We start from the raw sequence: 101961 nt of genomic DNA, 5'->3' as shown, positions 1-101961 counted from the left end.
CCTGATGACCATAGCAAGTTGGTCCCACCCCTTCCCATCCCGAACAGGACCGTGAAACAACTTTGCGCCGATGATAGTGCTGCAACCAGTGTGAAAGTAGGTTATCGTCAGGCTTGTTATTCGCAGTAAGAGAAAAACCCGCTCAGCAATGAGCGGGTTTTTTTTCGTCTTGCGCTTCCTTGCTGTTCCCCCCTTCCGCTTTCGTTCATTCACCACGGGTGCATAAAATACAACATTCTTCGATATTTGCATAAGTGCTTATATAAATGCTGTTACTATCGCTACATGAAACAAGAAAGCAGCAGCCACTCCCTGACAACCCACGAGGAAAGCGATGATGGACAGCACCCTGAGCATGGCAACGAAGAAATCCCCCTTGGCGCGCCTGATGGCCTATCCCCTGGTGCAGATTGTGCTGGGGATGGTTCTCACCTTTGCCGCTGTACCGCTGGTGATGGGCCTTGCTTCCCAGCTGGTGGACAAGCCTTACCGCATCCTGTGGCCGCAGTTACTGGCGGCGGTACTGGTGTGGTTTGGCTACCGCTTCTATGTGAGGCGCATCGAAAAACGCCAGCCGACTGAACTGGCAATGCCGGGCATGGCGGGTGAGCTGGGACGTGGATTGCTGCTTGGCGCCGGGCTGGTCGCCCTGACCTTCGGTGTGCTGGCTGCGCTGGGCGTGTATCAGTTTAGCGGCGTCAACGCCCTGAGAATCTTGTTGCTGCTCCCTCTGGCCGAACTGGTGCTGGTTGGCATGGCCGAGGAAATGATGTTTCGCGGCATCCTGTTCGGCGTGACGGCGCGTGCGCTGGGCAACAAGGCTGCCATCGTGATCTCATCCCTGGTATTTGCCCTGGCCCATTTGCCCAATGCCGGCTTTTCGCTGTTGGCGATCATCGCGCTTGTCGCGTATGGCGTGCTGCAGGCGGCGCTGTATATGAAGACGCGCCGGCTGTGGGTGTGTATCGGTACGCACGTCGGCTGGAATTATTGCGTCGGCCAGGTATTCTCCTCGACCGTATCGGGTCATGCGGCCACGGATGGTCTGCTGCGCGGCGAACTGGCTGGCAATGCCGTGCTGACCGGCGGCGCCTTCGGCGTGGAAGGTTCGCTGGTGACCGTCTTGCTGATCGGCGCCGTCGCCGCGTACGTGCTGCGCCTGGCTTTTGCCAGCGAAGCACGCACGTCGCGCAACTAGCCCGCTACTCCGGCCTGGAACCTTATTGTCCGGCGACTGCCGGCGTAGCGCCGCTCCTGGCGACCCACTCGATCAGCGCATCGACGGCCGCGCGGCCATTGCCATTACCCACCAGGTCGCTATTGATCATGGCGACCACCACGCATTGCTGGTTGTTGGCGTCGGGCACGTAGCCGGCGATGGCCACGACATTTTTCAAGGTGCCCGTCTTGATGCGGGCCCGCGCGGCGGCCGGGCTGTTCAACAGGCGCTTGCGCATGGTGCCGTCCAGCGCCACGATGGGCAGGCTGGACTGGAACTCGGGCGCCCATGGGCTTTGCTGCATCGCCTGCAAGACGCCGGCCATTTGCGCCGGCGCAATGCGTCCCGTGCGCGACAAGCCGGAACCGTTGTCGACCAGCATGCCCTGGGTGTCGATATGGTGCCGCTGGAACCATTCCTGGATAACTTGCCGCGCCCGGCTGGCCGTATCTTCCGGCGCCGCCATGGCGACGGGGCGGCTGCCCAGCCAGCCATCGCTCTGCAAACTGCCCAGGCTCAGGAACAGGGTACGGGCGAGGGTGTTATCGGAGGTCTTGTTGATATCGCGCAAGACCTCCGGCAAGGCGCGCGCCACGTGGTCGGCCAGCATGCGCGTGCCGACAGGTTCGGCCGTCGGCGGCAAGCCCGTGCCCGGTGCTTCGCGCACCGTGCCCGTGATCGTGCCCCCGAGGCGTTTCCAGGTGGCACGGAACAAGCGGTCCGCATAATCGTTGCGATCGAGCACATTGATGCTGGTGGCCTTGTTGCAGTTTTGCGGGAAGGTGCCATGCAGTATCACCTGCAGCTTGCCGCTCGCATCGCGCCGGTATTCGGGCGGGCGCCAGCCATCTTCCCATTTGGCGCAACTGCCCTTGACCAGTTTCATGTCGCTCGTGATGCTGACATTCTCCAGCGGCGGCTGCATCTGGAAGCTCAATTGCCGTTCCGTCGCACTGATGTTGATATCGATCAGATTGGTGTTCAGCAATAAGGCATCGGGGATGACGTTGTAGCGGAACTCGGCCGACTCGTCGAAGGGCGCGGCGCCGATGTCGGGCCGGGCCGGCTGGAACAACTGGCGGTCGAGAATCAGATCGCCCTTGATTTTGACGATGCCCTGGTTGCGCAGGGTTTGCAGCATGTGCGCGAGCACGTCCGCATTGAAATCCGTATCGGCGCCGCCGCGCAGGATCAAGTCGCCCTTCAGCACGCCATTGATGACGTCGGCACTGGTGCGCAGCTCCGTGCGGCCGCGGAAGATGGGACCGAGCTGCTCCAGGCCCACGGCCGTCGTCACCAGCTTCATGGTGGAAGCGGGCTGCATGCTGCGTTCGGCGCCATGCGACAGCACGGTGGTGTTGCCGCGCAAGACGATGGCGCCCATGGCGTCTTCCGGGATATTCGCGCTGCGCAGCAGCAGGCTGACGGATTCGGGCAATTGCGCGTGGGCGGTCGACAGGCCCAGACCCGCCAACAGCGCAGCCATCAGAACAGGACGTAACATGGTGCTCCTTAGTGGAAAAAGACGTAGGCAACGAAGACGGCCGTGATCACGCCGGCCAGATCGGCGATCAGGCCGGCCGTGATGGCATAGCGCGTCTTGCGGATGCCGACGGAACCGAAATACAGGGCCACGATATAGAAGGTGGTGTCGGCCGAGCCCTGGAAGACGCAGGCCAGGCGGCCGACAAACGAGTCGACGCCATAGGTATTCATGGCGTCGATCATCATGGCTTTCGAGCCGGAACCGCTGAGCGGCTTCATCATGGCCGTCGGCAAGGCGGGCACGAAGTCCGTATTGATGCCCAGGTTGGCGAAGAACCAGTTCATGCCGCTCATCAGGAAATTGAACACGCCCGCGTTGCGGATCACGCTGATGGCCACCAGCATGCCGACCAGGTAGGGAATCACGGTGATCGACGTCTGGATGCCGCCTTTCGCCCCTTCGATGAAGGCGTCATACACGTTCACCTTCTTGCGCAGGGCGCCGATGATGAAGATGGCGATGACGCTGATCAATACCAGGTTGCTGACGACCTTCGAGACCAGCTCGATTTCCTGTTTCGTCAGGTATTGCGTGAAATACCAGATCATGGCGACGATGGCGCTCGTCATGCCGCCCATCCAGCCCAGCACGACCCTGTTGAGCAAGTTGATGCGTTGCTTGATGGACACCGTGATGATGCCGACCATGGTGGCCACATAGGTGGCGATCATGCAGGGGATAAAGATGTCGGACGGGTCGGCCGCGCCGAGGATGGAGCGCTGCGCCATGATGGCCAGCGGAATCAGGGTCAGGCCCGAGGTGTGCAGCACCAAAAACATGATTTGCGCATTCGTCGCCTCTTCCTTGTTCGGGTTCAAGGTTTGCAGGCTTTCCATGGCTTTTAAACCGAACGGCGTGGCCGCGTTGTCCAGGCCCAGCAGGTTGGCCGAGAAATTCATCACCATGTGGCCCGTGGCCGGATGGTCTTTTGGAATTTCCGGGAAGATGCGCGAAAAGAAGGGCGCGATCACTTTCGCCAGCCAGCCGACGATACCCGCTTTTTCGCCGATGTTCATGATGCCGAGCCACAAGGTCATCACGCCGGCCAGCGGCAGGGCGATATCCATCACGCCCATGCGCGCCGTCTCGAAGGTGCCGTCGATGATGCGCTTGAAGATATCGGTATCGCCGAGAAACAGCCACTGCAGCACTGCGGCCAGGAAGCCAACGAGGAAAAAGCCGGACCAGATGTAATTAAGTGCCATATGCGATCAGTTCTGTGTGTCGGGAGTAAAAAATGTCTGCAAACAAAGTATAGGGGCAGCCCGATACGAGTTGATGAAAGAATGCAGCAATCGCATGCCAAAAAGTTATAAGCTGGCAGCCTGTTTTCATTGGCGCCCCGTAGCTTGCCCGCGTAGTGTGGGGGATGCCTGTCGCTAATCGCTGTTCGTTACCTTGTCTGCACTGGATCACTGATGATGTTTTTACGCAAAACCGCCTGCGCCGCCGGCCTGGCCCTGTTGACGCTGTTGAATGTACCGGCCCACGCCGCCGATGCTGCGTCCGCCAGCACTTCCCGCGCGAACAAGACCCTGCACTTGTTTTTGAGCACCAGCGAGACGGGCCTGGACCCGGCCGTGGCGTCCGACTTGGCCAGCCTGAACTTGATGGAAAACATCTTCGATCCGCTGCTGCGCTATGACTACCTGGCGCGCCCCGTGCAGCTGCAGGGCAATACGGCGCGCGCCATGCCGACGGTGGAAGATGGCGGGCGCACGTACACCTTTCACTTGCAGCCCGGCATCTTCTTCACACAAGATCCCGCTTTCAAGGGCCAGCCGCGCGAAGTGACGGCGCAGGATTATGTCTACAGCCTGACGCGCCTGTATGACCCCAGCCTGAAGTCGCCGTGGTTATTCTTGCTGGAAGACAAGCTGGTGGGCGATGCCGCCCTGAAAACCAAGTTCAGCTACGACACGCCGATCGCCGGCTTGCAGGCGCTGGACAAATACACCCTGCGCATCCGCCTGAACGGCGTCGATCCGAACTTCCTGTTTTACCTGGCCATGCCGGCGACAGCCGTGGTGGCGCGCGAAGTGGCCGAAGCGTACCCGGCGGCAGGACAGATCGGCAACCACCCCGTGGGCACGGGGCCGTTCCTAGTGAAGGAGTGGAAGCGCAGCGACAAGATCGTGCTGCAGGCCAACCCGACTTTCCGTGCCACCGTGTTCCATACGGAGGCCAAGGCGCTGGCCGCCTTGCCGGTCGATGCGCGCGCCATCGCCACCGCGCTGGAAGGTCAGCGCTTGCCGCTGGTCGAGCGCATCGAGGTGCGCATCGTTGAGGAATATCAATCGCGCATGCTGGGTTTTTTGAAGGGCGAATTCGATTACCTGGAGCAAGTGCCGGAATCGATGACGGACATGGTGCTGGAAAACGGCGCGCTGAAACCGGCATTGGCCGCCAAGGGCTTGCAGCTGACGCGCTTTCCCGTGCTGCAAACGTATTACATGTGGATGAACATGGACGACCCCGTGCTGGGCGGCATGAGCAAGGGCAAGCTGGCCCTGCGGCGCGCCATCGCCCTCAGCTACAACGGCCGCGAAGATATCGCCCTGCTGAAAAAAGGACTGGCCTTGCCGGCGCAGTCGCCGCTGCCGCCGAATGTGCTCGGCTACGACAAGCAGTACCGCAGCCCCGTCGGCTACGATCCCGCGCTGGCGCGCGCCTTGCTGGACCGCTTCGGCTACAAGGCGGGCGCCGACGGTTTCCGCACCCAGCCGGACGGCACGCCCTTGCTGCTCACCATGCATACGGAACCGAGCACGGTGGGACGCTTGCGCGACGAATTGTGGCGCCGCAACCTGAACGCCATCGGCGTGCGCGTGGAGTTTAAAAGCGACAAGAAGACGGAAATCATCAAGGCCTCGCGCCTGGGCAAGGTGCAGATGTTCGAGACCAACTGGATCGCCGACTTCCCCGATGGCGATAACTTTATGCAATTGTTGTACGGCGGCAACGTTGGCCGCGCCAACTATGCCCGCTTTAACTTGCCCGATTACAATAAACGCTATGAGGAGGCGCGCCTGCTATCCGATACGCCGCGCCGACGCAGTCTGTACTTCGACCTGTTTCAGCTGATCCACGCTTATACGCCGTGGGTGTTGCTGACGCATCCCATCTCTGCCGACCTGCAGCAACCGTGGCTAAAAAACTACAGGCGCCACCCCGTGGAATTCACGTCCTGGCGCTATCTGGACGTGGATAAAACCAGGGCTAGCCCCGCAGGCAAGTGACCATGTCGCTGAAAAGGGCATTCATTCCAAAAAGTTATGGTTAGGAAAGCATTTTTCATTGGCTGGGCCCGGATGCATCGCGCTACTCTGAAAATGAAAACAAATAAAGTCATGCGCAAATGTCATAAAAAAATGTACTGCGAGACAGACAGTTGCGACGTGAAAAAAAACAGCCTGACTTGAGAACTCAAGTTTCGATTGCCCAAATAAAGGAGAGACCCGTGAAATTGAAGAAGCTAGCGCAATTGGTGGCATTGATGGGGGTGGTGGGACCGGTGATGGCACAGGAAGCGGCGGCGCCAGCAATGCAACGGGTCGAAGTCACGGGCAGCAGCATCAAGCGCGTCGCCAAGGAAGGCGCGCTGCCGGTGCAAGTCATCACCTTTGATCAGATCGAAAAGCAGGGCATCACGACGACCGAGCAACTGGTGCGCACCCTGTCGGCGAATGGCACGGGCGCCGATAACATGACTTCGGGCAATAACGTGTTTGGCGCCGATGCCGACCGTGTCAGCGGCGGCGCCTCGTTCGCCTCGCTGCGCGGCCTGGGACCGTCGAGCACCCTGGTGCTGTTGAACGGCCGCCGCATCGCCACGCATGGCGCCAGCGGCAAGTCGGTCGACCTGAACTCCATTCCGCTGGGTGCAATTTCGCGTGTGGAAATCCTCAAGGATGGCGCTTCGGCCATCTACGGCACGGACGCCATCGGCGGCGTGATCAATTTCATTCTGAAAACCAATTACAGCGGCGTGGAAGCGTCCGTTTCCACCAACGATACGCAGGCAGGCGGCGGCGCCACGCGCCGCGCTTCGCTGCTGGCAGGCACGGGCTCGCTGGAAAGCGATCGCTACAACATCATGGCCAGCCTGACCGTCGACAAGGCGCAGCGCCTGAACGGCAGCGACCGTTCCTTCGTCAACGGCTACCAGCCGGGCCGTGGCCTGTCGCCCGATACCACGGGCACGCCGTTCGCCAACCAGATGGCGGGTGCCGGCACGGCGCTGGGCGCCTCGTTCCAGCTGCCCGGCGACGCGAATAAATACCTGCAAGCCAATCCGTTGAGCTTCCAGGGCAAGTGCGACAGCATCGCCGGCATGTCGCAGTACCAGACGGAGCTGTGGAAAGACGTGACCTCGCCGCTGCGCACCAAATATTCCTGCGCCTACGACTATGGCGCCGACTATGTGCTGCAATTCCCCGTCGAACGGGCCAATCTGTTGTCGCGCGGTACGTTCCAGCTGGCGCCAGACCACCGCATGTTTGTCGAAGTGCTCGGTTCGCGCACCAAGGCCACGGCCATTTTGACGCCGATGCAGGTGCAGGCGACCGTCGCCAACAAGAATCTGTATCCGGTCGGCGGCGCGTATTACCAGGACCTGTCGGCCTACATCCCGTCGTTCGACAAGACCAAGCCGATTTCCTACAAATGGCGCGCCAATGACGTGGGGAACCGCACGCAGGAAAACACGACCGACAATGCCCGCGTGCTGGTGGGCTTTGAGGGTAACTTTGGCAAGTGGGATTACAAGGCCGGCATTTCGCGCGCCGAAAGCAGCACCAAGACCAAGCTGACGGATGGCTATTCCTATACGGACAAGCTGTACGCGGCATTGGCGACGGGCATCATCAATCCGTGGGTGGGCGCCGGCCAGAGCCAGACGGAAGCGGCCAAGCAATTGATCGAATCGACCAAGTTCCGTGGCGACTTCCAGCATGGCAAGACAACCCTGACGCAGATCGATGGTTCCGTTTCGGGCGAGCTGTTCCAGCTGCCGGCCGGTGCGCTGGCCATGGCAGCCGGTTTTGACTTGCGCCGCGAAGGCTACAGCTTCGGGCAAGATGTCGACGCCATCCAGATCCTGCTGGCGCCAGGCAATGCCGCATTGAAAGATGCCAGCCGTACCGTCAAGGCCGTGTATGCCGAATTGCTGGTGCCGGTCACGAAGGACCTGGAAATGCAGCTGGCCATCCGCCGCGATGATTACAGCCTGGTGGGCGCGACGACGAATCCGAAAGTGGCCTTCCGCTACCAGCCGATGGACTTCCTGCTGTTCCGTGGTTCGGCCAGCAAAGGTTTCCTCGCGCCAAGCTTCCAGCAGCTGTACTCCGGTTCGCTGAGCCAGGAATTGCCGAACGGCGTGATCGACCAGGAAGGCTGCGCCAAGCATCCGGGCGTGCCCGAATACTGCGCCATCGACCGCCTTGACTACAAGACGGGCGGCAATACCAACCTGAAACCGGAAACGTCGAAGCAGGGCAGCGTCGGTATCGTCATCGAACCGGTGAAGGGCTATTCCGCTTCGTTCGACTACTGGGCCATCAACACCAAGGACCGCATCCTGAACCGTACGCCGCAAATCGTGCTGACCAACTACCAGGCGCTGAACCAGTACATCCACCGCAATCCGGACGGCACCATCGAGTACGTGCAGGCGGGCTGGATCAACGCGGCAGGCAGCCGCGTGCGCGGGCTGGACGTGGGCTTGCGCGGCGAAGGCAAGATCCGGGACGCGAAATGGACGGCGACCCTGGATGGCACGTATATGGACAGTTTCAAGTTTGCGGAATATCAAGGCCAGGAATACCAGGAACTGGTCGGCAAGTTTTATACGCGCGACCTGTACCTGCGCTGGAAACACAATGCCAGCTTCGGCGTATCGCGCGGCGACTGGAGCGGTTTGCTGATCCAGAGTTTTTCGTCGGGCTACAAGGACCAGGTGCCGAATGGCGGCAAGGGCGCGCCGCCACCGGGCTTCAAGCCGGACGTGTCCAGCTACACGACGTATAACTTGTCGGGCACGTACACGGGCTTCAAAAATACCACCATCACCGTGGGCATCCAGAACTTGTTCGACCGCGATCCACCGTTCACCGCGCACAACGTGGATGAAGTGGTGGGCGCCGGCTGGGACCCGCGCGTGGCCGACCCGCGCGGCCGTTCGCTGTCGTTCCAGCTGAAGTACAAGTTCATGTAAGGCAACCATGCCGGCGGCGATCCCGCCGGCATGCTAACCTCGTGCGGCGGCGCCTGGCGTCGCCGTTTTTTATTCCAGGAAAGGGCCGCATGTCCAGTCAGACCAATCTCAGCCGGCGCCACTTCGGCGGCTTGCTGGCCGCCACCCTCGGGGCGGCAGGCACACCGGCATGGGTGGCGGCCGCGCAAGGGAAGGGAAAACGCATGCAACAGCAACACGCATTGATCAAACCGGCGCGCCTGCGCGACGGCGACCTGGTCGCCATCATCGCACCGGGCGGTTTTACGGATGAGGAGTCCATCGCCAAGGCCCAGCGCAATATCGAATCGCTGGGACTGCGCGCCAGCCTGGGCGCCAATATCCGTGCCGTGCACGGCAACTATGCGGGCACGGTGCAGCAGCGCCTGGACGACTTGCACGCCGCGTTCCGCGACCCGGACGTCAAGGCCGTGTGGGCCATCCGCGGCGGCTCCGGCTGCATTTCGCTGCTGGCGCTGCTCGACTACGGCTTGATCCGGCGCAACCCGAAAGTGCTGATGGGCTATTCCGACATCACGGCCCTGCACCTGGCCATCGGCCGCCAGACGGGCCTGGTAACGTTCCACGGCCCCGTGGCGTCATCGACGTTGTCCGATTACACGGTGACGCAGTTGCGCAATGTGCTGATGACGCCGCAAGACAATTACACGATCCCCATGGCGCTGGACAATCACCGCCGCGCGCAGACGCAGCCGAACTTCGCCATCCGCACCGTGCATGGCGGCCAGGCGACGGGACGCTTGACGGGCGGCAACCTGTGCATGGTCAGCGCGCTGGCCGGCACGCCGTATGCGGCCGATTTCCGTGAACACATCCTTTTCCTCGAAGAAATCAATGAAGTACCGTACCGCATCGACCGCATGCTGTGCCAGCTCGACCTGTCCGTGGGCTTCAACAAGGCGGCGGCATTGATGCTGGGCATCTTCGAGCATTGCGAGGCGGCCGAGGGCGATACGGCGCTGACCCTCGATGCCACCCTGGACCAGCATTTGCAGCCCTTGCGCGTGCCGGCCGTCAGCGGCTATTCGTTTGGCCACATCCGCCACCAGTTCACGATACCGATGGGCATCCTCGCCACCCTGGATGCGGACCGGCAAACCTTGACCTTGCTGGAAGCCGCCGTGAGCTAGTCTGTTCGTTCGCGCACGGCACAGTACGGGGATAGTCAGTATGCTAGGGGCATGTGCGGCAAGGCATCGGGCCATGCCGGCATCCTTGAACGGTTTGCTCATGATCAACCGCCGCGCCAGCGCCTACATTTTGAGCCACCCGCTGGCCTTCGTGCTGCAGGTGCTGAAGGGCTTTCGCGCCAACCAGGGCTTGCTGCTGGCGGGCGCCGTCGCGTATTACTCGCTGCTGTCCATCGTGCCTTTGCTGATGCTGGTTGTGGTGGCCCTGTCGCACGTGATCGCGCAGGACGAATTGCTGCAAACAATCGGCCATTACCTGGAATGGCTGGTGCCCGGGCAATCGAAGGCCATCGTGGCGGAAGTGGCGCATTTCCTCAACAATCGGGGCGTGATCGGCTGGCTATTGCTGCTGACCATGCTGTTTTTCAGTTCGCTGGCGTTTACCGTGCTGGAAAACGCCATGAGCGTGATTTTCATTCACCGCGTGGCCATCCGCCGCCGCCATTTCCTCATTTCCGCCGTATTGCCGTACTGCTACATCCTGTGCCTGGGCGTGGGCATCTTGCTGATCACCCTGGTGGCGGGCAGCTTGCAGGTGATGAGCGAGGAAAGCGTGCGCTTCTTGCGCCACGACTGGGGCCTGGAAGGCGTGTCCGGCGTGTTGCTGTATTTGCTGGGGCTGGCGGGTGAAATCCTCGTGCTCAGCTCGATCTACCTGGTCATGCCCGTCGGACGGCTGTCGATCACGCATGCGCTGATCGGCGGCGTGACGGCGGCCCTGCTGTGGGAAATCGCGCGCCATGTGCTGGTCTGGTATTTTTCCACCTTGTCGCAGGTCAATATCGTGTATGGCTCGATGACGACGGCCATCGTCGTCATGTTCAGCCTGGAAATAGGCGCCACCTTGCTGCTGCTGGGCGCGCAAGTGATTTCCGAGTATGAAAGGGTGGCCCGTGGCGGCGAAGAAGACAAGCCGCTGGCGCTAAGGACTTGATTTAAAAAGATTATTGCACTGCACAAAAAGCTGTGCTATACTCCGTTCAGTGATTGAGATTCGCTTGCGAATAGTCTCACTATCCAGGCTCAGCGCGGCGACCGACAGGTGTAATGTCGATGGCGTGACAGTGCGAAAGAGTGGATTTTTGTAATTCCGGATACGTTGGTCGATTTACACTTGGAGTCACCATGCAGATAGCATGGGAGTCCGAAAATCAGGAGGCACTTTGCAGATAGCACTGGCGTCCATGACACGATTAAAGCATTGGTAATACATTGGAACAAGCCCGCGTTTTAGCGGGCTTTTTTTCGTCTGTGGCTGGCGCCTTGGGCAACCTACTGCGCAGCCCGCTCTCGACTCGGCGTTACTCGCCGTACTTCAGTACGGCTGCGTTACTCAAGCCGATATCGAGCTTGCTCGCTACGGTTGCTCAAGGCGCCGAGACTTTTACCGCTTCACGCGCCTTCTTTCCTTGCTTATAAAGCTCTGGCGATGAGTATCTTCTGGATATCGCTGGTGCCCTCATAAATCTGGCACACGCGCACGTCGCGGTAGATGCGCTCGACGGGGAAGTCGGACACATAACCGTAGCCGCCGTGCACCTGGATGGCGTCCGAGCAGACTTTTTCCGCCATTTCCGACGCAAACAGCTTGGCCATGGCCGCTTCTTTTAAACACGGCAATCCCGCATCCTTCATGGCCGCCGCGTGGCGTATGAGTTGCCGCGCCGCTTCGATCTGCGTGGCCATGTCGGCCAGGCGGAATTGCACGGCCTGGTGTTCATAGATGGGCTTGCCGAAACTTTCGCGCTCGCGCGCATAACTTAACGCCGCTTCGTACGCGGCGCGCGCCATGCCCACGGCTTGCGAGGCGATGCCGATGCGGCCGCCTTCCAGGCCGGACAGGGCGATCTTGTAGCCTTGTCCCTCTTCGCCGATCATATTTTCCGCCGGGATGCGGCAATTCTCGAACAGGATTTGCGCCGTGTCCGACGAATGCTGGCCCATCTTCTGTTCCAGTCCCGCCACGATGTAACCGGGCGTGTTCGTCGGCACCCAGAAGGCGCTGATGCCGCGCTTGCCAGCCGCCTTGTCGGTCACGGCCATGACGATGGCCACGTCCGCATACTTGCCGCTGGTAATGAATTGCTTGGTGCCGTTGATCACGTAGTCATTGCCGTCGCGCGTGGCCGTCGTGCGCAGGGCGGACGCGTCGCTGCCCGTGTGTGGTTCCGTCAGGCAAAACGCACCCAGCATGGTCCCTTGCGCCAGCGGACGCAGCCATTGTTCCTTTTGCGCATCGTTGGCGTACATCATGGCGATGCTGCACACGGGGCAATTGTTGACGGAAATGATGGTCGAAGTGCCGCCATCGCCGGCGGCGATTTCTTCCAGCACCAGGGCCAGGGACACATAGTCGAGACCGGCGCCACCGAGCGCTTCCGGCACGGCCACGCCAAAGGCGCCCAGCGCGGCCAGTTCCTGCAATTCTTCTTTCGGGAAATGATGTTCCTTGTCCCAGCGGGCCGCGTTGGGCGCCAGGCGCTCGCGCGAAAAACTGCGCAGCGCTTCCTGGATCATGGTCTGTTCTTCATTGAGTATCATGGGACGTCGTCTCGTTTGTTTTTATCGTGAATTCAGGGAGTTACCAGCCGATAGGCTTGCCATCGTAGTTGCGGAACACGGCCTTGTCCGTGGCCGGCAGGCTGGCCAGGGTGGCGCGGATGCCGGCAGCGCTTTCCTCGGGGGAAATATCGGCGCCGGCGCCGCCCATGTCCGTGCGCACCCAGCCCGGGTGGAAAGCCACGCAGCTGACGCCTTGCGGGCCATGCACGAGGGCCGTGTCGATCAGCACGGAATTCAGGGCCGCCTTGCTGGCGCGGTACAGCGAACCGCTGGGATTGCCCCGCTCGCTCAGGGAACCCATGTGCGAGGACAGCACGGCCAGCTTGCCTTTCGCGTTGGCCACCAGCGGCGCCAGGATCGGCAGCAGCCGCATGGCCGCCAGCACGTTCGTGTGCATGACGAGGTCGAAATCGGCTTGCGCGGGGAAACCGTCGTGGCGGGGACCGTACACGCCTGCGTTGAGGATGGCCACGTCGAGCTTTTCATCGTCGAGTTTCCAGCCCAGGCCGGCACAGCCTTCCACGTCCGTCACGTCCAGCTGGTGCGCTTCCGCGCCCAGTTGCGCGAGGGCGTCGCAAGCTTCCGGTGTGCGGGCGGTGGCGATGACACGCCAGCCATCGTGACGGTATTGACGGACGATTTCGTGGCCGATGCCGCGCGAGGCGCCGATGATCAATGCGGTAGGCATATGTTTTCTCCCTGAAAATAAAATGAAAGGGCGCGCACCGTGAACTGCGGTGCGCGCCCGTGCTCAGGAAGAGCTTATACCAGTTCGATCGCCATCGCCGTCGCTTCGCCGCCGCCGATGCACAGGGCCGCCACGCCGCGCTTGCCGCCGGTTTTTTTCAGGGCGCCCAGCAGGGTGACGATGATGCGCGCGCCCGAGGCGCCGATCGGGTGGCCCAGCGCGCACGCGCCGCCGTGGATGTTGATCTTGCTGTGTGGAATGTCGAGGTCGTGCATGGCGGCCATCGGCACGGCCGCGAACGCTTCATTGATCTCGAACAAGTCCACATTGCTGCTGCTCCAGCCCGTTTTCGCGTACAGTTTTTTCACTGCGCCGATGGGGGCCGTGGTGAATTCGTTCGGCGCCTGCGCATGCGTGGCGTGGCCGTGGATTTTCGCGATGACGGTGCAACCGAGTTTTTTCGCCGTCGATTCGCGCATCAGCACGAGGGCTGCCGCGCCATCGTTGATCGACGAAGACGAGGCGGCCGTGATGGTGCCATCCTTCTTGAACGCCGCCTTCAAGGTGGGGATTTTTTCCAGGCGGGCTTTTTGCGGGCCTTCATCGATGCTGACGATGGTGTCGCCGCCGCGGCCGGACACGGTCACGGGCACGATTTCCCATTCGAAACTGCCATCCTTGGTGGCCGCTTGCGCGCGTTTCACGGATTCGATGGCGAAGGCATCCTGCGCTTCGCGCGTGAAGTGATATTGGCTGGCGCACTCTTCGGCAAACGTGCCCATCGAGCGGGCATTGCCCTTTTCATCGCGGCTGTAGGCGTCTTCCAGGCCATCCATCATCATGTGGTCATAGATCATGCCGTGGCCGATGCGGTAGCCGCCGCGCGCCTTCGGTACCAGGTAAGGGGCGTTGGTCATCGATTCCATGCCGCCCGCCACCACCACGTCGGCGCTGCCGGCGAGCAAGGTGTCATGCGCGAACATGGTCGTCTGCATGGCCGAGCCGCACATTTTCGACAGGGTCACGGCGCCCGTGGAATCGGGTAAGCCAGCCTTGCGCAAGGCTTGGCGCGCGGGCGCCTGGCCCTGGCCCGCCATCAGGCAATTGCCGAAAAACACGTGTTCCACGGCATCCGGCGCCACGCCGGCCCGTTCCACGGCGGCGCGGATGGCCACGGCACCCAGGTCGCTGGCGGTGACGTTGGCAAAGTCGCCCTGGAAGGCGCCCATGGGGGTGCGCGCGGCACCGACGATTACGACTGGATCATTCATGTTGGATCTCCGGTTAGGGGTGGGGATGATGACTGCATACAAAAACGCAGGTGCTGCGGATAAGGGAAGACGTCCTCGATGTGGCCGTCTTCGATGCGCTGTTTGCGCGCCTGCCAATATTGCGCCGTCAGCAGGTCGGCATGGTGCTGCATGAAATAGGTGCGGATACGGGGATTGCCCAGCAGGAAGGTACCGAATTGTTCGGGAAACACATCGTGCTTGCCGATGGGATACCAAGGTTCGGCCGACATTTCTTCTTCCTCCGTGCGCGCCTGGGGAATGACGCGGAACTGGCAATCGGTGATGTACTCGATTTCATCGTAATCGTAAAAAACGACACGTTGATGACGCGTGACGCCAAAATTTTTATACAGCATATCGCCCGGAAAGATATTCGCCGCCACCAATTCCTTGATGGCGTTGCCGTACTCGACGATGGCGTGTTCGACCAGGTCGTCGCGGCCTTCCTTCTCGGCATTGCTCAGCCACATGTTCAGCGGCACCATGCGCCGCTCGATGTACAGGTGGCGGATGATGATCTGTTCGTGGTCTTCTTCGATCAGCGAGGGGGCGAACTGTTTCAGCTCGGCCAGCAATTCCTCGGCAAAACGGGCGCGGGGAAAGGCCACGTTGGAATACTCGAGCGTGTCGGCCATGCGGCCCACCCGGTCGTGGTGTTTCACCAGCAAGTACTTTTGCTGGACTTGCGCGCGCGTGGTTTCCTTGGGCGGCGGGAAAAAATCCTTGATCACCTTGAAGACATACGGAAACGACGGCAGGGCAAACACGAGCATCACCAGGCCGCGGATGCCGGGCGCGCTTTCGAAGTGGTCCGACGAGTGTTTCAGATGCTGCAGGTAGTCGCGGTAAAACAGCGTCTTGCCCTGTTTTTGCAAGCCCAGTATCGTATAAATCTCACTGCGCGGCTTGCGCGGGAGCAAACTTCGGAGAAATTGCACGTAGGCCGACGGCACTTCCATATCGACCAGGAAATACGCGCGCGTAAACGAAAACAGCACGGCGATCTGCTGCTGCTCGAACAGCACCGTGTCGAGCACCAGCTTGCCGTGACGGTTGTGCAGGATGGGCACGACAAACGGATATTCGCGGTTGCCGTTGATGCCCTTGCCGACCAGATAGGCGCCCTTGTTGCGGTAGAACAAACTGGTCAAGACCTGGATCTGGTGGTTCGGTTCGATCCTGTCGCCGCCGAACAGCTGCTGCAGCCGCGCTTCCACCTGGGCCACGTCACGCTCCAGGTTGGCAAATGCGCAATCCAGCTGGAAGTGCGTCAGCATGCGCGTCAGGGTGTGGCGCAAACCGTCCTTGCCGGGGTAATACACGCGGTAGGTGGGGACCGGGTCTTGCGTTTCGATGTATTCCGTGGACACGACGGGACGCACGAAAATATAGTCGTTATTGAAATACGTGCGGTGCAGGATGTTGCAGCAGACGGAATTGAAGAAGGTTTCCGCCAGTTCCGGCTGCTTGTGTTCCGTCAGCATGCCGATGTAGTGCAGCTTGAGTTCGCGCCACACTTCATCGCTCAACTCCGACTCTTCGTACTCATCTTCGAGCATCTGCACGCATTCCTGCACGCGCTTGTCATAGAAGTCGATGCGTTCGCGGGCCGCCGTCTGTGCCGCGGCCCAGGCGCCTTGCTCGAAATACTGCTTGGCTTGCTGGCTGGTTTCGCGGAACAGGCGGTAATGCTTGTCGAAGCCGTCGCGGATGGTGCGCGCGATATCGAATGCAATCTGGGAAGAGAGCAATTTGGGGAAGGCAATGTGCGTCATAGCTGTGCTCGCATAAATAGCTCTTCACCCAGTCGATCGCCGCGCGCCCGTGCTTACTTGGTTTCCGCAAACAGTTCGCGGCCTATCAGCATGCGGCGGATTTCGCTGGTCCCGGCGCCGATTTCGTACAGCTTGGCGTCGCGCCACAGGCGGCCGGCCGGGAATTCGTTGATGTAGCCATTGCCGCCCAGGGCCTGGATCGCTTCGCCCGCCATCCACGTCGCCTTTTCCGCACTATACAGAATGGCGCCGGCCGCATCCTTGCGCAACTGGCGCACGGCTTCCGGCGTGGTGGCGCGGTCGCACGCCTGGCCCACGGCATACACGTAGGCCTTGCACGCCATCATGGTCGAATACATATCGGCCAGTTTGCCCTGCATCAATTGGAATTCGCCGATGGGCTGGCCGAATTGCTTGCGGTCATGCACGTAAGGCACGACCAGGTCCATGCAAGCCTGCATGATGCCCAGCGGGCCGCCGGACAGCACGGTGCGTTCGAAGTCGAGGCCCGACATCAGCACGTTGACGCCCTTGCCCAGGCCGCCCAGCACGTTTTCGGCCGGCACTTCGCAATCCTGGAACACCAGTTCGCCCGTGTGCGAGCCGCGCATGCCCAGCTTGTCGAGCTTTTGCGCGATGGAAAAACCCTTGAAATTCTTTTCGATCAGGAAAGCCGTCATGCCGCGCGGACCCGCTTCCAGGTCGTTTTTCGCGTACACCACCAGCACGTCCGCATCGGGGCCGTTGGTGATCCACATCTTGGTGCCGTTCAAGACCCAGCGGTCGCCCTTGAAGTCGGCGCGCAGCTTCATGCTGACGACGTCCGAGCCCGCGTTCGGTTCCGACATGGCCAGCGCGCCGATGTGCTCGCCCGTGATCAGCTTCGGCAGGTACTTGGCCTTTTGTTCGGCCGTGCCGTTGCGCTTGATCTGGTTCACGCACAGGTTCGAGTGGGCGCCGTAGGACAGGCCGACGGAAGCCGAGGCGCGCGAAATCTCTTCCATGGCGATGATGTGCGCCAGGTAACCCATGCCGGCGCCGCCGTATTCTTCGCTGACGGTAATGCCGAGCAAGCCCATGTCGCCCATCTTGCGCCACAGGTCCATGGGGAACTGGTCGGTGCGGTCGATCTCGGCCGCGCGCGGCGCGATTTCGGCGGCGGCAAATTGTTGGATCGCTTCGCGCAGCGAGGCGATGTCTTCGCCGTGGTCAAAGGTCAAGCCTGGGAGATGGAGCATGTCGTCCTCGTCGTTATAAGTGTGGCGGTCATGGATGCCGGGTCAGTGAAGCTATGATACTCAGTTGTGACGTTTACGTAAACGTAAAGCGATGCGCATGAAGTGATGCGCGCGGCCTGCGCCGCCGCATCGCTGCCTAGCTGGTTTGCGCCTGATCCAGGTTCAAGTCCGCCAGCATGTGCGCGCAAGCGTCTTCATGCGCGCTGATTTCCGCCAGTGCCATTTCGATATCGATGCGCTGCTGTTCCAGGGTTTGCCGGTGCTGCGCCAGCACGCCCAGGAAGCGGTCCATCTGCGCGCGCGTGTCCTTCGGCGACTCGTACATGTCGACCAGGCTCTTGATCTCCGACAGCGCCAGGCCCAGGCGCTTGCCGCGCAGGGTCAGTTTCAATCGGGTGCGGTCGCGCGGCGTGTAGACGCGGCTGCGCCCGCCCGCGCCTTCGCGTTTCGGACTGAGCAAGCCCTGGTCTTCATAGAAGCGGATGGCGCGCGCCGTGATGTCGAATTCCCGCGCCAGTTCGGTAATGGTATAGGTCGTCATTGCTGCGGGCGGTGTCGGTTGCATGGGTGGTCGGTCGCTGGATGGGGGCTGCAGGGTAATGGGGGGCAAAGTGCCGTTTACGTCAACGTCAATACTATTGTAGCGTGCCCTGCCCGTGCTGCAACAAAGAAAAAAGAGGATGTAGACAGGGGAATTTGGCGAATAAGGCAACAGTTACTGAAAATAAATTGATTCTTCTGGCGCAAACGCGCTTAAGATCGAGAGTTGGTGGCCAAGATGACACCAAAAAGAGCTTTCCTGGCATAACAGCGACATTCTTTTCGCTGCGATGGCAGTAAAATTTTTCGGGCGCAGATTCTTTCCAACCGGCACGATCAAAAAACAACGTTTCACTCTGAGCACGTTGTTCGAATCGTTTCCATGTTGGAAACAAAATGGCCCTTCTGAAAACTTTGTCTACAAGAAATTGTATGACATGGGCATTGCGTACATCGGTAGAGGAGGGCATTATCCGATACCGTACGTTGTAATGCCAAACCGAGGCTTTGAATCGTGCTGCAGTGCGAAAATCAAGGCCAGCCGCGAATTTGACCCGAAGCCACGCAGAATCACAAGAGAAAATTCGGCCCACTTTTCTACCCGGAAAGCCCGGCCGGAGTGTTAATTGTTAATTGATGCTCTTTTCAAATGTAACATTCTGTATGGTCATTCAAGAAACTGACTTTCATGTTACAACATGAAATAGTACACCTATGAATTCTTCTAACGAACGCGAAAGCTTCAGCCAGCGACTTCAGTTGGCTCTCAAAAACGCCCATTATTCTCCAGACAGCCCGACCAGACTGGCCCGGGAATTCAATATCCGTTTCGACGGGCGCCCGATTACCGTGCATGCAGCTAGGAAATGGTTAGTAGGTGAAGCAATTCCGACGCAAGAGAAATTGCGCATGATTGCCCAATGGTTGGGCGTTCCGGCGGAATGGTTGCGTTTTGGCGGCCCGGAAAGCGCCACGCCGAATGGCGAAGCGGGCAGCGCTTTGTCGCGGTTTGAGTCCGCCGATGTGAAATTAATTGCCGATTTGCAAAGATTAGATGAACATCATCGTCAAATCGCGCGAGAATTTATTCGCATGCTGGTCAGAGTCAACTACCAAAAGTAAGCATTCAGGCCATCCCCGGCCGGCGCCGTCAGCCTTTCGCTGGCGGCGCTCTTCCTGTCCTTTTATTTGCGCAACGTCATACTGGAGACATGATTTTGTCGCACAATAAGACCTCGCATGTTGCGCTGCAGCGGAATTATTTGACAATAATCCCGCACGCAGCGGCGCAGCGGCCAATACCAGCGCATAATCACATCAGAAGCAGCCAGTTCATCCACTACGGAGCCGAGCATTTGAGCCGTCTTATGAAAAGTAACTACAGCAATACCGCGCAGCTGAAGGACTTGATGACCGTGCCCCCCATGACTGCCGCGCAACATGCGGAAGTGATGCGCAAACGGATCGCCCACCGCAGGATGGTTGAAGAAGCCAGGGATTTGAAGCAGGCCAGTGCCGTTCAGTTTGAGAAGCGTTGAATTGGCGGTAGCAAGCGGAGAGGGCTAGCCAGGCGTGCCGTCGCTGGGGGGTTTCAAACCATTCCAGCGCGGCGCCAGGGCGTGCTCGATGCCGAGCAGGTCGATGACGCGCGCGACCGTATGGTCGACCATCTCCGCAATGCTGTGCGGGTGGTGATAAAAGCTGGGTAAGGGGGGGAAGATGATGCCGCCCATTTCCGTCACGGCCGTCATATTGCGCAGGTGCGCCAGGTTGAACGGCGTTTCGCGCACCATCAAAATCAGGCGGCGGCGCTCCTTGAGCACCACATCGGCTGCCCGCGTGATCAAATTATCCGACAGGCCATGGGCCACGGCCGCCAGGGTCTTCATTGAGCACGGTGCGACGACCATGCCATCCGATTGAAACGAGCCGCTGGCGATGCTTGCGCCGATATCGCGCAGCTTGTGCACCACGTGCGCCTGCGCTTCGATGTCCTTGCGCCCCACGCCCGTTTCCTGGTGCAGGGTCAGTACGGCGGCATCCGACAAGACCAGATGCGTCTCGACGCCGGGGATGGCGCCGAGCAATTGCAGCAGCCGCAAGCCATACACGGCGCCCGTGGCGCCCGTGATGGCCACGACGATACGGCGCGGCCGCTGCTGTTGACTATCAGGCATCGAGCAGGGACTTCAGTTCGCCCGATTCAAACATTTCATTCATGATATCGGAACCACCGATGAACTCGCCTTTGACATACAGCTGCGGAATGGTCGGCCAGTTCGAGTAATCCTTGATGCCTTGGCGCACTTCCGGGTCATCCAGCACGTTGACGGTAGCGATGTTTTCCACGCCGCATGCTTTCAGGATCTGGATGGCGCGGCCGGAAAAGCCGCACTGCGGGAACTGGGCCGTGCCCTTCATGAACAGCACGACTGGCGTGTTCGTCACGGTTTCTTTGATCCAGGTTTGTACGTCGCTCATAGCTGCCTCTGATGGGTAAATAAATAGATGCCGTCATTTTATAAGAAAACGCCGGCACGGGTATGCGCTCAAGTCATAAATCGGGCAAGTCAGCCACGTTGACGCTTATAACTGTTTGCCCAAGCACACCGATTGTGCCGCGCCCACGTATTTGCCCCAGGCAACGACGGGTGCATAGCCGTGTTTGGCATAAAACGCCACCGCGCGGGTATTCGCCACGCGGGTGGACAGGTGCAGCCGCGCATAGCCGAAGCAGCGCGCCTGCGCTTCCACATGGGCCAGCAAGGCCGCGCCCACGCCACCTTGGCCGGGGCGCGCATACATGCGCTTGAGTTCTGCCGTGGCGCCGTCCGCCTCGCCCAGCGGGCGCAGGGCGGCACAGCCCAGCAGGTCACCGGCGGCATCGCGGGCAAGATAAAAGCCGCCGCGCGGCGTGGCCGCCTCGGCATCGAAGGAAGAACGGCCGCTGTCGCCATTGATGCGCAGCAATGCGTCCGACAATTCGTCGAGCAGCAGCTGGGCATCCGGGCCGGCCGCATCCGCCGCCAGGATGGTGATACCCTGCCTGGCGGCCACGAACTTAACCGCGCAGCTTGGCGAACGCGGCGGCCATGCTGCCGGCCGGTTCCGGCGCGTTGCGCGACTGCGACTGGTGCTGCGCCATGCTGCGGCGGTCGTTGCGGTCGCCACGCTGTTCCGGCTTGCTGCCCGCCTGCGGCGCGCTGTCCGTCAAACGCATGGTCAGCGCGATGCGCTTGCGCTTTTCATCGACTTCCAGCACTTTGACGCGCACGACTTGTCCAGCCTTGACCACCGTGTGCGGGTCTTTCACAAACGTGTTCGACAGGGCCGAGATGTGCACGAGGCCATCCTGGTGCACGCCGATGTCGACGAAGGCGCCAAAGGCGGCCACGTTGGTGACCACGCCCTCGAGAATCATGTCCGGACGCAAGTCGCGGATTTCTTCCACGCCTTCCTTGAAGGTGGCCGTCGTGAATTCCGGACGCGGATCGCGGCCCGGCTTTTCCAGTTCCTTCAAGATATCGGAAATGGTCGGCACGCCGAAGGTGTCATCCGCGTACTTGGCGGGGCTGAGGGTTTTCAGCAGGGCCGTTTCGCCGATGACGGCCTTGATATCCTTCTTGATATCGGCCAGGATTTTTTCCACCAGCGGGTACGATTCCGGGTGGACGGCGGACGCGTCCAGCGGATTCTCGCCGCCCATCACGCGCAGGAAGCCCGCTGCCTGTTCGTAGGTCTTGTCGCCCAGGCGCGGCACGGCTTTCAGCGCCGCGCGCGAGGTGAACGCGCCCTTCATGTCGCGGTAGGTGACGATGCTTTGTGCCACGCTGGCCGAGAGGCCGGAGACGCGCGCCAGCAGCGGTGCCGACGCCGTGTTCACGTCCACGCCGACGGCGTTCACGCAATCTTCCACCACGGCATCGAGCGAACGGGCCAGCTGGCTTTGACTCACGTCATGCTGGTATTGGCCCACGCCGATGGATTTCGGGTCGATTTTCACCAGTTCGGCCAGCGGGTCTTGCAGGCGGCGCGCGATCGACACGGCGCCGCGAAGGGACACATCCATGTCCGGCAACTCTTTCGAAGCGAACTCGGACGCCGAATACACCGACGCGCCCGCTTCCGAGACGACGATCTTCGTCATCTTCGCTTCCGGATGCTGCTTGATCAAATCCTGCGCCAGCTTGTCCGTCTCGCGCGAGGCGGTGCCGTTGCCGATGGAAATCAGGGACACATTGTGCTTGGCGGCAAGACGGCCCAAGGTATGCAAGGAACCATCCCAGTCGTTCTTCGGCTGGTGCGGGTAGATCACGGCCGTGTCGACCACTTTACCCGTGGCATCGACCACGGCGACCTTGACGCCCGTGCGCAAGCCAGGGTCCAGGCCCATGGTGGCGCGCTGACCGGCCGGCGCGGCCAGCAGCAGCGCTTTCAGGTTGGTGGCGAAGACATTGATGGCGTCGAGTTCCGAGCGTTCGCGCAGCGCGCCCATCAGTTCCGTTTCCAGGTGCATGAAGCTTTTCACGCGCCAGGTCCAGCGCGCCGTATCAAGCAACCATTTGTCGGCCGGACGGCCCTGTTGCTTGATGCCGAAACGGGCGGCGATGCGGCCTTCGCACGGGTTGTGCGGCGCATCCCATTTCGGTTTTTCCGCTTCCGTATCCAGGCGCAGGGTGACGTCGAGGATGCCCTCGCGGCGGCCGCGCAGCAGCGCCAGCGCGCGGTGAGATGGCACTGTGGAAATGGTTTCCGAGTAATCGAAATAATCGGCGAATTTTTCGCCTTCGTCCTGCTTGCCTTCCACCACTTTCGATTCGACGATGCCGTGTTCCTGCACGTATTCGCGCAAGGTTTGCAGCAGGGTCGCATCTTCGGCGAAACGCTCCATCAGGATCTGGCGCGCGCCGTCGAGGGCCGCCTTGGTGTCCGCCACGCCCGGGTTGTTGCCGTCGGCACTCGTGAACGCTTCGCGCAGGAACTTGCCCGCTTCCATTTCCGGCGTCAGTTCCGGATTGTCCAGCAAGCCGTCGGCCAGCGGCATCAAGCCCGCTTCGATGGCGATCTGCGCCTTCGTGCGGCGCTTTTGCTTGTAGGGCAGATACAAGTCTTCCAGGCGCGTCTTGTCTTCCGCGTGCATGACGGCGTCCAGCAGCTCGGGCGTCATCTTGTTCTGTTCCGTGATCGAGGCCACGATGGCGGCGCGTCGCTCTTCCAGCTCGCGCAGGTAGCGCAAGCGCTCTTCGAGCAGACGCAGCTGGATATCGTCGAGGCCGCCGGTCGCTTCCTTGCGGTAACGGGCGATGAAGGGCACGGTGGCGCCTTCGTCGAGCAGTTCGATGGCGGCGGCAACCTGCACCGGTTTGGCGGCAAGTTCAAGGGCAAGACGTTGTTCGATAGTGGGCAGCATGGTTGTTTCCAGAGCGATCAAGCCTGGAATGATACGCAATCGGCGCGATTGCGCAATCTTGACAGCGCAAATGGACTGTGCGTTGACAACAGCGTCAGCGGGCCGGCAGCAGCGGGCTGGCGGGCGTCGCCGGCGGCGGGCGCTGCGGCGTGACGGATTTGCCAAAGGCATTGCCCATGCGGTGTTCGAGGGCGGCGCGGTTGTACAGGCCCAGCTGGTTCGATGGGCGCTGCATGATCGCTTCCGCGCCGGACAGGGCGGGCGGCTGCCGGTTCACAGTGTTGCTATTTGGCAATAGTTTTTCATTCAAGCAAGACATCGATTGCGCGCGCTTGCCATTGACTTCCACTTCCACGCAACCCTTCTCGGGCGCGGCCGCCTTCACGACGACGGTGTGCTCGTCCGCCTGTGCGGACAGGGCGGCGCAGGCCAGCAGCAATAGTGATAACAGGCGTGCCATGGTGGCTCCCGGAACGGTGGATCAGGCGTTCAGCATAGCAAGATCATATGTCGCGGCGATGACACAGGCCGGCATGCGGGCCGATGCCATGTCATGCAGTTGTCATTTTATGAAGCTACCATCTTGCCATTCTGCAGACAACATTGCAGTCAAGACACTTCATGAGCAGGATTTTTCGTTGATTCCCCTGGAAAATGACACTAAGCCACCGCCGCGCCGCAACGGGCAATGCCCTGTCCGCCTGCTTGCTGATGACATTCATGACATTGATGACATTCGTGCGGCCGGCTGCGGGTGCGGACGGTGCTGACGCCAGCGCGCACGCGACCCTGCGCTTCGACTTGCCCGCCCAGCCGCTCGATGCGGCCCTGGTGGCGTTTGGCGAAGTGACCGGGTATTCCGTGCTCGTCAGCAGCCAGCTGGCGGCCGGTCGCGTTGCCGCGCCCGTGCGCGGCGATTACACGCCGGCCGAAGCGTTGCAGCGCTTGCTGGCAGGCACGCAGCTGGGCGCGCGCTTCAGCGGCAGCAACGCGTTTACCTTGCTGGCGCTGGCCGACGCCCCCGTGGCGCCGGCGCCCGTGCCGGCCGAGGCCGCTCCTGCCGCACTACCGTTGCAAGGCTATGCGGCCATCCTGCAGCGCTCGCTCACGCGCGCCCTGTGCCGCTTGCATCCGGACGCCTTCGGCCGCTACCGCCTGGCTTTCCAGCTGTGGCTTGACGAGCGGGGCAAGGTGCGCGCCGTACACGTGCTGGAGCCGAGCGGCGTGGAACAGCGCGACCGCGCCGTGCTGCAGCGTTTGCGCAGCCTGCTGATGGATGGCGCGCCACCGGCGGGCTTGCCGCAGCCGCTGACGATTTTATTGACGCCGCGGCCCGATCCGGATGCCGACTGCGCGCCCTACCTGCTGGCCGGGGCGCCCTGACCATGCCGGAATTGCTCAAGACCACCTTGCGCAAGCTGTTCCTGGAACGCTACGGACAGTTTCGCCGCCACTTGCAGCGCCGCCTGGGCTCGGAAGACCTGGCCAATGACGCGCTGCATGAAACGTATTTGCGGGTCGAACGGATGAATGCGCCCGAGGCCATCAGCTACCCGTCCGCCTATTTGATGCGCATCGCCATCAACATTGCGGAAGATCAACGCCGCGACAATGCGCGCCTGCTCAGCTTGCCCGACATCGACGACCTGTACGAGATGGCCGACGAGCTGGCCGACCCGGCCCGCACCTTCAGCGCGCGCGCCGAACTGGAAGAACTGGAACGGGCCTTGCAGGAGTTGCCGAAACGCCGGCGCGCCATCGTCATCGCCGCCCGCGTCGACCAGTTGCCGCACCGCGATATCGCCGAGCGCTTCGGCATTTCCGCCCGCACGGTAGAGAAAGAATTGCGCGCCGGCCTGGAACATTGCTGCGAGCGCATGGGACGCGATTTCATTCAGCGCTTCGGTCCCGGCGCGGGAAAAACGTCTAAACATCATGACTGAACAAGCGGAAGACGACATGAGTGTCATCCAGAAGGAAGCGCAGGCGTGGGTCGTGCGCCTGGCCTCGGGCCAGGTCAGCGAGCGCGATGCGCAAGTGTTTCGCCACTGGTGTGCGCGCAGCCGCAAGCATGCCAACGCGTTTGCCGAGGCGCGCGCCGTGTGGGGCGCCATGGCGCCGGCCGCGCGCGCCGTCAAGCGGGCGCAGGCGCCTGTCAACACGGCTCGGCGCGCCTGGCTCGGCGGCGCCGTGGCCGCCTCGCTGGGCTTGCTGGTGCTGCGCCCGCCCATGGACCTGTGGCCGGCCGTCGCTGGGCTTGCCGCCGACTACGCCACGGGCACGGGCGAACAGCGCGAAGTGGCGCTCGACGGCGGCGTGCTGGTGCAGATGAATACGCAGACGCGCCTCGACGCGGCGCCCGTGCAGGACGGCGCCGCGGCGCTGGTGCTGCTGGCGGGCGAGGCGGAATTCCAGGCCGGCTTGCGCGGCGCGGCGCGCGTGCGCGTGCAGGCGGGCGACGGCACCGTGTCGGCCGGCAGCGCCCGTTTCAATATCCGCCTGTTCGGCCAGGAAGTGTGCGTGACGTGTTTGGCGGGCCGCCTGCGCGTGGCGCAGGCGGGCAACGATGCGGAACTGGCGGCCGGCCAGCAGCTGCGTTACCGGCCCGAGCATTTCGGCATCGCCCGCGCGGTGGCCAGGGGCGACGTCAGCGCGTGGCGCCAGCGCTTGCTGGTATTCAAGCAAAGCACCCTGGCCGAAGTGGTGGATGAGGTGAACCGCTACCGTCCCGGCAAGCTGATCCTCAATGGCGACGCCTTGAAACTCACGCGCGTGCAAGCGAGCTTTTCGCTCGACCGTCTCGACGACGTGATCGCCCTGATCCAGGACGCGTATGGCGCGCGCGTGACGCGGCTGCCGGGCGGCATCGTGCTGTTTGGCTAGCGATGCACGCCGATGGCATGCCGCCAATTATGACATTTTCATGACCTTTTGCAGTCCCGGACCTTGTTCCCTGTCAATGCTGCTGGAAGCCGCGAATCAGTGCCTGCCGCCCGCCCCCGTGCGTGCCGCGCGCCGCCTCGCGATATCGGTCAGCAACGGAACATGAAAAGGGAATGTCGCCATGCAGCGAAGCAAGTCGGTCACGAAACACGCATCCTCCTCCGCCATGGCGGGCAACCGGACCGGGCGCCCGGTACGCCTGAAACCGCTGGCGCTGGCCATCGCCGTGCTGCTGCAGGCGGGCGGCGCGCAGGCGCAGCAGCCGTTCAGCGGCGCCTGGTTTGCCGGCAAGGGCGCGCAGCAGGGCACGGCGGCCAGCACGGGACGCTTGCCGAATGGCCAGCCAGCCACCTCGCTGAACAATCCTTTGCTGCAGCAGCAGAAGGCGGAAGGCAAGCTGCAGCAATCACTGAATAACCTGTTGCTGGCCGCGCGCGGCATCGCCGCCGAGCAGGCGGTGCAGGCAGCCGCGCGCCAGGCGGCGCTGGCGGTGGGCGGCGCTCCCGATGGCCTGGTCAAGGGCGGCTTGCAGGTCGACAGCAACAGCCTGACGGCCGGCTGGCTCAACGCCCAGGGACCGGTGCAGAGCCAGGCCGACGGCAAGACCGTCGTGAAGGTCGTGCAGACGGACGACAAGGCGATACTGAACTGGGAAAGTTTTAACGTCGGTAAGAACACCACCTTGCAATTCGACCAGAAATCGAACTGGTCCGTATTGAACCGGGTCAATGATCCGCTGGCGCGCCCCAGCCAGATCCAGGGCCAGATCAAGGCCGATGGCACGGTGATGATCGTCAACCGCAACGGCATCGTGTTTACGGGCAGCAGCCAGGTCGATACGCGCAATCTGGCGGCCGCCGCCATGGGCATGAGCGACAGCCAGTTCAAGAGCGGCCTGTACGGCAAGGCGCAGGGCACGGGCGCCGTGCCGACCTTTGCGAATGACTTGTTGCAGGACCAGAATACCTTCAAGCATGGCAAGGCCGAGGCCGATGTCGTCGTCGCCGCCGGCGCGCGCATCGACACGCGCAAGCCGCAGACGGTGACGGAAGGCGGCGGCTATGTGCTGCTGGCCGGCCGCGGCGTCCACAACGCGGGCGCCATCACCACGCCGAACGGCCAGACCACGCTGGCCGCCGGCGACGCCATCGTCGTGCGCCCGGGCCAGGGCACGGACAAGAACCAGTATTCGAGCACGCGCGGCAATGAAGTCGGGATGCTGCGCGTGGCCGGCAGCGGCGCCGGCGCCGTCGTCAACAGCGGCTTGATCCAGTCGGCCGGCGGCGACATCACGCTGAGCGGCAACACGCTGCGCCAGGACGGCGTGCTGCTGTCGAGCACCTCCGTCAACGGACGCGGCGCCATCCACCTGGCGGCGGCGGGCGACGACGCCAAGGTCACCATGGGCCGCGGCAGCGTCAGCGCCATTTTGATCGACGATAACGGCGCCACGGCGCTCGATGTGCAGCGCGACACCCTGCTGAAAGACACGGGCAAGGGAACGGACACGCCGTTGGACCGGCGCGACCAGTCGCTGGTGCGCATCGTTTCGGCCGGCAACGTGGAGTTCGAAGGCGATTCGCTGACCCTCGCCACGGGCGGCCAGGTGCTGGTCGACGCGGCCCGCCGCAGCCACGTGGCGCGCGACGCCGCCATCGACGTCTCCGGCGCCGTCGGCGTGAAGGTCGACATGAGCAGCAACAATGTGCTGATCAACGTGCAGGGCAACGAGCAGCGCGACGCGCCCGGCAGCCGCGACGCCAAATACCTGAACAACAGCGATGTGTGGGTCGACCGCCGCGACCTGGTGCTGGTGCCGGCCGGCACGAATGGCTATGCCACGGACCGCTGGTACACGGCCGGCGGCTTGCTGGAAGTGAGCGGCTACCTGAACACCAGCGGCCACGGCATCGGTGAATGGGCGGCCCAGGGCGGCACTGTCGGCTTTGGCGGCGGCGAAGTGGTGACGCAGGCCGGTTCGCGCATCAATATCGCCGGCGGCTCGCTGGACGTGCAGACGGGCATGGTCAAGCAGACGTGGCTGAAGGGCGCCGATGGCGCGATGTACAAGCTCAGCACGGCGCCGGGCGACAATCTGTACACGGGTCTGTACCGCGGCTATGAAAGCACGCATGCGCGCTGGGGCGCGAATACGACGGAAACCTATGCGAATGCCCTGATCGGCCCGCGCGAACGCCTGGAAAACGGCTATACGGTGGGCCGCGATGCGGGCCGCCTGATCGTTTCCACGGGCGCGGCCGTGCTGGAAGGCGATATCGACACGTCCGTGTTCCAGGGCGAGCGCCAGCAGCGCAAGCACGATGACGGCGTGGATGGCTACAAGCAGGCGCAGACGGCGGCGGCGCGCGCCGGCCAACTGATCGTCGGCAAAATGACACCCGTCTTCGATACCAAGACGGGCCAGATGCGCGACAGCCCGCAAGCCGTGCTGGACAAGGTGCAAATCGGCAAGGTGGCCGGCATCGCCGATGGCCAACTGCTGGACGCCGCCTTGCCGGCCGCGCGCAGCCAGACCTTGCAGCTCGACGCCGACTGGCTCAACGGGCTGGAATTGGGCGTGCTGAATATCTATGCCTACGACAAGCTCGACGTCAATGCCGACGTGCGCGTGGCCGATGGCGGCGACATCGCCCTGCACGCCACCGACGTGGCGCTGAAAGCGAACGTGAGCGCGCGCGGCGGCAGCATCGCCGCCGGCGACATCGTCTCGCGCTACCTGGCGAATGCGGGCGCGGTATGGGCCGATGGCAAGCTCGTGCCGGACAACCGTCCCACGGGCACGGCCGGCGTGCGCGTGGCGCCCGGCGTGCGCCTCGATGCGCGCGGCCTGTGGAGCAACCTGGAACTCGATCCCGGCGCCGGCGCCGGTTTGCCGTATATCAATGGCGGCAAGGTCAGCCTGAAAAGCTCGGGCGGCATCGACCTGACGGGCGGCAGCGTCATCGACGTCTCGTCCGGCGCGGCCCTGATGGGCAATGGCAGCCTGCAGGGCGGGCGCGGCGGCGACATCACCCTGGCGGTCGATCTGCCGACGGAGAAGGCGCCGACGGGCGCCATGCTCAAGCTCGATGGCGAATTGCGCGGCTATGGCGTGAAAGGCGGCGGACGCCTGGTGATCGACAGCGGCGCGGCCGTCAGCATCGGCGGCCAGCTGCTCGAAGGCGATGTGTTGCCAGGCGGCAGCAGTTCGCCGTTGGCCCTGCGCCTGGCCGATGAATTGCTGATCGCCAAGGGCGAGACGATTCCCCTGGCTTTCACCTTGACCACCAGCGTGATCAAACCGGGCCAGGCCTTGAGCAAACCCGTGGTGGTGGATGTGTCGGTGCAAAAACCGCTGGTGCTGGGGGCCGACCTGCTGTTGCCGCCTGGCGCGCACGTCGTCATCAACAACGCGACGTATGTATGGGAGGGTTCCATCGTGCCAGCCGGCAGCGTGCTGACGGTCATCAATGGCCTGAATGCCGGCTTCGTGGTGTCGGCGGCTGCCTTTCCGCAGGGCTTGCCTATCGTACCGGTGACGACGAAGTACGCGGCGGGCAGCATCGCCACCGAAGAATTGCGCGCGCCGCCTGGTCTGGTGCTGCCGGCCGGCATGGTGCTGGGGCGCGACGCGGCCGTCAAGCCGCTGCTGGCGCTGGACGCGAGCCTGTTCCGGAGCGGTTTTGCCGACTACGCCATCACGGGCCGCGATGGCGTCGCGGTGGTCAAGGATGCGCATATCGACGTCACCATGCCCGTGCTGCATTTCAATCCCGCCACGGGCCATACGGTGGCGGGCGGCACCGATCCTGGCGCCGCGCTGGAACTGTGGACGCCGGAGCTGTACCAGGAAGATGCGCGCAAGGCCCGCCTGACGCAGCGCGCCGGCGCCAACCTGTCGCTGACGGCCGGCAGTCCGCACGTGAAGGGCGCCCTGGCGGTGGCCCAGGGCGCCGTCATCAAGGTTGATCCGGGCCGCCAGATCAGCCTGACGGGCAATGACCAGATCACCGTCGATGGGCGGCTCGACGCCTGGGGCGGCAAGATCGCCATCCTGCCAGGCACGTTTGGCACGGGCAATGATGTGGACCTGCCGAACGGCAAGGGACAAGCCACGTCGATCTGGATCGGCGACAAGGCCGTGCTCGATGTCGCTGGCCGCGCCACGGTCGCCACCGACATGCGCGGCGGCCGCTATGGCCGTGCGGACCAGGGCGGCAGCATCGAAATCGGCGCCCGCTACAAGGCTGACGCTGCCAGCGTCGACGCAGCCGATGCCTTTGTCGTCGTGCGTCCGGGCGCCCTGCTCGACGCCAGCGGCGCGCAAGCCGCACTGGACTTGCCGAACCAGGGCGCCGTCAACGTGGCCGGCAACGGCGGTTTGATTTCGCTCAGTTCGTACAACGGCATCTTTGCCGACGGCACCCTGCGCGCCGCGGCCGGTGGCGCCGGTGCGGCCGGCGGCACCCTGGCGCTGGCGCTGGACACGCCCAATTATGGCAAGGTCGACCGCTACAACTTGCAAGGCGGCAACGTGGACAACGCGGTGCGCGTGCCGCGCGAAATGTTGCTGGCGCAGGTGCAGGGCGAGAGCGCCTTGCCCGTCGACTTGCGCGCCGGCCAGCAGGATGCGGCGCTGCGCTACGGCAGCGCGCGCCTGGGCGTCGATCGCGTGCAGGCGGGCGGCTTCGACAACCTTGCCCTGCATGTGAATGGCATGCTCGGTTTTGACGGCGACGTCAACCTGTCGCTGGGCCAGAGCCTGCGCCTGAGCGCCACCTCGCTGGGGCTGGCGCAGCAGCCTTTGCCCGATGGCCAGGACAAGGCGACCAGCCTTGCCAGCCAGGTGCATCTGGCGGCGCCGTACGTGCGCCTGGGCACGGCCGTGCGTGCGCAGAAGGACGATTACATCGTGCCCAATGCCGTGAAAGGCTCGAAAAACCTGGGCAGGGGACGGGGCATGCTGGGCGTGCCGCTGGTGGCCGAGGATTCCTTGCTGCAGATCGATGCGGGCATGCTCGATATCGCGGGCGAGGTCAACATGGGTACGCGCGGCACCATCGCGCAGAGCAGCGGCGCCGACCTGGTGGTCGAACGCGATGCCTTCGAGCAGCTGACCCTCAACAGCCGCGGCGACATGCGCCTGTCGAACAGCGCCGCCCTGTACCAGCCGGGCAATGCCACCTTGGTGGCCGCGCAAATCTACCCGGCCACGGGCGACAGCGGCATGGTCACGGTGGGCCAGAAGAGCGCCATCGACGAATACGGCATTATCCGCGTCACGCTCGATCCGCTGCGCACGCTCGATATCGGGCGCAGCGCCGGCAGCGCCACGCCGAACCAGCCGTTCTCCGTGTTTGGCAGCCTGAGCCTGGTTGCCCCCACCATCAACCAGCATGGCGTGCTGCGCGCGCCGCTGGGCCAGATCAATCTGGGCGCCGAAGGCTATGAAGCCTACACGGGCCATGTCAACCTGTTGCCGGGCAGCCTGACGTCCGTCAGCGCGAAAGGCTTGACGATGCCGTACGGCGGCACGCTCGATGGCCTCAGCTACCTGTATGACGGCAACGACGTCGTGTTCAAGGGCGTGGGCAACGGTCCCGAGATCGCCTTGACGGGCGCCGCCGTCGACGTGCAAGCCGGCGCCGTGCTCGACCTGTCGGGCGGCGGCACCTTGACGGGCGCGGCCTTCCTGGCCGGACGCGGCGGCTCCACCGACGCGCGCCTCAATCCGCTGGTGCAGATGAAGCCGAACGGCGGCTTCACCCTGCCCGGCCTGAATACCAACCCCGTGTACGCCATCATTCCCGGCGTACAGCCGGACGTGGCGCCTTTGACGGCCGAGCAGGGCGCGGGCAAGCCCGCCGTGGGACGCCAGATCACCATCGGCGCGGGCGTGCCCGGCCTGGCGGCCGGCACCTACACCTTGCTGCCATCGACTTTTGCCCTGCAGCCCGGTGCATTCCGCGTGGAATTGAATGGCCTGGCCGGCGCCGTCGAGACAGGCGGCACGATCGCCATGCGCAATGGCTCGTTTGCCACCGCGGCGCAGACGGGCGTGGCGGGCACGGCGTTCCGCGACGTGGTGGCGCAGCAAGCCATCCTGACGCCGGCCGACGTGCTGCGCAGCTATTCGCAATACAATGAAACGGGCTATGCCGCCTTTGCCGTGGCGCAGGCCACGCGCGACGGCGTGCCGCGCGCCATGCTCGAACGCGACGCCAAGGGCGTGCGGCTGCAACTGATCGCTCCATCCCTGCACAGCGTCGAGAACAACCATACGCCATTGATGATGGATGGCAGCACCCTGTACGCGCCGGCCGAGGGCGGCTTCGGCGGCTCCCTGCTGCTGGGCACGGGCAACCATGCATCGACCCGCTACGAAGTGCTGGCCGACGGCACGGCGCCGCTGGCCGATTTCAATGGCGTCTCCGTGCACGCGTCGCAGATCAATGCCTTCGGCGCCCAGCGCGTGGGCATCGGCGGCTTGCCGCGCGTGACCTACAGCGAATTTGGCACGGGCAGCAACCAGCGCGCCAATATCGCCGCCATCAACGAATCGGCGGGCGGCATCGTGCTGCGCGACGGCGCCGTGCTGAAGGCGGCCGAAGTGTTCCTGGTGACGGCGAGAAAAGACGACGGCATCATCCTCGAGCAGGGTTCCGGCATCAATACGCTGGGCCGCGGCAAGGCGGCCTGGGACTCGCGCGATGGCTATGTGTACCTGCCCATGGGCAGCGTGCTGGCCGTTTCGAACGGCTGGCTGGACATGCTGCCGGCCGCGGCGCCATCGTCCGAATCGTATGGCCCCGGCATCATCGACATCGGCGCCTGCAAGAAGGCGGAGGGCGCCTGCGGCGGCGGCACCTCGCTGTATTCCGAGGGCACCATCGCCGCCGTGACGGAGCGCGCGTTTACCCTGCGCGACAACGTGCGCTACGGCACGCGCAACCTGGTGCTGGCGATGGGGGCGATCAATGTCGGCAGCGAGGCGTCCCTGGCGGACGCCAGCGCCCGCGGCGCCCTGCCGGACGGCCTGGCGCTGAACCAGGGCGTGCTCGATCGCCTGCTGCGCGGCGACACCAGCACGGGTGCGCCGGCGCTGGAAAGCCTGGGCTTGACGGCGCGCAACTCCTTCAACTTCTATGATTCGTCGCAGCTGTCGACCATCGATGCGGCCACGGGCAAGTCGTCGCTGTCGCGCCTGGTGCTCAATACGCCGGCCATCTACGGCTATGGCGGCGCGGACGCGCTGGCGCGCATCCACACGGACACCCTCGTGTGGCAGGGCGCGACGAACGCGCCCGGCGCGGTGGTTGCGAATGGCCCCGGCACGGGCAGCGGCCGCCTGCAGGTCGATGCCAAGCGCATCGAGTTCGGCTTCACGCCGGACAGCCGTCCCGACACCATCCACAAGCTGGATCGCCTGGTGCTGGGCTTCGGCCAGGTGGCGCTCAACGCCAGCGAACAGCTGACGGCCAACAACAAGGGCAGCCTGTCCGTCTACCAGTCGCAAAGCGCGTGGGATACGGCCACCAATGGCTACCGCTACAGCGGCGGCGATTTGCTGATCAACACGCCGCTGCTGACGGGCGCGGCCGGCTCCGTCAACCGCATTACGGCGGGCGGCGACCTGAAGGTGAGCGCACCGGCAGGCGCGGCCGCCGCCACGCCGACGAATGCGGCGCTGGCCGGCGCACTGGGCGCCGAAGTGGCGCTGAGCGGCAACAATGTCAGCGTGGATACGTCGGTGGTCTTACCAAGCGGAAAATTGACCCTGTCGGCCGAGCGCGATGTGCTGCTGGGCGACAAGGCCAAGCTGGACCTGGCGGGTCGCAAGATCGATTTCTACGACACCAGCAAGTACAGCTGGGGCGGCGACGTGATCCTCGACAGCCGCGAAGGCGACGTGCGCCAGGCGGCCGCCTCCGTGATCGACGTGTCGGCCGTGAACAATCGCGCCGGCAAGCTGAGCGCGACAGCCACCGGTGACGCTGCCGGCAGCGTCGATTTGCGCGGCACCTTGCTGGGCGGCGCCAGCGGCAGCTATGACGCGGGCGGCACCCAGGTGCTGTACGCGGCCGGTGGTGCGGAGATCCGCGCCCAGCAGGTCGGCGACTTCGCCGGCCTGAACCAGCGTTTGAACACGGGTAAGGTGTTCGGCAGCCGCAGCTTCCAGCTCAAGCAGGGCAATTTGACCATCGGCGACGAGCTCAAGGCACGCGAAGTGAGCGTCTCCGTCGACGGCGGCAGTCTGACGGTGCATGGCCGCATCGACGCCAGCGGCGAACAGGTGGGCAGCATCCGCCTGGCCGGCCGCGACGGCGTCACCATCCAGTCCGGCGCCGTGCTCGATGCGCACGGCACGGTGCTGCGCACGGACAGCTATGGCCAGGTGATCGAGGCGCCGAACCGCGCTGTGATCGAACTGGCGTCGCCTGGCGGCCGCCTGACCCTGGAAAACGGCGCGCGCTTCGATCTGCGCAGTGGCGAGGCAGGCAAAGGCGGCGGCAACTATGGCAGCATCGACCTGAACGCGCGCCGCCTCGGTGGTGCCACGGGCGACGACATCGACATCGATGCGGCCGGCGCGCTGAACATCGCCGGTGCGCGCACCGTCAACGTCAACGCCTTCTGGCAATACAAGGATGCCCCGGCCGGCGCCGGCAAGGATGCGGACGGCCGCAGCTACCAGAGCATCAACCAGGCTTACCTGGACGGGAAGCACGGGGACAGCCAGGCCTTCATGGTCAATGCGCTGGCGAACGGCAACTTGATGAACAACAAATTGCGCGGCTTGCGCGGCGATGCGAACGCCTTCCACCTGCGTCCCGGCGTCGAGATCGTCAGCGCCACGCCGGGCGGCGACCTGCATATCGATGGCGACATCGACCTGTCCGGCCACCGCTACGACGGCGTCAATCCGCTGGCGCGCCTGAGCGGCGTGTACGGCTCGGGCGAGGCCGGTGCGCTGGTGCTGCGCGCCGGTGGCAAGCTCAGCGTCTTTGGCAGCATCACGGATGGTTTCGATACCAGCAAGCTGCCCGTCACGGTGGATAACAAGGGCTGGCAGCTGGTGAAGGGCCGGCTGCCGTGGGGCGGCGAGGTCGTCGTGCCGCAAGCGGGCCTGGTGACCCTGGCCGAGGACACGTATTTCAAATCGGGCACGAGCGTCAATTTTGCCGTGCCGATGAAAGCCATGGAGTTGCGCAGCGGCACCTTGCTGGCGGCGCGCGCCACCTTGACGGCGGAGTTGAACTTGCCAGCAGGCAGCGTGCTGGGCGGTGCCGTGCGCAATGCCGACGGCAGCGTGCTGTACGCGGCCGGCACCGTCTTGCCCAAGGCGCTGACCTTATCGAGCGGCATGCAGCTCGATGCCGGCCTGCGCCTGCCTGGCGCGGCCAAGGTGGCGGCCATGGTGTGGCCGGCGAATGTGGCCTTGCCCTTCCCGGAAGGCCAACCGCGCGACACGGGCGATAGCGTCAATGCCATCAATGGCGTGGTGCTGGCCTCCGCGCTGGCGCTGGACAAGGGCAGCGTGCTGCCAGCCGGCACGCTGGTCAAGCTGCCTGGCGACGCGACCATGGTGGCGCTGCGCAGCGAGGATGGCAGCGGCAGCCAGGGCCGCAACCTGGCGCTGGCGCCCATGCTGGCCCAGGGTTCGCAAGCGTGGTCGCTGCGCCTGGTGGGCGGCGCCGATACGGCCGCGGCCGATACGCGCGCGCTGCGGCCGCATGCGAAGGACGCCCATCTGATGCTGGCCGATACGCATTACGGCATGGGGGAAAAGACGTCGGTCAAGCCGGGTACGGGTTTGCCGGGCAAATATATCTTCAGTGAACAAGCCATCAGCGAGGGCATGCCGGAAGGCGAGGTTGATATCGAGACGTGGTTTGGCAGCGAAGAGTTCATGCTGGAGTACTATGCCCATTATGTGATCAAGGTGGCGGACGGCACGCCGCCCGAATATGTGACCAATGTGGAACCGGCGCGCCAGCCCCTGTTCAGTGTGCTGCGCACGGGCACGGGCGACCTCGACTTGCTGGCCGCGGGCGACTTCGACATGCGTTCGCTGTATGGCGTTTACACGGCGGGCACGCAGTCGGCCTCGCCGCTGGTCGATGGCAAGGATCTGTTCAACTTGCCGCGCGGCCTGAACGCCAAGGGCCAGCTGCTCGGCGCCCTGGGCGACAAGCTGACGCGCTTCGTCGATGGCGGCAGCGAGAGCCTGTACCGCGCCTGGTATCCCGAGCACGGCGGCAATCTGCTGCTGCGCGCCCAGGGCGACGTCAAGGGCGATACCCTGGGCACCTCCACGCAACGCCGCGAAGATGCCATCGGCTTCCTCAACGCGCAGCAGGACACCAGCGATATCGGCAGCTGGCTGTGGCGCCAGGGCAGCGGCAGCACGGGCGCGGGCGTGCCGACGGCGTGGTGGGTCAATTTCGGCACCTACGTCGCGCGCCCGGAAGGTCCCGACCTGTTTGCCGGCTTGCCGGTCGTGTCGGGCTTTACGGGCATCGGCACCCTGGGCGGCGGCAATGTGCTGCTGCAGGCGGGCGGCGACGCCGGCATGCTGACCTCGCGCGCCGATCCGGCCGGCGAATTCGCGCCGCGCAGCCAGGGCCTGAACGTGGCCGTGGGCAGCACGGGCAGGGTGACGCCGGACGGCAAGCTGCTGCTGACGGGCGGGGGCGACCTCGACATCCGCATCGGCGGCGGCCTCAATCCGGTCGCCGCGGTGCGCAGTTTCGACCGCAACGGCGACTTCGCGAATGTCGATACGCGCTTCGAGCGCCAGTATCCCACGCTCAACAGTACCTTCACCAACCTGCGTGGCGCGCTGCGCATGGAGGCGGGCGCCGTGGGCGGCGTCGAACTGCGTTTCGACCGCGCCGATCCGACGGAATCGCGGCCGTACGAAACCTACACGGCGGGCACGTCCATCGCCAGCGGCGGGCCTATCCTGGTGCCGGGTGACAGCGGCGTGCGCATCGATGCGCGCGGCGACCTGGTGCTGGGCGGCACGGCCGATGCGGGCCGCGTGAAGCAGCTGGGCAACGGTTCGCCGTTCAACTACCAGGGCGTGGCGCGCACCGGCGAAGGCTGGAGCTGGTTCTCGCTGTGGACGCCGGCCACGGCCATCGACCTGTTCAGCGCGGGCGGCAACTTGACGCCCACCTCGTCCTGGATCAATTCGACGATCGGCGACAACCACGCGCCGACGGACGGGCGCTTCGTCATGCCGTCCGTGCTGCGCGCCGTGGCCGCCAGCGGCAGCTTGTACTACGGCAATGCCAGCCTGGGCAGGCTGGGTGGTGATGGCGGCAAGGTGGACATGCCGCAAAACGGCGTGATCCTGGCGCCGTCGCCGGTGGCGCCGCAATTTGTCAGGACGGGCACGGGCCAGCTGGAAATGCTGGCCGCCGACTCCATCCATGCGGCCGGTTATCCGATCACGCCATCGGGCGCCGACCCGCGCATGCTGCCGAATCCGTTCAATCCGGGCTTCGTCGGCGCCCTGGACAAGGTCTGGTTCGGCCTGCTGCCGCTGCATAACGTCAGCGCCGATGCGCTGGCGCCCGGTGCGCTGAAATGGTTCGGCTCGACCCCGAACGGTGCCAGCGATGCCGGGCAACAACTGTATCCGTTGTTCAGCATGACGCCGCCGACGGTGTCCGACTATGTGCCGGCAGGCCAGCTGCCCGCGCACTTCTATGCCAGCAGCGGCGACATCGTCGGTCTGCGCACGGGCGGCATCGTGTACCGGGGCAACCTGAAGGGTGTCAGCGGCGCCCTGGGCCTGTGGTACGAGGGCGGCGGCGCCGTGGCCGTGCGCGCCGGACGCGATATCGTCAACTCGGGCACGCCGCTCGGCAGCGTCGAGGGCGTGCCGGACGGCGCGGCGGGATGGACCAGCCAGGGCTTTGTCGGCCGGCCGGACTATCCGGACAAGCCGGTCGTCACCGGCAGCTCGTCGGCGCGCGGCAACCTGTTCGTGCACCGCCACGCCGATGACGTTTCCGTCGTCAGCGCCGGGCGCGATATCCGCTACAGCACCTTCTATGTGGCGGGACCGGGCCAGCTCAATGTGAGCGCCGGACGCGACCTGTACATGGCCGACAAGGGCGAGCTGCGCAGCCTCGGTTCCATCGTCAGCACCGGTCCCGGCGAGCGCGGCAATGGCGCCGGCATCAGCGTGGCCGCCGGCGTGGGCCGCAATGGCCCCGACTACGCGGCCTTCGCGGCGCGCTACCTGGACCCGGCCAAGCTGGCCGACCCGGGCCGTCCGCTGGCCGACCAGGCCGGCAGCGCCGTGTACGTCTACGGCGGCAAGCTGACCCTGGCCGACTGGCTGCGCGGCCAGTTCGGCTACAAAGGCGACGAGGCAGGCGCTGCCGCCTTCCTCGGCACGAAGCAGGCGGAACTGGAAAAGGCCGGCTCGCAAACGGGCGGCGTGCGGCGCGACCTGGCGCGCGAATACGCGCAGGTCAGCCAGCTGCACCTGGTGAACTGGCTGACGACGCGCTTTGGCGGCGACAGCGGCCTGGGTATCCGTTACGACCCGGCCACCGATGCGCGCAGCTTCTTTGCCGCCTTGCCGAAGGAACAGCAGCAGGTGTACCTGAGCAATGTCTACTTTGCCGAACTGAAGGCGGCCGGGCGCGAGTACAACGATCCGGACGGCGTGCGCCGCGGCAGCTACCTGCGCGGCCGCGAAGCCATCGCCACCCTCTTTCCGACGCAGGACAAGGCGGGCAAGAAGATCGAGTACAAGGGCGACCTGACGATGTTCAGCAGCGCTCTGTACACGGTCAACGACTACGCAGGCATCTATACCAAGCGGCCCGTCGCGGGCGTGCGCTACCTGAGTCCGCAGGAGTGGGCCGAGGCGGGGCGTCCGACCGTCAACGTGCCGCACGTGATCGTCAACGATGCCGGCATCCACACGGATTTCGGCGGCGATATCGGCATCGCGGTGCCGGGCGGGCGCGCGCTGATCGGCGTCGACGGCGGCTATGCGCCGGGCGAAGGCTCGGGCGTGCTGACGCAGGGGGCGGGCGAGATCCAGATGTATGCGAAAGACAGCATCCTGCTGGGCCAGAGCCGCATCTTCACCACATTCGGCGGGAACATCCTGGCCTGGTCGGCCACGGGCGACATCAATGCGGGCCGCGGCACCAAGTCCACCGTCGTCTACACGCCGCAGCGCCGCACCTACGACAGCATCGGCCTCGTCAGCCTGTCGCCGAGCACGCCGACGACGGGCGCCGGCATCGCCACCCTGAACCCGATCCCGGAGGTGCCGCCCGGCGACATCGACCTGATCGCCCCGCTGGGCACCATCGACGCGGGCGAGGCGGGCATCCGCGTCTCGGGCAACGTCAACCTGGCGGCCTTGCAGGTGGTCAACGCGGAAAACATCCAGGTGCAGGGCAAGGCCACGGGCATGCCCGTGATCGCCTCGGTGAACGTGGGGGCGCTCAGCAATGCCAGCGCGGCCGCCACGCAAGCCGTCACCGCGGCGCAGGACGTGCTGCAGCGCGAACGGGCTGCCACGCGCCAGGCGCAGCCGTCGCTGTTCACGGTGAAGGTGCTGGGCTTTGGCAACGAGCAGGCGGACGAAGCCGGTGTTGGCAAGCACACGGGCGGCGAACCGCAGGCGTCCAGCTACCAGCCGGCCGGCGTGGTGCAGGTGCTGGGGGCGGGGCCGTTGACGGCGCCGCAGCTGCAGGCGCTCACGCCGAACGAGCGGCGCGGTTTGCAGCCTTGAGCGGAGTTTTATGAACATTTGATGACATTCGGCAGTCGCCGCGCGCGGCGGCTGTCTAGGCATCAGTAGATCAGCATTAGCAACAAAAATACGCCGGCCCAGCGCCGCAACACAGGGCAACCGTTTGATTTTAAGGTGAATGGAAGATGCGTGAAATGACAACCAAGGGCAGGGGCGTGCCGCCAGCGGCGCCTGCAACCGCCTTGACGATGCTGTGCCTGGCCATGCTGGCGCTGCCCGGCATGGCGCGCGCGCAGGACGCGGTCCCGGCGGCCGCTCCTGTGGCCGCGCCGGAACGGCAGGTGACGATCGAGGAATACCTGGTGCGCGGCAATACCGTGCTCGATGCGCGTGCCATCGAAGAGGCGGTGACGCCCTTCCTGGGACCGGGCCGCACCCTGAAGGATGTGGAAGGGGCGCGCGACGCCCTCGTTGCGGCATATCAAGCCCGCGGCTACCAGTCCGTCTATGTGGACTTGCCGGAGCAGCAGGTGGAGCAGGGCGTGGTGGTGCTGCAGGTGAGCGAAACGAAGGTGGGACGCTTGCGCGTCGTCGGCGCGCAATACAACTCGCCGCTCGACGTGCGCCAGCAGGTGCCGGCCTTGACGGAAGGCAAGGTGCCTGACTTTACGCAGGCGCAAGTGGAGCTGACGGCCCTGAACCGCGGTCCCAAGCGCCAGGTGATGCCGCTGGTCAAGCAGGGCAGCCTGCCCGGCACCATGGACGTGGACTTGAAGGTCGAGGACAGCAGCCCGTGGCGCGCCAGCATCGGCTTGAACAACGATTACAGCGCCGATACCAAGAAGTTGCGCAGCAGCATGTCGGTCGGTCACGACAATCTGTGGCAGATGGGACATAGCGCCACCATCAGCTTTTTCGGCACGCCGGGCGACCTGAACCAGACCAAGGTGTGGTCCGCCTCGTACGTGGCGCCGATCGGCACGCAGGGCTGGAGCGTGGAAGCGACCGGCTACCAGTCGAACAGCAACGTCGCCAGCACGGGCGGCACCAGCGTGCTGGGCAAGGGCCACGCGCTGGGCATGAAAGTCAACTACACGGTGCCCAACAGCGGCATCTGGTGGCACAGCTTTTCTGCCGGCATCGATTTCAAGGATAACCAGGAAGCCTTGAAGCTCAATGGCACGGGCAGCAATATTCCGCTCAAGTATGTGCCCCTGAGCGTGTCGTATAACGGCTTTGCGCAGACGGATGCGGCGACGTACGGCCTGGGCCTGTCGCTGGTGGCCGGCACGCGCGCCGCGTTCGGCTACGGCAGCGACAGCGCCGCCTACGACAACAAGCGCTACAAGGCTTCGCCCAGCTTCCTCGTGCTGAAGGGCGACGCCAACGCCACTTACACCCTGGGCAGCGGCGCGCAGCTGCACGGGCGCATGTCGGGCCAGCTGGCCGACGCGGCGCTCGTGTCGGGCGAGCAGATGGCCGCCGGCGGCGCCAATTCCGTGCGCGGCTACCTGTCGGCCGAAGCGACGGGCGACTACGGCATTTCCGGCACCGTCGAATGGCGCACGCCCCAGCTGACGTATTTCAGCCGCCTGGAAAACTGGCGCCTGTTTGCCTTTGCCGATGGCGCGCGCCTGCGCCTGCGCGATCCGATGATCGAGCAGAAAGACCTGTTCGGCCTGGCCTCCGTGGGCGTGGGCAGCAGCTTCCAGTTCCTGCGCTACCTGAATGGCCGCATCGATTTCGCTTACCCGCTGCGCGATGGCCCGCGCACGCACAAACATGTGCGCCGCATCAATTTCAACCTGTCGGCCAGCTACTGACGGGCCAGCTCACCAGCACTGCACTTTTTTAGACTTTTCTTCGGAGAATCACTGTCATGCAACGTTTTCTTTTCCTGCTCACGATCCTGGGCACGCTCGTTCCCGGCCTGGCGCATGCCTGGTGGCAGCCCGACTGGGCTTACCGCAAACCCGTCACCGTCGACGCCGGCCCGAAGGCGGGCGCCGTGGGCGGCGATCCCGGCCGCATTCCCGTGCTGCTGCGCTTGCATTCTGGTAACTTCAACTTCGAAGGCGTCAGCGACAACGGCGCCGACCTGCGCTTCGTGGCGGGCGACGACAAGACGGTGCTGAACCACCAGATCGAACAGTTCAACCCGCTCCTGGGCATCGCCCTGATCTGGGTCGACGTACCGGCCCTGACGGCCGGCACGCCGCAGCAGCTGTGGATGTACTACGGCAATCCGAAGGCGCCCGCTTCCGGCAACGGCCAGCGCACCTTCGACCCCGATTACAGCCTCGTGTACCACTTCACCGAGCCTGGCGTGCCTTCGCGCGACAGCACCGCCTACGGCAACCATGCCCAGACAGCCGTGCCGGCGCTGGACGGTTCCGTCATCGGCGCCGGCGCCCGCCTGGGTACGGCACCGCTGATGCTGCCTGCCTCGCCTTCGCTGGCGCTGGCCGCCGGTGCGCCCTTCACCTTTTCCGCCTGGGTGCGTCCCGATAACCTGGGCCCGCAGCAAGTACTGTATGCGCGCCGCGATGGCGCCAACGAATTGCTGATCGGCGTCGACCAGGGCGTGCCTTTCGTGCAGGTGAATGGCCAGCGCAGCAAGCCCGGCCAACCGATCCAGGCCGCGCAATGGTCGCACCTGGCTGTGAAAGCCGATAAAGCCAACGTGGCCCTGTACGTGGGCGGCCGTCCGGCCGTGTCGCTGGCCACCGCGCTGCCAGCCTTCACCAGCGCCGCGTCGGTGGGCGCCGATGCGGCGCCGGTCGCTTCCGGCACCGCCACCCTGAACAACTTCACGGGCGCCATCGACGAGCTGCGCCTGTCGCGCACGGCCCGTCCCGACGCCCTGCTGCTGGCCGACGCCGTCTCGCAAGGTTCCGAATCGCGCCTTGCCGTGTTTGGCGCCGACGAACAGCAGGCCGGCAAGAGCCATTTCGGCTTCATCATCGCTGCCATGCCGCTCGACGCGTGGATCGTCGTCGGCGTGCTGGGCCTGATGATGGTCTTGTCGTGGATCATCATGATCGGCAAGGGCCGCAGCTATGGCGCCATCTCGCGCGCGAATGCGCAATTCATGCAGTCGTTCCACGAAGCGGCCGGCGCGCCGCTGGACCACCTGGCGCGCAACGGCAAGCTGAGCACTTCCGTGAAGACGGATTCCTCGCTGTGGCGCCTGTATGACGTGGCCATCGACGAGATGCGCCGCCGCCACGACCGCGGCTACGACTTGAACGCCGTGTCGAACGCGACGATCGGCGCCATCCGCGCCGCCATGGATGGCGTGATGGTGCGCGAAAGCGAGCGCATGTCGAAACGCATGATCTGGCTCTCGACCACCATCGAAGGCGCGCCGTACGTCGGCCTGTTCGGCACCGTGATCGGCATCATGCTGGTGTTCGTCGTGGCGGCCATGGCCGGCGCCGTGGACATCAACTCGGTGGCGCCGGGCATGGCGGCAGCGCTGTTGTGTACGGCTGCAGGCCTGGGCGTGGCGATTCCCGCCCTGTTCGGCTACAACTGGCTGTCGTCGCGTTCGGACGCCATCGTCGCCGATATGGCTGTCTTCGTCGACGAATTCGCCACGCGCCTGGCTGAAGAGCAGGGCGACGGACGCCAGATGCGTCCCGTGCTGCAACAGGCGTGAGGGGCGCATAACCATGGCCACCTCCGCCAAGTTTACCCCCCGCAAGCGTAGCGGCGGCATCAATATCACGCCCTTCGTCGACGTGCTGCTGGTGGTGCTGGTGATCTTCATCTTGACCAGCAATGCCAGCATTCCCGGCATCAAGGTCGACCTGCCCAAGGCCAGTTCGGCCATGGCGCTGGAAAAACCGAAGACCAAGGCCATCACCATCGACAACGCGGGCCAGGTCTTCCTCGACGCCTATCCCGTCACCTTGCCCGAGCTGGAAGAGCGCTTGCGCACGGAAAAGGCCCTGACGCCCGACTTCCCCGTGATCGTGCGCGGTGATGCCGCCGTGCAATACGCGAAAGTGGTCGAAGTGCTGGACTTGCTGCGCCGCATAGACCTGAACCAGGTGGGCCTGGTGACCGGCAAGCCGGCATGAGGAGCGCAAGGTGAAGCGTGACGACATGATGAAGATGGCCGCCTCGGAACCGTCGGGCGCGGCGCAGTGGTGGCGCCGCTGGGGCGGCGTGGCCGGCGGCGCGCTGCTGGCCGGCGCGCTGGCCGCGCTGGTCTGGTATTTGCTGTCGGACACGGCCGCGACCAAGCGCGAAGTGGCGGCCCCGCCGATGCTGATGCTGCCCCCTCCGCCGCCACCGCCGCCGGAACCGGAAAAACTGCCGGAACCGACGCCCGACAAGGTGGTGCCGGAAGTGTCGGAGCCGGAACCGACGCCGGCCGACAAGCCCATGGATGACGCGCCGGAAAGCCCGTCGCCGGACAAGGGCGACCCCGTCACCATCGATGGCGCGGCGCAGGCCGGCAGCGACGCCTTCGGCATCCAGGCCGGACGCGGCGGCGGCATGACGGGCGGCGGCGGTGGCGGCGGACTCGGCGCGGGATCGTATGGCCGCTATGTCGCCAACGCGCTGCAGCTGGCCTTTGCCCGCGATCCGCGCACGCGCCAGCTGGCGTTTGCCGACATCCGCGTCGACCTGTGGCTCGATACGGAAGGCAAGACGACGAAAGTGCAGCTGGTGCAAGGCACGGGCAATGCGCAGACGGACGAGCAAGTGCTGGCCATGGTGCGCGACTTCCGCGCCGACGAGCGGCCGCCGGCGTCCCTGCGTTTCCCGGCCCGCGTTTCCATTAAAGGCCGCCGGCCATAGCGCCCCCAATTCATATTAATTTTTTTCGAGAGAAACAATGAATTCCTTATTTTCTTCCCCACAGCGCCTGCGCCGCCTTCCGCTGGCGCTCGCTGCCCTGGCCCTGAGCGTGGCGGCAGGCGCCGTGCAAGCGCAAGCACCGGCCGACAGCACCATGGTCAAACTGATCCGCGGCCTGATCCAGAGCGGCGCCCTCAACAAGGATGCCGGCGAAGCGCTGCTGGCGCAGGCGCAAAGCGAAGCGCTGGCCGCCGCGCAAGCCCGTCCTGCCGCCGCGCCGGCGGCCCTGGCGCAGGTGCAGCCGGGCGACGTGCGCGTGCCGTATATTTCGCAAACCGTGCGCGAGCAGATCCGCGACGAAATCAAGGGACAAGTGTTGGCCGAGGCGAAGGCGGGCGGCTGGGCGGCGCCGAATGAAACGCCGGCCTGGACCAAGCGCATCCGCGTGGAAGGCGACGTGCGCGCGCGCTACGAATCGCGCTATTACGACATGGCCAACAGCAATATCGAGATCGACTGGCGCTCGCTCAACAGCGGCAGCGGCTACGACGTCAATTCGAACACCAACCTGGCCCTGCCGGCCCTGCTGAACACGCGCGAAGACCGCAAGCACTTGCTGCGCGCGCGCGCCCGCCTGGGCATCCTGGCCGACATTTCCGACAGCACGCAGGCAGGCATCCGCCTGGCCAGCGGCAATGACGACAGCCCCGTATCCACCACGCAAACCCTGGGCGGCGGCCTGGGCAAGAAAAACATCTGGCTGGACCAGGCCTGGCTGTCCTACCAGCCCGCTTCCTGGCTGAAACTGACGGCGGGTCGCTTCGACAATCCGTTTGTTTCCAGTGATGAATTGTTTTCCAGCGAACTCAATTTCGACGGCATCGCCGCCAAGGTGCAGCAACCGGTGGGCGACAGCAAGGACGTCACCGTGTTCGGTACCCTGGGCCTGATTCCGCTCGAGTATTCGTCCGACAATGCGCCTAGCCGCAGCCAGGCAAAAATGTCCAGCGAAAACAAATGGCTGCTGGGTGCGCAAGTGGGCGCGTCGTGGAAGATCAATAGCGACCATCAATTGCGCGGCGCGCTGGCCTACTACAACTTCCGCAACATCAGCGGCGAGTATTCGCAGCCGTGTGCGCTGTATGCGGGCGCCGATGGCTGCAACACGGACTGGTCGCGTCCGTCGAGCATGCAAAAGGGCAACAGTTTGATGCTGTTGCGCAATATCGCCCTGAATCCGCTGGACCCGGCGAACACGCCGCAGCCGCAATTCGTGGGCCTGGCGTCGAAATTCCGCCTGGCCAACCTGAATGCGCGCTGGGATAGCAAGGTGGCCGGCGGCACGGACTTGCGCATCGAAGGCGATTATGTGCGCAACATGGCTTACGACAAGAACGAAATGTGGGCGCGCGCCAAGGGCGGCATCATGAACAATTTCGGCGGCACGGGCGGCGTGTCGCAAGCCGATTTCCGGAGCGGCGGCAATGCCTACATGCTGCAGGCAACCCTGGGCAAGGCGAACCCGGCGGCGCGCGGCGACTGGAACGTTTTACTGGGCTACAAGCGCATCGAACCGGATGCCTTGCCTGACGCCTACAACGATTCCACCTTCCACCTGGGCGGCACGAATGCGCGCGGTTATTACCTGGGCGGCGCATATGCGCTCGACAAGAATACCTGGCTGAACGGCCGCTGGACGTCGAGTCGCGAAGTGTTCGGTTCGGCGCTGTCGATCGACACCCTGCAAATCGAATTGAACGCGCGTTTTTAAGGAGTCATGATGTTGATATCCAACAAAATGCGCGTGCCGCTACTGTTGCTGAGCTTGCTGGCCGCCGGCACGGCCCAGGCGCAGGGACAGAAGGGCCAGAGCATGGAAGAACGCCTGCGCGCCGAGTTGCGCAATGTCACGGCGCAATTGCAGCAGACGCGCGGCGAGCTGGAATTGCTGAAAGCCAAGGGCGCACCTGCCGCCAAGGCGGCGCCCGTCGCCGCGCCTGCCAGCGATGGCTTGAAAAAGGAACTGGCGCACAGCCAGTCGCAACTGGCGCAGGAGCGCGCGCAACGGGAAAAACTGGGCGAGCAGCAACAGCGTAGCGCCGCCGCCGCGCAAGAGGCAAGCGCCAGCCTGGCGCAGTACCGCCAGGCCAGCGAACAGCTGGCCGCCACGGGCAAGCAGCTGGAAGCGGAGCGTGTGCGCCTCGACGGCGAAGTGGCGTCGCAGCGGGGCGCCCTGGCGCGCTGCGAAAGCAAGAATGCCCAGCTGTATGCGGCCGGACAGGAAATCCTGCAAGCGTATGAAGGACTCGATGTGCTGGACGTCATGAAGGCGCGCCAGCCGTTCGCCGCGCAAAGCCGGGTCAAGCTGGAGCAAATCGCCCAGCAGTACGGTGACCAGCTGTACCAGGGGCGCTTTGATGCGCGTCAAACCGAAGCGGCAGCAACGCCGGCCGCCCCCGCGCCGGCCCCCCAATAATTTTACTTTTCGAAATGAATGGAATGACGATGGAAAACACGAATAGCTTGCTGACCACCCTGAATGCGGAACAAACGGCCGAGGCCATCAAGGCGGCCGGCTGCGCCGTCACCAGCATCGAACACGACGGTGTCGTGCGCCTGCACAGCGCCAGCCATGGCATCGGCTTTCAGGTGCTGTGGGGCAATGAAGCATCGCCTGGCCAGTATGCGGATCTGACCCTGAGCTGCCCGCTGCGCGTGCAAGGCGGCGACTTGCCGGCCGGCTTGCTGGCCGAATGGCACCGCAGCAAGCGTTTTGCCCGCGTGGCCCAGCATGGCGATTTCGTCGTGCTGGAAATGGATGTGCTGGTCGCCGGCGGCGTCAGCCGCGAGTACCTGAATATCAATCTGCAACTGTGGACGCAGATGATGGGTCAGTTCTTCTTGTTTTTGCGCAACTTTACGCCGGCCGATACGAGCACCGCTCCGCTCGTCGAAGCCGTCAACGTGGCAGAAGAAGAAACTGTGCCGGCCTGATAAGCGGGCCAACGGCGGCAAAAAAGGCCCGTGACGGGCCTTTTTTGCCATCTGCGGGTCCCAAGTGTCGTATTAAATACTTATTTTTTAGGCATCGCGCATTAAAACTGCTCAAAGAGCGTGTGTGAATCAAGCCAGCAACGGCTGTATGGCGGATAATATTGCCTGTTGCCGATTTGGATACGACCTTTACACAAAAATGCGCCCCATGGATTTTACCCGCGACGAAACCAGTGAAACCCCAGTTGCCCCGGCCAGCGCGCCGGGAGCGCCTTTGCCGTATGCCGTCGCCACCTGGCTGCAGCGGGTGGAGGCAGCCGCCCATCCGAAAGCCGTGCTGAGCATTGCCGAACCGGACCCCAAACTCAACCAGCATCGATTGATCTACGTGCTGGCGCCCACCAGCGGTGGCCGCCACGTGGCCCTGTGCCTGTACAAGGCGCGGCTGCGGCCGAATGGCGACGTGGCGGCGGCGTCCCCCATCAGCGAAATCTTTTCCCTGCTGTCGGCGCCCCCCACGTTTTTGACGCCAGCCGACGAAGACCTCGTGCGTTTCTTCGTGGCCATGCGCAGCGGGCAGAATTCGCAGACGGGCAGCGCCACGGAGCCGAAGGGCAAGGTGGGCGCGGCCCTGCTGAAAATGCTGGCCGAGCAGGATAAATTGTTGTGGGCCAATTCCTGGGCCGACGTCGGCAATGGCCTCGTGTACCCGTTGAAGGAAGGTCCCGTGCGTCCCGCGCGCCTGTTCTGGCGCGACGAAGGCAAGACCATGCGCCTGGGCTGGCAAGTGGACCCGCCGGAAGGCGCGAAGCACCATGGCGCCGACCAGATCGACTACATGCTGCCCACGGATCCGCCGTGGTACATCGACAACCTGTCGTGCGGCGTGCTGGAACTGAACCAGGGCGGCTCCGACATTTCCCTGGCCGACTTGCAGGCGCTGGTGGCGCAGGCGCCGCCCCTGAACGCGAACGACAAGGTGCGCGTGTCGCAACTGCTGCTGGCGCAGGGCTTGCAGCATTTGATGCCGCTGCCGCAACCGTTGCCGCAGCGCTTGCGCAAGGATGTGCCGGCGCAACCGGTCTTGCTGCTCGATAGCGCCATGCTGGCCGATGGCGGCGCGCAGCGCTGGAGCGACTTCGCCGTGCTGTCCTATGACTACGATGGCGAAAGAGTCTCGTTCGACCCGTCGCAGCGCGTGGTGCGGCAAGTGGGCGACGTGACGGAAATTATCCAGAGAAACACGGTCGATGAAGCGCGCGCGCTGGCGACGTTGGCCGAGCTGCAATTCAAGAAGCCGGGCTCGGCCCCCTTGAGCGGCTTGAAGGGCGCCTTGCAACTGCCTTCCCAGGCGGAATGGCTGCGTTTTGCCGAGTCCGGCATCGACGCCTTGCTGGCGCAGGGCTGGATCGTGGAAAAGACGGCCAAGTACCGCTACGACGTGAGCGACGTGGGCGACTGGTACGCGGAAATCGACGACCAGGACCCGGACAGCGGCAACGCCTGGTTCGAGCTGGAACTGGGCATCGTCGTCAACCACGAGCGCGTGCCGCTGCTGCCCGTGCTGGTACAGCTGATCCGCAATGCACCCAACGATTTCAACCCGAAAGTCATCGAGGCGCATGCCGACGATGACCAGATGCTGGCGACCTTGTCGGACGGCACGCGTGTGGCCCTGCCGTGGGGCAGGGTGCGTCCCATCCTGAACACGCTGGGGGAACTGTATTTCAGCGACAAGATCAAACATGCGGTGCGCATGTCGACCCTGGACGCGGCGCGTCTGGAAGAGCTGGCGCGCGGCCTGGACATGCAGTGGACGGGCGGCGAGCAGCTGCGCGCCATGGGCCGCAAGCTGAGCCAGTTCGGCGCCGTGCAAAAAGTGGCGGCCCCAGCCGGCCTGCAGGCGACCCTGCGCGATTACCAGGCCGATGGTCTGGCGTGGATGCAATTCCTGCGCGATCATGACCTGGCGGGCATCCTGGCCGATGACATGGGCTTAGGTAAAACCGTGCAAACCCTGGCGCATATCCTGGTGGAAAAGGAGGCGGGCCGTTTGACGCATCCGGCGCTGGTGATTGCACCGACGAGTTTGATGGGCAACTGGCAGGACGAGGCGGCCAAGTTCGCGCCCGGCCTGAAGGTGTTGCTGCTGCAAGGCAAGGACCGCGCCCAGCAATTTGACCAGATCGACCAATGCGACCTGGTGCTGACCACCTACGCCCTGTTGCCGCGCGATGAGGAAACCTTGCGCGAGCACGATTTCCACCTCGTCATCCTCGACGAATCGCACTACATCAAGAATACGCGCAGCAAGGCGGCGCAAAGCGCAGGCCTGCTGCGCGCGCGTCACCGCCTGTGCCTGTCCGGCACGCCGCTGGAAAATCACCTGGGCGAGCTGTGGTCGCAATTCCACTTCCTGCTGCCGGGTTTGCTGGGCGACGAGAAGACGTTCAACACGCAGTTCCGCCATCCGATCGAGCGCCAGGATGACCCGCTGCGCCGCATGCTCTTGAATCGCCGCATCAAGCCTTTCCTGCTGCGCCGCACGAAGGACAATGTGGCCAAGGAATTGCCGCCGAAAACGGAAATGGTGCGCAAGGTGGAATTGACGGGGCCGCAGCGGGACCTGTATGAAACCGTGCGTCTTGCGATGGATCAAAAAGTACGCGAAGAAATCGACAAGAAGGGCGTGGCGCGCAGCCAGATCGTCATCCTCGAAGCGCTGCTGAAACTGCGGCAAGTGTGCTGCGACCCCCGCCTCGTGAAATCCTTGCCGGCGAAGAAGCAATCGGCCGGTTCGGCCAAGCTGCTCGACCTGATGCAGATGGTGGAAGACTTGCTCGACGAAGGGCGCAAGATTCTCGTCTTCTCGCAATTTACCAGCATGCTGGAATTGATCGAGGAAGAACTGGAGTCGCGCGACATCCCCTACGCCTTGCTGACGGGCGAAACGAAGGACCGGGGCGCGCAAGTGGCGGCCTTCCAGCAGGGCGCCGTACCGATCTTCCTGATCAGCCTGAAGGCGGGCGGCGTGGGCCTGAACCTGACGGCGGCCGACACGGTCATCCACTACGACCCGTGGTGGAATCCGGCGGCGGAAAACCAGGCCACGGACCGCGCCTGGCGCATCGGCCAGGACAAGCCCGTGTTCGTCTACAAATTGATCGCCAAGGGTACGCTGGAAGAAAAAATCCAGCTGCTGCAGCAAAAGAAGTCGGAGCTGGCGCAATCGATCCTGGCCGAAGGCGAATCGCAAAAGATGGCCCTCACACAGGAAGACTTGCAGCAGATTTTCGCCCCGCTGGAAGATTAACGTTGCCGCACGCTTATACTTGGCGATTCTTTCTTGCCAGGTATAACGCATGCTGCCCTTCCTGCCCTTTCTTGTATTGCTGCTGGCCGGCGCCATCCTCATGGCGCTGCGCTTCGTCCAGTTGCGCCGCGCCTTGCTGCGCGCGCGGGCGGGCGAAGCGCAGTTCCGCCTGCTGGCCGAACACGGTCGCGACGCGGCCTTCCTGCTCGACGCCGCCACCCTCGAATTGATCTATATCAGCCCCGCCGCGCAGCGCCTGACGGGCCACGACTTGCCCGCCTTGCGCGCGCACGCGGCGCAGCTGGCGGCGGACGTGCCGGCCCGGCTGCAGCGCTGGCGCGACGGTGACGCCAGCCGTTTGACCCTGTTGCGCGAAGTGGAATTGCCGCACGCCGACGGCCACCCGCTGGCCCTGGAAATCCACTCTACCATCGTGCCCGCGGCGGCAGGGCGGGGCGTGACCCTGGCGGGGACCTTGCGCGACGTCAGCGCCGCCCAGGCGCAGGAAGCCGAGCGGGAAAAGGAGCAGAAGCGCTTCGCCTCGATGCTGTCGCACGAATTTCGCACGCCGCTGGCCACCATCGACGGCGCCATCCAGCGTCTCGTTTCGACGTCCACCGAGGCGGACGAGGCCACGCGCAAGCGCTACGTGAAAATCCAGACGGCCGTCGACCGTTTGTTGGGCATGATCGACGACTATTTGTCGCCCGAACGCATGGCGGCCATCGGCCGCGAGCGGGCCGCCGACGGCATCGCGCCGCTGGCCTTGCTGCAGCAGGCGGCCGCCACCGTGCCTGTCAGCCACCGCGTGCAGCTGGAACTCGACGAAGACTTGCCGGCCAGGCTGCGCTGCGACGTGCCCGGCATGGCCCTGTGCCTGAAAATCTTGTTGGACAACGCCGTCAAGTTCAGCCCGCCGGGCAGCGCCATCACCTTGTCGGCCAGGCTGGTGCCCGAGGGCGGCGTGGCGCTGTGCGTGCGCGATGCGGGGCCCGGCTTGCGGGAAGAAGAACTGGCGCAGCTGTTCGCAAAAGGTTTCCGTGGAACTAATGCCACGCATCCGGGCGCGGGCCTGGGCCTGTACATGGCGCGCGCCGTGGTGGACGTGCATGGCGGGAGTTTGCAGGGGCATAATCTGCCCGAAGGCGGGGCACTTTTCCGCATTTGGCTGCCGCTTCCTGTCTAGACAAGGAAAAGCCTTGCTTCCGCTGAAGGCAACCGTGATAATTCCTTGACGTAAACCTATTGTGCCGTCCATCATGGTGTAGAAGTGCATGGCATGGTTTGCCCTCGGTGTGCTCACTAACGGAAGAATGGCGTAGCAATGACGAAAATACTGATCGTCGAAGACAATCTCGACTACGCCGAAGACATGGCGGAGTTCCTCGTTGAGCTCGAACACGAAGTCCATATCACCAGCTCCGCTGGCGGTATGTGGACGGCGTTGAGCCATGGCAATGTCGGCGTGGTCGTACTGGACCTGGGTTTACCCGATGAAGACGGCTTCAACGTCATCCCCCGCATGCGTCAGCTGTATCCGCAAATCGGCGTGCTGGTGCTGACGGGGCGCGTCGCCTTCGACAGCCGCATCCTGGGCTTGCGCCTGGGCGCCGACCACTATCTGACCAAGCCGATCAAATTCCCCGAACTGGCGGCGCACATCGAAGCGCTCGACCGCCGCGTGGGGCCGCAAGATCCCGTGCCCGAGCCGGGCAAGTGGACGTTGAAAGTAAGCGCTCGCCAACTTGAGTTGATGGGCGCCGTCATCGCCTTGACGGAAAAGGAATTCAACTTCCTGCACTTGCTCACCATCAATACCCGCCCCGTGCCGCGCGACGTCATCGTGGCCGGCATGGGCGGCGAAGATCCCGATGCGGGCCGCCGGGTCGACATGCTCGTGTATCGTTTGCGCAAGAAAGCCAAGACGGGCCTGGGCCAGGACTTGCCGCTGCGCAGCGCGTATGGCGAAGGCTACAGCCTGTCAGCCAGTTTCAACCTGTCCTGATGACCTTGTTGCGCCGCCCGCAAGTGGCCGGCGCAATAAAAGGGACAGAGTCAACCGTTTTTTTTACGATTTCAAATAAAACAGGGTCAGAGTCGTGCCTTGCGCTCGCAAGTGTGTAAAATCAAGGCCTTAGCCTTCTTTTGACCGATTCTGCCATGGCCCGTTTGCCTCGCCTCATCATTCCCGCACTACCCCATTATGTGATCCAGCGCGGCAGCAACCGCCAGCCCGTGTTCCAGGATGCGGCCGATTACGCGCAATTCCTGTCCTGGCTGAAAACGGGGGCGAAAATGTTCAAGGTGGCCATTCACGCCTATGTTTTGTTGCCTGATCAGCTACATTTGCTGGCGACGCCGGCCGATGTCACAGGCCTGGGACAGCTGATGCAGTGGCTGGGACGCTATTACGTGCCGTATTTCAATCAAAAATACGGCCGCGAAGGCGCCTTGTGGCAGGGACGCTACAAAACTTCCGTCATCGATCCCGACAATTTCTTCCTGACCTGCTGCCGCTACCTGGAATGCGTACCCGTGCAGACGGGCCTGGCGGGACAGGCGCTCGATTACAGCTGGTCCAGCTATGCCCACCATGCGGGCGTGCGACCCGATCCCGTCATCACCGACCATGCGCTGTACTGGGCGCTGGGCAACACGCCATTCGACCGCGAGGCGGCGTATCTGCGCCTGTTCGAGCAGGGTCTGGGCAGCAGCCAGGTGAAGGCGGTGGAACAGGCTGTGCTGAAGGGCTGGCCGCTGGGTTCCGACGCTTTCAAGCAGGCGCTGGAGCAGAAAATGCAGCGGCAAGTGCTGCCTGCCAAGCGGGGCCGTCCCCGCAAAATCGTGGCCGACGCGGCCGCTAATTAAAAAGCATTCGCATTTAAAACAAAAAATGGTTCCTTTCCGCGCTTTTATTGAAATTGCTTCGACTATGTCCCCATTAAATTTTTAGGGCGACGGAATCGAATTTAATTCGACTCCGACCCTAATTTTTGTAGTTGAGTTTTTTGTTGCGTTGCACTACTCTAGTTTTTCGATAGTCATATGCAGCGGAGAAGCCCATGAAAGCGCAAGGCCTGTACGACCCAGCCAATGAACACGATGCCTGCGGCGTCGGTTTCGTCGCCCATATCAAGGGCAACAAGACCCATTCGATCGTCGAACAGGGTTTGCTGATTCTGAAAAACCTCGATCACCGGGGCGCCGTGGGCGCCGATGCGCTGATGGGCGATGGCGCCGGCATCCTGATCCAGATTCCCGACCAGTACTACCGCGAAGAAATGGCCAAGCAGGGCGTGGAATTGCCGCCGCCTGGCGAATATGGCGTGGGCATGGTCTTCCTGCCGAAGGAACACGCGTCGCGCATCGCTTGCGAACAGGAAATCGAGCGGGCCGTGCGCATCGAGGGCCAGGTCGTGCTGGGCTGGCGCAACGTGCCCATCGATACGGACATGCCGATGTCGCCCACCGTGCGCGCCAAGGAACCGGTGATTCGCCAGATCTTCATCGGCCGCGGCCCGGACATCATGGTGACCGACGCGCTCGAGCGCAAACTGTATGTGATCCGCAAATCGTCGGGCCACGCCATCCAGGCCTTGAAACTGCTGCACGGCAAGGAATTCTTCGTGCCGTCGATGTCGGCCCGTACCATCGTCTATAAAGGCCTGCTGCTGGCCGACCAGGTGGGCGTGTACTACAAGGACTTGCAGGATGCGCGCTGCATCTCGGCCCTGGCCCTGGTGCACCAGCGTTTCTCGACGAATACCTTCCCCGAATGGCCGCTGGCCCACCCATACCGCCTGATCGCCCATAACGGCGAGATCAACACGGTGAAAGGCAACTTCAACTGGATGCGCGCGCGCGAAGGCGTGATGAAGTCGGCCGTGCTGGGTGACGACCTGCAAAAGCTGTTCCCGCTGATCTATGAAGGCCAGTCCGACACGGCGTGCTTCGACAATGCGCTGGAACTGCTGCTGATGGCCGGCTATCCGATCGCCCAGGCGATGATGATGATGATTCCGGAAGCGTGGGAAAACCACACGACGATGGATGACAACCGCCGCGCCTTCTATGAATACCACGCGGCCATGATGGAACCGTGGGACGGCCCCGCCGCCATGGCGTTCACGGACGGCCGCCACATCGGCGGCACCCTGGACCGCAACGGCTTGCGTCCGGCCCGCTACATCGTCACCGACGACGACCTGGTGGTGATGGCGTCGGAATCGGGCGTGCTGCCGATTCCCGAGTCGAAGATCATCCAGAAATGGCGCTTGCAGCCTGGCAAGATGTTCTTGATTGACCTGGAAGCGGGCCGCATCATCGACGACCAGGAACTGAAAAACACCTACGCCAACGCCAAGCCATATAAAGCGTGGATCAACTCGGTGCGCATCAAGCTCGACGAGATCAAGCTGGCCGAAGGGCAGGCGAAACAGGACCGCGCCCAGGGCGAAAAAGAGCAGCCATCGTTGCTGGACCGCCAGCAGGCGTTCGGCTACACGCAGGAAGACTTGAAATTCCTCATGGCGCCTATGGCCGTGGCCGGCGAAGAGGCGACGGGCTCGATGGGCAATGACTCGCCGCTGGCCGTCATGTCGAACAAGCTCAAGCCGCTGTATAACTACTTCAAGCAACTGTTCGCGCAAGTGACGAATCCGCCGATCGACCCGATCCGCGAAGCGATGGTGATGTCGCTGGTCTCGTTCATCGGCCCGAAACCGAACTTGCTCGATACCAACAACGTCAACCCGCCGATGCGCCTGGAAGTGGCGCAGCCCGTGCTGGGCTTTGACGACATGGCCCGCTTGCGCAACATCAGCGCCCACACGGGCGGCAAGTTCAAGTCGTACGAGCTGGACATCTGCTACCCGCTGGCCTGGGGCAAGGAAGGCGTGGAAGCATGCCTGGCCTCGCTGTGCGCGGAAGCCGTCGACGCCGTGAAATCCGGCCACAACATCCTGATCGTCTCGGACCGCGCCATTTGCGCCGACCAGGTGGCGATCCCCGCGCTGCTGGCCACCTCCACCGTGCACCAGCACCTGGTGAGCAAGGGCTTGCGCGCGTCCACCGGCCTCGTCGTGGAAACGGGCTCGGCCCGCGAAACCCACCACTTCGCCTTGCTCGCCGGCTACGGCGCGGAAGCCGTTCACCCGTATCTGGCCATGGAAACCCTGGTCGAGATGGCGCACGGCTTGCCGGGCGACTTGTCGGGCGACAAAGCCATCTACAACTACACCAAGGCAGTGGGCAAAGGCTTGATGAAAGTCATGTCGAAGATGGGCATTTCCACGTATATGTCGTACTGCGGCGCGCAAATCTTCGAAGCCATCGGCTTGAACAAGTCGTTGGTGGACAAATACTTCAAGGGCACGGCCTCGAACGTGGAAGGCATCGGCGTGTTTGAAGTGGCGGAAGAAGCGCTGCGCCTGCATGCGCTGGCCTTCGGCAACGATCCCGTGCTGGTGGACAAGCTCGACGCGGGCGGAGAATACGCATTCCGCGTGCGCGGCGAAGACCACATGTGGACGCCGGATGCGATTGCGAAATTGCAGCACTCCACGCGCAGCAACAATTTCTCCAGCTATAAAGAGTATGCGCAAATCATCAACGACCAGAGCCGTCGCCACCTGACCCTGCGCGGCTTGTTCGAATTCAAGCTCGACCCGACCAAGGCCATCCCGCTCGACGAAGTGGAGCCGGCCAAGGAAATCGTCAAGCGCTTCGCCACGGGCGCCATGTCGCTCGGCTCCATCAGCACGGAAGCGCATGCGACCCTGGCCGTGGCCATGAACCGCATCGGCGGCAAGTCGAACACGGGCGAAGGCGGCGAAGATCCGAACCGCTACACCCAGGAATTGAAGGGCATTCCGATCCGCCAGGGCGACACCATGGCGTCCGTCGTGGGCGCCGAGCAGATCGTCGTCGATATTCCGCTGCAGGAAGGTGATTCCATGCGCTCGCGCATCAAGCAGGTGGCGTCGGGACGTTTCGGCGTCACGGCCGCCTACCTGAATTCGGCCGACCAGATCCAGATCAAGATGGCGCAGGGAGCGAAACCGGGCGAAGGCGGTCAGTTGCCGGGCCATAAGGTGTCCGAATACATCGCCAGCCTGCGCTTTTCCGTGCCGGGCGTGGGCTTGATTTCGCCGCCGCCGCACCACGACATCTATTCGATCGAAGATCTGGCGCAGCTGATCCATGACTTGAAGAACGCCAATCCGCGCGCTTCGATTTCCGTGAAACTGGTGTCGGAAGTGGGTATCGGCACGGTGGCTGCCGGCGTCACGAAGGCGAAAGCCGACCACGTGGTCGTCGCCGGCCACGACGGCGGCACGGGAGCCTCCCCATTGTCGTCCGTGAAGCATGCGGGCACGCCGTGGGAGCTGGGTCTGGCAGAAACGCAACAAACGCTGGTCTTGAACGGCTTGCGCAGCCGCATCCGCGTGCAGGCCGATGGCCAGATGAAGACGGGCCGCGACGTGGTCATCGCCGCCCTGCTGGGGGCCGACGAGATCGGTTTCGCCACGGCGCCGCTGGTGGTCGAAGGCTGCATCATGATGCGCAAATGCCACTTGAACACGTGCCCGGTGGGCGTGGCCACGCAAGATCCGGTGCTGCGCGCCAAGTTCTCGGGCAAGCCCGAGTATGTCGTCAATTACTTCTTCTTCGTTGCCGAGGAAGCCCGTCAATTGATGGCGCAGCTGGGCATCCGCACGTATGACGAACTGATCGGCCGCGTGGACTTGCTCGATAAATCCAAGGCGATTTCGCACTGGAAGGCGCAGGGGCTGGACTTCTCGGCCATCTTCTACAAGCCGGAAACCCCGGATGGCCAGGCCTGTCGCCACGTGGAGTTCCAGGACCATGCGCTGGAAAAGGCGCTCGATCACAAGCTGATCGCGCAAGCGCGCGCGGCGCTGGAAAAGGGCGAGCGCGTCTCCTTCATCTCGCCCGTGCGCAACCTGAACCGCACGGTGGGCACCATGCTGTCCGGCGAAGTGGCGAAGAAATACGGCCATGCCGGCTTGCCGGACGACACCATCCACATCCAGCTGCAAGGCACGGCGGGCCAGTCGGCCTGCGCCTTCCTGGCGCACGGCATCACCATCGACCTGGTGGGCGAGGGCAACGATTACGTCGGCAAGGGCTTGTCGGGCGGACGCATCATCGTGCGGCCGAATACGGAATTCCGCGGCTGGGCCGTGGACAACATCATCATCGGCAATACGGTGCTGTACGGCGCCATCGCCGGCGAAGCCTTCTTCAATGGCGTGGCGGGCGAACGCTTTGCCGTGCGCAACTCGGGCGCCACCACGGTGGTCGAGGGCCTGGGCGACCATGGCTGCGAATACATGACGGGCGGCACGGTGGTGGTCCTGGGCAACACGGGACGCAACTTCGCGGCCGGCATGTCGGGCGGCATCGCCTATGTGTATGACCCGGCGGGCGACTTTGCCAGCAAGTGCAACACGGCCATGGTCAGCCTGGACAAGGTCGTCTCCGCGGCGGAGCAGCATCTGGACCGCGACGCCTGGCATACGCAGCACCGCGACGGCGTGCCGGAAGCGGATGAAGTCATCCTCAAGCGCCTGATCGAGCGTCACTTCAAGCACACGGGCAGCACCCGCGCCCGCGTCTTGCTGGACGACTGGGCCGCGGCGCGCGGCAAGTTCGTGAAAGTCTTCCCGAACGAATACAAGCGCGCGCTGATTGAAATGGCTGCCGATGCCGCCATGGAAGTACAAGCCGTCGCCGCCTGAGCCAGCCAAGATCAATCGCATAGAGCAATGACAGGGAGCGGCCCGGCCGCTCCCAGCCAGCAAATACAAAGGAAACATCGTGGGTAAAATTACCGGCTTCATGGAATTCAAGCGCCAGGACGAACACTATCTGGAGCCTGCCGCGCGTCTGAAGAACTACAAGGAATTCGTGCTGCACCTGTCGGACGCGCAAGCGACCGTGCAAGGCGCGCGCTGCATGGATTGCGGCATTCCCTTCTGCACCACGGGTTGTCCCGTGAACAACATCATTCCCGACTGGAATGACCTGGTGTACCGCGGCGCTTACCGCGAAGCGCTCGACATCTTGCATTCGACCAACAACTTCCCGGAATTTACGGGCCGCATCTGCCCGGCGCCGTGCGAATCGGCCTGTACCCTGGGCATCCACGAAGATCCGGTCGGCATCAAGTCGATCGAACATAAAATCATCGACATGGGCTGGGAGCACGGCTGGGTCACGCCGCAGCCGGCAGGCTTCAGTACCGGCAAGAAAGTGGCCATCGTCGGTTCCGGCCCTGCGGGCTTGGCGGCGGCGCAGCAGCTGGCGCGCGCCGGCCACGCCGTCACCGTGTTCGAGAAGAGCGACCGGGTCGGTGGTTTGTTGCGTTATGGCATCCCCGACTTCAAGATGGAAAAGTCGCACATCGACTTGCGCGTGAAACAGATGGAAGCCGAAGGCGTGGTCTTCCGCACCAGCGTGCTGGTGGGCAAGGATTTCCCTGCCCACGTCAACAACTGGGCCAAGGAAACCATTTTCCCGGAAGACCTGGAAAAAGAATTTGACGCCGTCATCATGGCCGGCGGCGCCGAGCAGCCGCGCGACTTGCCCGTGCCGGGCCGCGAGCTGAAGGGCGTGCATTTCGCCATGGATTTCCTGCCGCTGCAAAACAAGGTCAACGCGGGCGACAAGCTCAAGGACCAGATCAAGGCCACGGGCAAGCACGTGGTGGTGATCGGCGGCGGCGACACGGGTTCCGACTGCGTCGGCACGTCGAACCGCCATGGCGCTGCCTCGGTGGCCCAGTTCGAACTGATGCCGCAGCCGCCGGAACAGGAAAACAAGCCGCTGGTCTGGCCGTACTGGCCGACCAAGCTGCGCACCTCGTCTTCGCACGAGGAAGGCTGCGAGCGCGACTGGGCCGTGGCCACCAAGCGTTTCGAAGGCAAGGGCGGCAAGGTGGAAAAGCTGATCGCCTGCCGTGTCGAATGGAAAGACGGCAAGATGAGCGAAGTGCCGAACTCGGAATTCGAGATGAAGGCGGACCTGGTCTTCCTGGCCATGGGTTTTGTTTCCCCTGTACAACAGGTGCTGGAAGCGTTCGGCGTCGACACGGATGCGCGCGGCAATGTCAAGGCGACAACAGACGGCGCCGGCTGCTACCAGACCTCGGTGGCCAAGGTGTTTGCGGCTGGCGACATGCGCCGCGGCCAGTCGCTGGTGGTGTGGGCCATCCGCGAAGGGCGCCAGTGTGCGCGCGCCGTCGATGAGTTCCTGATGGGGGCTTCCCTGCTGCCGCGCTAATTAACGAGCAATTGTTCGTTTTTTGCCAGGGCCACGGCGCGGAATGCGGCGTGGCCCTTGTTATTTTTACTTGTCAAGTCAATAGCTGTGAACATCGCCGGACAGGGACGCGATGTGCGGGCCAAATTTCCACTACAATATCTGACTTTCGATTCATTAGTGTTGTATTCTTCCCCTTTACGGGGCTGTCCCGAGGGGTGTCTCAGCAGAGGTTGGCGTTTCTGCACTACAATACGCCATTAAAATAGTGAGCTTCGTCGTGCCAAATCTTGTTGAGATCCGTGATTTACACTTTGCCTATGGAGAACGTTCGATTTTATCGGGCCTTCAAATGGATTTCCCACGTGGAAAAGTTGTGGCCGTCATGGGTGGCTCCGGCAGTGGCAAGACGACCGTACTGCGCCTGATCGGCGGGCAGCTGCGCCCCAGTTCCGGCTCCGTGAATGTCGACGGCCAGATCGTGCATACGCTGGGAACCGATGAGCTATATCAACTGCGCCGCAAGATGGGCATGCTGTTCCAGCACGGCGCGTTGTTTACAGACTTGACGGCGTTCGAGAACGTGGCGTTCCCCCTGCGCGAACACACGGACTTGAATGAAGAGCTGATCCGCACCCTGGTGCTGATGAAGCTGCACGCCGTCGGCTTGCGCAATGCGGCGCAATTGAAGCCGGCCGAGATCTCGGGCGGCATGGGCCGCCGCGTCGCGCTGGCGCGCGCCATCGCGCTCGACCCCGAACTGATCATGTATGACGAGCCGTTCGCCGGCCTGGACCCGATTTCCATGGGCGTGACGGCGAATTTGATCCGCAATCTGAACGATGCGCTGGGCTCCACGTCTATCCTGGTATCGCACGATGTGAAGGAGTGTTTCGCCATCGCTGATTATGTCTACTTTCTGTCATCGGGCAAGATTGTGGCGCACGGCACGCCGGCCGAGATGGCCGTGTCGACGCATCCGTACGTCAAGCAGTTCGTCAATGCCGAGGCCGATGGCCCCGTACCGTTCCATTACCCGGGCAAGTCGCTGGCCGACGACCTGGGCTTGCAGGCGGGGGGCGGCCGATGATCGCGCGTTTCCTGGCGGCGATCGGAGCATGGTTGCGCAATTCGGTACAAGACCTCGGCTTTGCCGTGCGTTCGTTTTTCATCATCATCGCCTCGTCGGGCGGCCTGTGGCGCCGTCCGCGCCTGGTGATTGAGCAACTGTTTTTTATCGGTAACCGCTCGCTGGTGATTACCGCCGTCTCCGGCCTGTTTGTCGGCATGGTGCTGGGTTTGCAAGGCTATTACACCCTGACCACGTATGGCGCCGAGCAGTCGCTGGGCTTGCTGGTGGCGCTGTCGCTGACGCGCGAACTGGGCCCGGTCGTCACGGCGCTGCTGTTTGCCGGCCGCGCCGGCACCTCGCTGACGGCGGAAATCGGCCTGATGAAGGCGGGCGAGCAATTGTCGGCCATGGAAATGATGGCCGTCAACCCGATCCAGCGCGTGCTGGCGCCCCGTTTCTGGGCCGGCGTGATCGCCATGCCTATCCTGGGCGCCATCTTCACGGCCGTCGGCATCATCGGCAGCTACCTGGTTGGCGTGGTGCTGATCGGCGTCGATGAAGGCTCGTTCTGGTCGCAGATGCAGGGCGGCGTGGATGTCTGGAAAGAAGTGGGCAATGGCACCATCAAGAGCCTGGTGTTCGGTATTGCGGTGACCTTCATCGCGCTGTTCCAGGGTTACCAGGCACAGCCGACGCCGGAAGACGTGTCCGGCGCGACCACGCGCACGGTGGTCATTTCATCGTTGATGGTGTGGTGGCTCGATTTCATGATGACGGCGTTGATGTTTAGCAAGTAATTGCCAATCAGCGACAAAACAGCGGGCCTGGGCAAGATATTGCGCAGGCGGCAGCAAGTAAAAATTATTTAGGATTGTTTATGCAACGTAAATCTTTGGATGTCTGGGTCGGCTTGTTCGTCTTGCTGGGTGTGGCGGCATTGATGTTTCTGGCGCTCAAGGCCGGCAATATGAGCTCGCTGTCTTTCAGCAAGACGTATACCATTAGTGCCAAGTTCGACAATATTGGCGGCCTCAAGCCGCAGGCGCCCGTCAAGGGCGCTGGCGTGGTGGTGGGGCGCGTGGCGGAGATCCGCTTTGACGACAAGACGTATCAGGCGCTGGTGAAACTCGACATCGAAGATGGCTACAAATTTCCGAAAGACAGCTCGGCCAAGATTTTGACGGCCGGTTTGCTGGGTGAGCAATATATCGGCCTGGAAGCAGGCGGCGATCTGGCGAACCTGGCGGAGGGCGACAAGATCGCCCGTACTCAATCGGCCACAGTGCTGGAAGACCTGATCAATCAGTTCATCTACAGCAAGGCAGCGGAAGGAAAGGACAGCAAATGAGCGAGTCGACCAAACAATCCCAAGGCAGCCTGGCGCGTATCGGCCTGGCCCTGGCCATCGCCGCCAGCGTGAGCGCTTGCGCCACCGGCACCAATCCGCGCGACCCGCTCGAGGGTTACAACCGCGCCATGTTCAAGTTCAACGACACCGTCGACCAGGTGGCCCTGAAACCGGTCGCCACGGCTTACAAGACCGTCACGCCATCGTTCGTGCAAACGGGTGTGGGCAATTTCTTCGGCAACTTGTCCGATGTGTGGAGCGCCGTGAACAACTTGCTGCAAGGCAAGGGTGAGGCGGGCTTGCAAGACGTCGTGCGCGTCAGCATGAACTCGACCTTCGGCATCTTCGGCCTGATCGACATCGCGTCGCAGGCGGGCATTCCGAAGCATAACGAAGACTTTGGCCAGACCCTGGGCTGGTATGGCGTTCAGCCTGGTCCGTACGTGATGCTGCCGCTGCTGGGCCCATCGACCGTGCGCGACACGGTGGCCCTGCCGCTCGATATCACGGGCGATCCATGGCGCTACAAGGAGCCTGTCTCGGTGCGCAATATCGGCACGGTGACGCGCGTGGTCGACAAGCGCGCCGCGCTGCTCGACGCGACCAACCTGATGGAAGCGGCCGCGCTGGACCGTTATGAATTCATCCGCGACGGCTTCCTGCAGGCGCGCGAAAGCAAGGTTTTCGATGGCGATACGGACCGCCGCGACCGCAAAGTGCCAAAAAACGACACCAGCGATTACGAGCCGGCCTATGAGGCGCAACCGCAGCCTGTCCCAGCGGAAACGCCGCCTGCGACGGCCGCGGCCGATGTGGCGCCGGCGGACCTCGTAACATCTGGTAGCAATACCGTGGCTTCCCAGGCTAGGCCTCAGGAGTAAACTGCGGTAAAGAAACACCACGGCTGCGATCGACGCCAGCCGGTGCATAGCAACACCATGAAAGGTAGAACCATGAAATTGATGAAACAACTGCTGGCGATGGCCACCATCGCCTTTGCCACCGCCGCCCAGGCCGCTCCCGCCGTGGAAGCGCCGGACGTCTTGGTCAAACGCATCAGCCAGGACGTGATCGAGACGGCCAAGAACGACAAGGCCATCCAGGCTGGCGATATCAAGCGCGTCACCGAATTGGTGGAAAGCAAGATCCTGCCGTACGTGGATTTCCAGCGCATGACGGCCCTGGCCGCCGGCCGCTTCTGGCGCGACGCCACGCCAGACCAGCAAAAACAGCTGTCCAGCGAATTCCGTACCCTGCTGATCTACACGTATTCGGGCGCCTTGTCGCAGATCAAGAACGAAACCGTGGAATTCAAGCCGCTGCGCGCCGACCCGGCCGACACGGAAGTGGAAGTGCGCTCGCAGGTGAACGTGGCGCGCGGCGAACCCGTGCCCCTGAACTACCGCGTGGCGAAAACCCCTACCGGCTGGAAGATCTATGACATCAACGTGCTGGGCGCGTGGCTGGTGGAAACGTACAAAAGCAGCTTCGCCAGCGAGATCAGCAAGGGCGGCATCGATGGCCTGATCAAGACCTTGCAGGCAAAAAACAAGGCCCTGGCCAGCCGTCCCGCTGCCAAAGCCAAATAATCGGCTATCATATAGCTCCTGACCCAGCTCCAGACCAGCGCAGCCCGACGCCATGCCCGACTCTCTCGACACCTTGCAGTCCCTGACTTCCCTGACCGTGCACAATGCCACTTCGGCATTGGAACAGGGTCTGGACGCCATCCGCTCGGGTCAGACGAAGTTTGACTTGCGCAACGTCAAGGCCGTCGATTCGGCAGCCGTCTCCGTCATGCTGACGTGGCAGCGCGCCGCGCAGGATGCCGGCGGCGTGCTGGAGCTGAAAAACCTGCCGGACAACCTGAAAAACCTCACCAAGCTGTATGGCGTCTGCTCGCTCGTTTCGAGCACGTTGACGACCGACGATTGCGCCAGCGCTGGCGGCCACGCCGAACGCAGCCCGTCCGACCTGCATCATCATTGATCCTGTCCCACTCCCCGCATCAGCAGTAGCTTTCAAGCCGGCAGGCCAGCAGCGTCGTCGGATTGATCTCCAAGTGTTCCACGAAGTTTCCAACTATAATTGACTGTTGCGCCACCCTCTGCGGAAGGGGCGCCCTGCACCGGCCAGCCGGCCTGCATTGCACCGGCAACTGGCGCATCACACCAGACGCATTACACTTGAAACAAGCACATGACCGCAATTCAAATAACGAATGTAGAAAAGAGCTATAAATCGCTCAAGGCGCTGGGCGGCGTGTCGCTGGCCATCGAGGAAGGCGAGTTTTTTGGCCTGCTCGGCCCGAACGGCGCCGGCAAGACCACTCTCATTTCCATCATCGCCGGCCTGATACGCCCCGACGCGGGCACCGTCAAGATCCATGGCCACGACGTGGTCAAGGACTTCCGCAATGCGCGCCGCAACCTGGGCGTGGTGCCGCAGGAACTGGTGTTCGACCCGTTTTTCACGGTGCGCGAAACCCTGCGCCTGCAGTCCGGCTATTTCGGCTTGCCGAACAACGACAGGTGGATCGACGAGGTCATGGAAAACCTCGACCTGACCGGCAAGGCCGACACCAACATGCGCGCCCTGTCCGGCGGCATGAAGCGCCGCGTGCTCGTGGCCCAGGCGCTGGTGCACAAGCCGCCCGTCATCGTGCTCGATGAGCCGACGGCCGGCGTCGACGTGGAACTGCGCCAGACCCTGTGGAAGTTCATCTCGCGCCTGAACCGCGAAGGCGGCCACACGGTCGTGCTGACCACGCACTACCTGGAAGAGGCGCAAGCCATGTGCCAGCGCGTGGCCATGCTGAAGACGGGCAAGGTGGTGGCGCTCGACACCATGTCGGCCCTGATCCGCCGCATCGCCGGCTCGCAGCTGCAGGTCCACCTCAAGAATGGCAGCCTGCCGGCCGACCTGCAGCACCTGGTGCTGCACCCGGAAGAACAACAGGCGCCGAACAAGTTCAGCCTGCGCGTCAACGAATACAGCGAAGTCGAAAAAATCCTCGCCCGCCTGCGCGAAGCGGGCGCCGAGATCGATGAAATGCAATTGCAACAAGCCGACCTGGAAGATATCTTCTTGCAGATCATGGATAAAGGTACCGTATGATTTCGACAGGATTTCGCACCCTCGTCTACAAAGAGACGCTGCGCTTCTGGAAAGTGGCGACGCAAACCGTGGCCGCGCCCGTGCTCACGTCGATGCTGTACCTGCTGGTGTTCGGCCATGTGCTCGACGGCCGCGTGGAGCCGAGCCCCGGCGTCAGCTACACGGCCTTCCTGATTCCCGGCCTGGTGATGATGAGCGTGCTGCAAAACGCGTTCGCCAATTCCTCGTCCTCGCTGATCCAGTCCAAGATCACGGGCAACCTCGTGTTCGTGCTGCTCACGCCTTTGTCGCACTGGGAAATCTTCTCGGCGTATGTACTCGCTTCCGTCGCGCGCGGCCTGGCCGTGGGCTTTGGCGTGTTTGCCATCACTTGCTGGTTCGCCGACCTGTCGTTCGTCGCGCCGCTGTGGATCGTCGTCTTCGCCTTTTTGGGCGCCGCCATGCTGGGCACCATGGGTTTGATCGCCGGCATCTGGGCCGAGAAATTCGACCAGCTGGCCGCCTTCCAGAACTTCCTGATCATGCCGGCCACCTTCTTGTCGGGCGTGTTCTATTCGATCCACTCGCTGCCGCCGTTCTGGCAGACGGTATCGCATCTGAACCCCTTCTTTTACATGATCGACGGTTTCCGCTACGGCTTCTTCGGCGTGTCCGACGTCAGCCCGTGGCTTAGCTTGTCCATCGTCGCCGGCTTCCTCGTGATCCTGGCGCTGGCGTCGATCCGCCTGCTGAAGAGCGGCTATCGTTTGCGACATTGATTACGACACTCATTGCGCCGTTGATTGCGGCACATCACATCACTACATTATTCAATATCAAGGACTTATCGTGACCACCACTCCAGAACTGATCCACGGCTATCTGTCAGCCGGCCTCGAATGCACGCACCTCGAAGTGGAGGGCGATGGCCAGCACTTCCAGGCCGTGATCGTTTCGCCCGCGTTTGCCGGCAAGCGCCTGATCCAGCGCCACCAGATCGTCTACGCGGCGCTGGGCGACCGCATGCGCGAAGAAATCCACGCGCTGTCGATGAAAACCCTGACACCTGAAGAATTCCAAGGATAAGCACATGGACAAGCTCCTCATCAACGGCGGCAACCGCCTGAACGGCGACATCGCCATCTCCGGCGCGAAAAACGCCGCCCTGCCGATCCTGTGCGCCGGCCTGCTGACCGCGGGCGACCTGGACCTGACGAACGTGCCGCACCTGCACGACGTGACCACCATGTTGAAGCTGCTGGGCCAGACGGGCCTGAAAGTGCAGCAGGACGGCGACCGCGTTGTTCTCAACGGCAGCGCCATCGACACGCTGGAAGCGCCGTATGAACTGGTGAAAACCATGCGCGCCTCGATCCTCGTGCTGGGCCCCCTGCTGGCGCGCTTCGGCGAAGCCAAGGTGTCGCTGCCGGGCGGCTGCGCCATCGGTTCGCGCCCCGTCGACCAGCATATCAAGGGCCTCGAAGCGCTGGGCGCCGAGATCCGCATCGAAGCGGGCTACATCTACGCCAAGTGCGCCAAGCTGAAAGGCGCGCGCATCGTCACCGACATGATCACCGTCACCGGCACCGAGAACCTGCTGATGGCAGCGACCCTGGCCGAAGGCGAGACCATCCTGGAAAACGCCGCCTGCGAACCGGAAGTGACCGACCTGGCCCACCTGCTGGTGGCCATGGGCGCGAAGATCGACGGCATCGGCACCAGCCGCCTGGTGATCCAGGGCGTCGATGCCCTGCACGGCGCTTCGCACGCGGTGATCGCCGACCGTATCGAAACGGGCACCTTCCTGTGCGCCGTGGCGGCCACCGGCGGCGATATCACCTTGCGCAACGTGCGCACCGATATCCTCGACGCGGCGCTCGACAAGCTGCGCGCCATGGGCCTGACGATGACCTTCGGCGCCGACTGGATCCGTGCCGAGATGTCGGCCCGTCCGAACCCCGTCAGCTTCCGCACCACGGAATATCCGGGCTTCCCGACCGACATGCAGGCGCAGTTCATGGCCGTCAACACCATCGCCAATGGCGCCAGCCGCGTCACCGAGACGATCTTCGAGAACCGCTTCATGCACGTGCAGGAAATGAACCGCCTGGGCGCCGACATCACCATCGAAGGCAACACGGCCATCATCGCTGGCGTCAAGCAGCTGCGCGGCGCGCCCGTGATGGCGACCGACCTGCGCGCCTCGGCGTCGCTGGTGATCGCGGCCCTGGCCGCCGATGGCGAAACCCTGATCGACCGTATCTATCACCTCGACCGCGGCTACGACCGCATGGAAGTGAAATTGTCGGCCGTCGGCGCGAACATCGTACGCATTAAATAACAAGGAACGAGCATGAACGGATCGAACACGGGCGACAATTCGCAGCTGATACTGGCGCTCTCGAAAGGCCGCATTTTTGAGGACACCATGCCGCTGCTGGAAGCGGCCGGCATCAAGGTGCTGGAAAACCCGGAGACCTCGCGCAAGCTGATTTTGGCCACCAACGATCCGAACGTGCGCGTCATCATCGTGCGCGCCAGCGACGTGCCGACCTACGTGCAGTACGGCGCGGCCGATTTCGGCGTGGCGGGCAAGGACGTCTTGCTGGAACACGGCGGCGAAGGTCTGTACCAGCCGATCGACCTGAATATCGCCTCTTGCCGCATGTCGGTGGCGGTGCAGGCCGGTTTTGACTACGAAAAGGCCGTGCACCAGGGCGCGCGTCTGCGCGTGGCCACCAAGTTCGTGCACACGGCGCGCGAGCATTTCGCCGCCAAGGGCGTGCACGTCGACCTGATCAAGCTGTATGGCTCGATGGAGCTGGCGCCTCTGGTGGGCCTGTCGGACGCCATCGTCGACCTGGTCAGCACGGGCAGCACTTTGCGCGCGAACAACCTCGTCGAGGTCGAGCACATCATGGAAATTTCGTCGCGCCTGGTGGTCAACCAGGCTGCGCTCAAGCTCAAGCGCGAGCGCTTGCAGCCGATCATCGAGGCGTTTGAACGCGCTTCGCAAGCCTAGATACCTTCAGTAGCAGAAAGCCGATTATGCCGATACAGATACGCAAGCTCGATTCAAGCCAGGATGGTTTCCAACAATCGCTCGATACGCTGCTGGCGTTCGAGGCGGGCACCGATGCAGCGATTGAAACGTCGGTCGCAAAAATCCTGGCCGATGTGAAAACGCGCGGCGACGCCGCCGTACTGGAATACACCAACCGTTTCGACCGCATCCCGCATGGCGGCGCGGCGGAAATGGCGGCGTTTGATATTTCGCAAGCCGAATTGCAGGCAGCCTTGAACGGCTTGCCGTCGGCCCAGCGCGAGGCGCTGCAGATCGCCGCGCAGCGCATCCGCGCCTTCCACGAACGCCAGCGCGAGGAATTGCGTGGCTTTACCTACACCGAGCCCGATGGCACGGTGCTGGGCCAGAAGATCACGCCGCTGGACCGGGTCGGCATCTACGTCCCGGGCGGCAAGGCCGCCTACCCGTCATCCGTGCTGATGAACGCCATTCCCGCGCACGTGGCGGGCGTGGGCGAAATCATCATGGTCGTGCCGACGCCCGATGGCGTGAAGAACCAGATGGTGCTGGCGGCCGCCGCGATTGCCGGCGTGACGCGCGTGATCACCATCGGCGGCGCGCAAGCCGTCGGCGCGCTGGCCTACGGCACGCAGACGATTGCCGCCGTGGACAAGATCGTCGGTCCCGGCAACGCCTACGTGGCTGCCGCCAAGCGCCGCGTGTTCGGCATCGTCGGCATCGACATGATCGCCGGACCGTCGGAAATCCTCGTGCTTTGCGACGGCACGACGGACCCCGACTGGGTCGCGATGGACCTGTTTTCGCAGGCCGAGCACGACGAGCTGGCGCAAGCGATCCTGCTGTGCCCCGACGCGGACTACATCGCGCAAGTCGAGGAGAGCATCGCCAAGCTGCTGCCGACGATGCCGCGCCAGGCCACCATCAGCACGTCGCTGGCCGACCGCGGCGCGCTGATCAAGGTGCGCAGCATGGCAGAAGCGTGCGAGATCGCCAATGCCATCGCCGCGGAACACCTGGAAATCTCGGCGGAAAACCCGCAGCAGTGGGCCGAGCAGATCCGCCACGCGGGCGCCATGTTCCTGGGCCGCTTTTCGTCCGAATCGCTGGGCGACTATTGCTGCGGCCCCAATCACGTGCTGCCGACCTCGCGCACGGCGCGCTTTTCGTCGCCGCTGGGCGTGTACGACTTCCAGAAGCGCTCGTCCATCATCCACGTCAGTGAAGCGGGCGCGCAAACCCTGGGCCGCGTCGCCGCCACCCTGGCGTATGGCGAAGGCTTGCAGGCGCACGCGCGCAGCGCCGAATTGCGTCTGAAGCCGCAGCCATGACGAATATGGCGGAGCAGCCGGACTGGGTCAACCGGGTCTATTGCGAAGATGCGCTGGCGGGGCTGGCGCGCATTCCCGATGGCTCGGTGGACCTGATCCTGACGGATCCGCCGTACAACCTGGGCAAGGATTACGGCAATGCCTCGGACCAGCAGTCGGTGGCCGACTACCTGCGCTGGACGGAACAGTGGATCGATGCGGCGCTGCCCAAGCTGAAAGCCAACGGCAGCCTGTATATCTTCCTCACCTGGCGCTATTCGCCGGAGATCTTCGTCATGCTGAAACAGCGCATGGCGATGATGAATGAAATCATCTGGGACCGCCGCGTGCCGTCCATGGGCGGCAGCGTGCGCAGCTTTTCATCGGTGCACGACACCATCGGCTTCTTCGTCAAGCGCAAGGATTACTACTTCGACCTTGACGCGGTGCGCATCGCCTACGACGCGGCCACCAAGAAAGCCCGTTCGCGCTCGATTTTCATCGGCGCCAAATGGCTGGAAGTGGGCTACAACCCGAAAGACTTGTGGAGCGTGTCGCGCCTGCACAAGGAACACCCGGAACGGGCCGACCACCCGACGCAAAAGCCGCTCGAAATCATCGAGCGTATGCTCAAGGCCTCGTGCCCGCCCGGCGGCGTGGTGCTCGACCTGTTCATGGGCAGCGGCACCACGGCCCTGGCGGCGAAGCGCTGCGGGCGCGATTTCGTCGGCTTTGAGCTGAATCCCGATTACTGCGCCATCATCGAACAGCGATTGGCGGCGCTGGCGCAGGAGCTGGCCGAACCGGCCGCGCCGCAGGCGGAAAAGAAGAAGGCGCCGGCCAAGCGCCGCGCCGCCGCCGCCGTGCCCAAGGCCGCCAAGGCGGCCAGTAAAAAACCGGCTGCCGTGAAAAAACCGTCCGCCGCGAAAAAAGCGCCGGCCCGCAAGGCGCGCAGCGCCGCCGTGCCGGAAGACGTCGTCATTTAGTCTCCATTTAATTCCATCAGGAGTGTTTGCAGCATGTCTTTCCTCGATCAGTTAATCAGCAACACCGTGCGGTCCGATGTGCGGGCCGTCAAAAGCTACCAGGTAGCCGATGCCAGCGGTTACATCAAACTCGATGCGATGGAAAACCCGTATCCGCTGCCGGCGCAGCTGCGCGAAGAGCTGGGTGCGCGCCTGGCCGGCGTGGCGCTGAACCGCTATCCGCCGTCATACGCCAGCCTGCTGGCGGCCATCTGCGCCAAGCTGGGCGTGCCCGCCGGCTTCGACGTCATGCTGGGCAATGGCTCCGATGAGCTCATTTCCATCCTGGCCATGGCTTGCGCCCACCAGGAGCCGGGCAAGCGCGCCGTGCTGCTGGCGCCCGTGCCGGCCTTCGTCATGTATGCGCGCTCGGCGCAGTTCGCCGGTATGGATTTCGTCGGCGTGCCCCTGCAGGCCGACTTCAGCCTGGATATGCCGGCCATGCTGGCGGCGATCGAACAGCACCGCCCGGCGCTGGTATTCCTCGCCTATCCGAACAACCCGACGGGCAACCTGTTTGCCAGCGCCGACATCGAACGCATCCTGGCCGCCCTGGGCGACACGGGCATCGCCGTCGTCGACGAAGCGTACGAGCCGTTCGCGCAGCACAGCTTCATGGGCCGTTTGCCCGAGTTCGAGAACCTGGTGGTGATGCGCACCGTGTCGAAACTGGGCCTGGCCGGCATCCGCCTCGGCTACATGTCGGCCGCGCCGGCCCTGCTGGCGCAATTTGAAAAAGTGCGCCCGCCGTATAACGTGAATGTGCTGACGCAGGCGGCGGCCGAATTCGCGCTCGACCACCTCGACGTGTTGAATGCCCAGGCAGATCTGCTCAACAGCGCGCGCGATACGCTGGCGCTGCGGCTGGCGGAACTGCCGGGCGTGACCGTGTTTCCCTCGAAGGCAAATTTTCTTCTGATTCGTGTGGCTGATTCCGACGATGTTTGCGCAAAACTGCTTGCCCGCAGGGTTTTAATTAAAAATATGAGTAAAATGCATGCTGCGCTGGCCAATTGCCTGCGCATCAGCGTCAGCACCCCGGAAGAGAATTCCCTTTTTTACGATGCCTTCAAGGCATCCCTCGTTTAGCCTATCGCCAGAGCCTCCCATGAACCGCACCGCAGAAATCACGCGCAACACCAATGAGACGCAAGTTCGCGTCGCCCTCAACCTCGATGGCACGGGCCAGCAAAAGCTCAATACCGGCGTGCCCTTCCTCGACCATATGCTGGACCAGATCGCCCGCCACGGCTTGATCGACCTGGATATCGAAGCGACGGGCGACGTGCATATCGACAACCACCATACGGTGGAAGACGTGGGCATCACCCTGGGCATGGCCGTGGCCAAGGCTATCGGCGACAAGAAGGGCATCCGCCGCTACGGCCATGCGTATGTGCCGCTGGACGAGGCGCTGTCGCGCGTAGTGCTCGATTTTTCGGGCCGCCCGGGCATCGAATACCACATCCCGTTTACGCGCGCCATGATCGCCGGCTTCGATGTCGACCTGACCCTGGAATTTTTCCGCGGCTTCGTCAACCATGCGGGCGTGACATTGCATATCGACAACTTGCGCGGTACGAATGCTCATCATCAATGCGAAACCGTGTTCAAGGCCTTTGGCCGCGCGCTGCGCATGGCTGCCGAGCTCGACGAGCGCGCGGCCGGCATCATTCCATCGACCAAGGGCAGCCTGTAAGCGCCGCTCTCGCTATATTGTAGATTCCGGGATCAAAGATGAATAAAATTGTGGTGGTGGATTACGGCATGGGCAACCTGCGCTCGGTGGCGCAGGCCCTGCGCGCCGTGGCGCCGGAAGCCGACGTGCGCATTTCCGGATTGGCGCAAGACATCGACAGCGCCGACCGCATCGTCTTGCCGGGCCAAGGCGCCATGCCCGACTGCATGCGCAGCCTGCGCGAATCGGGCGTGCTCGAAGCGCTGCTGCGCGCCGCCGACAGCAAGCCCGTGCTGGGCGTGTGCATCGGCGAGCAAATGTTGTTCGACGGCAGCGAAGAGGGCGATGCGGCCGGTTTGGGCTTGCTGCCAGGCAAAGTCGTGCGCTTCCAGCTCGACGGCCAGGTGCAGGAAGACGGCTCGCGCTTCAAGGTGCCGCAAATGGGCTGGAACCAAGTGCGGCAAACGGCGTCCCATGTCATGTGGGATGGTATCGCCGACAACGCCTATTTTTACTTTGTGCACAGCTATTTTGCTCAACCTCAAGAAGCGGCGCACACGGTGGGCGAGACTGTCTATGGCGCGCCGTTTGCTTGTGCCGTCGCCCGTGATAATATTTTCGCGACACAGTTTCACCCTGAAAAAAGCGCTGCCGCTGGCTTGCAGCTGTACAAGAACTTCGTTCACTGGCAACCTTAACGTTAGCTATCCGGCTTTTTTTCCGCCTCTCACTCACACTAAATCACACTGACCATGCTGCTCATTCCCGCCATCGACCTGAAAGACGGTCACTGCGTACGCCTGAAACAAGGCGATATGGAACTTGCCACCGTATTTTCCGAAGACCCGGCCGAGATGGCCCGCCATTGGCTGATGCAAGGCGCGCGCCGGCTGCACCTGGTCGACCTGAACGGTGCCTTTGCCGGCAAGCCGAAGAACGAAGGCGCCGTGAAGGCCATCCTGAAGGCCGTGCAAGATTTCGCCGTGGAAAATGACATCGAGGAAATCCCCGTGCAGCTGGGCGGCGGCATCCGCGACCTCGACACCATCGAGCGCTACCTCGACGCCGGTATCACCTACATCATCATCGGCACGGCGGCCGTGAAAAGCCCCGGCTTCCTGCACGACGCCTGCGGCGCCTTCCCGGGCCACATCATCGTCGGCCTCGATGCCAAAGATGGCAAAGTGGCAACGGATGGCTGGAGCAAGATGTCGGGCCACGAAGTGATCGACCTGGCGAAAAAATTCGAAGCCTACGGCGTCGAATCGATCATCTACACGGATATCGGCCGCGACGGCATGATGGGCGGCATCAATATCGAGGCCACCGTCAAGCTGGCGCAAGCCGTCAAGATCCCCGTCATCGCTTCGGGCGGCCTGCACAATATCGGCGACGTGGAAGCGCTGTGCGCGGTCCAGGCCGAAGGCATCGAAGGCGTGATCTGCGGCCGTTCCATCTATGAAGGCACGATCGACCTGGCGCAGGCGCAGGAACGCGCCGACGAACTGACCGACGCCGCCGTTTAAGCCAGCCCGGCCGGGGTGTGCGCGTGCACGCCCTGGCCTGGCGACAATCTGGATACCATCATGCTTGCAAAACGTATCATCCCCTGCCTGGACGTGACCAATGGCCGCGTTGTCAAAGGCGTCAATTTCACGGAATTGCGCGACGCCGGCGACCCGGTGGAAATTGCCCGCCGTTATGACGAGCAGGGCGCCGATGAAATCACTTTCCTCGACATTACCGCCTCGAGCGACAACCGCGGCCTGATCTTCGACATCATCGAAGCCGTGGCGTCGCAAGTGTTCATTCCGCTGACCGTGGGCGGCGGCGTGCGCGTGGTGGAAGACGTGCGCCGGCTGCTCAACGCGGGCGCCGACAAGGTCAGCATCAACACCTCGGCCGTGACGAATCCCCAACTCGTGTACGAGGCGTCGCAAAAGCACGGCTCGCAATGCATCGTCGTCGCCATCGACGCCAAGCAGGTGTCGCCCGGCAAGTGGGAAGTGTTTACCCATGGCGGACGCACCGCCACGGGCCTGGACGCCTTTGACTGGGCGCGTAAAATGGAAAGCCTGGGCGCCGGCGAAATCTTGCTCACCAGCATGGACCGCGACGGCACCAAGGTGGGCTTCGACCTGGGCCTGACGCGCGGCGTGTCCGATGCCGTCAGCATCCCCGTCATCGCTTCGGGCGGCGTGGGCGGCTTGCAAGACCTGGTCGATGGCATCAAGGTGGGCCGCGCGGACGCCGTGTTGGCCGCCAGCATCTTCCACTATGGCCAGCACACGGTGCAGGAAGCCAAGCAGTTCATGGCGCAGCAGGGCATTCCCATGCGCCTGGCGTAAATAAAATAGTACCCAGGATACAGAACATGCAAAACGGAACCATCGTAGCAAGCAATGCCAAGTGGCTGAAAAAGGTCAAATGGGACGAGCACGGCCTGGTGCCCGTGATCGCGCAGGAAGCGGGCAGCAATGACGTGCTGATGTTCGCCTGGATGAACCGCGACGCGCTGGCGCGCACGGTGGAACTGGGCGAAGCCGTGTACTGGAGCCGTTCGCGCAAGAAACTGTGGCACAAGGGCGAAGAGTCCGGCCACACGCAAAAGGTGCTGGAAATCCGCCTCGATTGCGATGAAGACGTGGTCTTGCTGAAAATCGAACAAGCCGGCGGCATCGCCTGCCATACGGGCCGCCATTCGTGCTTCTTCCAGAAATTCGAAGGCGACGAAAAAACGGGCGAATGGCAAGTCACCGACCCCGTCCTGAAAGACCCCGAGACGATTTACGCGGAAAGCAAGAGCAAATGAGTGAAACGTTAAAACGCCTGGCCGCCGTGATCGAATCGCGCAAGCTGGCCAACGGCGGCGACCCCGCCACCTCCTATGTCGCGCGCCTGTTTGCCAAGGGCGATGACGCCATCCTGAAAAAAATCGGCGAAGAAGCGACGGAAACGGTGATGGCCGCCAAGGATGCGCGCCGCGACAACGACCCGTCGAAGGTCTTGTACGAATGCGCCGACCTGTGGTTTCACAGTCTGGTGATGCTGGCGCAGTTCGACCTGACGCCGCAGCAGGTGCTCGACGAGCTGGCGCGCCGCGAAGGCCTGTCCGGCCTGGAAGAAAAGGCGGCACGCAAGGATGAGCTGCGCGACGCCGGCGAAACAGACAAACACTGACCTACTGGAGCGTGCGTGGATAACTGTATTTTTTGCAAGATTGCTGCAAAACAAATTCCCTCGACTATCGTGTATGAAGACGAGGACTTGCTGGCGTTCAAGGACATCAACCCGGCCGCCCCCGTGCATCTGCTGTTGATCCCGAAGCGCCACGTGGCCAGCCTGTCTGACTGCGATGACAGCCATACGGAAATGCTGGGCAAGCTGCTGCGCCTGGCGCCGAAGCTTGCTGCCGAGTTCGGCTGCGCCGTCACGTATGACGCCGATGGCGCGCCTGCCGGGGGCTTCAAGACCATGATCAACAGCGGCCCGAACGGCGGGCAAGAGGTGTATCACCTGCACATGCATGTGTACGGCGGTCCCCGCCCCTGGCGCGGTCAACACTGATTTCGCTGCGCGCCGGGTTCGCGTGTATACTACCGGCATTGGTCGACGCTATTCGGGCACCGTCCCGCAAGGAGAATGTGATGGGTTCATTGAGTATTTGGCACTGGGTGATCGTTCTGGTCATTGTGATGCTGGTCTTCGGCACCAAGAAACTGGGCAATATCGGCGGTGATATCGGCAAGGCCGTCAAAGGCTTCAAGGATGGCGTCAAGGGCGAAGATGACGCCCCGGCAGCCAATACCCCTCCTGCTGCGCCCTCGCAAGTGGCCGACAAAAGCACCATCGACGTCGAAACGAAAGAGAAAAGCAAGTTCTGATAGCGTGGCGGGGCGCTTGCCTCGTCCGGTAACAGCCCTTGTCCGCTTATGATCGATCTCGGTCTCTCTAAAATCGCCATCATCGGCGTAGTTGCGTTGATAGTCATCGGCCCTGAAAAGTTGCCGAGAGTGGCGCGCATGGCCGGTACCCTGTATGGCCGCGCGCAACGTTATCTGAACCAGGTGAAATCCGAAGTCTCGCGCGAAATTGAAATGGAAGAGCTGAAAAACCTGCAGAAGGAAGTGCAGGATGCGGCCCATTCCGTCAAGCAAAGCGTGGAGAAATCCATGCATGGCGTGGAAAACTCGATCTCCGGCAACCTGGCCGAGGTGGAAAGCGCCTGGCGCGGCGATGCCAGCTCGTATGAGGGGCAGCACGATGCCCATGAAGCCATGCTGCGCGCGACCAACGATGACCTGGCCCGCAAGGCGCGCGAATTCCGCCGCAAGAAGCTGGTGCGCAATTCCGCCATTCCCGGCTGGTACAAGCAGCGCCATGGCGGCAAGCTGCACGTGCAGTCGGCGGCCGCCCGCGTGGCGCGCTTTCGTCCGCGCGCCAGTTCCTCCTCCTTTTACTCATGAGTAGCAAATCTCCGGTGGAAGAAACCTTTATCTCGCATCTGGTCGAGCTGCGCAACCGCCTGGTCAAGGCCTCGATCGGTATCGCCGTCGTCTGCGCCGTGCTGTTTTACTGGCCCGGGCCTTCGCATATCTACGATTTTATTGCGGCACCGATGATCGCCTCGCTGCCGGCCGGCTCGAAAATGATCGCCACCGGCGTCATTTCACCGTTCCTGGTGCCGATGAAAGTGACGCTGGTGATCGCCTTCATCGTCGCCTTGCCCTGGGTGCTGTACCAGATGTGGGCCTTCATCGCCCCCGGCCTGTACACGCATGAAAAGCGCCTGATCGCGCCGCTGGTCATTTCGTCGTCTCTGCTGTTCATGGCCGGCGTGGCCTTCTGCTATTTCTTTGTGTTTGGCCGCGTGTTCCACTTCATCAGCGATTTTTCGCCCTCGTCGATCGCCGTCACGCCCGATATCGAAAACTACCTCGATTTCGTCATGTCGATGTGCCTGGCCTTTGGCGCCACCTTCGAAGTGCCCGTGGTGGTGGTGATCCTCGTGCGCATGGGCTTGGTGACTATCGCGAAACTCAAGGAAGTGCGTCCCTACATCATCGTCGGCGCCTTCGTGATTGCCGCCATCGTCACACCGCCGGACGTGGTCAGCCAGTTCTCGCTGGCCATCCCGATGTGCCTGCTGTTCGAGCTGGGCCTGCTGGTGGCGCCCATCTTCGTCAAGGCCACCCAGGCGCCGGAAGAGGCGTCCTAGACGCAAGCTGGCACGTGCAAGATACGCAGGCAAAAGCCGCTGACCTCCTTCCGGAGCAGCGGATTTTTCATGGTTGCGCAAGTGAGTGCGTGCTTACTGCAGCATCAGTTTGCTGAGGATGCCCAGGTTGAGCAAGATCAGGGTGCTCATCATCCAGTACACGTGTTTCATGTCCGCGCCATGGCGCAAGTCCATGCGTTCCAGGCGGGCATCGAGTTTTTGCTCGGAGTTATCGAATCTCGCATCGAACTTCTGTTCCAGAGTATCTATCCTGGTATCGAATTTCTGGTCCAATGCATCTAACTTGGCATCGAATTTCTGCTCCAGTGCGTCTAGCTTGGTATTGAATTTGTGTTCAAATGCATCTAATTTGGCATCAAATTTGTGTCCCAGCGCATCGATCCGCGTATCGATTTTCAGGTCCAGCGCATCGATCCGGGTATCGAATCTGAGTTCCAGCGCATCGATCTTCAATTCCAGGGCGCCCAGCTTGGTATCGACGTTTTGCGACACCAGCTTGATTTCCCCCAGCAGATTGCGCTCCAGCGCCGCCAGTTCGCCATGCACGACCACGGCCGAGCCCAGTACTTCACCCAGTGCCGTCGCATGCGCTTCCGCCTGCTGGGTGGGCACACCGGCCGAGGCGAGGCGTTTGGCGTAATCGAGGGTGTCGAACTGGATGGGCATATGCATGGATGCTCCTGTATCCAGCCTAGCAGGAAAATCGGCAATTGCCAGTGAGGAGTGCGGTGGCGCCTGCCTTCCCATGAGCTTAATGGACCGGCACGCCAGTGGTTTGCGGTGGCGCAAACGCATGCAAAAAGGGCGCCGCGGCGCCCTTTGCAAGCTGACGGCGAGCGCCAGTTAATTCATCAGTTCCTTGATGACTTTCACGGGCGCGCTGCCGTAGCTGAGGAATTGCTCATGGAAATCCTTCAGCACGAATTTGCTGCCCAGCGCTTGCTTGCGCTGTTCGCGCAAGTCCATGATTTCGCTGTAGCCGCTGAAATAGCTGGTCAGTTGCACTGAGCTCAGCTGCACGCGGCGCCATTTTTCCTTGGCTTCACGCTGGGTCTGGAAGGCCTGGCGCGTCAGCAGGTCGAGCGCCTGCGCTTCCGTCATGCCCAGCACGTGCACGCTGTAATCGAGGATGGTATTGGTGACGCTGCGCAAGTTCCACTTCGAATACATCAACCACATTTCCGGCGCGTTATTGCCATAGCCGGACTCGAGCATCATGCGTTCGCCATACACGGCCCAGCCTTCGATCATGGCGCCATTGCCGAAGATGGATTTGACCAGCGATGGCGACTTGTTGGCGTACACGAGCTGCGTGTAGTGGCCGGGGATGGCTTCGTGGATATTCAGGATCTGCAAGATCCAGTGGTTGTATTCGCGCAAGCTGCTTTCCGCCTGTTCCGGCGTTTCGCCGTCGAGCGGCGTCACGTTGTAATAGGTGCGGTCTTGCGGGCGATACGGGCCGGGCGCTTCGATGCTGGCGCCAGCCACGCCGCGCTGGTAGGCGGGCGTTTCGCGCACGACCAGGGGCTTTTTCGGGTCCATCGTCAGCAGGTTGTGGCTGGTCACCCATTCCTGCAGCTCGGGAATCTGGCGGCGGATTTCCGGCACGAAATCGGCAGGCGCCACATGGTTGCTGGACAGCTTGTCGATCACCATGCCGATCTTTGCCGTGCGGTCCGCCGGCTTGGCCGTGGCGCCCATGGTTTTCACCCACAGCTCGTCGGACAGGCTATCCATGTGCTCGAGCAGCTTTTCGCGCGCGGCCAGGGCTTTCTGGTACATCTGTTCGGCGCTCACGCTGGCCTGGATATCGTAGGCGAATTTTTGCTCATACAGCTCCTTGCCGATGCGGAAGGAGCGCGCGTTGCCGTTCTGCGCCAGCGCGGCATCCTGTTCCGTCAGCCATGCCGCGTAGCCTTGCACGGCCGTGCGGGCCGCGGCGATGCGGACGGTGTACAGCTGTTTTTCCACCGGCGTCAGGATGGAGCCCTGTGCCGTCTTGTTCAGGTCGTCAAGCACGCTGAGCACGCCAGCGCTCTGGGCGATGGCCAGCTGCGTGTGTTCGCGCGTGGGGTGATTGATACTGGCGCGCGCGGCCGCATAGTATTGCGGCACGGTGGCGATGCGCTTGAGCAAGGTGCGCAGGCGCTGCGGCTGGGCCGCGTATTCCGTGTTCAGGATGAAGTCGATGGAACCGGCCACGTTGTATTGGGCGGGATTCCATTCGAATTCGCGGAAGGTGGTCAGATACCAGCGGTCCGATTGCAGTTTATTCGTCAGCAAGGCCAGGTCGGTACGTTGCTTGTCCGACATTTTGCTCGCATTCAGCTTGCCGAATTTACCCAGCCATTCTTCGATGAAGGCCAGTTGCTTCTGGCGGCTGGCCGCGTCGGGAATGCTCAGGTTGGCGGCGCCATCGTATTTGCCGACCGAAATCGCGCTTTCCGGATCCAGGCGCCACAGGGCCGTAAGGAACTGGCCGCTGAGGTTATTCATGGAACGGTCGCTGCTGTTCTCGCTGGCGACGGCCGCTACCGTGGCTGCCGTGGCGGCGCTGACGACGGCCGCCTTCTTGCCGACGGTTTTTTTCTTGCTGCTGCTGGTGCTGGCCTTGCCTTGCTTCTGCGGCTTCTTGGCGGCGCTGGCCGGTGTCAGGGTAAAGGCCATCATCAATGCGGCGAGCGCAACTTTATTTTTTATCAGCATAGTTTATCTCTTGAATATTTTGCTGTTTGTCCTGATCAGAAAATAATAAACTGATAATATAAGTAACAAACAACTATTGAAAGGTTGGCCTTGCTTGCCTGGGCGGCCCAAAGATTAGCATTAATTGCCGCCGCTGCGCAGTTTTTTGCGCCGGGAGCGCGCGGCGCTAGACGACAATGGCGCTGCCGTGCAGCAATTCCTGGTGGCGCGCATTGATGGCCGCCACGGCATCCTTGCCGCGCGCCATGCCGGTGGCGTGGATTTCCGTTTCCTGCGTGTAGCGCTGGCTGACGCGTACCGTATAGGACTGGAACAGCCAGCTCCAGAAGTTCGTTTCATAGACGGCTTCATCCATGTCGCGCCATTTGACGCCCGTCAGTTTCTTTTTCCACGGCAAGATGCCGGACGCCAGCCAGACGCCCGCTTCGTCGTAGTACAGCTGATAGCTGCGGATGGTCAGTAGGCGGTAGCCGACGATCAGGGCCGAGCCGATCAGCACGACGAAGGCGGCGCGCGCGTTGTACTTGAAGGCCAGCGGCAGGGCGGCAAAAAACAGCAGCACGGCGATGAGGAAGGTGCTGACGTAGGCGGTCCAGGATTTGCCGCACAAAAAGGTGGCGCGCTGGCCGGCGCTGGTGGCGATATAGTCGGTCATGGCGTGGCATCAAAACAGGGAAAAACGATCATCGCATGGAACGCGGTGGTGCAGCTCATTTTTTCAATCTCATTGCTTCAACCCCTCCTGCAGCATGCCCAGCATGTCATTGGCCGACATGCGCGCGGCCGCGTCGCTGCCTTCCAGCAGGCTGTCGGCCAGGTCGCGCTTGTGCTGATGCAATTCGACGATGCCTTCCTCGATCGTATGTTTCGCCACCAGCCGGTAAATGGTGACGGGGCGCAATTGCCCCATGCGGTGGGCGCGGTCGGAAGCCTGGTCTTCCACGGCCGGGTTCCACCACGGATCCATGTGGATCACGTAGTCGGCCGCCGTCAAATTGATGCCCATGCCGCCCGCCTTCAGGCTGATGAGGAAAACGTCGCCGTCGCCCGCCTGGAAGGCGTCGACGCGGCGCTTGCGCTCCTGCATGGGCGTGCTGCCGTCGAGATACTGGTAACTGACGCCATGCTGCTCCAGGTGCTGGCGGATCAGGGTCAAATGGTCGACGAACTGGCTGAAGACGAGCACCTTGTGGCGGTTTTCCAGCAAGCCCGACAACAACTGGGCGAACGCCGCCAGCTTGCTGCTGGCCAGGCCCAGCTCGGGCGCCACCAGTTGCGGGTTGCAGCAGGCGCGGCGCAGCTTCATGATCTCGGCCAGGATCTGGATGGCCTTTTTCGACGCCGGCCCTTCCACCATGGCCAGCTTTTCCAGCGCTTCGCGGCGCAGTGATTCGTACAGCGCCGTTTCCTGCGGCGACAATTCCACTTCCAGCACGATTTCCGTGCGCGACGGCAATTCCGACAGCACTTGCGTCTTCGTGCGGCGCAGGATGAATGGCGCGATCAGGCGGCGCAGCCGCAGCCGCGCGCCGGCCGCCGCCCGCTTGTCTTGATCTTTCTCAATGGGCCCGGCAAAGCGCAAATTAAACTGGTCGAGGGTGCCCAGCAAACCGGGGTTGATGAAGCGGAACAGGTTCCACAATTCACCCAGGTGGTTTTCCAGTGGCGTGCCGCTGGCCACCATGCGGAAGTCCCCCTGCAGGGCCATCACGGCTTGCGAGCGCTTGGTGGCGCCATTCTTGATGGCTTGCGCTTCGTCGAGCACGATCGTATGCCAGTGCACGCCGGCAAACATAGTGGCTTCCTGCTGCAGCAAGCCATAGCTGGCCACCACCACGTCGAACGGCTGCAGTGTTTCCAGCATGTCGGCGCGGTCGCCGCTGCCAAACAATTTGATGTTCAAGGTGGGCGCGAAGCGCTGCGCTTCGCTGATCCAGTTCATGCATACGGACGTGGGGGCGACGACGAGAGTGGGGCCGTGCGGCGCGCGCGCCAGGATCAGCGCCAGCGCCTGCAAGGTTTTACCTAAACCCATGTCGTCGGCCAGGCAGGCGCCCACGCCCCAGTGCGCCAGGCGCGCCAGCCAGTTAAAACCGGCCAGCTGGTAGTCGCGCAAGTCCGCTTGCAAGGTGCTGGGCAGTTGCGGCTGATAGTCGTCGAGGGCGCGCAGGCGCAGCAAGTGTTCGCGCCACAGTTTGTCGGCCTTCACGCCGCCTGCATCGTTGGCCAGCTCTTCCAGCGCGAACGCGGCCAGCGGGTGGATGTGCACGCCGTCGGCATGCGCTTCGCCATACGCGGCCAGCTCGGACAGGCGGCGGTGCAGTTCGTCGCTGAGGGCGAGGAACTGGTTGTCGCCCAGGGCCACGAAGCGGCTTTTATTGTTCTGCATCAAATCGAGCAGGGCGCGCAAATCCATCACCTTGTCTTCATCGATCTGCACTTCGCCGCTGGCGGCAAACCAGTCTTTTTCGCTCTTGATATTCAGGCGCATCTGGCCGCTGTCGATGCGTTTCGACACGCGCATGGTTTCGCCTTCGGGCCAGGCCAGCACCATGCCGTCCGGGTCCAGCGCCTGCAATTCCACCAGCAGTTGCAAGCCCAGCGCAGGCTGGCCCAGCAGCCACTCGCCATGCTCTTCTTCCGCCTCTTCCAGCACCAGGCAGCGACCGATGAGCTGGCGCTGCGCTTCGCGTTCCGCGTTCAAGTCGCGCCGCGCCTGCACGGCCCGGCCCGCCACATCGGCAAACACGCTCTCGGCGCCGCTGCCCGGTGCGTAATAGGCGCCGTTGTCGAGCAGGGGGCGCACCAGAATCTGCATTTTCAGACCCTGCTGGTAGGGCAGCAAATGCACGTGCAGGCGGTGGTCGGCCGTGATCGCTTCCGCATCGCCCGCGCCGCCGCCGATGTCCGATTGCACGGTAACCATGGACGAGATGGCGCCGATGGCCTGCATCACCTGTTTTTCCGCATGGAGGGGCACGGACAGGCCCAGGCCCACGATGGCGCCGATGCGCCGGTGCTCGTCGAGGATGTGCACCACGCGCAAACGCGTCGGCGTCTCGCGCTGTACCACGACATTGCTGCCGTTGTCGGGCAATGGCGGCTGCATGCCCAGCCACAGTTGCCCCTCGTGCGACTTGATGAGGAGCTCGGGCGCGCCGGCGATCAGCTCCACGCGCGTGTCGGGGTGGTCGAGCCAGAACACGAGCGGGTGGCCCACCAGCAAGACGGCGGCCTTGTCCAGCTCGACTTCATAGCGGGGCGCCGATGAATAATATTGTTTAAAAGGCGCGATGCTGCCCGCCGCGCGCGCATCCTGCGGCGTGAGGAAATCGATGTCGCCCGCCTCTTCGGCCAGGCGTTTGAGGCCCATGGCGCGGCCCTTGCTCCAGCCACCCCGCGCGTCGCGCTTCTGCTCGCGCACTTCCACGGCCGTGAGGCCGAAGCGCGGGTCGAACGCCACCAGCCACACGAGGCGCGACACGCCGCCCAGCGCTTCGGCGGGCGCGTTTTGCTGCAGGTTGATCAGGGCGCTCAGCTGGCGCTGCCACGCTTCCTGGCGCTCGAACCACGGCGCCATGTCCGTCAAGCCATGTTGCGCCCGCTTGGCCGTCGCGTAGCGTTCCTGCAGCGGCTCGCCCATCAAGCCCAGCAAGCCGGCCGCCTGCGCCGCGATCAAATCGTAGCCGGCCGCGTCGGCTTGCTGCACCAACAGGCGCAGCTGATCCTTGCGTTCGCTCAATTGCGGCAGCGCCAGCCAGTAGTACAACAAGGCTTGGAACAGCTGTGCCTGCAGTGCCGTTTCCCAGCTGCGCGTGGGGATGCTTTCCGCCAGCTGCACGCCGGCGCGCACCAGGCGCAGGGTATGGAGTTGCTGGTAGACGATGCTGTCGTGGTTCGGTTGCGCGTGCAGGGCGATATCGAGGTAAGTTTCCGCGCTTTTCAGCAGCTTGGCGTCGTTGCTGCGCAGCAAGGCCAGCACGTACAAGTGGCCGCCGATGCCCGTGAAGCACAGCTTGCGCTTGCCTGTTTCCTTGCGCAAGCCCTTCAAGGCCGTCTCGAAGCCCGCCACGGCGTGCGCATGTTCGCCGCGCAACAGGGCGATGCTGCTGTCGAGAAACAACACCTGCGGGCCCTGCTGGCCTGCCAGGTAGCGCGCAGCCGCGTCGAGTTCGCCGCACAGCAGGGCATCTTCGGCCAGGGCCAGCGGCAGGGCGGCGCCGATATGGTCGCCGGCCGCCGTCTGGCGCGCGTGGTGGGCGCGCGCGTACGCGCGGATGGCGTGCGCCGTGCCCGGCTCGCGCGGCGCATTGCCCAGCAGCACGGCGAGGATGTCATCCTGCAGTTGCGGCATGACGAAAGACAACATTTCCGGCTCGAACGGCCGGCCGAAGATTTCGATCAGCGGATGCAGTTGCTGCGCTTCATAGCACGCCATGCAGGCGGCCAGGATGGCGGCCACGTGGCGCACCTCGTCATTGCGCAGCAGGGCGATGCGCAGGCGGGCCACGCCTTGGCGGTAGCTGCGCAGCTCCACATAGCCATCCCAGTTGCGGCGCACGGGATTGATCAGCTCGATGGCCTGGCACAGGTCGCGAAACACCAGGTGTTCGATGGCGGCGCGCATGGCGGGCCAGCGCAGCCTCGCTTCGCAGGCAAAGCCCCGTCCCACGATTTCCGACGCCAGCGCCAGGCGCGTCAGCCGCAGCAGCATGTTCGTCACCACCAGCAGGGAAAACGGCGTGCCGTCCGGTTCGACGACATTGGCGCGCTGCAAGTGTTCATACACGGCATGCTTGCCCACCGGTTCGCCCGTGATCGCCAGCAGGGCCAGGATCATCTGCTCATGCTGCTCCAGTGCGGCGAACTCGTCCAACAGATGCTGGTCGACATTTTGCTCGGTCATGCGGGTAAATTGGCGATATGCACGGGAGGCTCGCCGGCCGCCACGGGCAGGCCGAACACGCGCTGGTAGAAATACAGTTCCGCGTCCAAGGTGCGCACGATGTTTTCCGCCTTGCGGAAGCCGTGGCCCTCGCCTTCGAGCGGGACATACGCGACGGGCACGCCGCGCGCCTGCAGGGCGTCGACCATCAGCTGCGACTGCTGCGGCGGCACCACCTTGTCGTCGAGTCCCTGGAAGAAGATCATCGGGCGCGACAGTTTATCCGTGTGGTGGATGGGCGAGCGCTCGCGGTACAGCGCCTCGGCTTGCGGCTGCGAAGCGATCAGGTAGTCGGTGTAGCGCGATTCGAACTTGTGCGAATCGTTGTCCAGGCCCTTCAGGTCGGATACGCCGTAGTAACTGGCGCCCGCCTTGAAGACGTCGTGGAAGGTCAGGGCGCACAGGGTCGTCAGGCCGCCCGCGCTGCCGCCGCGGATGATCAGGCGCTCCGGGTCGGCCAGGCCGTTGGCGGCCAGGTAGCGCGCGCCGGCGATGCAGTCTTCCACGTCGACGATGCCCCACTGCCCGCGCAGCGCGTCGCGGTATTCGCGGCCGAAGCCGCTGCTGCCGCCATAGTTGACGTCGAGCACGCCGATGCCGCGGCTGGTCCAGTATTGCGTCGCCAGTTTCAAGGTATTGCTGGCCATGCTGGTGGGGCCGCCGTGGCTGATGACGATGACGGGTGGCAACGTTCCTGCCGGCGCCTGCACGTCGCCATTCGTGGGCGCATAAAAGAAGGCGTGCGCCGTGCGGCCATTGTTGCTCGGATAGCTCAAGCCGCGCGGCACGGACAGGTAGCCGAGCGCAGGCAGGGCCGTGATCGACTGCGCCAGCACTTCCAGTTCGTGGTTGGCCAAATCGATGCGCGCCAGTTCCAGCGCGATGGTGGGGCTGCCGCCCAGCAGCGCGACGAAGCCGGGGCCCACGCGCAGCTCGCGGATTTCCTGGTACGGGTGCGGTATCGGCTCCAGCTTGGCCGCCGCCACGTTCAATTGCGCCAGGTAGCTGATGCCGGCCTGGATATACGTGCAGACGATGTCGTCGTCGGACAGGAAACCATACATGCTGCCGCCGAAGGTCCAGTGCGGCGTGGCAAATTCCGCTTCCATCGGGCACAGCGCCTCGATGTCGGCGCCGTGCAGGCGGTACAGATTCCACCAGCCGCTGCTGTCGGAGACGAAGTGCAGCATGCCGTTCGGCGACCATTCCGGTTGGCAAATCGACTCGCGCGCGCCGCCGGCGATCAGGCGCGGCGAGCCCAGGCTGCCGTCCGGATGCACGTCGGCCAGCCACAGTTCCGTGCCTTGCCACGGCAGGCGCGGGTGGTCCCAGCTGATCCAGGCCAGCTGGCTGCCGTCCGGCGACAAACGCGGCGCCGCATAAAAGTCGTGGCCGCGCGCCAGCACCGTTTCGCGCCCGTCGAAGCCGACGGCGGCCAGGCAGTTTTCCGGCAGGGCATGACCTTCCTGCGGATGCTGCTCGCGCACGGCGATCAGGCGGGAACGGGCCGCATCGACGACGAAATCCGCATGGCGCGTGTTGCCGCCCGTGGTGAACGCTGCGGGCGCGGCGTCGCCGCTCACGCGGTACAGGCAATTGTCGGCGAAATGCGAAAAGTAGACGGTATCGCCGGCCACGGCATACGCGCCGCCGCCATATTCATGCACGCGGGTGCGTACATTGAAGGGCGCCGGAGTCAATTCATCGACGCGCGCGCCGCGCTGGCGCAGCAGGGTGTTGCGGCCCGCCTCGCTGGCGCGCCCGGCCAGCCAGAACACGTCGCCGCCATCCGCACCGCCCAGGGCCAGCTGCGTCAGCGGCGAGGCGCCGGCGGCGACGATGGCCGCGCTGATCGGCGATGGCCAGATGCCATAAGGGGTGCTGGATGCGGTCGAGGTCATGCGGGCTCCGTATAGTGAGGGGATCAAGGGCCGCCAGGCAGGGTCAAGGCGCGCGGCGGCGTGCATCATCATAATGGAAGGGCTGGCACAACGAAAGTCATCGCTGTGCGTGGCAAATGCTGCAAAGCGGCACCGGAATCAATGAAATGGCGGCGATTGGATGCGATAATACCGCTTCTCCAAGCTATTGATTGCCTTCCATGCCACAATTTGCTCCGCTCCAGAACGATACTTTCCTGCGCGCCCTGCTGCGCCAGCCGACCGAGCACACCCCAGTCTGGCTGATGCGCCAGGCGGGCCGCTATTTGCCCGAATACCGCGCCACGCGCGAGCGGGCCGGTTCCTTCCTGGGCCTGGCAAAGAATCCCGATTACGCCACGGAAGTGACCCTGCAGCCCCTGGAGCGTTTCCCGCTCGACGCGGCCATCCTGTTTTCCGACATCCTGACGGTGCCTGACGCCATGGGCCTGGGCCTGTATTTCGCCGATGGCGAAGGCCCGAAGTTCGAGCGCCCGCTGCGCACGGAACAGGATGTGAAGGCATTGCAAGTGCCGGACCTGGAATCGCTCGACTACGTCTTCAAGGCCGTCACGCAGATCCGCACGGAACTCAACGGCCGCGTGCCGCTGATCGGTTTTTCCGGCAGCCCGTGGACCCTGGCGTGCTACATGGTGGAAGGCGGCGGCTCGAAAGAGTTCCACACCATCAAGAAGATGCTGTACAACCGCCCGGACCTGATGCACCACATCCTGGCCATCAACGCCACTTCCGTGGCGCAGTACCTGAATGCGCAAATTGATGCCGGCGCGCAAGCCGTGATGATTTTCGATTCCTGGGGCGGCGCGCTGGCCGATGGCGCCTACCAGGAATTCTCGCTGGCCTACATGCAGCAAGTGGTGGCGCAATTGAAACGCGACAAGGATGGCGTGAAAATCCCCGCCATCGTGTTTACCAAGGGCGGCGGCCAGTGGATCGAGCAGATCGCCGACATCGGCGCCGATGCCGTGGGCCTGGACTGGACCGTCAACCTGACGCGCGCGCGCCAGCTGGTGGGCCATAAAGTGGGCTTGCAGGGCAATCTGGACCCGGCCATCCTGTTCGCCAGCCCCGAGCAGATCCGCGCCGAAGTGGCGAAAGTGCTCAACGCCTTCGGCGCGCCGTCGGAAGGCACGGGCCACGTGTTCAACCTGGGCCACGGCATTTCCCAGTTCACGCCGCCGGAATCGGTGGCAGCCATGGTGGAAGCCGTGCACAGCATGAGCCGCGCCATGCGCAGCGGCCAGTAAGTAGCCGTTTTCCCCTGGCGCAGGGGCAGAAAGGCAGGCTTTCCAGCGGAAGCCTGCCTTTTTCTTTGCTGCGCCTTCGCAAGAAATACCGACTTATGCACAATTTTTTTTGCTGCGGAAATAAGAGGCAGTCGAAAAGCCATGCCCGGAGACGCTCTGCAAGTTATTGATTATTAAGACATAAAAAAAGCCTTGTTCGGCGGACTTTGTTGCTATTGATAAGGTTATTCTTTCGTTCGCCTGCCTTATTCCTTCATTGTCCACAAAGTTATCAACAGATTCTGTGGATAAAATTGAAAAGTATTTTGTTAACCGATACTTAGCGCCGATGTTCAGGTTTCACCTGAAGTGCATGTTGCACTGCATGATAATTGAACAATGTTTCGCCGCCCGACAGGTAAAAACGAACGCTTGCCCGGCAATTGTCAACTTTGCAGCATGCGGCCGCCGGTTTTCCGGATCGGCCGCCGCAAAAGCGGGCTGATTTCTGTATAAATAAATTACAAATGGTTCAGTTATGCACAGCGGCGGAAATGCCCTGCGGTTTTCCAGCCTCCCGGGCGTCAATTTTTAAGTCGTTGATTTTAAATACTTAATTTTTCTTGCGTGCCGCTCTTGACGGCGATCGAAATTTTCTGTCCACATTTTTCTGAAAGTTAATTTTGCTTTGTCCACAAAGTTATCCACAGAATTTTCTTCAGGCACGATGCCACGCCATCGTGCCTGCCGTTAGGCGTTTGAGGGGCGAAACAAGTATCATGGCCCGCTGGCTTGATGCCGGACATCCCGCGCGCCATCGATTCTGCGGCGCGCTTTTTTATTGAGATAGGCCCTACCCCCATGTCGCAGTGCATTTTGACGTCGTGCATCCTGAACATCGCGCTCGACACGCCCTTGAACGCCCTGTTCGACTACCGCTGGAACGCGGCGGCGGATGCGGACGCTGCCGTGCCTCTGCCGCAAGTGGGGCAGCTGGCGCTGGTGCCGTTCGGCCGGCGCGAAGTGATGGGGCTGATCGTCGGCGTGTCCGACAGCACCGACGTGCCCGCCGCGAAACTGAAGGACGTGCTGGCCGTGCGCAGCCAGCTGGCGCCCCTGTCGGAGCAATGGCTGGCGCTGGCCGCCTTTGCCGCCGATTACTACCAGCGTCCGCTCGGTGAAGTGGCGCTGCCGGGTTTACCGAAGAATTTGCGCGTGCTCACCACCGTGGCGCTCGACCGCGCCATCAAGAAGCTGGGCAAGCTGGCCGACGCGCACGACGGCACGCCCCTGAACATGCCGGCCCTGAATGCTGCCCAGCAAGAGGCGGCCGACGCCATCGGCGGCGCGCAAGGCTTTAAACCGACCCTGCTGTACGGCGTGACGGGCAGCGGCAAGACGGAAGTGTATCTGCAAGCCTGCGCCCAGGTGCTGGCGCGCGAGGACGATGCGCAAATCCTGATCCTGGTGCCGGAAATCAACCTGACGCCCCAGCTGGAAGGCAATATCCGCGCGCGCTTTCCCGGCGTCATGCTGGCCACCCTGCACAGCAGCCTGTCCGAAGGCGAGCGCATGCTGCACTGGCTGGCCGCCCATCAGGGGCAGGCGCGCATCGTGCTCGGCACGCGGTTGGCCATCCTGGCGTCCTTGCCGAAACTCAAATTGATCGTCATCGATGAAGAGCACGATCCTTCCTACAAGCAGCAGGAAGGCTTGCGCTATTCCGCGCGCGACCTGGCCGTGTGGCGCGCCTGGCAATTGCAGATTCCCATCGTGCTCGGTTCGGCCACACCGTCGCTGGAAAGCTGGCACCATGCACAGACGGGGCGCTACCGCAAGCTGGAGTTGCGCGAACGGGCCGTCAAGAATGCAGTGTTGCCGCGCGTCAAGATTCTCGACATGGAACGCGACCGGCCGAAAGATGGCCTGACTTCGCATTTGGTAGCTGCCTTGAAACTGCGCATGGAGCGCGGGGAACAGTCGCTGCTGTTCTTGAACCGGCGCGGCTATTCGCCAGTGATCTGCTGCGAATCGTGCGGCTGGATCAGCAACTGCACGCGCTGCACCTCGTTCATGGTGCTGCACAAGCCCGAACACCGGCTGCGCTGCCACCATTGCAGCCTGGAACTGCGCATTCCCCGCCATTGCCCCACCTGCGGCAACGTCGACCTGCAGCCGCTGGGACGGGGCACGCAGCGCGTGGAAGAGGGCTTGCAGCAATTGTTTCCTGAGGCGCGGATCTTGCGCATCGATGCCGATTCCACGCGCAAGAAAGGCAGCGCGCAGGAAGCGTTCGACACCGTGCACCGGGGCGAAGTGGATATCCTGATCGGTACGCAGATGGTGGCCAAGGGCCACGATTTCAAAAAGCTGACCCTGGTCGGCATTTTGAATCCGGACACGGCCCTGTTTTCCCAGGATTACCGGGCCAGCGAGCGGCTGTTCGCCCAGCTGATGCAGGTGGCGGGCCGGGCAGGGCGCGCTGCGCAGACGGAGGGCGGCAGCGTTTCCGAAGTGCTGATCCAGACGCGCTATGCGCGCCATCCGCTGTACGACGCCGTCGTCAACCACGATTACGACCACTTCGCCACCACCTTGCTGGAAGAGCGGGCGCAGGCGGCGCTGCCGCCATACCTGTTCCAGGCCCTGCTGCGCGCGGAAGCACCCGAGCTGGCCACGGCCATCGAGTTCCTGCAGGCGGCCAAGGAATGCATGGAACACCCGCAGGTGACCATCAACGACCCGATTCCCATGAGCATGACGCGCGTCTACAACGTGGACCGCGCGCAGCTGCTGCTGGAATCCGCCTCGCGTCCCGCCCTGCAGGCGTTTTTAAAGGAATGGCTGATGGAATTGCGCGCCATGAAGACGCGCGTGAAATGGTCGCTGGAAGTGGACCCGCTGGATATTTAAATTAATTCACTGAATTAGTTCAGATAATCGCGCGCGGACTTGACGATCTGCTCGGACAGCAGCTTGGTAAACGGCGTGTCCAGGGTCCAGGCGTGCCAGCTCAGCGGTACGTCCAGGGTGTTGCCCGGCATCAGATCCACGAGACGGTCCGTCGCCAGCGCCTGCGCGGCCAGGCGCTGCGGCATCAAGCCATAGGCCAGGCCATCCTGGACGCAGCCGCGGCGCGCCGCTTCCACCGGCAAGGTGTGGTGCGGAAACGGTTCACGCATGTTCAATTGTTCCGCGAGGAAACGCGCCAGCAAGCCGTGCTGGCCCACGACGGCCGGCGCCAGTTGCACCGCTTCGGCAATCAAACCGTCGCCGAACCAGTGGCCCGCAAACACGGGCGTGGCTACGCAGACATAGCGCAAGGTGCCCAGCGGCGTGACGCTGGTGGCGGCGGCCGCATCGATCGCTGTGCCGGACTCGGCCGCCACGCAGCCGAACACGGAGCCGTCGCGCACCATCTGCAAGGCGCTGTCGCTGTCGGCCAGGCGCACGTCGAGCTGGCAGCGCGGCGGCGCCAGCAGGGCGGACAAGGTGTCGGGGAACCACGTGGCCAGGCTGTCGGCATCGATGGCGATGGCGATTTCCGGCATGCTGACGCTGTTGCCCAGGTCGATGTCGAGCGATGCTTCCATCAGCTTGACGTTGCGGTGATGCACGATCAGGCGCTGGCCCAGGCCCGTCGGCACGGCTGGCTGGCCACGGATGATCAAGAGGCGCCCGCTGGCGTCTTCCAGCGCCTTGATGCGCTGCGAGACGGCCGACTGGGTGATGCCCAGCGCCAGGGCGGCCTTGTCGAAACTGCCATGGCTGGCGACGGCGTCCAGCACGGCCAGCGCGCGATAATCGAGTGATCCCATTAGCTCAGCTTATAAATTTTGAAAATGATTAGTTATACTAATGCATATATTGCTGCAAAGTAAAACCTTATTTTCAGCAAACGGGTAGTATCGAACGCTGTGAGCAACCTCAAACGGATGGACAGCGGCATGAAGACGATACGAGTGGATGTGGCCGTGATCGGCAGCGGCACGGCCGGCATGACGGCGCACAGGGCGGCGCGCATGCAGGGCAAGCGCGTGCTGATGATAGAAAGCGGGCCGTACGGCACGACGTGCGCCAGGGTGGGCTGCATGCCCAGCAAACTCTTGATCGCGGCGGCCGAGGCGGCCCATGCCGTGGCTGCCGCGCCGGCCTTTGGCGTGCATGCTGGCCCCGTGCGCATCGATGGCCGGCAAGTGATGGCCAGGGTGCGCAGCGAACGTGACCGTTTTGTCGGCTTCGTGCTCGACGGCGTCAACGCCATTGCCGACGAAGAAAAACTGCGCGGCCATGCGCGTTTTATTTCCCCCGGCACATTGCAGGTGGATGAACATACCTTGGTGGAAGCGGCCAGCGTGGTGATCGCCACCGGTTCCACGGCCATCGTGCCGCCCGAGTGGCAGGCGGCGGGAGACAGAGTCATCACCAGCGATGCCGTGTTCGAGTGGACGGACTTGCCCGCTTCCGTGGCCGTGGTCGGTAGCGGCGTGATCGGCCTGGAACTGGGCCAGGCGCTGGCGCGGCTGGGCGTGCGCGTGACCCTGTTTGCGCGCGGCAATAAAGTCGCGCAACTGACGGACCCGCTGGTGCTGCGCGAGGCGGACGCCGTGCTGGCGCGCGAACTCGATATCCGCTTCATGACCGGCGTCGCGCACGTGGCAAAAACGCCCGATGGCAAGGGCATCCTGCTCACCAGCCGCGATGCCGCGGGTGTGGAAAAAACCGAGCAGTTCGAGTATCTGCTGGCCGCCGTCGGCCGCCGCCCGAACGTGGACAAGATCGGCCTGGAAACGGCGCAAATCGAGCTCGACCGTCATGGTGTCCCCCTGCATGATGCGCACACCATGCAGTGTGGCAAGAGCGCCATCTTCATCGCCGGCGATGCCGACAATGCGCTGCCGCTGCTGCCCGAAGCGGCCGACGAGGGCCGCATCGCGGGCGACAACGCGGCGCGCTTTCCGGACGTCAAACCGGGCTTGCGCCGCACGCCCTTGACCATCGCCTTCACGGAGCCGCAGATCGCCACCCTGGGCGCGACATACCAGCAACTGTGCGTGAGCCACGCGGGCCGCTTCGCCGTCGGCGCCGTGTCGTTCGGCAACCAAGGCCGCAGCCGCGTGATGCTGCAGAACCAGGGCTTGCTGCGCGTGTATGCGGAATTCGGCAGCAAGCGCTTTCTCGGCGCCGAGCTGATCGGCCCACGGGCGGAACACCTGGGCCATTTGCTGGCCTGGGCGTGCCAGGCGCAGCTGACCGTGCCGGCCATGCTCGACATGCCGTTTTACCACCCCGTCATCGAGGAAGGCGTGCGCACGGCCTTGCGCGAACTGGCGCTGCACCTGGAAAAAGACCCGGAACACGCGCCCGGCTGCGCCGACTGCACCCCCGGCCCTTGAATGCAACTTTGCGATTTACATAATTTTGTAGACAAGCTCACATGATTGCGCGATCATCGCTGCCACATTGAAATATTGATTAAAGGCAAAAAACATTTCAATCGGTACATACCGCTGATGCCAGGATGGTAAAAACAGGCGGGTGCAGGCGATGATGGAGACGATGTGAAAATTCGGCGCATTTACGCAGGAGAACTCGCACTGGGCGTGGCCTTGCCCTGGGACGTGCACGGCGAAACGGGCGGCTTGCTGGCCAGGCTGGGCCATGTCATCAGCAGCGAAAACCAGATCGAATTGCTGCTGGCGCGCGGCGTCATCGCCGATGCCAGTGCCGACGTGCCGCGCACGGCCACGGAAGCGCCATCGGCATTGCGCATGCTGAACCTCGTCACGGCGGGCCTGGCCCTCGTCTTGCCGTCCATTGCCACTGGGCAAGCGGGCAGCCACCTGCCGCTGGCCGCGCTGGCGCAGCTGGTGGAAGAAGCGGTCGTGCTGGACGCCGACGTGGCGCTGGCCTGCATCCTGCACAATCAGGGCGCGGGCGACTTTGCCGTGCGCCACAGCGTCGACACGGCCGTCATCACGGCCTTGCTGGCGCGCGCCCTGAAACTCGATGAGGGCGTGATCCGCAGCGTGGTGCTGGCCGCGCTGAGCATGAATGTGGGCATGCTGGAACGCCATGCGGATTTCCAGCACAAGGCGGGGCCGCTGGATGCGCAGGAACGCGCCTATTTGCGCGCCCATCCGCAAGCCGGTGTCGACTTGCTGCGCGCGACGGGCGTGACGGACGCCGTCTGGCTGCAAGCCGTGTTGCAGCACCATGAAAATATCGATGGCAGCGGCTATCCGCTGGGCACGCAAGGCGAGGCGATCGGCATCGGCGCCCGCCTGATCATGCTGGCCGACCGCTATTGCGCGCGCGTGTCGAAGCGCAGCTACCGCCAGCCCTTGCTGCCGAACGTGGCCCTGCGCGAAATGTTGATGGCCGACAAGGCCACCCTGGATGCGCCGCTGGCCTCGCTGCTGGTGCGCGAGCTGGGCATCTACCCCATCGGCACCTTCGTGAAACTGTTGAATGGAGAGATCGGCGTCGTCACGCGCAAGGGCTTGAATGCCACCACGCCCCACGTGCAATCGCTGATCGGCCCCCGCGGCGCGCGCCTGGACGTGCCGCTGCGGCGCGATACGCGCGTGGACTTGCACGCCATCCGCGAAGTGCTCAGCGCGGAGCAGGCGGGGCTGCAGTTCCGGCCCGACCAGCTATGGGGCCGCAGCGCCAGAACGTAGAGCGCCTGGAAAGACGCCCATGGCGTTGTTGCATTGCCTAGTCATACTTTCGTACGGCCTTCGGCAATGCGCCTAGCCCTGAGCGTTTTCCAGACACTCTCTACATGAATAGCTTAATTCAGCAAACCCGCATCGAGCCGCCCTTCGAGCGCCAGTTCGCGCATGATGCGCACGGTGTCGATGTCGGACTCCTTGTAGGCGGAACGGCGGAAGTCGTCGTACAGGGCGTTGGCCGCATCGGTGGCCGCGTCGTGGCCGTCGTCGTACTGGAAGCGCACCCACAGGCTCGCTTCGTCGGGCATCTCGATCGTCATCACCAGCGAGGAGGCGCTGATATCCTTTTGCGCCGGCACTTCGTAGCGCACCTGCAGTTGCGGCACCAGCACCACCTTGTCGTTGATGACCAGTTCGCCATAGCGCAGGCTGCGCGCGAAACCGGCGTCGCTGCGCTCGCTGATCTGGCATTCGTCCAGGTGGGGCACGAACAGTTTCGGCGATTCGGCGCGCAAGACGAGGCCGCGCCAGACCTGTTCCAGGGTCAAGGTGTCGATCAGCGGGTTCAAGGGATCGTTGATTTCAATCAGGTGTTCAAATTTCATGGGACTGCCATTCGGTAAGTGGGCGCGCAGGGGCGATATAGGCGGAATGGTACTCCAGGCGTGGCATCGCCGCACGCATTGCAGCGGCCCAGATGGCGGCATATGGCGATATATCAATGCCGTTGCCTGTTTTTCGGGCATGCGCCAGCGTGCAAAAGGCGGGCGCGACGCTGTTACAATGGGCTGCTGTTCCCTGCGGAAATACCCTGATGTCCAAAGCACCACAGTTCGGTCTGAATGCGCCCCAAAGCGAAGCGGTAACCTACCTCGACGGCCCCTGCCTGGTGCTGGCGGGCGCCGGCTCGGGCAAGACGCGCGTGATCACGCAAAAGATCGCCCATCTGATCGAAGACCGGGGCTATGACCCGCGCACCATCGCCGCCTTGACCTTCACCAACAAGGCGGCGCTGGAAATGCAGGAACGCATCGCCAAGCTGTTGAAACAGCCGCGCCAGGCCAAGCAGTTGACGGTGTCGACCTTCCACTCGCTGGGCGTGAAAATCCTGCGCCAGGAAGCCAATGGCGTGGGGCTGAAGGACCGCTTTTCCATCATGGACAGCGACGACTGTTTTTCCCTCGTGCAAGACCTCGCCATTACCACCGATAAACAGGTGATCCGTGGCATCCAGAACGCCATGTCCTTGTGGAAAAATGGCCTGATCGACCCGGACATGGCCCTGGCGCAAGCCAAGGACGAGGACGAGGCCAACGCGGCGCGCATCTACCGCAGCTACGTGGCAACGCTGTCCGCCTACCAGGCCGTCGATTTCGACGATCTGATCCGTTTGCCGGTGGAACTGTTCCGCAACAACGGCCCCGTGCGCGACAAGTGGCAGCGCCGCCTGCGCTATCTGCTCGTCGACGAATACCAGGATACGAACACTTGCCAGTACGAACTGGTGAAACTGATGGTGACGGGCATCGGCAAGAAGCCGATGTTTACGGCCGTGGGCGACGATGACCAGGCGATCTATGCGTGGCGCGGCGCCACCGTGGAAAACCTGAAGACCCTGGAGACGGATTTCCCCGATTTGCGCGTGATCAAGCTGGAGCAAAATTATCGCTCCACCATGCGCGTGCTCAATGCGGCCAATGCCGTCATCGGCAACAATCCCAAACTGTTTGAAAAGTCGCTGTGGTCGGAACACGGCCTGGGCGAGCCGATCAAGGTGCTGGGCATGCAGACGGACGAGCAGGAGGCGGAGCAGGTCGCCATCATGATCTCGGCCGACCATTTCGAGCGCAAGAACAAATTTTCCGATTACGCCATTTTGTACCGCGGCAACCACCAGGCGCGCATCATCGAGCAGTGTTTGCGCAAGGAGCGCATCCCGTACACGATCTCGGGCGGCCAGAGTTTCTTCGACAAGGCCGAGATCAAGGACATCATCAGCTACCTGCGCCTGCTGGCGAACGAAGACGACGATCCGGCGTTCATCCGCGCCGTGACGACGCCGCGCCGGGGCGTGGGCCAGTCGACGCTGGAGGTGCTGGGGGCGTTTTCGGGTCAGTGGCAGTGTTCGCTGTTCCAGGCCGTTTTTAAAGGCGGCATCGAAGCCAAGCTGACGGACCGCCAGCTGGGGCCGCTGCGCGACTTCTGCAACTTCATCAACGACCTGGAATCGCGCGCCAGCCGCCCAGGCGCGGCCGGCAGCGGAGATAACGCGGCCGAAGTGCTGGACGACATGATGAAGGAAATCCACTACGAATCGTATCTGTACGATGCCTTCGAGGAACGCCAAGCGCAAAGCAAGTGGCAGAACGTGCTGGAATTCGTCAACTGGCTCAAGGAACGGGGCCGGGGCGGCAAGGACCGCGATGGCGAAGAAAAGAACGTGCTGGAACTGACGCAGATGGTGGCCCTGATGACGATGCTAGAGGGCAAGGACGAGGAGCAGGACGCCGTGCGCATGTCCACCCTGCACGCGTCGAAAGGGCTGGAATTTCCGCACGTATTCCTGGTCGGCGTGGAAGAGGGCATCTTGCCGCACAAGGGCGACGCGGATGCGCCGGCCGAAACCATCGCCGCGCGCATCCAGGAAGAGCGCCGCTTGATGTACGTGGGCATCACGCGCGCGCAGCGCACCTTGCACGTCACCTGGTGTAAGAAGCGCAAGCGGGCCGGCGAGCAAGTCCATTGCGACCCGTCGCGTTTCATCAAGGAAATGCAGCTCGACGTGGGCGACGCCGTGCCGACGGAGGCGGAAGTGATTTCGCCGAAAGAACGGCTGGCGCGCATGAAGGCGCTGTTGGCCGCGCCGAAAGTGTAAGCGGCGTTCAGGCTTCCGCGGCGCCGTCCGGCGTGGTTTTCGGCACGATGGCCAGCTGCATGCCCAGCGCATCGAGCATCTTTAAAATGGTTTCGAAGCGCGGTTTGCTGCCTTCGCGCAAGGCTTTATACGCGCCTTCACGCGTGATGTCGGCACGGGCCGCCACCTTGCCCATGCCGTAGGCGCGCACCACGTCGTTCATGGCCGACTGGAACAGTTCGGCATTGCCGGTGGCGACGATTTCGCTCATGTAGGCGGCCACGGCGGCCTTGCTGGTCAGGTGTTGCGTCGGGTCGAATTTGCTCAGGCCCAATACTTCCAGGTCGTCGAGGTCGAAGGTGTCGTGGTCGATGTCGTGGTTCATTTCTTTCGTACTCCTGTCGAGGGGCTTGCCGCTGCTTTCTTGAGGGCCGCCTGCCGGGCTTTCAGCTCCCGCAGGATGGCTTGCGCCTGCCTGATGTCGCGCTGCTGGCTGGATTTATTGCCGCCCAACAGCAGCAAGATCAGGGTGCCCCGGTTCGTTTCATGAAAATACACGCGCCAGCCCGGTCCCGTCTGTAAAAAACGCAGTTCGCACACGCCTTCACCCACTGGCCGCCAGTCGCCCTTTTTACCGTGCTGCAAATGCTTGATGCGCGCATCGATGGCGGCGGCCGCCACATCGTGCAGGGAATCTTCCCAGCGCCGGTATTCGGCCGTCTTGCGCGTGTCGATCAGCAGTGGCTCGGTTGGTGTTGGTGTTGGTGTTGGTTCAACCATTGTAATCGTTTGTTCTCATTCGTCAAGCGGCTTGATCAAGCTATAAGGAGAGAATAGGCAAGAATCGGCGCCGCACCGGGACGAATGCCGTTTGTTTGTTCTGGCGCACGCCGCTGCGGCGGTAGAATGCCGCTTTCAGTCAGAAATGAGCAGAAGCACCATGGACAATGCAGAACAGATGGAAATACGTTTCGTCGATATCGAAATCAAGCTGGCGCAGCAGGAAGACCTGGTCGAGTCGCTGAACCAGATGGTGTACCAGCAGGGCAAGCGCATCGACCAGCTGGAAGCCATGCTGCACAAGCTGGGCGAGCACGTGCGCGACGGGGCGCAGCAGGCAAATGGCGGGCTGGTCAACGAACGTCCGCCGCATTACTAAATCGGCATCGTGGTGCAGGGCGCATGAAAACCGTTCATTACTGGCTGGCGCGCTACCATCGGTTTTGCTGGTGACGCAAGTGTTTCAGGCTGTTATTATTTCAGGCTGGCCCGCGACACAATCGCGGCTCTCTTGCGTTCCTTGAAAGTAGACATGACCCGTCCAACAATGCTCGTCATCGCCGCCAGCCTGATGCTGGCGCCAGCCGCTTTTGCCGCTACCGCCACCACCGCGCCAAGCACCGCCGCTACCGCGGCCGCGGCGCTGCCCGTTTCGAACCCGTTTGCGCAGGCCAGCAGCCTGCCTTTCAACTATCCGCCGTTCGACAAGGTGCAGGACGCTGACTACGCGCCCGCCTTTACGGCAGGCATGGCCGCTAACCTGGCGGAAATCAATGCCATCGCAAATAACCCGAAAGCAGCCACCTTCGACAACACCATCGTGGCCATGGAACGCTCGGGCCAGTTGCTGAGCCGCGTGCGCACCGTGTTTTCCGTGATGTCCGGTTCGAACACGAATGACACGATCCAGGGCCTGGAACGCGAACTGGCGCCGAAAATGGCGGCCCACAGCGACGCGATCATGCTCAACGACAAATTGTTCAAGCGCATCGACACCCTGTACGCCAAGCGCGGCAAGCTGGGCCTGGATGCCGAATCGAAACGCTTGCTGGAGCGCTATCACACGGACTTCGTGCGCGCCGGCGCCAAGCTGTCGGCGGCGGACAAGGAAAAGCTGCGCGCCTACAACGGCCAGCTGGCTGCCCTGTCGACCAAGTTCGCACAGAACGTGCTGAAGGAATTGAACGCCTCGGCCGTCGTCGTCGATACGCGTGAAGAGCTGGACGGCCTGTCGCCGGCCGCCATCGAAGTGGCCGCCAGCCTGGCCAAGAAGCGCGGCCTGGACGGTAAATACGTGATCGCCCTCGTCAACACGACGGGCCAGGCGCCGCTGTCGCTGCTGACCAATCGCGCCGTGCGCGAACGCATCATGGCCGCTTCGCAAGCGCGCGGCAGCCGTGGCGGCGAGTTCGACAACACCCAGGAAGTGCTGGAACTGGCGAAACTGCGCGCCGAACGTGCCGCGCTGATGGGCTACCCGAACTACGCGGCCTACTCGCTGGAAGACCAGACGGCGCACGACACGACCGCCGTGAACGCCTTGCTGGGCGAGTTGGCGAAGCCGGCCGTCGTCAATGCGCGCCGTGAAGCGGACGATATCCAGAAGGTCATCGATGCAGGCAAAGGCGGCTTCAAGGTAGGTGCCGCCGACTGGGCCTTCTACAGCGACAAGGTCCGTGCCGAACGCTACAACTTTGATGAAAATCAACTCAAACCGTACTTTGAAATGCACAGCGTGCTGACCAAGGGCGTGTTCTTTGCCGCAGGTAAATTGTACGGCTTGACCTTCAAGCAGCGCACCGACTTGCCCGTCTACAACACCGACATGCTGGTGTACGACGTCTTCAATGAAGACGGCACGCAGCTGGCCATCTTTACCCTGGATCCATACGCGCGCAGCAACAAGCGCGGCGGCGCATGGGCGAATGCCTACGTGGGCCAGTCGACCTTGCTGAACCGCAAGCCGGTCATTGCGAATAACCTCAACATTCCGAAGCCGGAAGCGGGTCAGCCGACCCTGATGACGTTTGACGAAGTCAACACCATGTTCCACGAATTCGGCCATGCGCTGCACGGCATGTTCTCGAACGTGAAATACCCGCGCTTCGCCGGTACCAGCGTGCCGCGCGACTTCGTCGAATACCCGTCGCAAGTCAATGAAATGTGGGCGCTGTGGCCGGAAGTGCTGCAAAACTACGCCAAGCACTATCAGACGGGCGCGGCCATC

General features: G+C 63.1%; 78 protein-coding genes and 1 rRNA gene (1 of these 79 running past the window's edge). 56 read left to right on the top strand and 23 right to left on the bottom strand.

The features are described from left to right. Positions 1-113, top strand: a 5S ribosomal RNA gene (gene rrf / locus O3301_RS24145). Between the two features lie 221 nt (positions 114-334). Next, on the top strand, positions 335-1198 hold the full coding sequence (locus O3301_RS24140) for a CPBP family intramembrane glutamic endopeptidase (RefSeq protein ID WP_305057706.1): 864 nt from the start codon (positions 335-337) through the stop codon (positions 1196-1198). Positions 1199-1220: 22 nt separating this feature from the next. Here O3301_RS24140 and dacB read toward each other — a convergent pair whose 3' ends face one another. Both dacB and O3301_RS24130 read right to left on the bottom strand, forming a co-directional pair. After that, a complete protein-coding gene (gene dacB / locus O3301_RS24135; protein ID WP_305057705.1) occupies positions 1221-2723 on the bottom strand; it encodes a D-alanyl-D-alanine carboxypeptidase/D-alanyl-D-alanine-endopeptidase in 1503 nt (500 codons plus the stop codon). Positions 2724-2731: 8 nt separating this feature from the next. Next, entirely contained in the window at positions 2732-3970 is a 1239-nt protein-coding gene (locus tag O3301_RS24130; protein WP_034753725.1) for a nucleoside recognition domain-containing protein, read from the bottom strand. A 216-nt stretch (positions 3971-4186) separates the two neighbouring features. On the opposite strand from O3301_RS24130, the gene O3301_RS24125 reads away from it, so the two are divergent. The 4 genes from O3301_RS24125 (at position 4187) to O3301_RS24110 (ending at position 11142) form a co-directional block, all read left to right on the top strand. Next, positions 4187-6004, top strand: coding sequence for an ABC transporter substrate-binding protein (locus tag O3301_RS24125; protein ID WP_305057714.1), 1818 nt, complete (start codon positions 4187-4189; stop codon positions 6002-6004). Between the two features lie 221 nt (positions 6005-6225). Continuing rightward, positions 6226-8979, top strand: a complete 2754-nt coding sequence (locus O3301_RS24120; protein WP_305057704.1) for a TonB-dependent receptor — start codon at positions 6226-6228, stop codon at positions 8977-8979. An 89-nt stretch (positions 8980-9068) separates the two neighbouring features. Beyond that, positions 9069-10148, top strand: coding sequence for an LD-carboxypeptidase (locus tag O3301_RS24115; protein WP_305057703.1), 1080 nt, complete (start codon positions 9069-9071; stop codon positions 10146-10148). Positions 10149-10221: 73 nt separating this feature from the next. Further along, positions 10222-11142 carry a YihY/virulence factor BrkB family protein gene (locus tag O3301_RS24110; protein WP_289907052.1) on the top strand — a complete coding sequence of 307 codons (921 nt, stop codon included), beginning with the start codon at positions 10222-10224 and terminating at the stop codon, positions 11140-11142. 479 nt (positions 11143-11621) lie between these two features. Here O3301_RS24110 and O3301_RS24105 read toward each other — a convergent pair whose 3' ends face one another. From O3301_RS24105 to O3301_RS24075, 7 genes are all read right to left on the bottom strand, one after another. Next, positions 11622-12749, bottom strand: a complete 1128-nt coding sequence (locus O3301_RS24105) for an acyl-CoA dehydrogenase family protein (protein ID WP_289914075.1) — start codon at positions 12747-12749, stop codon at positions 11622-11624. Positions 12750-12789: 40 nt separating this feature from the next. Continuing rightward, positions 12790-13458 carry an SDR family oxidoreductase gene (locus O3301_RS24100; protein ID WP_305057702.1) on the bottom strand — a complete coding sequence of 223 codons (669 nt, stop codon included), beginning with the start codon at positions 13456-13458 and terminating at the stop codon, positions 12790-12792. 74 nt (positions 13459-13532) lie between these two features. Further along, positions 13533-14729: an acetyl-CoA C-acyltransferase gene (locus O3301_RS24095; RefSeq protein ID WP_099666058.1), complete on the bottom strand. Its 1197-nt coding sequence runs from the start codon at positions 14727-14729 to the stop codon at positions 13533-13535. Next, positions 14726-16525 (bottom strand): bifunctional isocitrate dehydrogenase kinase/phosphatase, encoded by a 1800-nt coding sequence (gene aceK, locus O3301_RS24090; RefSeq protein WP_289919792.1) that lies wholly within the window; start codon positions 16523-16525, stop codon positions 14726-14728. The genes O3301_RS24095 and aceK overlap by 4 nt, the downstream gene beginning before the upstream one ends. Before the next feature lie 53 nt (positions 16526-16578). Next, positions 16579-17763 carry an isovaleryl-CoA dehydrogenase gene (locus O3301_RS24085; protein ID WP_077398251.1) on the bottom strand — a complete coding sequence of 395 codons (1185 nt, stop codon included), beginning with the start codon at positions 17761-17763 and terminating at the stop codon, positions 16579-16581. 136 nt (positions 17764-17899) lie between these two features. Beyond that, a complete protein-coding gene (locus tag O3301_RS24080) occupies positions 17900-18304 on the bottom strand; it encodes a MerR family DNA-binding transcriptional regulator (protein ID WP_251351570.1) in 405 nt (134 codons plus the stop codon). 94 nt (positions 18305-18398) lie between these two features. Continuing rightward, positions 18399-18773: a hypothetical protein gene (locus O3301_RS24075; RefSeq protein ID WP_305057701.1), complete on the bottom strand. Its 375-nt coding sequence runs from the start codon at positions 18771-18773 to the stop codon at positions 18399-18401. A gap of 244 nt (positions 18774-19017) precedes the next feature. On the opposite strand from O3301_RS24075, the gene O3301_RS24070 reads away from it, so the two are divergent. Together O3301_RS24070 and O3301_RS24065 are read left to right on the top strand one after the other, a co-directional pair. Continuing rightward, positions 19018-19425, top strand: a complete 408-nt coding sequence (locus tag O3301_RS24070) for a hypothetical protein (RefSeq protein ID WP_034753756.1) — start codon at positions 19018-19020, stop codon at positions 19423-19425. An 89-nt stretch (positions 19426-19514) separates the two neighbouring features. Next, the gene (locus O3301_RS24065) at positions 19515-19841 is read left to right on the top strand and encodes a hypothetical protein (RefSeq protein ID WP_289900578.1); all 327 of its coding nucleotides are present in this window, start codon (positions 19515-19517) and stop codon (positions 19839-19841) included. Positions 19842-19865: 24 nt separating this feature from the next. Here O3301_RS24065 and O3301_RS24060 read toward each other — a convergent pair whose 3' ends face one another. From O3301_RS24060 to O3301_RS24040, 5 genes are all read right to left on the bottom strand, one after another. Then, positions 19866-20480, bottom strand: a complete 615-nt coding sequence (locus O3301_RS24060; protein WP_305057700.1) for a UbiX family flavin prenyltransferase — start codon at positions 20478-20480, stop codon at positions 19866-19868. Then, the gene (gene grxD, locus O3301_RS24055) at positions 20473-20784 is read right to left on the bottom strand and encodes a Grx4 family monothiol glutaredoxin (RefSeq protein WP_034753766.1); all 312 of its coding nucleotides are present in this window, start codon (positions 20782-20784) and stop codon (positions 20473-20475) included. Before grxD ends, O3301_RS24060 begins: the two co-directional genes overlap by 8 nt. 105 nt (positions 20785-20889) lie before the next feature. Then, the gene (locus tag O3301_RS24050; RefSeq protein WP_305057699.1) at positions 20890-21360 is read right to left on the bottom strand and encodes a GNAT family N-acetyltransferase; all 471 of its coding nucleotides are present in this window, start codon (positions 21358-21360) and stop codon (positions 20890-20892) included. Positions 21361-21364: 4 nt separating this feature from the next. Beyond that, positions 21365-23713: a Tex family protein gene (locus tag O3301_RS24045; RefSeq protein WP_289900562.1), complete on the bottom strand. Its 2349-nt coding sequence runs from the start codon at positions 23711-23713 to the stop codon at positions 21365-21367. A 94-nt stretch (positions 23714-23807) separates the two neighbouring features. Further along, on the bottom strand, positions 23808-24173 hold the full coding sequence (locus tag O3301_RS24040) for a hypothetical protein (protein ID WP_305057698.1): 366 nt from the start codon (positions 24171-24173) through the stop codon (positions 23808-23810). Positions 24174-24433: 260 nt separating this feature from the next. Between O3301_RS24040 and O3301_RS24035 the strand changes: the two genes are divergently transcribed. The 41 genes from O3301_RS24035 (at position 24434) to tatC (ending at position 78585) form a co-directional block, all read left to right on the top strand. Continuing rightward, positions 24434-25096 carry a secretin and TonB N-terminal domain-containing protein gene (locus O3301_RS24035; protein ID WP_180278660.1) on the top strand — a complete coding sequence of 221 codons (663 nt, stop codon included), beginning with the start codon at positions 24434-24436 and terminating at the stop codon, positions 25094-25096. 2 nt (positions 25097-25098) lie between these two features. Continuing rightward, the gene (locus O3301_RS24030; protein ID WP_035823145.1) at positions 25099-25656 is read left to right on the top strand and encodes an RNA polymerase sigma factor; all 558 of its coding nucleotides are present in this window, start codon (positions 25099-25101) and stop codon (positions 25654-25656) included. After that, on the top strand, positions 25649-26596 hold the full coding sequence (locus O3301_RS24025; protein WP_099666066.1) for a FecR domain-containing protein: 948 nt from the start codon (positions 25649-25651) through the stop codon (positions 26594-26596). Before O3301_RS24030 ends, O3301_RS24025 begins: the two co-directional genes overlap by 8 nt. A gap of 181 nt (positions 26597-26777) precedes the next feature. Further along, positions 26778-40430 (top strand): filamentous haemagglutinin family protein, encoded by a 13653-nt coding sequence (locus O3301_RS24020; RefSeq protein ID WP_305057697.1) that lies wholly within the window; start codon positions 26778-26780, stop codon positions 40428-40430. A 146-nt stretch (positions 40431-40576) separates the two neighbouring features. Further along, entirely contained in the window at positions 40577-42214 is a 1638-nt protein-coding gene (locus O3301_RS24015) for a ShlB/FhaC/HecB family hemolysin secretion/activation protein (RefSeq protein WP_289907042.1), read from the top strand. Positions 42215-42270: 56 nt separating this feature from the next. Then, positions 42271-44052, top strand: coding sequence for a DUF2341 domain-containing protein (locus O3301_RS24010; protein ID WP_289919813.1), 1782 nt, complete (start codon positions 42271-42273; stop codon positions 44050-44052). A 13-nt stretch (positions 44053-44065) separates the two neighbouring features. Next, entirely contained in the window at positions 44066-44476 is a 411-nt protein-coding gene (locus O3301_RS24005; RefSeq protein ID WP_034753784.1) for a biopolymer transporter ExbD, read from the top strand. Positions 44477-44486: 10 nt separating this feature from the next. Continuing rightward, positions 44487-45203, top strand: coding sequence for an energy transducer TonB (locus O3301_RS24000; RefSeq protein ID WP_289914063.1), 717 nt, complete (start codon positions 44487-44489; stop codon positions 45201-45203). Positions 45204-45240: 37 nt separating this feature from the next. Next, positions 45241-46974 carry a putative porin gene (locus tag O3301_RS23995; RefSeq protein WP_289907040.1) on the top strand — a complete coding sequence of 578 codons (1734 nt, stop codon included), beginning with the start codon at positions 45241-45243 and terminating at the stop codon, positions 46972-46974. Positions 46975-46980: 6 nt separating this feature from the next. Continuing rightward, positions 46981-47679, top strand: coding sequence for a hypothetical protein (locus O3301_RS23990; protein ID WP_305057696.1), 699 nt, complete (start codon positions 46981-46983; stop codon positions 47677-47679). 29 nt (positions 47680-47708) lie between these two features. Then, complete coding sequence (locus tag O3301_RS23985; RefSeq protein WP_070280193.1) at positions 47709-48197, top strand: YbjN domain-containing protein; 489 nt, start codon at positions 47709-47711, stop codon at positions 48195-48197. 208 nt (positions 48198-48405) lie between these two features. Next, entirely contained in the window at positions 48406-51510 is a 3105-nt protein-coding gene (locus O3301_RS23980) for a DEAD/DEAH box helicase (RefSeq protein WP_251351534.1), read from the top strand. 49 nt (positions 51511-51559) lie between these two features. Then, the gene (locus O3301_RS23975) at positions 51560-52696 is read left to right on the top strand and encodes a HAMP domain-containing sensor histidine kinase (protein WP_305057695.1); all 1137 of its coding nucleotides are present in this window, start codon (positions 51560-51562) and stop codon (positions 52694-52696) included. A 138-nt stretch (positions 52697-52834) separates the two neighbouring features. Beyond that, positions 52835-53515, top strand: a complete 681-nt coding sequence (locus O3301_RS23970; RefSeq protein ID WP_034753797.1) for a response regulator transcription factor — start codon at positions 52835-52837, stop codon at positions 53513-53515. A 155-nt stretch (positions 53516-53670) separates the two neighbouring features. Next, entirely contained in the window at positions 53671-54378 is a 708-nt protein-coding gene (locus tag O3301_RS23965) for a transposase (RefSeq protein WP_305057694.1), read from the top strand. A 194-nt stretch (positions 54379-54572) separates the two neighbouring features. Beyond that, positions 54573-59273, top strand: coding sequence for a glutamate synthase-related protein (locus O3301_RS23960; RefSeq protein ID WP_099666074.1), 4701 nt, complete (start codon positions 54573-54575; stop codon positions 59271-59273). Positions 59274-59352: 79 nt separating this feature from the next. Continuing rightward, positions 59353-60816, top strand: coding sequence for a glutamate synthase subunit beta (locus O3301_RS23955; protein WP_070257787.1), 1464 nt, complete (start codon positions 59353-59355; stop codon positions 60814-60816). A gap of 259 nt (positions 60817-61075) precedes the next feature. Then, entirely contained in the window at positions 61076-61885 is an 810-nt protein-coding gene (locus O3301_RS23950) for an ABC transporter ATP-binding protein (protein WP_034753922.1), read from the top strand. Continuing rightward, positions 61882-62664, top strand: a complete 783-nt coding sequence (mlaE, locus tag O3301_RS23945) for a lipid asymmetry maintenance ABC transporter permease subunit MlaE (protein ID WP_034780952.1) — start codon at positions 61882-61884, stop codon at positions 62662-62664. Before O3301_RS23950 ends, mlaE begins: the two co-directional genes overlap by 4 nt. A gap of 80 nt (positions 62665-62744) precedes the next feature. Next, the gene (gene mlaD / locus O3301_RS23940) at positions 62745-63215 is read left to right on the top strand and encodes an outer membrane lipid asymmetry maintenance protein MlaD (RefSeq protein WP_070346035.1); all 471 of its coding nucleotides are present in this window, start codon (positions 62745-62747) and stop codon (positions 63213-63215) included. Next, positions 63212-64096 (top strand): VacJ family lipoprotein, encoded by an 885-nt coding sequence (locus O3301_RS23935; RefSeq protein ID WP_099666075.1) that lies wholly within the window; start codon positions 63212-63214, stop codon positions 64094-64096. The genes mlaD and O3301_RS23935 overlap by 4 nt, the downstream gene beginning before the upstream one ends. 72 nt (positions 64097-64168) lie before the next feature. Next, on the top strand, positions 64169-64804 hold the full coding sequence (locus O3301_RS23930; RefSeq protein ID WP_077398230.1) for a phospholipid-binding protein MlaC: 636 nt from the start codon (positions 64169-64171) through the stop codon (positions 64802-64804). A gap of 52 nt (positions 64805-64856) precedes the next feature. Further along, on the top strand, positions 64857-65204 hold the full coding sequence (locus O3301_RS23925) for a lipid asymmetry maintenance protein MlaB (protein ID WP_077398229.1): 348 nt from the start codon (positions 64857-64859) through the stop codon (positions 65202-65204). Between the two features lie 210 nt (positions 65205-65414). After that, on the top strand, positions 65415-66332 hold the full coding sequence (locus O3301_RS23920; protein WP_305057693.1) for an ABC transporter ATP-binding protein: 918 nt from the start codon (positions 65415-65417) through the stop codon (positions 66330-66332). Next, positions 66329-67090, top strand: coding sequence for an ABC transporter permease (locus O3301_RS23915; protein ID WP_099379209.1), 762 nt, complete (start codon positions 66329-66331; stop codon positions 67088-67090). The genes O3301_RS23920 and O3301_RS23915 overlap by 4 nt, the downstream gene beginning before the upstream one ends. A 70-nt stretch (positions 67091-67160) precedes the next feature. After that, the gene (locus tag O3301_RS23910) at positions 67161-67397 is read left to right on the top strand and encodes a BolA family protein (RefSeq protein WP_034753824.1); all 237 of its coding nucleotides are present in this window, start codon (positions 67161-67163) and stop codon (positions 67395-67397) included. 4 nt (positions 67398-67401) lie between these two features. Next, on the top strand, positions 67402-68652 hold the full coding sequence (murA, locus tag O3301_RS23905) for a UDP-N-acetylglucosamine 1-carboxyvinyltransferase (RefSeq protein WP_289919833.1): 1251 nt from the start codon (positions 67402-67404) through the stop codon (positions 68650-68652). A 12-nt stretch (positions 68653-68664) separates the two neighbouring features. Next, complete coding sequence (gene hisG / locus O3301_RS23900; RefSeq protein WP_077398226.1) at positions 68665-69333, top strand: ATP phosphoribosyltransferase; 669 nt, start codon at positions 68665-68667, stop codon at positions 69331-69333. A gap of 26 nt (positions 69334-69359) precedes the next feature. Beyond that, positions 69360-70685: a histidinol dehydrogenase gene (hisD, locus tag O3301_RS23895; protein ID WP_077398225.1), complete on the top strand. Its 1326-nt coding sequence runs from the start codon at positions 69360-69362 to the stop codon at positions 70683-70685. Then, entirely contained in the window at positions 70682-71650 is a 969-nt protein-coding gene (locus O3301_RS23890; protein WP_369812234.1) for a site-specific DNA-methyltransferase, read from the top strand. Before hisD ends, O3301_RS23890 begins: the two co-directional genes overlap by 4 nt. 33 nt (positions 71651-71683) lie before the next feature. Continuing rightward, positions 71684-72778, top strand: coding sequence for a histidinol-phosphate transaminase (gene hisC, locus O3301_RS23885; RefSeq protein WP_305057692.1), 1095 nt, complete (start codon positions 71684-71686; stop codon positions 72776-72778). Positions 72779-72797: 19 nt separating this feature from the next. Beyond that, a complete protein-coding gene (gene hisB, locus O3301_RS23880) occupies positions 72798-73388 on the top strand; it encodes an imidazoleglycerol-phosphate dehydratase HisB (protein ID WP_010402123.1) in 591 nt (196 codons plus the stop codon). Positions 73389-73426: 38 nt separating this feature from the next. Continuing rightward, a complete protein-coding gene (gene hisH, locus O3301_RS23875; protein WP_099666081.1) occupies positions 73427-74065 on the top strand; it encodes an imidazole glycerol phosphate synthase subunit HisH in 639 nt (212 codons plus the stop codon). A 54-nt stretch (positions 74066-74119) separates the two neighbouring features. Next, a complete protein-coding gene (gene hisA / locus O3301_RS23870; RefSeq protein ID WP_070219639.1) occupies positions 74120-74893 on the top strand; it encodes a 1-(5-phosphoribosyl)-5-[(5-phosphoribosylamino)methylideneamino]imidazole-4-carboxamide isomerase in 774 nt (257 codons plus the stop codon). Between the two features lie 60 nt (positions 74894-74953). After that, the gene (hisF, locus tag O3301_RS23865; RefSeq protein ID WP_099666082.1) at positions 74954-75715 is read left to right on the top strand and encodes an imidazole glycerol phosphate synthase subunit HisF; all 762 of its coding nucleotides are present in this window, start codon (positions 74954-74956) and stop codon (positions 75713-75715) included. A gap of 26 nt (positions 75716-75741) precedes the next feature. Beyond that, entirely contained in the window at positions 75742-76179 is a 438-nt protein-coding gene (gene hisI / locus O3301_RS23860) for a phosphoribosyl-AMP cyclohydrolase (protein ID WP_034753847.1), read from the top strand. Continuing rightward, positions 76176-76547: a phosphoribosyl-ATP diphosphatase gene (locus O3301_RS23855; RefSeq protein WP_034753849.1), complete on the top strand. Its 372-nt coding sequence runs from the start codon at positions 76176-76178 to the stop codon at positions 76545-76547. The genes hisI and O3301_RS23855 overlap by 4 nt, the downstream gene beginning before the upstream one ends. A gap of 15 nt (positions 76548-76562) precedes the next feature. Beyond that, positions 76563-76934, top strand: coding sequence for a histidine triad nucleotide-binding protein (locus O3301_RS23850; RefSeq protein ID WP_099666083.1), 372 nt, complete (start codon positions 76563-76565; stop codon positions 76932-76934). Positions 76935-77014: 80 nt separating this feature from the next. Beyond that, a complete protein-coding gene (gene tatA, locus O3301_RS23845; protein ID WP_034780931.1) occupies positions 77015-77251 on the top strand; it encodes a Sec-independent protein translocase subunit TatA in 237 nt (78 codons plus the stop codon). Positions 77252-77299: 48 nt separating this feature from the next. Continuing rightward, positions 77300-77833 carry a Sec-independent protein translocase protein TatB gene (gene tatB / locus O3301_RS23840; protein WP_289914055.1) on the top strand — a complete coding sequence of 178 codons (534 nt, stop codon included), beginning with the start codon at positions 77300-77302 and terminating at the stop codon, positions 77831-77833. Continuing rightward, positions 77830-78585: a twin-arginine translocase subunit TatC gene (gene tatC, locus O3301_RS23835; protein ID WP_251351543.1), complete on the top strand. Its 756-nt coding sequence runs from the start codon at positions 77830-77832 to the stop codon at positions 78583-78585. The genes tatB and tatC overlap by 4 nt, the downstream gene beginning before the upstream one ends. A 93-nt stretch (positions 78586-78678) precedes the next feature. Here tatC and O3301_RS23830 read toward each other — a convergent pair whose 3' ends face one another. From O3301_RS23830 to O3301_RS23810, 5 genes are all read right to left on the bottom strand, one after another. Next, entirely contained in the window at positions 78679-79278 is a 600-nt protein-coding gene (locus O3301_RS23830; protein ID WP_305057691.1) for a hypothetical protein, read from the bottom strand. A 171-nt stretch (positions 79279-79449) separates the two neighbouring features. Next, entirely contained in the window at positions 79450-81309 is a 1860-nt protein-coding gene (locus O3301_RS23825; protein WP_305057712.1) for a DUF885 domain-containing protein, read from the bottom strand. A gap of 169 nt (positions 81310-81478) precedes the next feature. After that, the gene (locus tag O3301_RS23820; RefSeq protein ID WP_251351544.1) at positions 81479-81967 is read right to left on the bottom strand and encodes a hypothetical protein; all 489 of its coding nucleotides are present in this window, start codon (positions 81965-81967) and stop codon (positions 81479-81481) included. 69 nt (positions 81968-82036) lie between these two features. Continuing rightward, positions 82037-86218: a DEAD/DEAH box helicase gene (locus O3301_RS23815; RefSeq protein WP_305057690.1), complete on the bottom strand. Its 4182-nt coding sequence runs from the start codon at positions 86216-86218 to the stop codon at positions 82037-82039. Beyond that, the gene (locus O3301_RS23810; protein ID WP_305057689.1) at positions 86215-88158 is read right to left on the bottom strand and encodes a S9 family peptidase; all 1944 of its coding nucleotides are present in this window, start codon (positions 88156-88158) and stop codon (positions 86215-86217) included. Before O3301_RS23810 ends, O3301_RS23815 begins: the two co-directional genes overlap by 4 nt. Before the next feature lie 200 nt (positions 88159-88358). Here O3301_RS23810 and hemE point away from each other — a divergent pair, with 200 nt between their 5' ends. Together hemE and O3301_RS23800 are read left to right on the top strand one after the other, a co-directional pair. Continuing rightward, on the top strand, positions 88359-89444 hold the full coding sequence (gene hemE, locus O3301_RS23805) for a uroporphyrinogen decarboxylase (RefSeq protein WP_099666089.1): 1086 nt from the start codon (positions 88359-88361) through the stop codon (positions 89442-89444). Positions 89445-90284: 840 nt separating this feature from the next. Continuing rightward, complete coding sequence (locus O3301_RS23800) at positions 90285-92336, top strand: primosomal protein N' (RefSeq protein WP_289914051.1); 2052 nt, start codon at positions 90285-90287, stop codon at positions 92334-92336. Positions 92337-92350: 14 nt separating this feature from the next. On the opposite strand, the gene O3301_RS23795 is transcribed toward O3301_RS23800, so the two are convergent. Further along, positions 92351-93241: an ArgP/LysG family DNA-binding transcriptional regulator gene (locus tag O3301_RS23795; RefSeq protein ID WP_305057688.1), complete on the bottom strand. Its 891-nt coding sequence runs from the start codon at positions 93239-93241 to the stop codon at positions 92351-92353. 129 nt (positions 93242-93370) lie between these two features. Here O3301_RS23795 and O3301_RS23790 point away from each other — a divergent pair, with 129 nt between their 5' ends. Together O3301_RS23790 and O3301_RS23785 are read left to right on the top strand one after the other, a co-directional pair. Beyond that, positions 93371-94819 (top strand): dihydrolipoyl dehydrogenase, encoded by a 1449-nt coding sequence (locus tag O3301_RS23790; RefSeq protein WP_251351550.1) that lies wholly within the window; start codon positions 93371-93373, stop codon positions 94817-94819. A gap of 165 nt (positions 94820-94984) precedes the next feature. Next, positions 94985-96106, top strand: coding sequence for an HD-GYP domain-containing protein (locus tag O3301_RS23785; protein ID WP_305057687.1), 1122 nt, complete (start codon positions 94985-94987; stop codon positions 96104-96106). 113 nt (positions 96107-96219) lie between these two features. Here the strand turns inward: O3301_RS23785 and O3301_RS23780 are convergent, their stop codons facing one another. After that, on the bottom strand, positions 96220-96705 hold the full coding sequence (locus O3301_RS23780) for an SRPBCC family protein (RefSeq protein WP_099666092.1): 486 nt from the start codon (positions 96703-96705) through the stop codon (positions 96220-96222). Positions 96706-96914: 209 nt separating this feature from the next. Between O3301_RS23780 and O3301_RS23775 the strand changes: the two genes are divergently transcribed. Then, complete coding sequence (locus tag O3301_RS23775) at positions 96915-98975, top strand: UvrD-helicase domain-containing protein (RefSeq protein ID WP_077398209.1); 2061 nt, start codon at positions 96915-96917, stop codon at positions 98973-98975. Between the two features lie 7 nt (positions 98976-98982). On the opposite strand, the gene O3301_RS23770 is transcribed toward O3301_RS23775, so the two are convergent. Together O3301_RS23770 and O3301_RS23765 are read right to left on the bottom strand one after the other, a co-directional pair. Further along, on the bottom strand, positions 98983-99339 hold the full coding sequence (locus O3301_RS23770; RefSeq protein ID WP_305057686.1) for an addiction module antidote protein: 357 nt from the start codon (positions 99337-99339) through the stop codon (positions 98983-98985). After that, the gene (locus O3301_RS23765) at positions 99336-99734 is read right to left on the bottom strand and encodes a type II toxin-antitoxin system RelE/ParE family toxin (protein ID WP_305057685.1); all 399 of its coding nucleotides are present in this window, start codon (positions 99732-99734) and stop codon (positions 99336-99338) included. The genes O3301_RS23770 and O3301_RS23765 overlap by 4 nt, the downstream gene beginning before the upstream one ends. Before the next feature lie 160 nt (positions 99735-99894). On the opposite strand from O3301_RS23765, the gene O3301_RS23760 reads away from it, so the two are divergent. Together O3301_RS23760 and O3301_RS23755 are read left to right on the top strand one after the other, a co-directional pair. Next, entirely contained in the window at positions 99895-100113 is a 219-nt protein-coding gene (locus O3301_RS23760) for a SlyX family protein (protein WP_046683207.1), read from the top strand. 168 nt (positions 100114-100281) lie between these two features. Continuing rightward, on the top strand, positions 100282-101961 hold the 5' portion of the coding sequence (locus O3301_RS23755) for a M3 family metallopeptidase (RefSeq protein ID WP_369812236.1). It continues 465 nt past the right edge of the window; 1680 of the gene's 2145 nt are visible here — the first part of the coding sequence; it begins with the start codon at positions 100282-100284; its stop codon lies beyond the right edge, outside the window.

This window comes from Janthinobacterium sp. SUN211 (assembly GCF_030587315.1).
Lineage (GTDB): Bacteria > Pseudomonadota > Gammaproteobacteria > Burkholderiales > Burkholderiaceae_D > Janthinobacterium > Janthinobacterium kumbetense.
This window is presented reverse-complemented; position numbering and strand designations above follow the sequence as displayed.

Excerpts from the sequence above, each read along its gene's own strand:
- O3301_RS24140 (WP_305057706.1), top strand. The coding sequence starts at position 335 with ATGATGGACAGCACCCTGAGCATGGCAACGAAGAAATCCCCCTTGGCG.
- dacB (WP_305057705.1), bottom strand. The coding sequence starts at position 2,723 with ATGTTACGTCCTGTTCTGATGGCTGCGCTGTTGGCGGGTCTGGGCCTG.
- O3301_RS24130 (WP_034753725.1), bottom strand. The coding sequence starts at position 3,970 with ATGGCACTTAATTACATCTGGTCCGGCTTTTTCCTCGTTGGCTTCCTG.
- O3301_RS24125 (WP_305057714.1), top strand. The coding sequence starts at position 4,187 with ATGTTTTTACGCAAAACCGCCTGCGCCGCCGGCCTGGCCCTGTTGACG.
- O3301_RS24115 (WP_305057703.1), top strand. The coding sequence starts at position 9,069 with ATGTCCAGTCAGACCAATCTCAGCCGGCGCCACTTCGGCGGCTTGCTG.
- O3301_RS24110 (WP_289907052.1), top strand. The coding sequence starts at position 10,222 with ATGCCGGCATCCTTGAACGGTTTGCTCATGATCAACCGCCGCGCCAGC.
- O3301_RS24105 (WP_289914075.1), bottom strand. The coding sequence starts at position 12,749 with ATGATACTCAATGAAGAACAGACCATGATCCAGGAAGCGCTGCGCAGT.
- O3301_RS24100 (WP_305057702.1), bottom strand. The coding sequence starts at position 13,458 with ATGCCTACCGCATTGATCATCGGCGCCTCGCGCGGCATCGGCCACGAA.
- O3301_RS24095 (WP_099666058.1), bottom strand. The coding sequence starts at position 14,729 with ATGAATGATCCAGTCGTAATCGTCGGTGCCGCGCGCACCCCCATGGGC.
- aceK (WP_289919792.1), bottom strand. The coding sequence starts at position 16,525 with ATGACGCACATTGCCTTCCCCAAATTGCTCTCTTCCCAGATTGCATTC.
- O3301_RS24085 (WP_077398251.1), bottom strand. The coding sequence starts at position 17,763 with ATGCTCCATCTCCCAGGCTTGACCTTTGACCACGGCGAAGACATCGCC.
- O3301_RS24080 (WP_251351570.1), bottom strand. The coding sequence starts at position 18,304 with ATGACGACCTATACCATTACCGAACTGGCGCGGGAATTCGACATCACG.
- O3301_RS24075 (WP_305057701.1), bottom strand. The coding sequence starts at position 18,773 with ATGCCCTCCTCTACCGATGTACGCAATGCCCATGTCATACAATTTCTT.
- O3301_RS24070 (WP_034753756.1), top strand. The coding sequence starts at position 19,018 with ATGAATTCTTCTAACGAACGCGAAAGCTTCAGCCAGCGACTTCAGTTG.
- O3301_RS24065 (WP_289900578.1), top strand. The coding sequence starts at position 19,515 with ATGATTTTGTCGCACAATAAGACCTCGCATGTTGCGCTGCAGCGGAAT.
- O3301_RS24060 (WP_305057700.1), bottom strand. The coding sequence starts at position 20,480 with ATGCCTGATAGTCAACAGCAGCGGCCGCGCCGTATCGTCGTGGCCATC.
- grxD (WP_034753766.1), bottom strand. The coding sequence starts at position 20,784 with ATGAGCGACGTACAAACCTGGATCAAAGAAACCGTGACGAACACGCCA.
- O3301_RS24045 (WP_289900562.1), bottom strand. The coding sequence starts at position 23,713 with ATGCTGCCCACTATCGAACAACGTCTTGCCCTTGAACTTGCCGCCAAA.
- O3301_RS24040 (WP_305057698.1), bottom strand. The coding sequence starts at position 24,173 with ATGGCACGCCTGTTATCACTATTGCTGCTGGCCTGCGCCGCCCTGTCC.
- O3301_RS24035 (WP_180278660.1), top strand. The coding sequence starts at position 24,434 with ATGACATTGATGACATTCGTGCGGCCGGCTGCGGGTGCGGACGGTGCT.
- O3301_RS24030 (WP_035823145.1), top strand. The coding sequence starts at position 25,099 with ATGCCGGAATTGCTCAAGACCACCTTGCGCAAGCTGTTCCTGGAACGC.
- O3301_RS24025 (WP_099666066.1), top strand. The coding sequence starts at position 25,649 with ATGACTGAACAAGCGGAAGACGACATGAGTGTCATCCAGAAGGAAGCG.
- O3301_RS24020 (WP_305057697.1), top strand. The coding sequence starts at position 26,778 with ATGCAGCGAAGCAAGTCGGTCACGAAACACGCATCCTCCTCCGCCATG.
- O3301_RS24015 (WP_289907042.1), top strand. The coding sequence starts at position 40,577 with ATGCGTGAAATGACAACCAAGGGCAGGGGCGTGCCGCCAGCGGCGCCT.
- O3301_RS24010 (WP_289919813.1), top strand. The coding sequence starts at position 42,271 with ATGCAACGTTTTCTTTTCCTGCTCACGATCCTGGGCACGCTCGTTCCC.
- O3301_RS24005 (WP_034753784.1), top strand. The coding sequence starts at position 44,066 with ATGGCCACCTCCGCCAAGTTTACCCCCCGCAAGCGTAGCGGCGGCATC.
- O3301_RS23995 (WP_289907040.1), top strand. The coding sequence starts at position 45,241 with ATGAATTCCTTATTTTCTTCCCCACAGCGCCTGCGCCGCCTTCCGCTG.
- O3301_RS23990 (WP_305057696.1), top strand. The coding sequence starts at position 46,981 with ATGATGTTGATATCCAACAAAATGCGCGTGCCGCTACTGTTGCTGAGC.
- O3301_RS23985 (WP_070280193.1), top strand. The coding sequence starts at position 47,709 with ATGGAAAACACGAATAGCTTGCTGACCACCCTGAATGCGGAACAAACG.
- O3301_RS23980 (WP_251351534.1), top strand. The coding sequence starts at position 48,406 with ATGGATTTTACCCGCGACGAAACCAGTGAAACCCCAGTTGCCCCGGCC.
- O3301_RS23975 (WP_305057695.1), top strand. The coding sequence starts at position 51,560 with ATGCTGCCCTTCCTGCCCTTTCTTGTATTGCTGCTGGCCGGCGCCATC.
- O3301_RS23970 (WP_034753797.1), top strand. The coding sequence starts at position 52,835 with ATGACGAAAATACTGATCGTCGAAGACAATCTCGACTACGCCGAAGAC.
- O3301_RS23965 (WP_305057694.1), top strand. The coding sequence starts at position 53,671 with ATGGCCCGTTTGCCTCGCCTCATCATTCCCGCACTACCCCATTATGTG.
- O3301_RS23960 (WP_099666074.1), top strand. The coding sequence starts at position 54,573 with ATGAAAGCGCAAGGCCTGTACGACCCAGCCAATGAACACGATGCCTGC.
- mlaE (WP_034780952.1), top strand. The coding sequence starts at position 61,882 with ATGATCGCGCGTTTCCTGGCGGCGATCGGAGCATGGTTGCGCAATTCG.
- mlaD (WP_070346035.1), top strand. The coding sequence starts at position 62,745 with ATGCAACGTAAATCTTTGGATGTCTGGGTCGGCTTGTTCGTCTTGCTG.
- O3301_RS23935 (WP_099666075.1), top strand. The coding sequence starts at position 63,212 with ATGAGCGAGTCGACCAAACAATCCCAAGGCAGCCTGGCGCGTATCGGC.
- O3301_RS23930 (WP_077398230.1), top strand. The coding sequence starts at position 64,169 with ATGAAATTGATGAAACAACTGCTGGCGATGGCCACCATCGCCTTTGCC.
- O3301_RS23925 (WP_077398229.1), top strand. The coding sequence starts at position 64,857 with ATGCCCGACTCTCTCGACACCTTGCAGTCCCTGACTTCCCTGACCGTG.
- O3301_RS23920 (WP_305057693.1), top strand. The coding sequence starts at position 65,415 with ATGACCGCAATTCAAATAACGAATGTAGAAAAGAGCTATAAATCGCTC.
- O3301_RS23915 (WP_099379209.1), top strand. The coding sequence starts at position 66,329 with ATGATTTCGACAGGATTTCGCACCCTCGTCTACAAAGAGACGCTGCGC.
- murA (WP_289919833.1), top strand. The coding sequence starts at position 67,402 with ATGGACAAGCTCCTCATCAACGGCGGCAACCGCCTGAACGGCGACATC.
- hisG (WP_077398226.1), top strand. The coding sequence starts at position 68,665 with ATGAACGGATCGAACACGGGCGACAATTCGCAGCTGATACTGGCGCTC.
- hisD (WP_077398225.1), top strand. The coding sequence starts at position 69,360 with ATGCCGATACAGATACGCAAGCTCGATTCAAGCCAGGATGGTTTCCAA.
- O3301_RS23890 (WP_369812234.1), top strand. The coding sequence starts at position 70,682 with ATGACGAATATGGCGGAGCAGCCGGACTGGGTCAACCGGGTCTATTGC.
- hisC (WP_305057692.1), top strand. The coding sequence starts at position 71,684 with ATGTCTTTCCTCGATCAGTTAATCAGCAACACCGTGCGGTCCGATGTG.
- hisB (WP_010402123.1), top strand. The coding sequence starts at position 72,798 with ATGAACCGCACCGCAGAAATCACGCGCAACACCAATGAGACGCAAGTT.
- hisH (WP_099666081.1), top strand. The coding sequence starts at position 73,427 with ATGAATAAAATTGTGGTGGTGGATTACGGCATGGGCAACCTGCGCTCG.
- hisA (WP_070219639.1), top strand. The coding sequence starts at position 74,120 with ATGCTGCTCATTCCCGCCATCGACCTGAAAGACGGTCACTGCGTACGC.
- hisF (WP_099666082.1), top strand. The coding sequence starts at position 74,954 with ATGCTTGCAAAACGTATCATCCCCTGCCTGGACGTGACCAATGGCCGC.
- hisI (WP_034753847.1), top strand. The coding sequence starts at position 75,742 with ATGCAAAACGGAACCATCGTAGCAAGCAATGCCAAGTGGCTGAAAAAG.
- O3301_RS23855 (WP_034753849.1), top strand. The coding sequence starts at position 76,176 with ATGAGTGAAACGTTAAAACGCCTGGCCGCCGTGATCGAATCGCGCAAG.
- tatA (WP_034780931.1), top strand. The coding sequence starts at position 77,015 with ATGGGTTCATTGAGTATTTGGCACTGGGTGATCGTTCTGGTCATTGTG.
- tatB (WP_289914055.1), top strand. The coding sequence starts at position 77,300 with ATGATCGATCTCGGTCTCTCTAAAATCGCCATCATCGGCGTAGTTGCG.
- tatC (WP_251351543.1), top strand. The coding sequence starts at position 77,830 with ATGAGTAGCAAATCTCCGGTGGAAGAAACCTTTATCTCGCATCTGGTC.
- O3301_RS23830 (WP_305057691.1), bottom strand. The coding sequence starts at position 79,278 with ATGCATATGCCCATCCAGTTCGACACCCTCGATTACGCCAAACGCCTC.
- O3301_RS23820 (WP_251351544.1), bottom strand. The coding sequence starts at position 81,967 with ATGACCGACTATATCGCCACCAGCGCCGGCCAGCGCGCCACCTTTTTG.
- O3301_RS23815 (WP_305057690.1), bottom strand. The coding sequence starts at position 86,218 with ATGACCGAGCAAAATGTCGACCAGCATCTGTTGGACGAGTTCGCCGCA.
- O3301_RS23810 (WP_305057689.1), bottom strand. The coding sequence starts at position 88,158 with ATGACCTCGACCGCATCCAGCACCCCTTATGGCATCTGGCCATCGCCG.
- hemE (WP_099666089.1), top strand. The coding sequence starts at position 88,359 with ATGCCACAATTTGCTCCGCTCCAGAACGATACTTTCCTGCGCGCCCTG.
- O3301_RS23800 (WP_289914051.1), top strand. The coding sequence starts at position 90,285 with ATGTCGCAGTGCATTTTGACGTCGTGCATCCTGAACATCGCGCTCGAC.
- O3301_RS23795 (WP_305057688.1), bottom strand. The coding sequence starts at position 93,241 with ATGGGATCACTCGATTATCGCGCGCTGGCCGTGCTGGACGCCGTCGCC.
- O3301_RS23790 (WP_251351550.1), top strand. The coding sequence starts at position 93,371 with ATGAAGACGATACGAGTGGATGTGGCCGTGATCGGCAGCGGCACGGCC.
- O3301_RS23780 (WP_099666092.1), bottom strand. The coding sequence starts at position 96,705 with ATGAAATTTGAACACCTGATTGAAATCAACGATCCCTTGAACCCGCTG.
- O3301_RS23775 (WP_077398209.1), top strand. The coding sequence starts at position 96,915 with ATGTCCAAAGCACCACAGTTCGGTCTGAATGCGCCCCAAAGCGAAGCG.
- O3301_RS23770 (WP_305057686.1), bottom strand. The coding sequence starts at position 99,339 with ATGAACCACGACATCGACCACGACACCTTCGACCTCGACGACCTGGAA.
- O3301_RS23765 (WP_305057685.1), bottom strand. The coding sequence starts at position 99,734 with ATGGTTGAACCAACACCAACACCAACACCAACCGAGCCACTGCTGATC.
- O3301_RS23760 (WP_046683207.1), top strand. The coding sequence starts at position 99,895 with ATGGACAATGCAGAACAGATGGAAATACGTTTCGTCGATATCGAAATC.